Genomic DNA, 113,304 nt, shown 5'->3' with positions numbered 1-113,304 from the left:
ATAAAAGTTTTCCGACGTTTTCAATGTGTACATTTGCTTTATTAATAATTTGTTCGCGAAATGCATCAGGCGGAAAATAAGAAGTTCGTAACCAAAACATTGATTCTTCACTTTCACCAAATCGTTTTGCATACCCTTTTAATAATTTAAAAAGCAATTCTTCAGTGGACGAATTGGAAAAGCTTTCGATATCGCCTGTGAAGCTCTGCAAATCTTTTTGAAGAGCAGATTCTAAGCATATGAAATATAGCTCTTCTTTTCCTTTAAAGTGTGCGTAAATCGATGGTTTTTTAATCCCAACTTCTTGAGCAATATTTGCCAATGAAGTTCCTTCATAGCCGTAGCGTGCGAAATGAGAAAGTGCTACAGCTTTAATGCGGTTTGCTGTCATTTTCATCCCCTACCTACCGTTCGTTAGGTTCATTATATGAGATGGGAAATATAAAGTCAATAGGTGAAGAGCTGAGAAAGAGCGTTATAAGTAACGCTCTTTTTAGACAGTCTCTCGCTCAATTAAATGGAATGAAAGTTCTTTTGCACTGCCGACAATTTGCTCGCTTTGGATCTGCTTATGGAATAAAGAAAAAGCATGTGAGCCCATTGCGAGACCGGGATGTTCAATTGTGGAAATTTCTAATGCCTTTGAAATTTCATGATTATCAAATCCAAGGATAGCAAGGTCTTCAGGTACTCGAATACCATGTTTTCGAGCCTCTGTTAATAAACCAGCTGCAACTTGATCGTTCGCTGTGAAAATAGCAGTTGGACGATTTTTCATATTTAAAATACGATGGAGTATTTGTGCTCCGTCCTGCATTGTATAGCATTGGTGGAAAATCCATTCAGGATGCAACGTTTTCCCTTCGTTACGAAGTGTATCGGCGAACGCTTTTTCGCGCTCCATGGAATTTACACTTGTTTTTCTTGCTAAACAAATTCCGATTTTTTCATGGCCTCTACTTAGTAAATAGGCAGTACCAAGACGGAAACCTTCATAATGATCTACGTAGATGGATGAAATGAGGGGATGCTTCATTTTTTCACATGAAATAATAGGGGCAAATTTTGCAAAAGGTTCGATTTGTTCCCAAGAGCTCGTTCGGGAGCAAATAATCATCCCATCGAATTGTTTCATTTTCATCATTTCAAGAACACGAATTTCTTCAATGCTATCGTAATTCGTTTGACATAAATTAATATGATACCCAGCTAATAACGCTTCGTTTCCGATTCCTTCAATAATCGTACTGAAGTAGGGGAGGTTAATGAAAGGAAGCATAACGCCAATTGTATATGTTTTCCCTCTTATTAAATGGACAGCATTTATATTTTTTGCGTAGTTTAATTCTTCAACAGCATCTAGAACACGCTTACGCTTTTCTTCTTTTACGTAAGGGTGATTATTCAGGACACGAGAAACAGTTGATATCGATACACCAGCAGTTTTAGCAATTTGTTTTATATTGGCCATATGTATCACCTCTTTCCCTTATTATAAAGGGAAAATAATAAGAAAGAAAAAATCTTGACCTGAAAAGCTTTTCACAAACTATGGTATTAATAAGACTTCTTTTTATTCGCGTAACCTTTTCACTTGGGCGTAAGAATGATAGGGGTCTTTTTTGTTTGCAAAAAGTGTTGTCAAAATGTGTGAGAATAACGTGGAAAGTTTTCAAAGGTGGAGTTTGGTGACAAAGCGAATATGAAGAGAATATCAACGCTTCGTTCGTTAAGAGAGCGATATGAAAGGGCGGAAACAAATTGAAAAAAAGAATCATTTGTTTCGTGTTTTCTAGTTTCGTGCTTAGTTCGTGTTCGTTTCAGCAAACGATGCAAGAAGAAAAACACTTTGTGGGAACAACGGGAGGAGCTATGGATCGTGTTACGGATCCTATTCCGCTAAAGGAACTTCCAAAATATTTTCCGGTGAAGTTTAAAGTTCCAACGTTTTTACCGTACGATATTACAAGTGATGTGAAGGGGGAAGTAAGAACGCTTGGGAAAAAGAACACTGTCTTAACGATTAAATATAAACAGAAAGAACCAGGTAGAAATGAGTATATTGAGTTAAATGTCGCGAACTTTCCTTATAGTTTTCCGGATCTTGTGGAAGAGAAGCGATTTCAAGAACAAATGAAACTGAATAATGGAACGTCTGCTTATTTTAAAAATAAAGATGATTATGAACGTGGTGACGAATTTGCTACGCTTATATGGAAAGAGAAAGGAATTGAATATCAACTGCTGTATCGGAATGTAGAAGAGAACGATGAAAAGGTAATCAAGCAGAATTTATTATACATTGCGAATAAGATGAAATGAAAAAACTAGCTGATTTATTCAGCTAGTTTTTTGTATGTTATTATTTCTTTTTAATTTTGCCTGTCCAAGATTTAAATCCGCCTTGTAATTGGTAGAAATCTTTGTAGCCTTGTTTTTTTAAGTATTGCGCTGCACGACCTGTACGGAATCCGCTTTGGCAATATAAGTAAACAGGTTGATCTTGACGAAGTTCTTTATGGCGAAGGCGAATTTGTGATAACGGAATGTTACGTGCACCTAAAATATGCCCTGCGTTATATTCGTCTGCTTCACGAATATCGATAAGCTGTGCTTTACGGTAGCCAGCGCGAAATTCTTCTTCTGTAAGAGTTTTAATTAATTTTTTCTGATAGAAGTACATCCATACAGTGTAGCCGATAAATGCTACGATTACGGCTAATAAAATAATCCAAGTTGTTGACACGATTCTATCGCTCCCTTTTTTCTTATCCTACTTTCAATATTATAATGCCCTTATGTATTTATGCAACAGATTCATTTGCATATAAGAAGAAATTTCGTATTCTTTCACAAATTTTGTCGAATTTGGTAGACTAGAGAATGTGAAAAATAATTGGTTATATGAGGTGCAGGATGGGAAAAGAAAAATGGTGTTATATTAACTCTGGTCAATGTTCACCGGCATTTAATATGGCGTTAGATGAATGTTTATTAAATTGGCAAAGTGAAAAGAAAATGCCACCAACAATTCGTTTTTATGAATGGGAGGTACCAACATTAACAGTTGGGTATTTTCAACGTGTTGAAAAAGATATTAATATGGATGTAGTTAACGAAAAGAAATATGGATTCGTTCGTCGTCAAACAGGCGGCAGGGGTGTACTACATGACAAAGAGTTAACGTATAGTGTTATTGTGTCTGAAGATCATCCGAATATGCCGAAAACAGTTACAGAAGCGTATCGTGTTATTTCGCAAGGTTTATTAGATGGTTTTAAGGCATTAGGGTTAGAAGCATATTATGCAGTTCCAAAAACAGAAGCAGATCGTGAAAATTTAAAAAATCCACGTTCCGGCGTATGTTTTGATGCACCATCTTGGTATGAAATTGTAGTGGAAGGACGAAAAATTGCTGGTAGTGCTCAAACACGTCAAAAAGGTGTTATTTTACAGCATGGATCGATTCCATTAGAAATTGATTTAGATGAACTATATGATCTATTTTTATTCCCAAATGAACGTGTGAAGGAACGTATGAAGAGTATGTTCTCTTCTAAAGCAGTAGCAATTAATGAATTAACAGACCGTACATTTACGATAGAACAGTTAATTAAAGCGTTTGAAGTTGGCTTTGAAAAAGGATTGGATGTAGAACTTGTTCCATATGAATTAACAGAAGAACAGTTACATGAAGTTCAAACGTTAGCGAAAGAAAAGTATGAAAGTAATGAGTGGAATTATAAAAAATAAGAGATGGCAATTGCCACCTCTTATTTTTTTATAGTAAATTAAGTACTTTTTCTACTTTGATTCCTTTATCTTGTAAAGAACGAAGGCGATTTACAACGTCCATAATTTCTTTGTCAAATGTAACGCTAATACCTTGGCTTTGTAGTTCTTCTTTTAAGCTTTCAATAGAATCATCTATGTCGATGCCAAGCTCGTAATCTTGACAAACTTCAATTGTCTTTTTCACGAGTTTAACATAATTTTCTTGTAGTTTTGAATTTGTTTCAGTCAAAGCAGGTTGCTTCGGTTTTGCAGGAGCAACCGGTGCTGTCTCTTGCTTTGTAACTGGAGTAGGGACCGCTTTTTTCACAGGCGCTGGAGTAACTAGTTCTACAGCTGCTTCTACGCTTACTGGCTTCGGTGTCGGTACCGGAGTAGGCTTAGGTGCCATAGCAGGTGTTTCCACACGCGTAACAGGCTTAGGAGCAGGCGTAATTGCTTTTGGAGCTTCTACAACTACTTCCTTTTTCGGTGCTGCTTCTACCTGTGTTTCTTCTTGCTCGGCAGCTTCTTTATTTTCTTTACTCCACATAACGCGTTCAATTTCTAGAGAAACATTGTTTTTGTTCATCGCTGTTAATGTAACTTTACCAACTTCAGCGTTTCCAGTGAAATCAACAATTTTATAAATAACACTCTTGTTCCAATCCACGTTTCCGCTCAAAAATAATTCTTCGTTACATTTCGGCGTTAAGCCCTCGATTTTAATTTCTGCGTTTACACCGTTTTCACTATATACCATAATTAGCGAAGCATTTACATCTTCGTCTGCTAACATTAGTTCACGTACCATTTTGCCGGTGCGTACTTGCGTTTTCTTCTTAACTGACATCTAATTTCTCCTCTCAAAAATTCAGTAATAATAAAAAAATCGTATAACGAAAAATAATTGCTCACGAAGATTTATGATACCGATAATAAAAGCATCACGTCAACAATTAACTTTAATTATTTTGCATTTTTCTTATTTTCTTTATGAAATTTTTCAATTTGTAAAATTAGACAGAAGAAAAAACAGCCTTTTGAAGGGCTGTTAAAAATTTGATTTTTTATATAGTAATTTATATAAAATAAAAAATAAGATAGCAATTAAAGCATTTTGCCAAAAGTTTAGATGATAAATGAGATAAGGTTGCTTTTGGAAATAAATATTTAAGAATACAGCGGAACAAAATGGAGTAGCAAATGCGAATCCAAATAGAATTCTTCTTTTCCAATTTATTTTCTGATTAAAGGAGTAACGCTTTAATAAATATAAAATAAATAGTATACCTAGTATAATTATTGAAACAGACAAAGTAGTTCCAAGGATGCTAAAAGGCGGACTTGATAATGTATTGTTTTTTTCAAAGAAAAACATAAAAAATGAAATAATTGCATTTATGCCAAACTGTATAGCAAGAAGTAAGCTAATAGAAAATCCAATTAAAGAGGCTTTTTCTAACTTTGTTTGAGTTGGTAAAGCTGATATAAGTTCATCGCAATAAGATTGTAAATTATCTCCAAAGATGTCATAAGCGTTTTTATTTTCTGCTTGTGCTTCGATGAGGTGATCTAATATTTCTAGTAACAGTTCTTCCATTTGTTGCTCTGGCACGTTAGATAAACGAAGATAAACTAACATATCGCTATAAGCAACTTCATTTTCAGGTGTTAGAAGCTCACGTTTTTTATTATTCAATTCAATCATGTCTTGTGCATTCATCCCTATCACTCCCCCTGTAATAAGTTATTTACCGTAGTTGAAACCATTCCCCAGCTTTGTTTAAATTCTTCAAGCTGCTCTAATCCTTTATCGGTTACGTGATAATATTTTCGTTTTGGACCGAGTGAGGAGGCTTTTAATGTTCCTTCAATCAATTTTTCTTTTTGCATACGTAACAATAACGGATATATGCTTCCTTCGCTTACGAATGTAAATCCGTGTTTATTTAATTTTGTGCTCAGTTCATATCCGTACACTTCTTCTTGTGAAATGATGTATAGGATGCAACCTTCTAGTACACCTTTTAACATTTGGCTGTGCATGATTTCACCACCTTTTACTCAGGTAACTTGCGTTGCAAGGTAGCTGTTATCCAAATTATAACATTCGGTAACTTGCAACGCAAGTTACTGAAGTGGAAAACTTTAATGCGTGTTAATTTTTCAACGTTTCCCATACTAACGAGAGGGAGGGAAGCACATGAAACCATTTATGCCAAAACTCGTTTACTTTGAACCAAAGGCACTTGAATATCCGCTTGGAAAAGAGCTTTATGAGAAGTTTACGAAGATGGGATTAGAAATTCGTGAAACGACATCACATAATCAAATTAGAAATTTGCCAGGAGAAAATGATTTGCAAAAGTATCGTAATGCAAAGGCTACACTTGTCGTTGGAGTAAGGAAGACGCTAAAGTTTGATACGTCAAAACCGTCAGCTGAATATGCAATTCCGCTCGCAACAGGGTGTATGGGACATTGTCATTATTGCTATTTGCAAACAACACTTGGGAGTAAGCCTTACGTTCGTGTGTATGTCAATCTTGATGAAATATTTGAGAAGGCAAAGCAATATATGGATGAAAGGGCACCTGAAATAACAAGATTTGAAGCAGCGTGTACATCAGACATTGTTGGGATTGATCATTTAACACATGCATTAAAGCGGGCGATTGAATTCATTGGAGAAAGTGAATATGGGCGCTTACGTTTCGTCACGAAATATTCGCACGTTGATCATTTATTAGATGCAAAGCATAATGGGAAAACTCGTTTCAGGTTTAGTATAAATTCACGATATGTAATTAAAAATTTTGAACCAGGGACATCGCCATTTGAGGAGCGAATTGAGGCGGCACGTAAAGTAGCAGGTGCAGGTTATCCACTTGGTTTTATAGTCGCGCCACTTTATATGCATGAAGGATGGGAAGAAGGATATCGTGAACTATTTGAGCGACTGTACAATGCGCTGAAAGATGTGACGATACCAAATTTAACGTTTGAATTAATTCAGCATCGTTTTACGAAACCAGCGAAAAAGGTTATTCAAGAGCGTTATCCAAATACGAAGCTTGAAATGGATGAAGAGAAGCGGAAGTATAAATGGGGACGATATGGCATCGGAAAATATGTATATAAAAAGGATGATGCAGCAGTATTGGAAGAAACGATAAGAGGTTATATAAATGAATTTTTTCCTAATGCAGAAATACAATATTTTACTTAAGGGGGGTCTGTATGCAAATACAGATTCTTTTTTGTTTTATATATTTAGGCTCGTTTTCAACTTGTCACGTTATTCTTTCTGGTGTATCATTTTATTGATTGCTTCGTACGGAATAAGCAAAATGAACTTGGATGGAGGAAACCGATGCCTACCCCTAGTATGGAAGATTATATTGAACAAATTTATTTGTTGATTGATGAAAAGGGTTACGCCCGCGTATCTGATATTGCTGAAGCGCTTAGTGTACATCCATCCTCTGTAACAAAAATGGTGCAAAAATTAGACAAAGATGAATATCTAATTTATGAAAAATATAGAGGGCTTGTATTAACAACAAAAGGTAAAAAAATCGGAGAACGTCTCGTATATCGTCATGACTTGCTAGAGCAATTTATGCGTATTATCGGTGTGGATGAAAGTAAAATTTACAATGATGTAGAAGGAATTGAACATCATTTAAGTTGGGAAGCGATTGATCGCATTGGTGATTTAGTGCAATACTTTGAACAAGATACAGTCCGAGTGGAAACACTTCGCGGTGTTCAAAGAGCAAATGAAGAGAAAAGTAATTAAGGGGAACGTATGGCGTTTCCTTTTTTATTTCAATTCGAAAAGGATGGGAGAATTATGAAAGCAATTATTTTTGATTTTGATGGATTAATTGTGGATACAGAAACGATATGGTTTCACTCTTTCAGAGATGCTGTTCGTGAATACGGCGGGGAACTACCTTTAGAGGAATTTGCGAAATGCATTGGAACAACAGATGAGGTACTTTATACATATTTAAATGATCAATTAAAAGAGAAGTTTAACAAAAGTGTATTAAAAGAAAAAGTGGCAACTTTACATAAAGAGAAAATGAGAATACCAGAAGCTCGTGACGGGGTAAAAGAATATTTAGAAGAAGCGAAAGAAATGGGATTAAAAATTGCACTAGCTTCTAGTTCTTCTAGAGAATGGGTTATTCATTTTTTAGAAGAGCTACAAATTCGAGAATATTTTGAAGTAATTAAAACGAGAGAAGATGTTGAGAAGGTAAAACCAGATCCAGCTCTTTATCGAGTTGCAATAGAAGAATTAGGAATTAAGCCATCTGAAGCTGTTGTATTTGAAGACTCATTAAATGGATTGAGAGCAGCAGTTGCAGCGGGATTAACGTGCGTTGTGGTACCTAATGATGTGACACGGAATTTACCGTTTGAAAATCATCATCTTCGAATTGAAAGTATGAGAGAGAAAAGTTTAAAAGAAGTGCTTCAAAGTATAAAAAAAGACCGTATTTCCTAAAAGGAAGCACGGTCTTTCTTTTTGCTTTTTTTGCCTTCAATGACAGTTAAATGAGACTGTTTTCTTTTTCGTTTCAAAGTGGAAGAATTCCCTTTTTTACTTTTGTCATTAGAAGTATTTGACTTAAAGAAAGAATTGCCTAGGGGTGCTACATTTTGTTTCCCATGTTTGCGGTTCGATTGTTTTGCCGCACGCTTATATGAGCTTTGCGAATTTGCGGAACCACTGGAATTTGTAAACATCTTGTATAGCAAGTAAAAGATACCGACAACAAGTAACATGTACCCGATATTTCTTAATACACCCATGGGATTTGTAATAACAGATGAAACAAGGCCGAATATTGCCAATCCGATAATAAGCACAAATATAGCGAAAGTAAACGAACGACCGTTCATAAGGGACACCTCCTAAAAACATATATTGAAATTAGTATATTAACGATGAGGAAAGGAGTTGAACACCATTTTTAAATAATTATTGTTTGTTCTCTAAACGTAATAATTCTTCAAACGATGCAATTGCTACTTCCACTTGATCATCTGTTGGTTCTTTCGTTGTTAATAGTTGTAGCCATAATCCAGGATATCCAAGTACGCGTAATACGGGAATGTCTCGTAATCGATTTGTAAATTGCAATACTTCAAAAGAAATACCAAGTACAACTGGAATTAATAAAATTCTGTTTATAACTCGTGCCCAAAGAGGATCTGTAGGGACTAGGAAATAAACGAACATTCCAATAATGACTGTAAATATAATAAAGCTACTGCCGCATCTATAATGGAGACGAGTTTGCTTTTGAACGTTTTCTACAGTCAGAGGAAGGTTATTCTCGTAAGCATTGATTACCTTATGCTCTGCACCGTGATACTGAAATACCCGCTTAATAAGTGGGGTTAAAGAAATAAAGTATATATAGCTCAATAATAGCATGAGCTTAATGACACTTTCGACAATGATTTGCCCAGTATGAGATGGGAAAATCGGTCTCGTTAATTCAGCTAATAGTGCAGGAACTGCTGTGAAAATGACTTTACCGAATATAAAAGATAAAACGCCAACAGCTGCAACTCCTAATACCATCGTTAATTTTGATTGTTCTTCTTTTTTATTTGCAATTTGTTCATCATCTTCTGGGTGGACGTCAAATCGTTCTGAAGCGAAGTTTAAATGCTTTGCTCCATTCGCACTTGCATCCACAATAGCGGCAATCCCTCGTAAAAATGGAATTTTTTTTAGGGTAGATAGTACTTTATTACGAACGCGTGGTAATCGATAAAATTCAATCGATTTATCTTTACGACGAACCGCTGTAACAGTATATTCTCTACCGCCAAACATAACTCCTTCTATGACCGCTTGCCCGCCATATATTTGTTTTGACTCTTCTGCCATGTTAACACCAACCTGTATTTGTTTCTCTCTTATGTAGAAAAAGAGGCAATTGTCATACTGGGTTCTGTCGTTTTGAAATAAGACAATCACCGAGTTTCCTTTATTTTATCGGCAAATACAAGTAGATGACAAGGGAAAATGTTATGAGAGTCGGACATTTCTTATTCTTTTTATAGACAAATTTCGCAGGATTTAAACATGCTTCAAAATAGTTTCGGGCATACTATTGAGCGGAGGTGTCGATGTGAGTCAAGAACAATTAGGAACAAGGAATTTTGTGCAGATTGGTTTGTTTGGTGGAATCTTTTGGGGCGGGATCTGGTATTTCCTTCATATATTTTCATTCACGGAGGCGGGACCGAATTATTTCCTTTTACCATTTGCGTTTGGAAGTTGGAAAGAGGGGGTATGGGGCAATGTGTTCGGAATAGTGTGTATGGGACTTCTTTCAATTTTGATTGCCTTTTTGTATAAAGCATTTTTTGCGAAGTTTGAAGGGATTATAGCGGGAATTATTTATGGGCTATTTTGGTGGGCACTACTGTTTTTGGGGATGGGTTTAATGGCTCCTGTTATTAAAAGTGCGCTCCATTTACCAAAAGAGACAATTGTGACGACAATATGTATTTTTATATTGTATGGTGTGTTTATAGCATATTCTGTTTCTTACGCAGTGAATAGCAATAAAGCAGAACAAGAAGGGCAAGAGAAGACGAACTATTCAAATAAGTAACTCCTATGTTAAAATATTGTATAGATATTTAATATTAAGGAGTTTTAAGAATATGAAAAAGTTACTCCTCGTAAACGGTCCTAACCTAAATCGCCTCGGTGTTCGTGAGGTAAATGTATATGGAAAGGGCACGCTAGCGACACTTGAAGCAGATATGAAGCAAGAAGCAGAAACAATGGGAGTGGAGTTAGAATGTTTCCAATCGAATCATGAAGGTGCCATTATCGACATTATTCATGAAGCGGAAGATATATATGAAGGGATCATTTTAAATCCGGGAGCATTTACGCATTATAGCTATGCGATTCGTGATGCCATTGCGAGCATTTCGATTCCTGTTATTGAAGTACATATTTCTAACATTCATCAGCGTGAATCGTTCCGTCATGAATCTGTGACGGCAGCTGTTTGTGCAGGTCAAATTGTAGGATTTGGTTTTTATGGCTATAAGTTAGCGTTATTTGCATTAATGGAGAAATTGAGGGAGGCATAAAGTAATGGAGAAAATTGAAAGATTACGAAGTGCATTTGATGAGGCTGGCATTGACGGTATTTTGTTAACAAATGAACATAGTCGTAGATATATGGCTAACTTCACAGGAACAGCAGGCGTTGTTCTTATTTCAAAAGATCGTGCTCAATTTATTACAGATTTCCGTTACGTCGAGCAGGCAAGTAAACAAGCGGTTGGATATGAGGTTGTACAGCACGCAGGATTGATCATTGATGAAGTGGCAAAGCAAGTGAAAGAGCTTGGAATTCAAAAACTTGGTTTTGAGCAAGATACTCTTACATATAGTTCTTATTCAGTGCATAAGGAAGCGATTGATGCTGAATTTATCCCGACTTCTGGACTTGTAGAAAAGTTACGCTTGATAAAGACTGATTCAGAGATTAAGATATTAAAGGAAGCTGCACAGATTGCAGATGCTGCCTTTGAGCATATTCTATCATTCATTCGCCCGGGAGTATCTGAAATTGAAGTGTCAAATGAACTTGAATTTTTCATGAGAAAACAAGGAGCAACATCTTCTTCGTTTGATATTATCGTTGCTTCAGGTCTTCGTTCGGCATTACCGCACGGCGTGGCATCTGAAAAAGTGATAGAAACAGGAGATTTCGTTACATTAGACTTCGGCGCTTATTACAAAGGATATTGTTCTGATATTACTCGTACGATTGCAGTCGGTGAACCATCTGATAAATTAAAAGAAATTTATAATATCGTTTTAGAAGCACAACTACGTGGTGTGAACGGTATTAAAGCTGGTTTAACAGGTCGCGAGGCTGATGCGCTAACGCGTGACTACATAACGGAAAAAGGATATGGTGAATACTTTGGACACTCTACTGGTCATGGAATAGGTCTTGAAATCCATGAAGCACCAGGTTTAGCGTTCCGTTCTGATACAGTACTTGAACCAGGTATGGCTGTAACAGTAGAGCCAGGTATTTATATTCCAGGTATTGGCGGCGTACGTATTGAAGATGATATCATTGTGACAAGTGAAGGTAATGAAGTAATTACGAAATCACCAAAAGAACTTATTATTTTGTAATACACAGGAGGATTTTTTTACATGATTTCAGTAAACGATTTTCGTACAGGTTTAACAATTTCAGTGGACAATGCCCTTTGGCAAGTACTTGATTTCCAACACGTAAAGCCAGGTAAAGGTGCTGCATTCGTTCGTTCTAAACTACGTAATCTTCGCACAGGTTCTGTTCAAGAGAAAACATTCCGTGCAGGTGAGAAAGTAGAAAAAGCACACATCGAAAACCGTCGTATGCAATACTTATACGCAAGCGGTGAGGCTCACGTATTTATGGATAACGGAACTTATGAGCAAATCGAACTTGGTGAAAAACAAATCGAGCGCGAGCTTAAATTCCTAAAAGAAAACATGGAAGTAGCAATTATGACTTACCAAGGCGAAGTACTTGGTGTTGAACTTCCAAACACAGTTGAATTACAAGTTACAGAAACAGAGCCTGGTATTAAAGGTGATACTGCTTCTAACGTAACAAAACCAGCTACATTAGAAACTGGTCTTGTTGTACAAGTACCAATCTTCATTAACGAAGGCGAAATGCTTATCATCAACACTGGTGAAGGTAAATACGTTTCTCGTGCATAGTAAAAAAACACTCGTGATAATTCACGAGTGTTTTTTTTATAGGAAATAGGGTAGATAGTAAATAGCTGTTACTATAAAACTGACTAAAACAAGTGAAAGAGTACCCATAATAGATGGAGTCAAAACAATTTGAAATGGTTTTATTTCGCCAGTCTCAACGCCAGTTAATGTTTTGCTTATTGCGTGATCTGTAATGTTATTTCTATGGTTACTCATAATAATTAACCACATAATTGCAAATATTGCTAAACTACCAAGGAAAAAGGTCTCTATAAATGACCAACCGACTAATAATGAAAAAAGATAAATAAGAGCTAATTCTACTACAACGGTTAAACTAATTTTCAATGCCTTCATATTTTTCCTCCTCATTCTGTAATTTCAACCAGTTTAAAAAATTTTCACGTGACACGACATGCAGAGAGCAAGGTGACCTTACTTCTTTCTCTAGTGCAGCGTGTTCGTCTGGGAACTTGTTTTCCACATGCAATGAAATATAGGGTAGTTTTTCTTGTGCTTTTAGTGAGCGGATATTATTCGTTTTAGCACCAGCAAATACGTAGGAAAGTTGTAAGTCTAAAAAGGCGATTTTAAAGATTTCTTTTTTAGTAGCCTCGTTATAGCCTTTTCCCCAGTATGGATAGCCAATCCAACTACCAATGTGAGATTGCTTTTTTTCATTATTAATATGTTTAAGTGTGGTGAGGCCAATTATTTCATTTTCTTCATTCACAATCATTCTCGATAAGGATTTCTTTTGACGCTCTTCTTCTATTGCGAAAAGAAGAAATGTTTTCGTGTCTTCGATGTTTTCTACCGTTATCCCCAATGCATTTTTTATATGTGGATCACTTGATAGCTCGAAAATCACATTTGTATAGCATAAATCTAGTGGTAATAAAGTGATGTGCTGCATGGTTTAAACCCCTTTCAAACTAAATATACCATAATATACCATAAAATAATATGAATATTCAGATTCTAATTCAGACTTTAGAGAAAAATTATGTTTTTACTTCTGAAATAGACAACCTCTGCATATGGTTGTACAAATATATTCTTTTTTAGAATACGAAGTTAGTAACTGTTACGGGAGAAGGTGGAAGAATGAAACAGTGGCTAGCGGCAATGGAAACATCCGTGCTTGTTATGGGGGCACTTCGATTATTTTCAGGTAGTGCGGAGATATTTGCTGCTTTGCTTATGCTTTATGTGAATGATGCGAAGAAAGCGTTGTTTATAAATGGTATGTTGGCGTTTGTTGGACCTACCGTATTAATTTTAACAATGACAATTGGGATAGCGAGTGTAGCAAGTGAAATTTCTTTCTTGAAGCTCTTTTTTCTAGCGCTTGGAATTTGCTGTATTTTTATCGCATTACTGAAATAGTAAGTCGAGTATAGTGGGGAGAAGCCGATGAAAGAGGTATTAGAAGTTTTACCAAAAACGATGAAGTACTTAATTGAAGAATGTAAGCAATACGATGCTTTAGAGGAAATTCGTGTTCGAATTGGAAGGCCGCTAGAGTGTATTGCACACGGAAAGGTGTTTTTTTATGACTATATCACTACTGCAGAGGATGCTATTTACTTATTGAATAAATTAAGTCAATTCTCAATTTATACGATGGAAGAGGAATTAAAACGTGGGTATGTGACGCTTCGCGGGGGGCATAGAATCGGGTTAGCAGGAAAAGTCATTACAGAAAAAAGCGCAGTGAAAATGATTCGTGATGTCTCTTCCTTTAATATTCGTATTGCTCGTCAAAAAATAGGGATTGCTGAACCGCTTTTGCCATATTTGTATGAAAAAAGGTGGTTAAACACGATGGTAATTGGCCCTCCCCAAACGGGAAAAACGACACTTTTAAGAGATGTAGCACGTTGCATGAGTCAAGGGGTAAGTGCTTCGGAAATTCCTTCCTGTAAAGTGGGGATCGTTGATGAACGTTCAGAAATTGCTGGCTGTGTGAAAGGAATCCCGCAATATGATTTTGGTACCCGAGTCGATGTGTTAGACGCATGTCCAAAGGCAGAAGGAATGATGATGATGATTCGTTCTATGAGTCCTGATATTTTGATCGTAGATGAAATTGGCCGTAAAGAAGATAGTGAAGCAATTATGGAGGCAGTGCATGCAGGTGTTCAGCTTTTTATAAGCGCACACGGATTTTCCTATGAGGATGTTGTGAGACGTCCATCGCTCAAGGCAGTGCTAGAGCTTGGTATATTTGATAGGTTTGTGGAGTTGTCAAAAGCGAGGGGTCCAGGAACGGTTATGCAGGTGAAAGATAAATATGGAAAACCAGTGTTATCAAATAGAAAGGCTGAGGGCGTATGGTGAAAATATTTGGTGCAGTGTTAATCGTTGCGGTCAGCACCTTTTTCGGGTTTTCGTACGCTAAAAGATACAGTGAGAGGCCGAGGCAACTTAGGTTATTAAAATCAGCACTTCAATCATTAGAGGCAGAAATTATGTATGGACACACACCTTTATCTGAGGCTGCCGAGCGATTAGTTAAACAAATGCCAAAGCCATTAAATTGGATATTTCAAAGTTTCGCTAAAAAACTAGAAAGTGGAGAACAAACGGTAAGGGAAGCTTGGATAGATAGTTTGAAAGAGAATTGGAAGTTGACGGCTTTTCAACAAACCGAGTATGAAATACTGCAGCAATTTGGTGAAACGCTCGGGCAACATGATCGTGAATCACAACAAAAACATATTCGCTTATGTATTACACATTTGGAGAGAGAAGAAGAGGAAGCGAAAGCTTTACAACTGCAATACGAAAAAATGATTAAGAGCTTAGGGGTACTAGCAGGGCTACTAATTGTAATTTTACTGCTATAGGGGGGAGAAAGGCGATGTCCATTGATGTTGGATTAATATTTCAAATCGCCGGAATCGGCATTGTTTTAGCTTTCATTCATACTGTACTAAAAGAATTGAAGCGTGAGGATATTGCAAATTGGGTTATCCTTGTCGGTTTTGTCGTCATTTTATTTCATGTTGCATTTTTAATTAATACGCTATTCGACAAGATTAAAAGTGTCTTTCTCTTCCAGTAAAGGAGGCGGTTCGAATCGAAATTATACAAATTGTCGGATTAGGCCTCGTTGCTACGTTTTTAGCTGCTGTTTTGAACCAGCATAAATCTAGTATTACATCTTTATTTATTGTGTTCGTAGGTAGCGTGATGTTTCTAATTTTAATCGATCAAATTCATTCTATTTTACAAATGATTGAGAGAGTAGCGAGTGAAGCGAAAGTTAGTAACGTCTACGTGGAAACGTTACTAAAGATTATTGGAATTGCTTATATTGCCGAGTTTGGAGCTCAAATTACAAAAGATGCTGGTCAAGGTGCCATCGCTTCGAAAATTGAACTTGCTGGGAAAATCTTAATTCTCGTTATGGCAATTCCTATTTTGACGGTTGTAATTGAAACTATTCTCGGATTTTTACCGACGGGATAAGGGGGAGTGAATGTTGAGGAGGTTTGGAGCTAAGCTGCTATTTGCTTGCTTCCTTTTCTTTTCTTTACCGGTTGTTGTACAAGCTTCTCCTGTAGAAACAAACGTCGTTGATCAACAATTGGATAAGCTCGGAATTGAAGATGTGAAGCAATTTTGGGACGGGCTTGTTACAAAATATGGAGGCTATTTGCCAGAGAGTCAAAAAGGGAGTTTTATGGAGTTTGTAAAGGGAGAAAAAGAATTCTCTCTAAAAGAGTGGATGATAGGGTTATTAAAATATTTATTTCATGAGCTTGCAGCTAATGGAAAACTGCTTGGCACACTCATTATGCTCACAATCTTTAGTGCATTGTTGCAATCACTGCAATCCGCTTTTTCAAAAAGTAGTGTAAGTAAAATTGCTGATGCTGTTGTATATATGGTACTTATTATTTTTGCTTTAAATAGTTTTTATGTCGTTATGACATATGCAAGAGAAACGATACAAACAATGGTAGATTTCATATTAGCGCTATTGCCAATTTTATTGGCGCTTATAGCGACTGGTGGCGGGGTTGTATCTGTATCTTTCTTTCATCCGATTATCATTTTCTTAATGAATACAAGCGGGCTTCTTATGAATTATATCGTTCTACCGCTTTTATTACTGGCAACGATATTAAGTATTGTAAGTACAATGAGTGATCAATATAAAGTGACGAAATTGTCCAAGCTTCTGCAAAACGTTAGCGTTGGGATTATCGGTATTTTCTTAACGATTTTTTTAGGAGTATTATCTGTACAAGGAACAGCAACAGCCGTTGCTGATGGAATAGCTGTGAAAACTGCTAAATTTGTAACAGGGAACTTCATTCCAGTAGTCGGAAGGATGTTTACAGAAGCGGCAGATACTGTTATTAGCGCATCAGGATTATTGAAAAACACAGTCGGAATTATTGGGCTCGTCATTTTATGTTTAATTGTTGCTTTTCCAGCGATTCAAATTTTCTGTATCGCATTTATTTATAAATTCGCAGCAGCAGTATTGCAACCGGTTGGCGGCGGAGCAATTATTCAATGCTTAGACATTATTGGACGAAGCATCATTTACGTATTTGCTTGCTTAGCTATCGTATCATTTATGTTCTTTTTAAGTATTACAATTATTATTGCTGCGGGGAATATTACACTTATGATGCGGTAGGAGGTGAAGAGTATGCAATTTGTTACAGAGTGGATCAGAAATATTATCGTTTTTTTGCTCTTAGCGACAATGCTTCATCTTATTCTTCCAAATTCGAATTTGCAAAAATACGTTAAATTCGTTGTAAGTCTTTTGTTAGTCGTATTAATTTTAACACCCCTTTTTAAACTATTGCAGACAGATGTAAATGAAGTAATTGCAAATTTTAATGAAGAAAAGTACGTAGCAGAAGGATCTGTAAAAAATTCAATAGATTCGAAGAAAAAAGAAATACAAGCTCTAACACGTGCATATAGTTTAGAAGAGATGGCTACCAAAATGAAAAAAGAAGTAGGAAAAGAGTTTGAGAAACAGTATGGTATGTCAGTCTCTGAAATACAAATAGTCGCAGCGGAAAGCACAGCGGAAGTAAAGTCAGCGAAAGATATTCAATCTGTTGTTGTGACGTTAAAAGAAAAAGAACGTAGTAAAAATGATGCAATCGAAACAGTAAAACCAGTTGAAATTAACACGAAAGAACCACCGAAAAAAGTAGAGGAAACGAATGTAGAAATGAAAGACTTCTTTTCAAGCAGGTGGCAACTAGAGAATAAACAAATCCAAGTTCAAATGGAAGGGAGGACAGGTAGAGTAAATGGACAATAAAGATAAAAATTCGAAGTTCTCATTTTTTCGAAACTTATTGAATGGAGATGAAAAAGAAAGTAATGAGAAGGGAAGAAAGGTAACACCTAAGTTCTTACTTGTCCTACTCATACTTGGAATTTTGCTTATGTTTTCTAGTAGTTTTTTTTCAAGTAAAAAAGAAGAAGTACCTGTATTTAAAGAACAAAAAACTCAAAACCAGGAAAAAGATGTACCAACTTTTGGACAAAAAAATAATGATAATATGTCAAATGTAGAAAAATATGAAAAAGCGTATGAACAAGAATTAAAAACTGCTTTAGAAGAAATAGCAGGAGTAAAAGACGTAACGATTAAAGTGAATTTAGATTCATCTGAAGAAAAAATTTTAGAAAAAAATACAGTGAAACGCTCACAAACAACAGGTGAAACAGATAAAACAGGCGGTAAGAGAGAAGTAGAGGACGAGTCTCTTGATGAAAAGACTGTCATTATACGTGAAGGGGATAAAGAAACTCCTGTTGTTTTACGAACAGAGAAGCCGAAAGTACGTGGTGTTCTTGTCGTAGCAAAGGGAGTGGATAATATACAAGTTAAAGCAATGGTAAAAGAAGCTGTGATAAGGCTGCTAGATGTACCGGCCCATCGCGTTTCAGTTTCACCGAAAAATTGATAGGGAGGAAATAAAGTGTTAAAAAAACAAACAGTTTGGTTATTAACGATGTTAAGTTTAGTTGTTGTACTATCTGTGTATTACGTGACAACTCCTGACAAAATGAATACAGCATCGCCGGCAACAGGTGAAAAGATTGGACAAGAAAAACAAGGTACTGATAAAGCAGTAACAAACGAAGCGCCTAAAGAAACTCCGAAAAAAGAAAATACAAGCAAGGAAACAACAAATAAAGAAACAGACAAAAAAGAAAATGCAAAAAAAGAAACAAGTAAAAAAGAGGGCAATGTATCAGTTCAATCAAGTGATGAGAATTTCACAGCTTTACGTATGCAAATGGAAGATCAGCGTAGTGAACAAAAAGCAAAATTACAAGAAGTGATGAGTTCAACAAAAGCTTCAGCAACAGAAAAGAATAAAGCGAAAGAAAATTTTGATGCCATTACGACAATGGAAACGAAGCAAGAATTACTTGAGACAGTAATTAAATCTCAAGGAGGATATCCAGATGCTCTTGTAAGAGCTGATGGCACTGATATTAGAGTAACGGTTAAAGCGGCAAAACATTCACAGAAAGAAGCAAATAAAATTATTCAACTTGTAAGAAGTGAAGGCGGATCAAAAGATGTAGGTGTGAAATTTGATCCACCAGCGAAATAAGTGAAACTTTAATCCGTAGGGATTTCCCTGCGGATTATTATCTTTTACTAAGCAAAGGGTATGCAAATAGTAAAATAGAGTATGCAAGCAAGTAAATGTGTGAATAGAAAAAAGCTATCATTTTCGATAGCTTTTTTCTATGTCGTCTTTGTAATTATTTTTACTATGTTCAACTCGGAATGGAGAAACACGTTGTGAGTAAAAGATTAATGGTTCATGGTACTGATGATTACTTTTTCCGGATTTGACGTGGATGAAAAGAACGCATGCCCAAACGATTACGGCAGGTAAAAAGAGAATGAGCCATATCATATTTCCACACCTCAACACAATATATTTTCTACACTTTGAACATACTATTCTTATATGAAGGAATGATGAACGGCGTGTAAACAAAAAAATAATATTTGGTAAAAATATGTTATTGACTATAGTTGTGGTGAAGAGTGAGGAGGGAATGGCATGTTTGCTTTGTAACATTTTGCAAAAGTAGTGAATGTTTTTTAAGAAGTGGTCTTGCCAATTTCATGTGAAACTTGGTATTATTACTAGGTATTAAATTTTTATTGGAATAATATTTTTACAGGAATTTCGATTTATTATAAAGAAATATAAATTGGAATGTTTAAAAAATTTATCGTAAGATGGAAATAGTAAATATTTCTATTAGTTAATGAAATATATTTTCTAATAGAGTACATCGTATTTTTACAGTCAATCTAGTTTTCGTGACGAGAATCTGTAAAAACGGGACAAACAAGAGTATGGGAGTGGATTTTACATGTTTAAAATTCAAGAAGTTCGTGAATTAATTAAATTAATTGATAGCTCTAATATTGATGAATTTGAATACAAAAAAGACGGTACAACAATCAAAATGAAAAAGCGTGGTAATGAAGTTGTTGCTGTGCAAGCACCTGCAGCAAAACAAGCTATGCAACCAGTAGCGCCTGTTGAAGTTGAAACGACAGTAGCAGCAGCGCAAGCAGAAGTGCCAAAACAAGAAGAGAAGAAGGTTGTTCAAAATGAAAACCTACATAAAATCACATCACCGATGGTAGGTACATTCTATTCTTCTTCTTCGCCTGATACACCTCCATATGTAAGTGTTGGGGATAGAGTATCGAAAGATTCTATCGTATGTATTGTCGAGGCTATGAAGTTATTTAACGAAATTGATGCTGATGTAGAGGGCGAAATTGTTGAAATTCTTGTTAATAACGGACAGCTTGTTGAATATGGACAACCGCTATTTCTTGTAAAAGCGTAATAAGGGAGTCTTTGTGATGATAAAAAAAGTATTAATAGCCAATCGTGGGGAAATTGCTGTACGAATTATTCGTGCTTGTAAAGAAATGGATATTGAAACAGTTGCAATTTATTCAGAAGCAGATAAAGAGTCACTTCACGTACAGATTGCAGACGAGGCGTATTGTGTAGGACCAACGATTTCGAAAGAAAGCTATTTAAATTTGACAAACATTATTAGCGTTGCGAAGTTAACAGGCTGCGATGCTATTCATCCGGGATACGGATTTTTAGCAGAGAATGCAGATTTCGCAGAGTTATGCCGTGAATGTAACTTGATTTTTATCGGTCCAAGTCCAGAAGCTATTTCAAAGATGGGCACAAAAGACGTTGCTCGTGATACAATGAAAGAAGCAGGGGTTCCGATTGTACCAGGTTCACAAGGGATTATTAAAAATACCGAAGAAGCGATTGAGCTTGCTAATCAAATTGGATATCCAGTTATTATTAAAGCGACTGCAGGTGGCGGTGGAAAAGGTATTCGTGTTGCACGCCATGAAGAAGAGCTTATAAAAGGAATTCAAATTACACAGCAAGAAGCTAGTACCGCTTTTGGGAACCCTGGTGTATACTTAGAAAAGTACGTTGAAGATTTCCGCCATGTTGAGATTCAAATAATGGCAGATACACACGGAAATGCCATTCATTTAGGAGAGCGTGATTGTACAATTCAGCGCCGTTTGCAAAAACTATTAGAAGAAAGTCCATCACCTGCACTTGATGAAGAGATTCGCAAGCAGATGGGTGAAGCGGCAGTTAAAGCGGCGGTAGCGGTTGATTATACAGGTGCTGGTACGGTTGAGTTTATTTATGAATATAAAACGAAAACCTTTTACTTCATGGAGATGAATACGAGAATTCAGGTTGAGCATCCGGTTACTGAAATGGTAACAGGAATGGACTTAATTAAAGAACAAATTCTTGTTGCTTCAGGAGAAAAGTTATCGTTACAGCAAGAAGAAGTACAATTTAATGGTTGGGCAATTGAATGTCGAATTAATGCGGAAAACCCTGCCAAAAAATTTATGCCATCTCCAGGTAAAGTAGAAATGTACTTACCACCAGGAGGATTTGGTATTCGCGTCGATTCAGCTGTATATCCGGGATATTCAATCCCACCTTTCTATGATTCGATGGTTGCTAAATTAATTGTTCACGGAAAAACACGTGAAGAGGCAATTGCAAAAATGAAGCGCGCACTTAGTGAATTTGTCATTGAAGGCGTACATACAACAATCCCGTTCCATTTGCAATTGCTAGATCATCCTGATTTTGTAAAAGGTGAGTTTAATACGAAATTTTTGGAAGAGCATGAACTTGTGACGCAGTGATACATTAAAGGAGGTTTTTTTCATGGCTGAACATATGTTAGATATGGGTCAAGATACAACTCTTGGTAAAGTAGAAATTGCACCAGAAGTAATTGAAGTAATTGCAGGTATTGCAGCTGCTGAAGTAGAAGGTGTAGCGGCAATGCGCGGTAATTTTGCTACAGATGTTGTTGAGAAGTTAGGTAAGAAAAATCATGGTAAAGGTGTAAAGGTTGAATTAGCAAACGAAGATATTATCGTTGACCTTTATGTTGTAATGTATTTTGGTGTAGCAATTCCAGTTGTTGCACAAAAGATTCAAGACAATATTCGCCAAGCACTCTTTACAATGACAGGACTTGAGCCAAAAGAAGTGAATGTTCACATCGTTGGCGTAACATTCGAAACACAAAAAACAGAAATCGAACCAGTGTAAGAATGAAAAGGTGCCTAGTAACATAGGCATCTTTTTTATCGTTTCATTTCTTCACAAATTACAACCCTCTAATTATTATACTATTTCAAAAAATAAGAAATAAACAAGAAAATGTGTCGTTTTTCCAAAAAACGTACATTGTGATAAGATATGGAACTTGAAGTTAATCTTTTTATTATTTTTCAGCCTTGTAACCCGTGTGTGAAACGATAAATTGTGTTATTATCATTGTATTATAAGGTTGGAAAATCAATGAAAACTGTAAGAGTAAGTGAATTGACGGCTTATAAATTATAATAATATAACAAAGTATAAGGAAAGACTTGAAGCATAAAGGAGAGTTACAATGAAACGTAGGACGGCTAGAGAAAGAGCAATGCAAGCATTATACCAAATGGATATTACAGGTGAATTAGAACCGAAAGTAGCAGTGGAAAACACGCTAGATGAAGGCGAAGAAACAAATGAGTTTCTAGAGTCACTTGTAGTAGGTTTTGTAGAAAATAAAGAAGCAATCGATGAAGCGATTCGTCAAAATTTAAAAAAGTGGAAGCTTGAGCGTATTAGTATTGTTGATCGCAGTATTTTACGTGTAGCTGTGTATGAAATGAAATACATGGAAGAAATTCCACACAACGTAACAATTAACGAAGCAATTGAAATTGCTAAAACATTTGGGGATGAGGAATCTCGTCGTTTTATTAACGGCGTTTTATCTAATATAAAAGATACACTGTAAATTCTTTAAGGGGGAATCTTAAAATGGTAGCAGTAATCATCAAAGGAAATGAAGTTGCGGAGAAAAAACGAGCACAATTAACAGAAGAAGTTGTGAAGTTGAAAGAGCAAGGTATTGTACCAGGATTAGCAGTTATTTTAGTTGGAGAAGATCCAGCATCTCGTTCTTATGTGAAAGGAAAAGAAAAAGGCTGTGAACAAGTAGGGATTTACTCAGAGCTAATTGAACTTCCTGAAACAATTACTGAGGAACGTTTGCTTGCTGAAATCGATCGCTTAAATGGCGATGACCGTATTAATGGCATATTAGTGCAATTACCTTTACCAAAACATATTGAAGAAAAAGCTATCATTGAAAGAATTTCACCAGAAAAGGATGTAGACGGATTTCACCCAATCAGCGTGGGACGTATGATGACGGGACAAGATACATTCCTTCCATGTACACCGCATGGTATTGTAGAATTAGTAAAAGAAACAAATCTTGATATTTCTGGAAAACATGTAGTAGTAATTGGAAGAAGTAATATTGTCGGTAAACCAGTGGGGCAATTGTTTTTAAATGAAAATGCCACTGTCACATATTGTCATTCTAAGACGCAAAATATGAAAGAGTTATCGAAGTTAGCTGATATTTTAATCGTAGCTGTTGGACGACCTAAAATGATAACAGCGGATTATATTAAAGAAGGGGCGGTTGTAATTGACGTTGGTGTTAACCGTTTAGAAACAGGAAAACTTTGTGGTGATGTTGACTTTGACAACGTGTTAGATGTTGCGGGTTACATTACACCTGTGCCAAAGGGTGTTGGTCCAATGACAATCACAATGCTTCTTCATAATACTGTTGAATCTGCCAAACGTGCAGGTGTCGTTTGTAAATAATTTGAGTCGGCTATGAGGAGAGAGAAATGGAGAAGCAATATTTAACCGTTACAGCGTTAACACGCTATATAAAAACAAAAATAGAATATGATCCGCATTTGCAGTCTGTTTGGTTAAAAGGTGAAATTTCCAACTTTAAAAATCATAGCCGTGGCCACATGTATTTTACATTGAAAGATGAAAATGCAAGAATCGCAGCGGTTATGTTTGCGGGCCATAATCGTAATATTAAATTCAAACCTGAAAATGGGATGAAGGTACTCGTGAAAGGAAAAATCTCTGTTTACGAGGCGAGTGGTTCTTATCAAATTTATATTCAAGACATGCAGCCTGACGGAGTCGGAAATTTACATTTAGCGTACGAACAGTTAAAAGTTCGTTTAGAAGAGGAAGGACTTTTTTCTCAAGTTTATAAAAAAGCGATTCCTCCTTACGCTAAAACAATAGGTGTGATTACGTCGCCAACAGGAGCAGCGATTCGTGATATTATAACAACGATTAAACGTCGTTATCCAATTGGGAATGTTATTGTATTTCCGGTACTTGTACAAGGGGAGTCAGCGGCTCCCTCGATTGTACAAGCGATTCGTACAGCGAATGAAATGGGAGAGATAGATGTACTAATCGTTGGTCGTGGTGGAGGTTCTATTGAGGAATTATGGGCTTTCAATGAGGAAATGGTTGCAAGAGCAATCTTTAAGAGTGAAATTCCTATTATTTCGGCAGTAGGCCATGAAACAGATTTTACAATTGCAGATTTTGTTGCAGATTTACGCGCGCCAACACCGACCGCAGCAGCTGAGTTGGCAGCACCTAACATTATAGAGTTACAAGAAAAGGTATTACAAAGAACTCTGAGATTGCAAAGAGCAATGAGAGAGTTAGTACATAAAAAAGAAGAAAAACTACAAGTGTTGCAAAAATCGTATGCGTTCCGTTATCCAAGACAAGTATATGAGCAAAAGGAAGAGCAATTAGATAGAGCGCTAGAACAGCTTGTTTTAGCGAAAGAGCGCTATATTGATAAAAAGGTGAATCAGTTAAAGCAACTTTCATTTTATTTAGAGAAGCACCACCCATCTCAAAAAATTATACAAACGAAGGTAGCTGTGGAAACGTTGCAAAAGCAATTACAACGTGAAATGCAAACGTTACTTCAAACGAAAGAATTTGCCTTTGTAAGAGCTGCTCAAAAACTTGAAGCGTTAAGTCCGCTTAAAGTAATGATGAGAGGGTACGGGCTTGTATATGATGAAGAGAAGCAAGTGTTAAAAAGTGTGAAAGATGTAAGCCTTGGAGATGCTGTTTCAGTTCAATTACAAGATGGAATACTAGATTGTAGCGTATCAGGCATAGAGGAGCGTGAATTGAATAATGGAAAATAAATTAAGCTTTGAAGAGGCAATTTCGCAACTTGAGCATCTTGTTTCTAAGCTAGAACAAGGTGACGTACCTTTAGAAGAAGCGATTTCTTATTTTAAAGAAGGTATGGAATTATCTAAGCTTTGTGATGAGAAGTTGAAGAATGTACAAGAACAAATGGCAGTTATTCTTGGGGAAGATGGAGAGCTTGAACCGTTTACTGCTTTAGGAGATGAAGCATAGTGACGATTGCTTTTGATACTTTTTTGAAAGAAAGTAAAACTTTCGTAGAAGAAAAACTTGTAAGCTATGCAAATGGATTACAATGTCCAAATGTACTTCGTGAAGCGATGGCATATTCTTTGGAAGCGGGTGGAAAACGTCTCCGCCCGTTACTTTTGTTTGCAACATTACAAGCGTTTGGGAAAGAAAGAAATCTTGGAGTAGGTGCAGCTTGTGCTCTTGAAATGATTCATACATATTCGTTAGTTCATGATGATTTACCTTGTATGGATGATGATGATTTAAGAAGAGGAAAGCCCACAAATCACAAAGTATTTGGTGAAGCGATGGCAGTTTTAGCAGGAGATGGCTTATTGACATACGCTTTTCAAGTTATTATGGCATATGAGCAAAAAGAAATTTCTGCTGAAAAAAAAGTAAGACTTGTACTTGAACTCGCAAAAGCAGCAGGACCAGAAGGAATGGTTGGCGGACAAGTGGCAGATATGGAAGCGGAAGGGAAACGCCTTACGATTGATGAATTGGAGTACATCCATAAACATAAGACCGGAAAACTACTTGAATTTGCTGTACTTGCGGGTGCGATACTTTCTGATGCGACAGAAGAGCAAGAAGAAAAGTTGCTTACGTTTGCCAAATATATCGGTCTAGCTTTCCAAATTCGAGATGATATTTTAGATGTCGAAGGAACTGAAGAAGAGATTGGAAAACCGATTGGTAGTGATCTTTCTAATGAAAAGAGCACATATACGACGTTGTTTACTGTAGATAGAGCAAAGGATATTTTAGAAGAAACAATTGCAGAAGCAAAAGGTGCGATTAGCTCCTTGCAATTACAAGATGAATATTTACTATCTATTTGCGATTTGATTGCAAAACGTAATAACTAATATAACAGCGTTTTCATTTGTTGAGTCATTCATCATTTTATGATATAAATGTAGGAAAAGGTTTTTCTTTTCTTGTTATTGGCAAAAATATATGTAGATTACATTGCCGTTATCACTTCGTGTTAGCGGCTATTTTTTTCATCGCCTAAAGAAATATGGTTTATAATAGGATTAAGGCGCAATAGACTGGTTAATAGCGGGACAAGACGAAAAATAGAAAAGAGAATTTCTTGTTTTGTGTAAATGTTTTTTATAATATTTGACATGTTGACAGATTATGAAATGAAAGTGAGTGATCCATGTGGATCTAACGCAAATTCAAAACCCTAGTTTTTTGAAAGATATGTCTATCAGTGAACTAGAGGGATTGAGTGAGGATATTCGTAAGTTTTTAATTGAAGAGCTCTCTCAAACAGGTGGACATATTGCACCTAATTTAGGTGTAGTAGAACTCACAATTGCTCTGCACAAATTATTTGATAGCCCGCAAGATAAATTTTTATGGGATGTAGGACATCAATCCTATGTACATAAAATTTTAACTGGACGCGCGAAAGAGTTTGGCACATTAAGGCAATATCAAGGTCTATGTGGTTTCCCGAAACGTTGTGAGAGTGAGCACGATGTATGGGAAACTGGTCATAGCTCGACTTCGTTATCGGCTGCAATGGGAATGGCTCTGGCACGTGATTTAAAGAAAACGAAAGAATATGTTATACCAATTATTGGAGATGGTGCTTTAACAGGCGGAATGGCTTTGGAGGCATTGAACCATATTGGACATGAAAAAACAGACATGATTGTTATTTTGAATGATAATGAAATGTCAATTGCACCAAACGTTGGTGCGCTTCATAATGTGCTCGGTCGTTTACGTACCGCAGGAAAATATCACTGGGTAAAAGATGAATTAGAGTATATATTAAAGAAAATTCCAGCAGTTGGCGGGAAAGTGGCTGCGACAGCAGAGAAAATAAAAGATAGTCTTAAATATTTACTAGTATCTGGTGTCTTTTTCGAAGAGTTAGGCTTTACATATTTAGGTCCAGTCGATGGGCATGATTATGAAAAGTTATTCGAAACGTTGCAATATGCAAAGAAAACAAAAGGCCCAGTACTTGTTCACGTTATTACGAAAAAAGGAAAAGGTTATAAACCGGCTGAGAGTGACGTTATTGGAACTTGGCATGGAACAGGACCTTATAAAATTGAATCAGGTGACTTCGTTAAGCCGAAAGAAGTTGCACCAGCATGGAGTGCTGTCGTTAGTGAAACAGTACTTAAGCTAGCGAGAGCAGATGAGCGTATCGTAGCAATTACACCTGCAATGCCTGTTGGATCAAAACTTGAGAAATTCCAAAAAGAATTCCCAGATCGTATGATTGATGTAGGTATTGCAGAACAGCATGCTACAACAATGGCAGCAGGTATGGCAACGCAAGGAATGAAGCCATTCTTAGCGATTTATTCAACATTTTTACAAAGAGCATATGACCAAGTTGTTCATGATATATGCCGCCAAAATTTAAATGTTTTCATCGGAATAGATCGTTCGGGATTAGTAGGAGCAGATGGTGAAACGCATCAAGGCGTATTTGATATCTCATTCTTACGTCACTTGCCGAATATGGTGCTTATGATGCCGAAAGATGAAAATGAAGGTCAACATTTAGTTTATACGGCGATGCAATATGAAGATGGACCAATCGCATTGCGTTATGCGCGCGGTAATGGACTTGGTGTTCATATGGATGAAGAATTAAAGGCGATTCCAATCGGTACGTGGGAGACGTTAAAAGAGGGTACACAAGCAGCTATTTTAACGTTTGGTACGACAATACCAATGGCAATGGAAGCAGCTGAGCGTCTTGAAAAAGCTGGGGTTTCAGTGAAAGTAGTGAATGCTCGCTTTATTAAACCAATGGATGAAGCATATTTACATGATCTTCTAGGAAAGAATATACCGATTTTAACGATTGAAGAAGCTTGTTTAATCGGTGGTTTTGGAACAGGAGTAGTTGAATTTGCATCTGAAAATGGTTACCATAGTGCATTGGTTGAACGAATGGGTATTCCAGACCGCTTCATAGAGCACGGAAGTGTAACGAAATTATTAGAAGAAATTGGTTTAACGACAGATGCTGTTGTAGACCGTATTCATACAATGATTCCATCAAAACAAAAAAGGGCGTAACAAATGAGCGTAAAAAAAGAAAGAGTAGATGTACTATTAGTAGAGCGAGGACTTATAGAAACGCGTGAGAAAGCAAAGCGCGCCATTATGGCCGGACTCGTATATGCGAATGAGATGAGACTTGATAAGCCAGGAGAGAAAATCTCGCAAGATACTGAGATTACGGTGAAGGGACAAGTTATGCCGTATGTAAGTCGTGGTGGTTATAAACTTGAAAAGGCATTAGAGACATTTCATCTTGATTTACAAGATAAAGTTATGATAGATATTGGTTCATCAACTGGTGGCTTTACAGATTGCGCGCTTCAAAATGGAGCGAAATTATCTTATGCATTAGATGTAGGATACAATCAACTAGCGTGGAAATTACGTCAAGATGAGCGTGTTGTTGTAATGGAACGAACAAACTTCCGTTACGTGACACCAGCAGACTTAGAACGTGGTTTACCTCAATTTGCAAGTATTGATGTTTCATTTATATCATTAAAGCTTATACTGCCAGTTTTAAAAACAATGCTTATGCCTAACGGAGATGTAGCAGCGTTAATTAAACCGCAGTTTGAAGCTGGAAGAGAGCAAGTTGGGAAAAAAGGTATCGTTCGTGATAGAAAAGTACATGAAGCTGTTGTAGAAATGATTGTCGAGTTTGCTTTAAAAGAAGGCTATGATGTGGAAGGTTTAACATTCTCACCAATTACGGGTGGGGATGGTAATATTGAATTTTTAATTCATCTGAAATGGCATGGTGAACGTGAGAATGGCGAAAATCATTCTCCGATTTCTATAGAGCAAGTTGTTACAGAAGCGCATGAAGTTCTAAAACAAAAAGGGAAAGGGGAATAACATATGTTGTTCCTCTTTTTGCTGTAATTGTATAATGATTGTAAAAACAATTGTGTACAAGAAACGAATTATAAGTTAACATAAATAAGTGAAGTATACCAATGTTTAAACTATGGTAAGAGATAGTGTGAGGTGCAAATGTATGAATAAAGGTCAGCGCCATATTAAAATCAGGGAAATTATTGCAAACAAAGAAATTGAAACACAAGATGAATTAGTTGATATTTTACGTAATGAGGGATTTAATGTAACGCAAGCAACAGTATCGCGCGATATTAAAGAACTGCACTTAGTGAAGGTGCCATTACATGATGGGCGCTATAAATATAGCTTGCCAGCAGATCAACGATTTAACCCGTTACAAAAATTAAAACGAAATCTAGTGGATTCATTTGTAAAATTAGACACGGCAGGACATATGCTTGTGCTAAAAACATTGCCTGGTAACGCTCATTCACTTGGAGCACTTATTGATCATTTAGAGTGGGATGAGATCATCGGAACCATCTGTGGTGATGATACTTGCTTAATTATTTGCCGTACACCTGACGATACAGGTGTTGTCTCTGATCGTTTCTTAAATATGTTGTAACAAAAAATCTTGTTTGCTTTCCATCGTAAAGTGGAAAGTGAACAAGATATTTTTATTGGTTAAAAATATGAATTTTCAATTGTAATATAATATTTTGTTTGCATAAAGTTAGAAAATAGATGGATTGACCCGTAAAACAAATGTTTGGTACAATGAAGCGGGTTAGAAGAGTATATACATACAAATATATAGCATGATTATTTGAATGAAGAACTGAGAAAATCCTTTAGTAAGGGATTATTTTATAACGAGGTGAATGGGGCATTGTTATCGGAATTATCGATTAGAAACTTTGCTATTATTGAAGCATTAAATATTTCTTTTCAAAAAGGTTTAACGGTTTTAAGCGGTGAAACAGGGGCCGGAAAATCGATTATTATTGATGCAATTAGTTTACTTGTAGGTGGCCGTGGGTCAGCAGAATTTGTTCGATATGGAACAGAGAAGGCTGAGATTGAAGGGCTATTTTATGTTGAAGATGAGAAGCATCCATGTATTGAAAAGGCAGAAGAGTTAGATATAGAAATAGAAGATGGCATGATTATTTTAAAGCGTGATATTGCTGCGAACGGGAAGAGTGTATGTCGTGTAAATGGGAAGCTTGTTACACTTAGCATATTAAAAGAAATTGGGAAAACACTTGTTGATATTCATGGACAGCACGAAACGCAAGATTTAATGAATGAAGAACGACATCTGTTTATGCTTGATCACTTTGATGGGGATCGAATCGTTAAACAATTAGACATATATCAAAACGTATACGCTGACTATGAAAAATTAAAAAAACAATTGAAATCGTTAAGTGAAAATGAGCAACAAATGGCACATCGCTTAGATTTAATTCAATTTCAGCATGAAGAAATTCGCAAGGCGGATTTAAAGATGGATGAAGAAAATGAATTAACTGAGGAACGATTGCAAATTTCTAATTTTGAAAAGATTTATAAAGCGTTAGGTGATGCATATCGTTCGTTAAGTGCCGACGGACAAGGGTTAGATAATGTAAGAAGTGCAATGGGGCAAATGGAAAGTATTACACATTTAGATGAAGTGTATCAGGAGAATCATGATTCAATTGCAAATAGCTATTACTTATTAGAAGAGGTTGCCTATCAACTGAGAGAAAAGCTCGATATGATGGAATATGATCCAAATCGTTTAGATGAAATCGAAACACGTTTGAATGAAATTCGTATGCTAAAGAGAAAATATGGAAATACTGTAGAAGAGATTTTAGCGTATGCTGATAAAATTGAACAGGAAATTTTTACGATTGAAAATAAAGACGTTCATATTGAAACGACGAAGAAACAGTTGAAGGAATTAGAAAGTGTTATTCTGAAAGAAGCAACGTTGTTAAGTAATATGCGTCATGAGCTTGCAGAACACCTTACAAATGCAATTCATCAGGAATTAAAAGAATTATATATGGAAAAAACGAAATTTGAAGTGAGAATTATGAAGAGAGAAGGAAATGTAGAAGAGCCCCTTGTGGAAGGTGCGCCGGTAAGACTTACGGCGGATGGTTACGATCATGTGGAATTTTATATTTCAACGAACCCAGGAGAGCCGCTAAAACCACTTTCAAAGGTTGCATCTGGCGGAGAGTTATCTCGTATCATTTTAGCTTTAAAAAGCATTTTTTCTAAGCATCAAGGGGTTGCATCTGTTATTTTTGATGAAGTGGATACGGGTGTAAGTGGCCGGGTCGCACAGGCTATTGCGGAAAAAATTTATCGAGTATCAGTAAACTCGCAAGTACTTTGTATTACGCACTTACCTCAAGTAGCTTCAATGGCAGATTCACATTTATTTATTCGAAAACAAGTAGCGAATGATCGGACAATTACATCGGTTACTGTTTTAACTATGGAGGATAAAGTAACAGAAATAGCTCGAATGATTTCTGGTGTGGAAATCACAGATTTAACGACAGAGCATGCGAAAGAATTACTTACGCAAGCGCATCATTTTAAACAGACAGCAGAGGCTATCCAGTAATGGATAGCTTTTTTTCTCAAATGACGATTTCTTAATTCTTCCGGTTATAAATAAAGCACTGCAAGGAGAGATTAAAAAGTGAAGCCAAGAGGCTGAATGTGGGGTAGGAGCGAGGAGAGTGAACAAGTTGAAATTAGAAAAATTTCGAAAAATAATAGGTCTTTGTCTCCTTGTTTCTTTAGTTTTTATTGGATGTTTTAAACCGCTTCGAACGTTTATTTCATCACCGAAACAACTTGTTGTTTTTGAAGGACAACAATCAGAAATATCATCATTACCAGTTTTCAAAGCTTCATCCACAAATCGTCATGTATTTACAGTGAGTTCGAATGAACAAAAACAAGGACTTATGGTAAATTCTCATCAAAATGGTGAAGCTGATATGGTATTTCAGCTTGCTGGTTTTCCAGTAAAAAAAGTAAATGTGAAGGTGTTAAAAGATTTTAAAGTGATTCCAGGTGGACAATCAATTGGTGTGAAATTAAATACAAAAGGTGTACTTGTTGTAGGCCATCATTTAATTCAAACTGAAAAAGGTAAAATATCTCCTGGTGAAACAGCAGGTGTACAAATTGGAGATATGATTACTGAAATTAATGGTAAAACAATTGAAAGAATGAGTGATGTAGCACCGTTTATTCATAATAGTGGAGAAACAGGTGAACCGCTTAATCTTGTATTGTTAAGAGATGGAAAATATATTCGTACGAAGCTAACTCCACAAAAAGACAACGGTGAATCGTCTTATCGAATTGGCTTGTATATCCGTGATTCGGCAGCTGGAATTGGAACGATGACATTTGTTCATCCAGATTCTATGAAATATGGGGCACTTGGTCATGTTATTTCTGATAATGATACGAAAAAGCCGATTCAAGTCGAAGATGGACAAATTATGCGCTCGACAGTTACATCAATTGAAAGAGGTAGTCATGGGAATCCAGGGGAGAAATTAGCAAGATTCTCACCAGACCGTGAAGTGATTGGCAATATTACAATTAATAGTCCATATGGTATTTTTGGAAAATTAAATACGAATATGAAAAACGGTATAATGGATAAAGCAATGCCTATCGCATTATCTCATCAAGTAAAAGAAGGACCGGCAAAAATATTAACAGTTATTGATCAAGATAAAGTAGAAGCGTTTGATATTGAAGTCGTTAGTACAGTGCAGCAAAAATTCCCAGCCACAAAGGGTATGGTAATAAAAGTAACAGATAAACGTCTATTAGCGAAAACGGGCGGTATCGTACAAGGAATGAGCGGAAGTCCAATTGTACAAAATGGAAAAGTAATTGGTGCTGTTACACATGTATTTGTAAATGATCCAACATCAGGATATGGTGTTCATATTGAATGGATGTTACATCAAGCTGGAATTAATATTTATGATCAAGAGAAAAAAGCGAGCTAATATATATTATTAGCTCGCTTTTTCTGTTGAAAAATTCGTTGAAATTTTGTAAAAGCTCCGCAAGAGGTGTTTTTTGTTGTAAAATAAAAGGAAAGGGTTGAACGTTTCGTTGTATTTCTATGATGGAATGTGTTGCGAAAGGGAATAAATGAACGATAAACATATTTTTTTGTGATTTTATCGGAAAGTAAGAAACTTTAAAAGGGAATTTTCACACAATTGTCGAACAATTCATGTAGCCTAGAAGGATACACATGTCGGAGAATCGATTCGGTAAGGGAGGAAAAGCTGTGGAGAAAATTAAAGTATGTCTTGTGGATGATAATAAAGAACTAGTATCAATGTTAGAGAGCTATGTAGCCGCTCAAGATGATATGGAAGTAATCGGTACTGCTTATAATGGTCAAGAGTGTTTAAACTTATTAACAGATAAGCAACCTGATGTACTCGTTTTAGACATTATTATGCCACACTTAGATGGTTTAGCTGTATTGGAGAAAATGCGACATATTGAAAGGTTAAAACAGCCTAGCGTAATTATGTTGACAGCATTTGGCCAAGAAGATGTGACGAAAAAAGCAGTTGACTTAGGTGCCTCATATTTCATATTAAAACCATTTGATATGGAGAATTTAACGAGTCATATTCGTCAAGTGAGTGGTAAAGCAAACGCTATGATTAAACGTCCACTACCATCATTCCGATCAGCAACAACAGTAGATGGAAAACCGAAAAACTTAGATGCGAGTATTACGAGTATCATTCATGAAATTGGTGTACCCGCTCATATTAAAGGATATATGTATTTACGAGAAGCAATCTCCATGGTATACAACGATATCGAATTATTAGGATCGATTACGAAAGTATTGTATCCAGATATCGCAAAGAAATATAATACAACAGCAAGCCGTGTGGAGCGCGCAATTCGTCACGCGATTGAAGTAGCTTGGAGCCGTGGGAATATTGATTCTATTTCGTCCTTATTCGGTTATACAGTATCCATGTCAAAAGCAAAACCTACGAACTCTGAGTTTATCGCAATGGTTGCGGATAAGCTGAGACTTGAACATAAAGCTAGCTGAGAGTAGAAGTAGCAATGGGTTTTCGTTTTAGTAAAACCGATGTATGCTGGAACGCTATGCTCGATGGTAATTTTAAAGCCAATAAACTTTTTAATGAAAGACCAATGAATGTTATAATTCGTTGGTCTTTTTATTTTGTTGAGAAAAAGAGATTATTTGATAGTGTGGAAAATAAAACCTATTTTCAGTAATATTACATGTAAGTGAGTTTTTTATAAGGCAATAAAATAGATATAGATAGGGAGAAGGGGAATGGAAAATAAAATTTCAACTTGGCTAGGAATAGTAGCAGCTATGGGAGTTCTTGCTATTGCAGTTACATTTGGAATGTTAGAACTTGCAGATAATCCAGTAGATAAAGAAGTGAGCGCTCAAATAGATAAAAAAGAAGACCAAACAATAGTAGGTAGAGAGGTGGATGGGGTCTTTGTTGATGTGTATGTTACTGAAAATTCTACTGAAAGCGAAGTCATTACAGCGATGCATCGCATGACTCATCAAAAAGTGGTGGCAGAACGAAAATGGGGCTCTATCCCAATGATTCAAAGTAATGCTAAAAAATTAAAAGAAATTATAAATAAGAGTAGCTTTACGAAGAAAAATGAACTTTTAGCAATTGCTGATAGATGGGCGAAAAAAGATTTTAGTAAAATTGTAGAAGATCACAATTATTTCTCGGATGCTCAAGAAGATAGCGTTTGTAAAGTAACTAGAGCAATGGATGCGCTAGAAGAGCAACATTATATTTTAACTACATTCGGGGAGGAAAAAGCGAAAGAACTATACGAATCAGGGGATGCTCCGCACGTTCAATAAAAAATAATATAAAGGACTTCTCTAGTTTTTTTATTATCGTGTTTTAAGGACGTAATGGGACTTATAAATAAATGGTCTGCTTTCTTTATGACGTGTAACAAAAAAAGAAAAGATGTGATTCATTATTAAATGATGAAGGAACGGCTAAATCACATCGTAGTACATCTGTTAAAGGATTTTAGTAGGAAAGGCATCCGTGATATAATAGAAAATAATAAAAAGTCCTGCAAAACAGGACTGTATTATTCTTCGTCTTTATTTTGTTTTTCTAATTCAACTAGCTTTTGAATTAAAATGTGCTGCGGCATATGCATGAGTTGTTCAAGTGGAACACCTAGTGCTTTTGATAAGCGGACTGCAGTATCTGGAGAGATTTGTAATGGTCTCATAGAAGTACCTCCTTTTTCGTATAGTATAGCATAAGATTGGGGGAGTGAGGATGACTCTTATATTTGCACATCGTGGTGCGGCTGGAACGTACCCAGAAAATACAATGATTTCATTTGAAGCGGCTGAGTCTTTTAGAGCGGATGGAATTGAACTTGATGTTCAATTAACGAAAGACGGAAAAGTTGTCGTCATTCATGATGAAACGGTGGACCGGACAACAAATGGAAAAGGTGCGGTTCGGAATTATGTATATGAGGACTTATGCAAGTTAGATGCAAGTTATAAATTTGGTGATAAAGTAGGTTTTTGTAAAATACCACTTTTAGAAGAGGTATTAGAATGGCTTGCACAAACGAGTTTGCTACTTAATATTGAACTTAAAAATAATAAAATTCCATACAGAGGTTTAGAGGAAGAAGTTATAACGCTTGTACGGAAATTTAGTCTAGAGGATCGTGTTATATTTTCTTCGTTTAATCACTACAGTATGAAACGGTGCCATATGATGGCTCCTGATATTCAAACAGCAATTTTATATCGCGAAGGTTTGCATAGTCCGTGGGCATACGCGAAAAAAATGGGCGCTACAGCAGTACATCCGAATTATCGTTACCTTCAAGATGCTATTGCCGAACTAACGATGGAAAGTGGTGTAGAGGTTCGCCCTTATACAATTAATGAAGAAACGCTTATGCGTAAATATTTTGATATGAATATATCGGCGATTATTACTGATTACCCTGAAACGGCCAGAACGTTAATGCCAATAAAAAAATGAGACCGCGTGTAACGGTCTCATTTTTTTATTTATAAATAGTGGGGCATTCCTATCTTCTAAAGCGAGCTTGTACTTTATTTCGTTTACGGTCTCGGTGCAAGACGAAGCCACCGAAGATATAAAACCCGAGCCCGAAGCAGAGAGCGCCGATTAAAAATTGTAACCACAGTATAGAGATTGGTGGAAATAGAATCCCAAATACAGTATCTCTCATTAACTTTATACCAAACACAGCTAATGAAATAGGGATGAGTGCTAATAGTAGAGCAACGTAACGCTGCATACATAACGCTCCCTTTCAGATTATTTCGTATATTTTAATGATGTTATAAGGAAAGGGGGTTTGTCAAGAGGGTGCTGAACGAGTAAGATAAAGGTGTGAAAAAATTTGCAGAGTTACTTCGAGAGGAAGTGGGATATATGAAACAAAAAGTATTAATTGTTGGTGCAGGTGAAGGCGGGAGCGCACTGCTGAATCTGTTACAAAGTTCGAATATATTTCAAATTATAGGGATTATTGATATAAATCCGTTGGCAAAAGGACTACAAATTGCTAAGGAATACGGGATTGCAATTGGAGAAAGTGTAACTCCATTTCTTTCTATGCATATCGATGTAATATTTGATATGACAGGTGAAGATGATGTGCATAAGGTTTTATTGGAAAAAAAGAAAAAAGACACTCTTCTTATACCAGGTGATATCGCAAAAATTGTTACAGGATTAGCGCATGAGAAGGAAGGGCTGATTGGGCGATTAGAGGAACAAACGCAACAAGGAGAATTAATTTTAAATTCTACACATGACGGCATGATCGTAATTGATCGAGAGGGACAAGTTCGTCTTTTTAATAAAAGTGCAGAGCGTATTATCGGATATAAAAAAGAAGAGGCGATAGGAAAATATATTTTAGAAGTCATTCCAACTAGTAAATTACTTCGCATTATACGTACGAAACAAATAGAAGTAAATTATGAACTAACATTAGAGAATGGAAAGAAAATTATTACAACGCGTATACCGATATTAAAAGAGGGCGGAGAGGTACAAGGGGCATTTGCAATTTTTAAAGATATAACAGAAGTTGTAGATTTAGCGGAAGAAGTTACAGATTTAAAGGAGATTCAAACACTATTAGAGGCAATTATTAACTCATCTGAAGAAGCAATTTCGGTTGTGGATGAAAAAGGAAGAGGATTAGTCATTAACCCGGCATATACGAAATTAACGGGTTTAACAGAAGAAGATATTATTGGGAAGCCTGCTACAACTGATATTGTAGAAGGCGAAAGTATGCATATGAAAGTACTTCGAACGCGTCGTGCGGTGCGCGGAATACATATGAAGATTGGGCAAAAAAAGCGCGATGTAATTGTAAACGTGGCACCAGTCATTGTGGATGGAATATTGAAAGGAAGCGTCGGCGTTATCCGTGACGTGTCGGAAATTCAAAAGTTAACAAATGAATTGAATAGAGCAAGGCAAATTATTCGCACATTAGAAGCGAAATATTCATTTGATGATATTGTCGGGAATTCAGATGAAACAACGGCAGCTATCGAACAGGCGAAGCTAGGAGCAAATACACCAGCAACAGTACTGTTACGCGGTGAATCTGGGACTGGTAAAGAATTGTTTGCACATGCAATCCATAATGGAAGTAATCGAAAATACAATAAGTTTGTCCGTGTAAACTGTGCGGCCATTTCGGAGACGTTGTTAGAAAGTGAATTATTTGGTTATGAGGAAGGGGCGTTTTCTGGAGCGAAAAGAGGCGGGAAACGTGGGTTCTTTGAGGAAGCAAATAACGGTAGTATTTTTTTAGATGAAATAGGGGAGTTATCTGCAAATACACAAGCGAAACTCCTTCGTGTACTGCAGGAAAAAGAAATTGTAAAAGTTGGTGGAACGAAAGCGATACCTATTAATGTTCGAGTAATTGCAGCGACGCATGTGAATTTAGAAAAGGCTATTCTAGAAGGGAAGTTTAGGGAGGATTTATATTATCGATTAAATAAAATCCCAATTCAAATTCCATCTCTTCGTCAACGTAAAGGAGATATACCGACAATTGCGGACAGATTGATTCAAAAAATTAATCAAGATTACGGTCGTAATGTAGAAGGGCTCACTGATTCAGCCATTTTATATTTACAATCATACGAATGGCCAGGGAATGTGAGGGAACTTGAAAATATTCTGGGAAGAGCTATTATCTTTATGAATTATAACGAGACCTATATTGATGTACACCATTTACCGCCATTACATAACGAAGAGCAGGTGGAGTCAAAGCAATCTCATTTATTACCTGAATTAGAAGAAAAGCCACTTGAACATTTAGTGACAGAGTTTGAAGGGAATATTATTCATGAATATTTGGAGAGATTTGATGGGAATAAAACGCAAACTGCAAAAGCGTTAGGAATTTCCGTTCGAAATTTATATTACAAGCTAGAAAAGTATGACCATGCAAAAAATAGCGTGCAATAAATTGCGTACCGTGCAATTTATTGCATGGTATACAAAAAGTGACAAAATAAGACAGAATCTTTTGTTATTTTCCAAAGTATTGATTTTACTGCATTTTGAATGCGTTTTCATTATTGGTAAGACCACTTTTAAAAGTTGGCACGGTATTTGCTTTATAAATAGACGAGGGACGACGGAAAGGGTTGATTACAAAATATGAAGTTAGAATACTTAATTGATCAAGCAGCAGGGCAGCCTAAAAAAACTGTAGCTGTAGCAGTAGCTGAAGATCATGAAGTAATTGAAGCTGTAGCGAAAGCAATTAAATTACAGTTAGCTCAATTTCGTCTATATGGAAATCAAGAAAAAATAATGGGGATGCTACAAGAACATGGTTTACAAACTTCAGAACATGTTGAAGTGATTGCAGCAATGTCTAGTGCAGAGGCTGCAGAACTTTCTGTTAAAGCTGTGAGAAATGGTGAAGCAGACGTGCTTATGAAGGGGAACATCCCAACAGCGAATATTTTGAAGGCTGTGTTAAACAAAGAGTGGGGCCTACGTAAAGGTAGCGTACTTTCACATGTAGCAGCATTTGAAGTTCCAAATTACGATCGTCTTATTTTCGTTACAGATGCAGCGATGAACATCGCACCTGATGTAACACAAAAAGCTGCTATTATACAAAATACTGTAGAAGTTGCCCGGGCAATAGGAATCGACTTGCCAAAAGTGGCACCAATTGCAGCAGTAGAAGTTGTGAATCCAGCGATGCAGGCGACAATTGATGCAGCGATGTTAACACAAATGAATCGCCGCGGACAAATTAAAGATTGTATCGTTGATGGACCACTTGCTTTAGATAATGCAGTATCACAAATTGCAGCAGAGCATAAAGGCATAGTAAGTGATGTAGCAGGTAAGGCAGATATTTTACTCGTCCCAACGATTGAAGCTGGAAATGTGCTATATAAATCACTCGTATACTTTGCGGATGCAAAAGTAGGAGCAATGATTGCGGGCGCAAAAGCACCGATTGTTTTAACATCTCGTGCTGATTCAGCAGAAACAAAAGTATATTCATTAGCATTGGCAGTTGCGACTGCTTCAAAATAAACCAAAAAGGGTAAAACATTAGGGGGAAACGACAATGACATTAGAAATCTTCGAATACTTAGAAAAATATGATTATGAGCAAGTAGTATTTTGTCAAGATAAAGAATCTGGTTTAAAAGCAATTATTGCAATTCATGATACAACACTTGGACCGGCTCTTGGTGGAACAAGAATGTGGACATATGATTCTGAAGAAGCGGCGATTGAAGATGCATTGCGTCTTGCAAAAGGGATGACATACAAAAACGCAGCAGCTGGTTTAAACTTAGGTGGTGCGAAAACAGTAATTATCGGTGATCCTCGTAAAGATAAGAGCGAAGCAATGTTCCGTGCACTAGGACGTTATATCCAAGGACTAAACGGACGTTACATTACAGCTGAAGATGTTGGTACAACAGTAGATGATATGGATATTATCCATGAAGAAACTGACTTTGTAACAGGTATCTCACCATCATTCGGTTCTTCTGGTAACCCATCTCCGGTAACTGCATACGGTGTTTACCGTGGTATGAAAGCAGCTGCAAAAGAAGCTTTCGGTACTGACAATTTAGAAGGAAAAGTAATTGCTGTTCAAGGCGTTGGTAACGTAGCATATCACCTATGCAAACATTTACACGCTGAAGGAGCAAAATTAATCGTTACAGATATTAATAAAGAAGCTGTACAACGTGCTGTAGAAGAATTCGGTGCATCAGCAGTTGAACCAAATGAAATTTACGGTGTTGAATGCGATATTTACGCACCATGTGCACTAGGCGCAACAGTTAATGATGAAACTATTCCACAACTTAAAGCAAAAGTAATCGCAGGTTCTGCAAATAACCAATTAAAAGAAGATCGTCATGGTGACATCATTCATGAAATGGGTATTGTATACGCACCAGATTATGTAATTAATGCAGGTGGCGTAATTAACGTAGCAGACGAATTATATGGATACAATAGAGAACGTGCACTAAAACGTGTTGAGTCTATTTATGACACGATTGCAAAAGTAATCGAAATTTCAAAACGCGATGGCATAGCAACTTATGTAGCGGCAGATCGTCTAGCTGAAGAGCGCATTGCAAGCTTGAAGAATTCTCGTAGCACTTACTTACGCAACGGTCACGATATTATTAGCCGTCGCTAATCATTCATATATAACTTTTACAAAAGGTGTGGTTACCTCTTATGAGGTTTCCACTTCCTTTTGAATTTATTAGTGGAGGTAGCAACATTGTCTGTAAATCGAATTCTTGTTATTAACCCAGGTAGTACATCCACAAAAATTGGTGTTTTTGATAATGAAAGACCCGTTCTAGAAGAAACGATTCGTCATGACGTAGAACAGATTGGAAAATATAAGAGAATTATCGACCAATATGAGTTTCGAAAAGAAACGATTTTAGAAGTTCTACATTCTCATGGTATTAACATTTCAAAATTAAACGCTGTTTGTGGGCGTGGTGGATTACTTCGTCCAATCGAAGGCGGTACGTATACAGTAAACGATGCGATGTTAGAAGATTTGAAAAATGGCTTTAGCGGTCATCACGCTTCAAACCTTGGAGGCATTTTAGCATATGAAATTGCTTCTGGATTAAACATTCCTGCATTCATTGTAGATCCTGTCGTTGTAGATGAGATGGAGCCGGTTGCTCGTATAAGTGGCATTGCTGGTATGGAACGCAAAAGTATCTTCCATGCATTAAATCAAAAAGCAGTTGCTCGTAAAGTAGCTGAACAGTTAAATCACAAATACGAGGATTTAAATTTATTAGTTACACATATGGGTGGCGGTATTACAGTTGGTGCTCATAAAAAAGGAAGAGTAATCGATGTGAATAACGGTTTAAACGGAGAAGGACCATTTAGTCCAGAGCGCGCTGGTACAGTACCAGTAGGGCAACTAGTAGAAATGTGTTTCTCTGGTGAGTATTACCGTGATGAAATGATTAAAAAACTTGTCGGACAAGGTGGACTTGTAAGTTTAATCGGTACAAATGATGCGATTAAAGTAGAGCAAATGGTTGAAAAAGGTGATCCTGAAGCAACTCTTATTTATAAAGCAATGGCATATCAAGTTGCAAAAGAGATTGGCGGAGCTAGCGCTGTACTTCACGGGAAAATCGATGCAATCGTATTAACTGGTGGACTGGCATACAGTAAAATTCTTGTCGATGAAATAAAAGAGCGAGTGGACTGGATTGCAGATGTTATCGTACATCCAGGCGAAGATGAGTTAGAAGCGTTAGCAGAAGGAGCACTTCGTGTATTACGTGAAGAAGAAGCTCCAAAAGAATACGTTGTACGTGAAAAAGAAACGGTAGCTAGGGGTTGAGATAATGGCAAAAGAATATGATTTAGTCATCGTTGGCGGCGGTACTGGTGGATATGTTGCTGCAATTCGTGCATCACAACTAGGGTTAAAAACTGCACTAGTCGAAAAAGAAAATCTTGGTGGTACTTGTTTACACAAAGGATGTATTCCTAGTAAAGCTCTTTTACGTAGTGCGGAAGTATATGCAACTGCTAAAAAAAGCGAAGAGTTCGGAGTTATTGCAAGCAATGTAGAACTAAACTTTGCGAAAGTACAAGAGCGTAAAGAGAAGATAGTAACGCAGCTTCATAAAGGCGTTCAACATTTAATGAAACAAGGTAAAATTGATGTGTTTGAAGGTATTGGCCGTATTCTTGGCCCATCTATTTTCTCTCCGATGCCAGGGACAATTTCAGTTGAACTTGCAAGTGGAGAAGAGAATGAAATGTTAATTCCAAAAAATGTACTTATTGCAACAGGTTCTCGTCCAAATTCATTACCAGGTTTAGAATTAGACGGAGAGTACGTAATGTCTTCAGATCATGCTCTAAAAATGGAAACGCTTCCTAGTTCGATTATTATCGTTGGTGGCGGTGTAATCGGTATTGAGTGGGCATCTATGCTTGCTGACTTCGGTGTAGAAGTTACAGTATTAGAGTATGCGAAAACGATATTACCACTAGAAGATCAAGACGTTTCAAAAGAAATGCAACGTCTATTCAAGAAAAAAGGTATTAAAGTGGTAACTGGTGCAAAAGTATTACCAGAAACATTGGTAAAAGATAATGGAGTAACAATCCAAGCTGAACACAACGGTGAAAATAAAGAATTTAAAGCAGAAAAAATGCTTGTATCTGTAGGAAGACAAGCGAATACGCAAAATATTGGCTTAGAGAATACAGATATCGTTGTGGAAAAAGGATACATTCAAACAAATGAGTTTTATCAAACGAAAGAATCGCATATTTACGCAATTGGAGATGTAATCGGTGGCCTGCAACTCGCTCACGTTGCTTCTCACGAAGGAATTGCTGCAGTAGAACATATTGCAGGGAAAGAAGTTACACCAATCGATTACTCTATGGTATCAAAATGCGTATATAGCAGTCCGGAAGTTGCTTCTGTCGGTTTAACAGAACAAGAAGCGAAAGAAAAAGGCTATAAGTTAAAAGTAGGTAAGTTCTCATTCCGCGCAATCGGAAAAGCACTTGTATACGGAGAATCAGATGGTTTCGTAAAACTTGTAGTTGATGAAGAGACAAATGACATTCTTGGTGTTCATATGATTGGACCGCATGTAACAGATATGATTTCTGAAGCGGGTCTTGCAAGAGTACTTGATGCAACACCTTGGGAAGTAGCACATACAATTCATCCGCATCCATCATTATCTGAGGCGATTGGTGAAGCAGCACTTGCTGTAGATGGAAGAGCGTTACACGCATAAAAATGTGGATTTAGGAGGTTATGAAAAATGGCAGAAGTAAAAGAAAAGCGCCATGAAGAGCTTGGCTTAAGTGATGAGCAAGTATTAGAAATGTTCCGTACGATGTTACTTGCACGTAAAATCGACGAACGTATGTGGTTATTAAACCGTGCTGGTAAAATTCCATTCGTAATTTCTTGTCAAGGACAAGAGGCTGCACAAGTTGGAGCGGCGTTCGCTCTTGATAGAGAGAAAGATTATGCATTACCATACTACCGTGATATGGGTGTTGTACTAGCATTTGGTATGACAGCTAAAGAGCTTATGTTGTCTGCTTTCGCGAAAGCTGGAGATCCAAACTCTGGTGGTCGTCAAATGCCTGGTCACTTCGGTCAAAAGAAAAATCGTATTGTTACAGGTTCATCTCCAGTAACAACGCAAGTACCACATGCAGTTGGTATTGCATTAGCTGGAAAAATGGAGAAGAAAGATTTAGTAACGTTCGTTACATTTGGAGAAGGTTCTTCAAACCAAGGTGACTTCCATGAAGGGGCAAACTTTGCTGGTGTACACAAACTACCTGTTATTTTTATGTGTGAAAATAACAAATATGCAATCTCTATTCCAGTTGAAAAACAATTAGCATGTAAAAACGTATCAGATCGTGCGATTGGTTACGGTATGCCTGGATATACAATAGACGGAAACGATCCGCTTGCAGTATATAAAGCTGTAAAAGAAGCAGCAGATCGCGGTCGTCGTGGTGAAGGCCCAACTTTAATTGAAACAGTATCATATCGTTTAACAGCACATTCTAGTGACGATGATGATCGTGTTTATCGTGATAAAGAAGAAGTAGAAGAAGCAAAGAAAAAAGATTCAATTATAACATTCGCGGCTTATTTAAAAGAAGCTGGTGTATTAACTGAGGAATCGGAAAAACAAATGTTAGACGAAATTATGCATATCGTAAATGAAGCAACAGAATATGCAGAAAATGCTCCGTATGCAGCACCTGAAGATGCATTGAAGCACGTATACGCAGAATAGGGGGGAACGTTTCATGGCTGTAATGTCTTATATTGATGCTATTACATTAGCAATGCGCGAAGAAATGGAACGCGATGAGAAAGTATTCGTTTTAGGAGAAGATGTTGGTAAAAAAGGTGGCGTGTTTAAAGCGACACACGGTTTGTATGATCAATTTGGTGAAGATCGTGCGCTTGATGCACCGCTTGCAGAATCTGCAATTGCTGGGGTAGCAATTGGTGCGGCAATGTATGGTATGCGTCCAATCGCTGAAATGCAGTTTGCTGATTTCATCATGCCAGCAGTAAACCAAATTGTTTCTGAGGCAGCAAAAATTCGTTATCGTTCTAATAATGATTGGACTTGTCCAGTTACAATTCGTGCACCATTTGGCGGGGGTGTTCACGGTGCATTGTATCATTCACAATCTGTAGAAGCGATGTTTGCAAACCAACCAGGTTTAAAAATCGTTATCCCTTCTACACCATATGATGCAAAAGGCTTATTAAAAGCAGCCATTCGTGATGAAGATCCAGTATTATTCTTCGAACATAAACGTGCATATCGTTTAATTAAAGGTGAAGTGCCGGAGGATGACTACGTATTACCAATCGGAAAAGCAGATGTAAAACGTGAAGGTGATGATATTACAGTTATCACGTACGGATTATGTGTTCATTTTGCTCTTCAAGCGGCTGAAAAGTTAGCACAAGATGGCATCTCTGCACACATTCTTGATTTACGTACTGTATATCCATTAGATAAAGAAGCAATCATTGAAGCAGCTTCTAAAACAGGTAAAGTTCTTCTTGTAACAGAAGACAATAAAGAAGGAAGCATTATGAGTGAAGTGGCAGCAATTATTGCTGAAAACTGTCTATTTGATTTAGATGCGCCAATCGCACGTCTTGCAGGTCCAGACGTTCCAGCAATGCCATATGCACCAACAATGGAAAAATTCTTTATGGTAAATCCAGATAAAGTTGAAAAAGCAATGCGTGAACTTGCGGAATTTTAATCGGGGGGACTATACATGGCTGTAGAAAATATTACAATGCCTCAGCTCGGGGAGAGCGTTACAGAGGGCACAATTAGTAAATGGCTCGTTAATGTTGGCGATCACGTAAACAAGTATGATCCGCTTGCAGAAGTAATGACTGATAAAGTAAATGCTGAAGTACCATCTTCTTTCACGGGGATTGTAAAAGAGTTAATCGCTGGTGAAGGTGATACGTTAGCTGTAGGTGAAGTAGTTTGTGTGATTCAAGTAGAAGGCGCAGATGAAGTAGCAGCAACAGCTGTTGAAGAAAAAACGAAAGAAGAACCAAAGGCAGAAGTAGCTACGTCTGAAAAAGCACCGAAAGTAAAACAACCAACTGATGGAAAACCACGTTTTTCACCAGCTGTGTTAAAACTTGCGGGTGAGCATAACGTTGATTTAGATCTAGTAGAAGGTACGGGAGCAAACGGCCGTATCACTCGTAAAGATATTTTAAAGCTAGTGGAATCTGGAAATATTCCGCAAGCAGGTGCAGCGAAGAAAGAGGAAGCTGTAGCGGCAGTAGTAGAAGCTCGCCCAGAAGCACCAAAAGCAGCACCAGTAGCGCAAAAAGTAGAAGCTGCGAAACCAGTTTCTGTACCTACAATGCCTGGAGATATCGAAATTCCAGTAACAGGTGTGCGTAAAGCAATCGCAGCAAACATGTTACGTAGTAAACATGAAGCACCACATGCTTGGATGATGATTGAAGTAGATGTGACAAACCTTGTGTCATACCGTAACTCAATTAAAGGTGACTTTAAGAAGCGTGAAGGCTTTAACTTAACGTTCTTTGCTTTCTTCGTAAAAGCAGTAGCACAAGCGTTAAAAGAGTATCCTCAAATTAATTCAATGTGGGCTGGCGATAAAATTGTTCAGAAGAAAGATATTAACCTTTCTATCGCTGTTGCAACAGAGGAAGAACTATTTGTACCAGTAATTAAGCAAGCGGACGAGAAAACAATTAAAGGTATCGCTCGTGAAATTACAGAACTTGCAGGAAAAGTACGTACGAAATCGTTAAAAGCAGACGAAATGCAAGGTGGAACATTTACAATTAATAACACAGGATCATTCGGTTCTGTTCAATCTATGGGTATTATTAATTACCCACAAGCGGCTATTTTACAAGTTGAATCAATTGTAAAGCGCCCAGTAATTATGGATAATGGTATGTTCGGTGCTCGTGACATGGTTAACTTATGTTTATCACTTGATCACCGAGTACTTGATGGTTTAATTTGTGGTAAGTTCTTAGGCCGTGTTAAAGAAATTTTAGAAAACATGTCAGAAAATAATACATCTGTATATTAATAAAAAGCTCGCTTATGCGAGCTTTTTATTATCTTATTTCTTCATCTACATCCTACTATTATGTATAAATATCTTTCCCAGTAATCTTACAATAAACGATTATGTATTAGGAATTTACGAAAATACATTGCTGATATATGGTATATGGATATAAAATAAGAAAAGAATAATTTTTTTGGCAAATCTTACTGATGAAACTGTAGTATAATATATTGTATTGTATGAAAAAGAGAGTTATTCTATATAAGTGTTTTATAGATAATGTGTAATCAGTCGTCAAAACATGAAGAATGTTGACTCCTGGTTTTTTATTTTTGCCGTAACAATGTTTCAGGAGGATGTCATGAAAAGAAGTACCGAGTTTCTAAAAAGTTTAGATGTAAAATTAATTTTAATTTTGTGTGCACTATGTGTGACGAGTATAGCTGCTATATATAGCAGTCAGCAAACGGGACAGTATGGAGCTGCAAACTTTGCTATGAAACAAGGTGTTAACTACATAATTGGGGTTGTATTGTTACTTCTTGTTGCAAGCATTGATTTAGATCAGTTACAAAAATTATCTTGGCCGCTTTATATTGCTGGGTTTGCTTCACTTATTCTTTTGAAAGTATTACCACCATCAGGTTTTACACCTGAAAAATTAGGTGCAAAAAGATGGTTTGTTTTCCCAGTATTTGGACAAATTCAGCCGTCTGAGTTTTTCAAAATTGCATTGCTACTTGTAGTAGCGAGTATAGCAGTAAAACATAATGCACAGTATATGGCAAGGACATTCCAAACAGATTTAAAGCTAGTAGGTAAAATTATGCTAGTGTCACTTCCACCTATGGCGGTTGTATATAGTCAACCTGATACAGGTATGGTGTTCTTATATGCTGCTGCTATTGCATGTATTTTATTTATGTCAGGTATTCAAAAGAAATTGATAGCATTATGTACAGTTATTCCGTTGACCATATTATCTGCTTTAATATTTATTTTCTTTAAGTATCAAGATTTTTTCTATAATAATTTAGTTACTTTACTAAAACCTCACCAACAGTCGCGTATTGTAGGTTGGTTAAATCCATTTGAAAATGCAGATCAAGGTTATCAAACGCAACAATCGATTTTAGCTGTAGGTAGTGGAGGAATGGAAGGTAAAGGGTTTGGGGGAGGAAGCGTCTATATCCCAGAGAAGCATACTGACTTTATTTTCGCTACAATTGCCGAAGAAGGTGGATTTATCGTAGCAGCCTTAGTTGTCTTCTTGTTCCTATTACTACTATATCGAACAATTATTATTGGTTATTCCGCTGATAATTTATTTGGTACATTATTATGCGCTGGATCGATCGGTATATTAACAGTTCAAATATTCCAAAACATCGGTATGATCGTTGGATTAATGCCTGTAAAAGGTATTGCATTACCTTTCTTATCGTATGGGGGAAGTTCCTTATTCTCGAATATGATTATGATGGGGCTCATACTATCGGTACGGAAAACGTATAAAAAATATATGTTTTCAGTTAAGTAAAAAAAGCTGGTTCGTTTTTAAACGAACCAGCTTTTTTACATATATGCTCATAAACGTTGCAAACTAAAACAGGTTAGCAGTTTGAGACGGGTAAGGAGTGCAAAGTGATGCATATGCATATTTTTGAAGGAGCACGGCATCTTTCTAGTAGTGAATGGGTTATTCGGGCTATTATAGCATACATATTTTTAATATTAGTTGCGAAAGCGATGGGACAAAGGTCTATCGCACAACTTCGTTTTTTAGATGTTGTATTAGTGTTATTGCTTGGTGGGAATATTTCTAACGCATTGTCTGATGAAAAAGTAGGGTTACTGGGCTCGATGATTACAACGTTCATACTCGTTGTACTTCATATTATAAGCTCAGTTTTAATGCTGAAATGGGATAGATGGAGACGTTTTTTAGAGCCAGCACCTATCATTCTTATACATAATGGTTCCATTGATTTTAGCAATTTGAAAAAGGCGAGAATTACCGTGGAATATTTGTTTTCGGAACTTCGTATGCGAAATGTGAGCGATATTCAAACGATTAAATTAGCATTATGGGAAGCAAACGGTGTCGTTTCTATATTTCGGTATCCAGAATATGAAGCAGTTTCGCGGCTTGATCTTAAAGTGGCGGGAAAAAAATCTCCAGTTTCTTTTGTATTAGTAAAGGATGGGAGGATACAGAAAGATGTTCTTGCATTATTAGGAAAAACAGAAGCTTGGGCGAGAGAATTTCTAGAGGAGAGTACAGAAGTGGAATCTATTATGTTAGCTACAGTAGATGAATCACATAAAATAAATATTTTGTTAAAAAAATGAAAAATATACGCATTTTGTCGTTTCGAACATATGATACAATAGTGTGGACAACGAAAAAGGAGGCGATACGGTGGGATATGTAGAAGAATTACGAAAAATAGTTGGTCATCGCCCTTTAATTTTAGTTGGTGCTGTTGTACTCATTATAAATGAAAATGGATATGTTTTATTGCAGCAGCGGACAGAGCCGTACGGAAAATGGGGGCTACCTGGCGGGCTAATGGAGCTTAGTGAATCACCAGAAGAAACAGCTTATCGTGAAGTATATGAAGAGACAGGAATAAAAGTGAAGAACTTGCGACTAATCAATGTATTTTCTGGAGCGAACTACTTTACAAAATTAGCAAACGGTGATGAATTTCAATCTGTAACAACCGCCTATTATACAGATGAATACGAAGGGGATTTTGTTATGAATAAAGAAGAAGCAGTTCAGCTTAAATTCTTTTCAGTAACAGAACTACCTGACTATATTGTAGGATCGCATAAAAAAATGATTGCTGAATATATGAAGATTATGGAAAAAAAGATATAATCATAGTGAAAGAAATACAAAAACACAGTTCTGGTTGGTAGTCCAGACGCATGATTTCATGTCAGTAACCTTCCCCTCCGGGATGTCCTGTATTTCTAATCTTTTAAAGGAGGGGCTGTCAATGGATTTGACAGTATATCACGATGGCCAATTTTTTGTTGGAATCATTACATGTAAAGAACAAGGGAAATTGTATGGGGCGAGGTATATTTTTGGGGCGGAACCGTCAGATGAAGAAGTGCTTATGTTTGTGAATGGTTCACTTTTAGAGCATTTTCAGCACTTTGCAAAATGTGGTGTAGAAGTTAAAGAAAAACAGCGTCCTAAAAACATAAAGCGTATCATACGACAAGCAGCAAAAGAAATAAATATTAAACGTTTTACTAAGGCGCAAGAGGCGATTAGTTTATCTTATGAATTGCATAAACAAGAAAAGAAAGTGCAGTCTAAAGAGAAGCGAGAAGCTGAAAAAGAAAGAAGACGTTTAATGAAAGTACAAAAAACAAAGCAAAAACATCGTGGTCATTAAAGAAAAGGTGTTAGAGCAAGAGCTCTAACACCTTTTCTATACTTAAATACAAGTAAACTTACTTGTATTTCATAAACATTAACTGGTAAGATACAAATAGGTAGTTTTAGAGGAGGGAAAAGAGTGATTAATTTTAACTTTTTTATGAATGATGTTGTCCGCCAAGCGCGTGAAGAGATTGTCTCTGCTGGATATACAGAATTGACGACGCCAGAAGCGGTAGAAGAAGCGTTTAAAAGAAATGGAACAACACTTGTAATGGTAAACTCTGTATGTGGTTGTGCAGGTGGTATTGCTCGTCCTGCTGCTGCGCATTCCGTACATTATGATAAACGTCCTAACCACCTTGTAACGGTGTTTGCAGGTCAAGATAAAGAAGCGACAGCAAGAGCGCGTGAATATTTCGAAGGGTACCCACCTTCTTCTCCATCATTTGCTTTATTAAAAGATGGAAAAATTGTAACGATGGTAGAGCGTCATGAAATTGAAGGTCATGAACCGATGCAAGTTATTGCGAAACTACAATCATATTTTGAAGAGAATTGTGAAGAACTATAAAAAATAAGAGAAAAGGCGGCACGTCCACAATCAAGTGGATGTGCCGCCTTTTTTATTTATTATTAAAATTTATGGAATATGCATAGTTGTGTTATTTTATGCATCGTTTTATACATAAAAAATAGCATTTATATTGTTTTGTTATTTATTTTTATTTTATATATTGCATAAAAATAAAAGTGCTGATACAATACAAACATCGAATAAATATTCTATTAAACTTTTAAATATACATCATTAGGGGGAAGAAAGATGAAGAAGTTAGTATCAATATCGTTTGCACTTATTTTAATTGTAAGTATATTCAGCGCTTGTAGTAATGGGGAATCGAAAGAAACAAAAGGAAATAAAAAAGTACTCGTAATGGGAACTTCAGCAGATTATAAACCTTATGAATATGTAGATGCGTCAAAGAGCGATGAAATTATCGGCTTTGATGTTGATGTTGCTAAATATATCGGAAAAGAACTTGGGTATGAAGTGAAAGTGAAAGATATGGATTTTGGTGGTTTATTAGCATCTCTTAGTTCAGGAAAAGTTGATTTCGTAATGGCAGGCATGACGCCAACTGCAGAGCGTAAAAATAATGTTGATTTTACAGATATTTATTTTGTTGCGAAAAATATGATCGTTTCTAAAAAGGATTCTAACATTAAATCTGTAGAGGATTTAAAAGGGAAAAAAGTAGGAGTACAAACAGGGTCTATTCAAGAAGAGAAAGCAGCAGAATTTAAAAAACAAGTAGATTTCCAGGTTGAGGGACGTGACCGTATACCAGAAATCGTACAAGAAATTAAAGCTGGTCGTTTTGACGCTGCAATTATAGAAGACACAGTTGCTAAAAATTATTTAGAGAAAATGAAAGATTTACAAGGAGTTGAAATTAAAGAAGCGCCAGAAGAAGTTGGAGCAGCAATTGCCCTTCCGAAAAACAGTGATAAAACAGCTGAATTTAATAAAGTAATTAAAAAAATGCAAGAAAATGGAGAAATGGATAAATTAGTGAAGAAATGGTTTGGCAGCGGAAAATAAGCTGCCTTTCACTTTTCTGTGAGGGGAATGAAAAGAATGAACTTAGATTTTTCGGCGATTACGCCTTCGATACCATATATACTAAAAGGTTTAGAAGTTACTTTGAAAATTGTAGCAGTATCAGCTTTAGCAGGATTTATTTTAGGAACGCTATTAGCACTTTGTAAAATTGCTAGAATACGAGCATTAAATATAGCAGCAGATTTTTATACATCAATTTTTCGTGGTACACCCCTTGTATTGCAATTAATGATTATTTATTTCGGTGTCCCGCAAATAATTGGTTATGAAATACCAGCATTCTTAGCTGCTGTACTTGCATTTAGCTTGAATTCAGGTGCATACATGTCAGAAGTAATTCGTGCTGGTATTCAAGCGGTGGATAAAGGACAAACAGAAGCAGCAATGGCTTTAGGGGTACCATACGGAAAAATGATGAGAAATATTATTTTCCCTCAAGCATTAAAAAATATATTACCAGCGCTTGTGAACGAATTTGCGACACTTACGAAAGAATCGGCTGTAGTAACAGTAATAGGCGCGACTGATTTAATGCGTCGTGCTTACATCGTAGGCGGTGAGACATTTAAATATCTTGAACCATTACTTTTTGTTGGACTGATTTATTATATGTTAGTCATTATTCTTACATTAGTCGGGAAGGCAATTGAAGGGAGAATGAAGAAAAGTGATTAAAATTGAAAACCTTCATAAATCATTTGGTAAAAACGAAGTATTAAAAGGAATTACAACAACGATTGAAAAAGGGGAAGTAGTTGCAATTATAGGACCTTCTGGATCAGGAAAATCAACATTTTTACGTTGTATGAATATGTTAGAAGCACCAACGGATGGTCACATTTGGATTGGAACGGAAGAAGTAACGAATCCGAAAACGAATGTTATGCATGTTCGTGAAAATGTCGGTATGGTATTTCAACATTTTCACTTATTTCCTCATATGACTGTATTAGAAAATATTACGTATGCTCCTACCAATGTAAAAGGGGTAACGAAGCAAGAAGCTGAAAAGAAAGCTGAGAAACTTTTAGAAAAGGTTGGACTAGTAGATAAAAAAGATACGTATCCAAATCGTCTTTCGGGAGGACAAAAGCAACGTGTAGCAATTGCAAGAGCGTTAGCAATGGAACCCGAAGTTATGTTATTTGATGAACCGACATCGGCGCTAGATCCAGAGATGGTGAAAGAAGTGTTAGAAGTTATGAAATCGTTAGTTACGACAGGAATGACGATGGCTATCGTTACACATGAAATGGGCTTTGCAAAAGAAGTGGCAGATCGTGTTCTTTTCTTAGACGGAGGAAAGCTTGTAGAAGATAGTGCGCCAGCAGAATTTTTTGCAGCACCGAAAAGTGAACGTGCGCAACAATTTTTACAAAAAATATTGTAATATGAAAAGGTTATGTGAATAATAAGTAGAAAAGGATGACATTGTGTCATCCTTTTTTTATACTAGCTGTAAATACGTTTATACATATAGGAGTAATGATATGTTTAAAATTGGATACCGTACAGTAAAAACAGCAATAGGGACAGGCGCGGCAGTTTTTATTGCTCAGTTATTAGGGTTGGAATTTTATAGTTCAGCAGGTATTTTAGTTATTTTATGTGTACAAAATACGAAGCGCAAATCGCTTCAAGTGTCGTTACATCGTTTTCTAGCTTGTGTATTATCAATGGTATTCGCGTTTTGTATTTTTGAAACGATCGGCTATACACCACTTGCAATTAGCATATTGTTACTTACATTTATTCCGACTGCAGTAATGCTTAAAATTCAAGAAGGCATTGTCACGAGTTCAGTTATTGTTATGCATCTATATTCATTGAAGCAAATTACATGGCTTATAGTTGGAAATGAAATTGCTATATTAACGATAGGGATTAGCGTGGCGTTATTAGTAAATATGTATATGCCGAGTAGTGAAAATAAGCTAAAAGAGTATCAGGATAAAATAGAGAGCAATTTTAAAACGATTTTGTTTGAAATGGTTGTGTATTTACGAAATCGAGAAAGTAGTTGGAGTGGGGCAGAACTCATTGAAACCGAGAATATGTTAAATGAAGCAAGAGATTTATCGTTTAAAAAACTTGAGAATGCATTTATGCGAGAAGATGATTATTACTATCGTTATTTTAATATGCGTATGCAACAATTCGAAATTTTAGAGCGAATGATACCACTAGCAGCTTCTTTATCATGGACATATGAACAAGCTGATATGATTGCAGATGTTGTTGAAAACATTGGTAATGCTATTAGCCCTGAGAGTACTGGCGTTATTTCCTTAAGGCAGCTTCAAGAAATGAGGGGATTATTTAGAGACATGCCATTACCAGCTACACGCGAAGAATTTGAGATACGTGCGAAACTTGTTCAACTTGTGTATGAAATGGAACAATATTTACTCATTAAAAGTCGCTTTAAGGGAAAGGATAATATAAAAGAACTTATATAGAAGGTAGGAATTATCTATGCCGTATCTTCTCTCTATCATATTATGTCTTTCTTTATCGCCGATTTGGCCTCTTGGGGATAATCCACGTGCCGGAGATCCTTTTATTATTGTAAATAAAGCAACGAATAAATTAGCTTACATTGACGATGGAAAGATTCAAAAGGTTTTTCCAGTAGCGACAGGGAAAACGAATGAATTAACTCCAGAAGGAACTTTTGATGTTGTAATGAAAGCGAAGGATCCGTATTATATTGCGAAGGATATTCCAGGTGGGTCGCCAAAAAATCCACTTGGGTCAAGGTGGATTGGATTTAATGCAAGAGGAACTGATGGAAGTAAATATGGAATACATGGAACAAACCAACCGAGTTCAATTGGAAAGTATATTTCACAAGGTTGTATAAGAATGAAGAAAAACGATGTGGAATATTTGTTTGATCGCATTCCAATTGGAACGAAAGTATGGATTGTGAAATCGAAAAAATCATTTCAGCAATTGGCAAAAGAAAAAGGAGCCGTTGCATATGAAAAAGCCAACGAAAAGGTTGGCTTTTTCTATTATAATAAGTTGTCTTGACATGTGTACATAACCGTGCGTTAATGAGAATATAGAAAGATAAAATTAGATAAAGGGGTTGCTCATATGTACTTGAATCCAAAACTTTCGTATATGCAGTTTTTTATGGGATTTCTATTTGTTATTACATTCATATTGGCAACTTTTAATATATGTTCTTATCTTGTAGCGATTGTATGTATGGCATTACTTAATCTAACTTTTGTTATTGGAGCATTTCAGCAGAAACAATATACAAGTTTTGTAATAGCACTTGTAATGTCATTTTCCTTTAGTATTGTAGCGATTGTGTTTTATATAAAATAAACCATCTCGATGTCGAGATGGTTTATTTTGTCATGTGTAAAAAGTAAAAAAAGGACGAACACATCGCCCTTTTTACCAAAACATACTCGCGCCAGCAAGTAATGTTGTTACAAGCATAGAAATCAGCATCACATAAACCATAACTTTTTGAGCTTTTTTATGCATCGTTATACCTCCTTGCAAATCAGTACAATTTCATTGTAACGAGAAATGAAATTATGGACAAGGGGAGAGTGAGGACAAAATTCGGGAGGGGATTGCAAAATATAACAGGAAATTTGAGTGTGTATAGAGAATATAGTAAAAGGGTATATTGTTAATTTTTAGTTGGGCAAGCTGAAGAATGGAGATACGATGATGAAAATATACGAAACAGATCGTTTATACTTAAGGGAAATTGATGAGTCGTATGCTGAAACAGTTCTTCAATATTACGACAGAAATCGTGAATTTTTAAAAGCTTGGGAAGAGTATAGACCGGATGATTTTTTTACGCTAGATTATCAAAAGAAAAAGTTGCAAAAGGATAGAAAAGAGTTCGAAGAAGGGAAAATCATCAGACTATGGATTTTTAAAAAGGGTGATGATACGAAAATAATTGGGTGTATTTCATTTAATTTAATCGTTCGTGGCATTTATCAATCTTGTGTACTCAGTTATAAATTAGATAAAGCAGAGTTAAACAAAGGGTATACGACAGAAGCGCTTAGAAAAGCAATTCAAGTTGCTTTTGGGGAATTTCAGTTACATCGTATAGAAGCTCCGATTATGCCTCGTAATTTAGCATCTATACAAGTAGTAACGAAGATAGGTTTTCAATATGAAGGCGTGTCTAGGAAGATGTTAATGGTAAATGGCGTGTGGGAAGATCATATGCGCTGGGTATTGTTAAATGAGTAATAGAAAGCAGATGGTTATCTAGACATGTAAACCATCTGTTTTTTGTCTTGTATTTCGAAACTTTTGCGAAATTCTGTTATAATTAATAGTGTTACATACATAATGGTAGTGCAGGAGGCGCAGTCTTATGATTAATCAAGAACGTTTAGTAAATGAATTTATGGAATTAGTACAAGTAGATTCTGAAACGAAATTTGAAGCAGAAATCTGCAAAGTATTAACGAAGAAATTTACAGATTTAGGTGTAGAAGTATTTGAAGATGACACAATGGCTGTAACTGGTCATGGTGCAGGTAACTTAATTTGTACTTTACCAGCAACAAAAGATGGTGTTGATACAATTTACTTTACTTCTCATATGGATACAGTAGTTCCTGGTAATGGAATTAAGCCTTCTATTAAAGATGGATATATCGTATCAGATGGTACAACAATTTTAGGTGCGGATGATAAAGCTGGATTAGCATCAATGTTCGAAGCAATCCGTGTTTTAAAAGAGAAAAATATCCCTCATGGTAAAATAGAATTTATTATTACAGTCGGAGAAGAATCAGGTCTTGTTGGTGCAAAAGCATTAGACCGTGAGCGTATTACAGCGAAATATGGCTACGCATTAGATAGCGATGGAAAAGTTGGTGAAATCGTTGTTGCAGCTCCAACACAAGCGAAAGTGAACGCAATTATTCGCGGGAAAACAGCTCACGCTGGTGTAGCGCCGGAGAAAGGTGTATCTGCAATTACTATCGCAGCGAAAGCAATTGCGAAGATGCCACTTGGTCGCATTGACTCTGAAACGACTGCAAATATTGGACGTTTTGAAGGTGGTACACAAACGAATATCGTTTGCGATCATGTACAAATCTTTGCAGAAGCTCGTTCTTTAATTAATGAGAAAATGGAAGCACAAGTTGCGAAAATGAAAGAAGCATTTGAAACAACTGCAAAAGAAATGGGCGGTCATGCAGACGTTGAAGTAAACGTTATGTACCCAGGATTTAAATTTGCTGATGGCGATCACGTTGTAGAAGTTGCAAAACGTGCAGCTGAAAAAATTGGTCGTACACCTTCTCTTCATCAAAGTGGTGGCGGAAGTGATGCAAACGTAATTGCAGGACATGGTATCCCAACAGTTAACTTAGCGGTTGGTTATGAAGAAATTCATACAACAAACGAGAAGATTCCTGTTGAAGAATTAGCAAAAACAGCAGAATTAGTTGTTGCAATTATTGAAGAAGTAGCGAAGTAATGGAATAGAAAAAGCGTGTAAATCAATTATGATTTACACGCTTTTTATTTTGATTCGATTGCTTTGACAAGACGTATAAGCGAATATAAGAAAAACTATGGAAGTATATACGTTGTTGCTACATGTACTAGACGAGGGAATAACCTTAACGTATTCATATTGAAAATCGGAAGTAGTAAATAATTAATTGCAATGATTAATATAACTACAAGGAATGTATAGTTGAGTTTATCCCGCTATTTGTCGGACAGTAAGACCCCTACCTCAAAATTCAGCGAAAGTAAAGAAGTTAGGTGGGGGCCCTGCTGCCCGTAAAAGTCCGATTAGTGAGAGTTGATTAAAGTTTCGATTTATATCGATTATAAAAAAGAACAAGTAATTATTATAACTATTGTGCAAAATTTGATATAATAAAAGAACGAACGTTCTGATTAGGGAGTGAGTACTATGCGAGAAATGTATCCGAAAAATGGTCGTGTTATTTTACATGTAGATATGAATTGCTTTTTCGCATCTGTTGAAATTGCTCATGATCCATCATTACAAGGAAAGCCATTAGCGGTTGCTGGAAATGAAAAAGAGAGAAAAGGAATTATTATAACATGTAGTTATGAGGCGAGAGAATACGGAATACGTACGACGATGCCCCTTTGGGAAGCGAAAAGGTTATGCCCGCAATTAGTTGTAAGGCGTCCTAATTTCACATTATATCGCGAAGCTTCATTTCAAATGTTTCAAGTCCTTTCTCGTTTTACAGAAAAGATACAACCAGTCTCAATAGATGAAGGATATTTAGATATTACAGATTGCTACGCACTTGGTTCGCCTCTTGAAATAGCAAAGATGATTCAACAAGCACTATTAACAGAGTTGCAGCTTCCGTGTAGTATCGGAATCGCTCCAAATCTTTTCCTAGCAAAAACAGCTTCTGATATGAAAAAACCTCTCGGTATTACCGTACTTCGAAAACGTGATATTCCAGAAATGATTTGGCCACTTTCAGTTGAAGCAATGCATGGGATTGGAGAAAAAACAGCTGAAAAATTAAATGAAATTCATATACATACAATTGAACAGTTAGCGAAGGGAGACGAGCATATCATTCGCGCTAAAATTGGCAAGCACGGTATTGATTTACAAAAGCGTGCAAAAGGTACGGATGATAGGGAAGTGGATCCGAGTCAAATGGGCCAACATAAAAGTGTCGGTAACTCGATGACTTTTTCAAAGGATATGGATGAAGAGAAAGAATTACTTGATATGTTAGAACGGTTATCAAAATCAGTGAGTAAAAGATTACAAAAGCGAACCCTTGTCAGCTATAATATTCAAATTATGATTAAATACCATGATAGGCGAACAGTAACACGGAGTAAGCAATTGAAAAATGCAATTTGGGAAGAACGCGATATTTTTCAAGCAGCATCCCGTTTATGGAAGCAACATTGGGATGGTGATTCCGTTCGTTTACTAGGTGTTACAGCTACTGAAATAGAGTGGAAGACAGAATCGGTGAAACAATTAGATTTATTTTCATTTGAAGAGGATGCGAAAAAAGAACCACTACTTGCTGTCATTGATCAAATTAACGATAAGTATGGAACACCGATTTTACAACGAGGTAGTCAACTACTACGTAAGCAAGAGAAGTCGTTTCAACAAAAGTTAGAAAATAAGTTTATGTAGAAGGTGTCATGAAGTAGTAAAATCATGACACCTTTCCTAGTTAACTCGCTTCTAAATTTAAAGAAGTCTTCCATCCAGCTCCAGTAACGCCAGATTCTAATAGCATTCTACTTACTATTTTTTCAATTAAGATAGCCGCATTTGTCTTGCAATGTAATGTAGCCTGTATACACACCTTTTGATTAGAATCTACGTCTTCACTATACAACTCTTTTAAACCGATTCCTTCTGTACTTACCATATGCATAAGTAAAAAACGAATATGTGCTTCATTTTCTTCTGAACAAGTAAGGAAAGTAAGTAGTTCGTTTGTTCTGGTGATTCTTCTTTTGATTTTTTATTCATAAAAAGAGCAATTGGGCGAAGAAGTATATTTGCTAGTAACACGCCGGCTGCACCTAATATAGCTGCAACGAGGAAACCGGCGCCTGTAAGAGTACCGACAGCAGCTGCACACCATAAAGTAGCTGCTGTATTTAGCCCTCTAATACTAAAACCATCGCGGATAATAACGCCACCCCCTAAAAATCCAATACCACTAACGACTTGAGCAGCAATGCGGGATGGGCTAGCATCATGATCAAGCATGACGGATAATAAAACAAATATACAGGCACCAAGTGATACGAGAGCATTTGTCCGTAACCCAGCCATTCGGTGTCTCCATTGTCTTTCCATTCCAATGCAAGCTCCTACAATAATTGCTATAACTAACCTGAATACAATGTCGTACCATACCATCATGGTCACCTCCATATATAATATGTGTTATGTTTTTTAGAATGAGCGGGGGATACCCACTCATTCTTATTTTTACAACCAGCTATGAAACTTTTTAATATAAAGCTTTTTCAGGAATTGTGTTAAAAAAGCGTAGCCTAATAGTATTCCTACTAACCAAGGGAAATAGTTAAGTGGCAATGCTTGTAAACCAACGGCTGCACCAAGTGGTGAGAATGGAATATAAATCCCGATTGCCATAATAAGAGCGGTTAATAAAACGACTGGTGTTGATGCAGTACTTTGAATAAATGGAATCTTTTGTGTTCTTATCATGTGAACAATTAAAGTTTGTGTTAACAACCCAACGACAAACCAACCGGACTGGAATAATGATTGCTCGCTCGGTGTATTTGCACCAAATACATTCCACATGACTACGTATGTGATAATATCAAATATAGAACTAATTGGGCCGATACAAATAATGAAGTTTCGTAAGTTTGCAGTATCCCATTTTCGTGGTTTTTCTAGAAACTCTTTATCCATTTTGTCCCATGGAATAGAAAGTTGTGAAATATCATAAAGTAAGTTTTGAATTAAAAGATGAATGGCAAGCATCGGTAAAAAAGGAATGAAAGCACTTGCTACTAACACGCTAAACACATTACCGAAGTTAGAGCTAGCTGTCATCTTAATATATTTTAAAATATTTCCGAATGTAGTACGTCCTTCTAAAATCCCTGCTTCTAATATAGTTAAACTTTTTTCGAGTAGAATAATATCGGAAGCTTCTTTCGCAATATCAGTAGCAGTATCAACAGATATTCCGACATCAGCTTCACGTAATGCTACAGCATCGTTAATGCCGTCTCCCATGTAACCTACAGTGTGTCCATTTCCTTGTAATGCGTGTATAATACGAGATTTTTGCATGGGATTAAGCTTCGCAAATACAGTCGTTTCTTCGGCAAGTCTTGCTAATGCTTTATCTGGTAAAGAATCAATCTCGTAACCGAGGATTGGTTCGCAGATATCTAATCCAACTTCTTTACAAACCTTTCTTGTAACAATTTCGTTATCGCCAGTTAAAATTTTCACTTGTACACCATGTTTCTGTAATGCTTGAATTGCAGCTGCTGCAGATGGTTTCGGTGGATCTAAAAAGCCGATATATCCAGCGAGAATCATATCAGTTTCGTCTTTTACTGTGTACTCTGTATCATTTATTCTTCTATCTTTTTTATAAGCCACAGCAATAACCCGCATACCTTCACTATTTAGTGTCTCACTTATTTTTTTGACATTTGAACGTATTTCCTCGGTGAGTGGAACGATTTTTTCATCCACTTCAGTGTAGTTACAAATTGATAAAATTTCTTCTACGGCACCTTTACAAACCATTGTATGTTCACCTGAAATATCCTTTACGATGACTGACATACGCCGGCGGGCGAAATCGAATGGAATTTCATCTAGCTTTTGAAAAGCTGATGGATTAAATGTATTGTTTTCCTCTGTATGCTTAATAACAGCTTTATCTATTAAATTTTTCAATCCAGTTTGATAGAAACTATTTAAATAGGCAAATTGCAAGACGCGATTGCATTCATTTCCCTTGGGATCTAAGTGACGAACAAGGACAACGTTATCTTCTGTTAAAGTTCCGGTTTTATCTGTACAAAGAATGTTCATAGCACCTAAGTTTTGAATAGAATTTAGCTGTTTTACAATTACTTTTTGTTTAGACATTTTAACGGCACCTTTAGCTAAATTAGCAGTTACAATCATTGGTAACATTTCAGGTGTAAGGCCAACAGCGACGGCAATAGCGAAGAAGAAAGCTTCTTGCCAATCACCTTTTGTGAATCCATTAATGAGAAGAACAATAGGTGCCATAATAAGCATGAATGTAATTAAGAGCCAGCTTACTTTGTTTACACCTTTATCAAAGTTTGTTTCTACACGCTTTCCAATTACCTTATTGGCTAAAGAGCCGAAATACGTATCGGTACTTGTTGAGATGACAACAGCTTTTGCGCTACCACTTACAATATTTGTTCCCATGAAACAAAGGTTTTCCATATCGAGTGGATTGTAATTTTTTTTCATGTTTGTCGGTAAGATATGCTTATTTTCTGTATGGTAGCAGTGTTCGTATTTTTCTACAGGAAGTGCTTCCCCTGTTAAAGAAGATTGATTAACAAATAAATCTTTAGCGGATACAATACGCACATCAGCTGGAATGATATCACCGGCTGAAAGGGAAATGATATCGCCAGGTACAAGTTCCTCAATTGGAATTTCTGTTGTGTAATTTCGATTTAAATTCGTTACATTTTTTGTTTCATGTACAAATCCATTTATTCTAAATACGCTTGCAGTTGTTCGAACCATAGCTTTTAAATTATCGGCAGCTTTTTGAGAACGAAATTCTTGGGAAAACCGAATTGTTGCACTAAGTAGTACCATTGCAGATACGACAATTGTTCCTTGCATATCATCCGTGAAAAAGGAGAGTGCTCCAAGAGCTAATAAAACGAAAATAAATGGATTTTTAAATGCCGACAGAAATTGAATGTACCACGGTGCCATTTTATTATGAGCTATTTCGTTCGGACCATATAAAGAAAGTCTACGAGACGCTTCTTGTTTAGATAATCCATCTTGTGTTGTTTCTAAAAGTTTTAACGCAGAGCTTACATCTTGTGTTGCAACCTCCACTAATAATTCGTTATTTGTTTTCATGCTATCTTGCTCATAAGCATGCTTTGTTTCTTGTCTTTGTAAATTAAACATCGGTAGTTCCTCCTCTGTCATGAAGGAGGAAACAATCTGTTACCTAACTATTTGAAATGGTGAGGAACAGTTTCTTTCCTACCTACATGATGAAATATGAATGTAAAACGTATGGGTATCTGGGCCGAATCATCAATTGCCAACTGTTCCTCACCTCCGTACAATTTAGTAGTTTCTGAATATGCTATGTTTGTTTCATAGTAAGGTGCATATAGACGTAAAAAGACCTTTACTCAAAACGAGTAAAGGTCTGAATTCGCAGTTAAAAGAGTCCACAACAAAGACTGTTAGTAGACATAAATAAAAACAGTTTTTGTGTATGACAAAATACATGCACCTCTCCCTCGTTGAGTTTTAGCACTGTATAGCATAGGTACTGAAACCAGCTACATTAAAAAAGGCCTTCATTCCGACCTTTCCTGTTGACCCATTGGCGTCTCTCGACATTTTTGGGCAGCAGCGTTTCTCTATACAGGAGCCTCACCTAACAGAGACCATATTCAATTACATGTTGAATGTTAGCACTGTAAAATTGTAGTGTCAATATCTTTTTTATCTGTGTTTTTAAAATATTAAACGGATTTATAATAGATATGTGGGATGAAATGTATGATATTGATTATAAATAATATGAAAAATAAATATTTTTATAAAAGGGGAATTTGTAATGGGACCACAAAATTTTATTATAAATATTGAGAATCAAAAATAGAAAACAAATTGTTTCTTTTGCACTACAAGCAAAAGAATTATTCAATAAATCAAGTGAAAAGATAATTTTAAATGAGTTTGAGCGAAGTATGTATACCGACTTTTGGATGGAATATGATCATTTGTTAAATAATTATAAATAAAAAGCACTGTAACCAGTGCTTTTTTATTATAGATTACGAGATTGTAGGGTTTTCAAAAATAACAATCTCTGAACTGTTTGTAGTTGAAACGCGTTGGGCGTAATATGTTAAAGCTGAAGAAATATATGCTGGTAACGTATCATTTGTATGTGATGTTGTATATTCATGGATTAATTCCTTTAAAGTTGTCCATTCTAATTGTGCTGGGTGATCAGACACGAAAGAACTTACCCAGCGATCAAATGAAGATGAAAAATCAGTTTGTAAACGAAATACTTCTTTCATAATAAAACGCTCCCTTAAAATGTAGTATAATTATTTTAACACAAAACACGAACGATAGCTAAATTTTTTGAGTATAACGTTCGTGTTATATAGTTGTCTAGATGTTTGGTTATGTAAATTCAATTTGCCATTTGAAATAACATTCCGTAAGATGAGAGATAGAGTATATTTAGAGCTGGAGGAAAGAAAGTGGAATTTGTATTTTTAGGAACTGGTGCAGGTGTTCCTTCAAAAGGAAGGAACGTTTCAGCAATTGCTTTACAATTGTTAGAAGAACGAGGACAAACTTGGTTATTTGATTGTGGCGAGGCCACGCAACATCAAATATTACATACATCTGTACGTCCGCGCCGCATTGAAAAAATATTTATTACGCATTTACATGGCGATCATATTTTTGGATTGCCTGGTTTATTAGGTAGCCGTTCATTTCAAGGAGGAACTACGCCTTTAACGGTGTATGGACCGAAAGGAATTAAACAATTTATTGAAGTGGCATTATCGGTAAGTACGACACATGTGAAATATCCACTTGAAGTTGTGGAGATAACAGAAGAAGGTACCGTATTTGAAGATAATGAATTTTATGTAGAAACGAAAAGATTGTCACACGGTATAGAATGCTTTGGATATCGTATTGTAGAGAAAGATATACAAGGTGCTCTTTTAGTTGATAAGTTGCTTGAGATGGGTGTGAAACCAGGTCCAATCTTTAAACGTTTAAAAGATGGTGAAGTAGTTGAATTAGAGGATGGCACGATATTAAATGGAAATGAGTTTATCGGCCCACCTCAAAAAGGAAGAATTATTACTATCTTAGGTGATACGCGATATTGCGAAGCGAGTAGGGAGCTTGCGCAAGATGCAGATGTACTTGTCCATGAAGCGACTTTCGCAGCAGAAGATGAGCAACAAGCGTATGATTATTTTCATTCTACATCTAAGCAAGCTGCGAGCATTGCACTTCAGGCAAATGCGAAGCGACTAATATTAACTCACATTAGTTCTCGCTATCAAGGAGATACATATAAGGAATTATTGAAAGAGGCTAGAGAGTTGTTTTCTAATACAGAAATAGCGACAGATTTGAAATCATTCCCAGTAGAAAAATAATAATTTTGTAAAAAATGGTAACGGTAGGTTACCATTTTTTTATGTCTAAAAAAATTTAAAAATAAAACTGTTATTATTTTATACTTATACTTGGATGATACAGAAAAATAGGATGCTTTGAATATATAGGATAAAAATACGAAATAATGATTATTTAGAAAAACTGTTATATAAGTCAGATGACATACAAGTGATACAAATAGCAGAAATGGAATTTTATTCAGAACTTTTAAAATTCAACAAAAGTAAGCGTTTTATAAAAAACAAGCTATAATGAGGGCAGATTATAATTTATGATAAGTCGCATGTATTTTAGTCATTATCGTAACAAGTGAAGTTGACTAAATCATGAGAGAGTAACACGAGAATTATAATAGGAAAGATATTACTATTATTTGTCATAAGTCTTTTTCACTTTTTAGCTAAACGATATGATTAGCAAGTGTAGCTATTGCGAGTTCCTTAGTAGAAGCTTTTTATTAATAAGGTGGTGGAGATTTAATTGGTACACCACTCTTTAAAAGAGTTCAGAACATCAGCAGGTAGTCTAGGCGGAATAGCGGGTGCAAATTTAGTTGCATTAGCAATGGTTATATCACTTGTTTATGCTATGCTTGCAATGGCTTCTGTGTTAAACTTTGGATTGCTACCAGACTTTATTCTGGATTATCTTGTATCATTTTTAAATGAAAATAATGCTAAGATTCTTATGTATTATGATAACTGGTATTATTTCAGGTTATATTGGATTACTTTTATTCAAAAACTATCCAATTCGTACAGCAGAACAAATTCGTGGTACAACTGGAAAAGCGACAGATGTAGCAGCTTAATAGAATAGTAGAATAAATTTTTTCATAGAGGTTTAGGGGGAGTTATGATGAAGTATCGCTCAGTATTTGATATTATCGGTCCAGTTATGATTGGACCATCAAGTTCACATACAGCAGGCGCAGCAAGAATGGGGCAAGTTGCTCGCCAGCTGTTTCGTCATGAACCAGAAAGAGTAAGCATTTCGTTATATGGATCATTTGCAAAGACGTATCGAGGGCATGGTACGGATGTAGCACTAATCGGTGGAATATTAGGATTTGAAACAGATGACTTACGTATTCCAGAGGCGCTAGAAATAGCAAAAGAGCGCGAAATTGAAGTGGAATTCATTGAAGAAGATGCCAATGCACCTCACCCAAATACAGCGAGAATTCGTTTGTATAAAGGTGAAGATGAAATTGAAGTTGTTGCTTGCTCAATTGGTGGCGGTAAAATTGAAGTTGTAGAATTAAACGGATTCGATCTTCAATTATCAGGCACGAGCCCAGCACTACTTATTGTAAATAACGATCGCTTCGGTGCTATTGCAGCGGTAGCTTCAATCCTTGCGAAACATGAGATTAACATTAGTACAATGAGTGTTTCTCGTAAAGAAAAAGGAAGAAGAGCGCTTATGGTCATTGAAACAGATGAATTATTAGCAGATGAAGTGATTGAAGAAATAAAAGCGCAACAAAATATTTGTCAAGTAACTATTATGGAATAATTGCAGGGGGGACACACCATGTTTCGGAACGCAGCGGAACTAGTGGCGCAAGCTAAAGAACAAAATGTAAAAATCGCAGAAATTATGATTCAATGTGAAATGGAAACAAGAAGTATTTCACGTGAAGAAGTAATTGCTGGTATGGAAAAGAACTTAGTCGTGATGGAGCAAGCAGTAGAACGTGGTATTCGCGGCGTGAAATCACCAACTGGTTTAACTGGTGGAGATGCTGTAAAAGTTCAAGCGTATATGAAGAGTGGAAAAGGCTTATCAGGAGATACGATTTTGGACGCAGTAAGCAAAGCTGTTGCAACAAATGAAGTAAACGCGGCGATGGGAATTATTTGTGCAACACCAACAGCAGGGTCTGCTGGAACAGTGCCAGGTGTACTATTTGCACTAAGAGAAAAATTGCAGCCTACACGTGAAGAAATGATTGAATTCTTATTTACAGCAGGAGCTTTCGGTATGGTTGTTGCGAATAACGCTTGTATTTCTGGTGCAGCGGGAGGATGCCAAGCTGAAGTTGGTTCAGCAAGTGGAATGGCGGCTGCAGCCGCAGTTGAGATGGCTGGTGGAACACAAGATCAAGCAGCTACAGCGATGGCAATTTCATTAAAGAACATGCTTGGTTTAGTGTGTGATCCTGTTGCAGGACTTGTAGAAGTACCTTGTGTAAAACGTAATGCAGCAGGAGCTGCGAATGCGATGATTTCAGCAGATTTAGCATTAGCTGGTGTAACGAGTACAATTCCATGTGATGAAGTAATTGAGGCAATGTTTAGAATCGGACAAACGATGCCAGTAGCACTTCGTGAAACAGCAGAAGGTGGACTTGCAGCAACGCCGACTGGTCGTCGCCTGCAAGAAGAGATTTTTGGGAAGAACAATAACTAAGTGTAATTATAGAAAAAGGAGCTCAAATAAACTTGAGCTCCTTTTTCTATTTTTCTTTTGTTAGTTGTTCTAATGTTTTTCCAAGATTATGTGATCGTTTCGTTGCCTGTGTAATACAAGAAATAAGTGCTTGTTGAAATTTATGTTCTTGTAATACTTCAATACCTGCTTCGGTAGTTCCACCAGGAGAAGTAATTTCCTTTCTCAAAATAGAAGGGTGTTTGTCACTTGCTTTTAGCATTTCAGCAGCACCAATCATCGTTTGAAGAATAAGTGATTTTGCAACATCTTCTTTTAAACCAATTTTTTTTGCAGCTTCTTCCATAGCTTCCACTACGTAATAAATATAAGCAGGTCCACTTCCGGATAATGCAGTGACAGCATGCATATCTTCTTCCTCTACAACAGAGACGAGACCAATTGTTTCAAATAAAGATGTTGCAGTGCGAATATGCTCCGCTGTTGCATGTTTTGAAGGGGAGATAGCGGTAGCAGATTTTAAAATGGCTGCGGATGTATTTGGCATTGCACGAATAATTGGAACGTCTTTTTGAAGTAGTTTTCTAATTGAGTCAGTAGAAACACCTGCTAGTAATGAAATAATAAGCACGTTATTATTTATGTATTCTTTAAAAGGGGTAAGCGCCTCTGCAACATCCTTTGGTTTCATTGCTAGAAAAAGAATATTTGCATCAGTAAGTAATTCTTTTTTATTATGAGTACCTTTGACACCGTATTTTTTATGTAGCTCTTGTAATCTTGTCTCGTTAGAACGATTACTTACAGTAATTTGTTCACCTTTAACGACATTTGCATGTAACAAGCCACCAATAATAGCTTCGGCAATAGAGCCTGCACCGAGAAAGGAAATGTTTTGAATAGACATGATGTTCCTCCTTTAATTTTGGTTAGAAATTCTTATAAATGTACATACATTCGTTTTTTTATAGGAAACACCTCTTTTTATCTGAAAATAATGACAAATATATATAGAAGTTGTAAACTGAAGAAGTATTCATTTTTGAACCGGAAAGAGACAGGGGGGCTAAGCATGACGGCGATTCACCGAATGGAGATTCCTGTACCATTTGCAGTGGAAACTGTGAATGTGTTTTTAGTTGAGGGGGAGACATTAACATTAATTGATACAGGGACGAATACAGAAGAGGCAAGGAATGCGTTAGAAAGTCAATTAGGTGCATTAGGACATACGATAGAAGATATTGAAACAGTAGTCATTACGCATCATCATGCAGATCATTGTGGACTTTTAAATATATTTTCTGAGAAGACGAATATTATTGGACATCCTTGGAATGAGCCTTGGATTACACAAAATCCAGAATTTTTAAAGCGGTATCATGAATTTTTTAGAGAGACGGCCTTACAGTTTGGTGTGCCAGCAGCATTTTTGAAAGACGAGTCGTTATTGACGACGAGGACACTTAAATATTCTTGTAATAGATCGTTAACGCATACTGTGAGAGAAGGAGATCGTATTGATTCTTTGCCTGGATTTACAGTACTTGAAACACCAGGTCATGCTTCTACTCATATTTCTTTATATAGAGAATCTGATGGAATATTAATTGGTGGAGATGCTCTCATTAGTCATATTTCTTCGAATCCAATACTAGAACCGCCATATGAAGGGCAAACAGAGCGGGCACGCCCATTACTACAATATAATCAAACATTACAGCGTTTAAGCGAAATGAATATTTCACGCATTTTATCAGGGCATGGGGAAGATGTTCTAAATGTGAAACAACTTATTGAAACGAGATTACAAAAGCAAGAAACACGTGCTTTTAAAGTGCTTGAATTATTAAAGGAAAAACCAATGACAGCATTTGAAGTATGTGTAAAACTATTTCCGGTATTATATAAAGAACAATTACCACTTACTATTTCAGAAACGGTTGGACAATTGGACTATTTAGCATATAATCAACAAGTGATGATTGATGAGTCATCGCAACAATTGATTTATTATGCAAAGTAGGTGACAGCAATGACAGGACGTTTACAAAATAAAGTAATCGTCATTACAGGTGCTTCTAGTGGGATTGGTGAGCAAGTTGCAATGCAAGTTGCAGCACAGGGAGCGACGCCAGTATTAATGGCTCGAACAGAAGAGAAACTACAAGTGTTAGTAGACAAAATTAAAGAAACTTATAATACGCCTTGCTATTATTATGTATTAGATGTAAGTGAAGAGATGGAAGTACAGTCTGTTTTTTCAAAGGTATTACAAGAAGTGGGACGTATTGATATATTAGTAAACAATGCGGGATTTGGTATTTTTAAAACGTTTGAAGATGCGTCAATGGGTGAAGTAAAAGATATGTTCCAAGTAAATGTATTTGGATTAGTAGCATGTACGAAAGCGGTACTACCTTATATGGTAAACAAGAACGAAGGACATATTATTAATATTGCTTCACTTGCCGGAAAAATTGCAACTCCGAAATCAAGTGCGTATGCAGCAACGAAACATGCTGTATTAGGATTTACGAATAGTTTACGCATGGAATTAGCGAATACAGATATTTATGTTACAGCAATTAATCCAGGTCCGATAGATACAAACTTTTTTGAAATAGCGGATCAATCTGGTACATATGTAAAGAATATGGGACGTTACATGTTAAAACCAACATACGTAGCAGAACAAATCGTAAAGTCGATGCACACGAAAAAACGTGAAGTAAACTTACCGAAGTGGATGGGAATTGGTCCAAAACTTTATGCTTTATTCCCAGGTTTATTTGAACGTGTAGCAGGTAAATCATTAAGTAAAAAATAGGAGATTTCCACATGGAAATCTCCTATTTTTTATTGTTTTCCAGTCACATAATCATAAACAATATCCTCAATCTCCTCGTATAAATCAATTTCAATATTTGAATGAGTCACCGTTTGAATATGTTTCACTAGCATTTCCTGATCTTCTTTTGATATTGGACTGCATTGATATTGCTGAAAACTTTTTATAATCATTTTCTCAATTAATTTTTCGTTCATATTTTTTCCCGCCTGTATGTACGTATGTATTGTTTTATTGTACTTGAAGTGAAATAAAAAAACTACTATGCACTATTTTTGTATAAAAATTCGGTTGAGTATATTGTTTTTCTAATAAAATTAAGTTTTTTTTAGATTTAAAAATTCATAAATATTTAATTGACTCTATAAATATACAATATTATAATCATACTTAATTTAAAGAATCGATTTGAGGAGGAACTTATGAAAGTCGCAATTATTGGAGCCACTGGATATGGGGGCATTGAATTAATTCGTTTATTAGAACAACATCCATATTTTTCGATAGCATCTCTTCATTCTTTTTCGCAAGTTGGTGAGTGTATAACAAATGTATATCCGCATCTTCGAAATGTTCTCATTCATACGTTACAAGAAATTGATGTGAAGACAATAGGGAAAGAAGCAGAAATCGTATTTCTAGCAACACCAGCAGGAGTATCGGCGGAGTTAACTCCCAAGTTATTAGCAGAAGGTTTAAAAGTAATTGACCTATCTGGAGACTTTCGTATGATAGATCCTTCGTCATATGAACTGTGGTATAAAAGGCCAGCAGCGAAAGAAGAAATTCTTAGAAAAGCAGTGTATGGGTTAAGTGAATGGAAAAGGACTGGGATTCAAAAGGCAAATTTAATTGCAAACCCAGGATGTTTTGCTACAGCCACATTGCTAGCGATAGCGCCGTTAGTACGTAGCGGCATGATTGAAGAAGATTCGATTATTATTGATGCGAAATCAGGGGTATCAGGAGCAGGTAAAACACCAACAACAATGACTCACTTTCCTGAGCTATATGATAACTTGCACATTTATAAAGTGAATGAGCATCAGCACGTTCCAGAGATTGAGCAAATGCTTACAGAATGGAATAATGGATCACAGCCAATTACATTTAGCACACATTTAATACCGATATCACGAGGAATTATGATTACACTTTATGCAAAAGTAAAACAAAAGATGGAAATAAAGCAACTTCAAAAATTGTATGAAGAAACGTATGAACAATCGCCTTTCATCCGAATTTGTACGCAAGGGAAATTTCCAAGTCCAAAAGAAGTGAGAGGCTCAAATTATTGTGATATTGGCATAGCTTACGATGAAAGAACTGAAAGAGTTACGGTCGTTTCTGTTATAGACAATATGATGAAAGGCGCGGCTGGGCAAGCGATTCAAAATGCAAACATAATAGCGGGACTAGAAGAGACAACAGGTTTACAACATATGCCGCTTTATCTATAAGGGGGACATGATGATTAAAGTAGCGTCTATTACAAAATTAGAAAATGGTTCAATTGTAACGCCGAAAGGCTTTTCGGCAATTGGTACTGTAAATGGTCTGAAAAAGGAGAAAAAGGATTTAGGGGCAATCGTTTGTGACGTACCAGCATCATGTGCCGCTGTGTATACAACGAATCAAATACAAGCAGCCCCTTTGCAAGTAACGAAGGATAGTATAACGGCAGAAGGGAAGTTACAAGCAATTATCGTTAATAGTGGAAATGCAAATGCTTGTACTGGAATGCAAGGATTAGAAGACGCATACGAGATGCGCGCGTTAGGGGCGGAACATTTTGGAGTGAAAGAAAATTACGTTGCAGTAGCTTCAACAGGTGTAATTGGTGTTCCACTGCCGATGGATATAATCCGAAAGGGGATTGCAACTCTTATACCGACGAAGGAAGAAAGTGGAGCGTATTCTTTTTCTGAAGCAATTTTAACGACGGATCTTATCACGAAAGAAACTTGCTATGAAATGATTATTGATGGGAAGAAAGTGGCGATTGCGGGTGTTGCAAAGGGTTCAGGGATGATTCATCCGAATATGGCAACGATGCTTAGTTTTATTACGACAGATGCTCATATAGAGCATGACGTATTGCAAACAGCATTATCCCAAATTACGAATCATACATTTAATCAAATTACGGTAGATGGAGATACTTCTACGAATGATATGGTCATCGTTATGGCAAGTGGATTATCAGAAACAAGCCCGATAAATATGGAACATACAGATTGGGAAACTTTCGTATGTACTTTACAGAAGGTATGTGAAGATTTAGCAAAAAAAATTGCGCAAGATGGTGAAGGCGCTACGAAGTTAATAGAAGTAAATGTGCTAGGAGCTCAAACGAATAAAGAGGCAAAAAAAATTGCAAAGCAAATAGTCGGTTCGAGTCTTGTGAAAACAGCAATACATGGTGAAGACCCAAACTGGGGGCGAATTATTAGCAGTATTGGACAAAGTGAAGTAGTTATTAATCCGAACACAATTGACATTACTCTTCAATCTATATCGGTATTAAAAAATAGTGAGCCTCAAATATTTTCTGAAGAAGAAATGAAAGAGAGATTACAAGAAGATGAAATAGTGATTAATGTGTACTTACACTTAGGTGAAGAGACAGGATCAGCTTGGGGCTGTGACTTAAGCTATGAATATGTGAAAATAAATGCTTGTTATCGTACATAAGGAGAGAGAAGATGAGCGATTATATGGTAGTGAAATGCGGCGGTAGTATGTTGAATCAATTAAATGATGTGTTTTTTGAATGTATAAAGAAATTGCAACAGAAGTATAAAGTAGTGATTGTTCATGGTGGTGGGCCAGAAATTGATGCCAAATTAAAAGATTGTAACATCAACGTAGAAAAAAGAGATGGATTACGCGTAACACCAAAAGAAGTTATGGATGTTGTTCAAATGGTGCTATGCGGAAGTACGAATAAAAAACTCGTAATGAATTTACAAAAGCATAATTTACTTGCTGTAGGTTGTTCAGGGTGTGACGGTAATTTACTTCAAGTTCAACCTGTCAGCGAGGAGATAGGATATGTGGGAGAAGTAAATTATGTAGAAACAGCCTTATTAAAAGGATTAATAAATATGGGGTATATTCCTGTTATTGCTCCAATCGGGGTAAATGGTAATGAAATTTATAACATAAATGCGGACAATGCTGCAGCTGGGATTGCGGCCGCGTTAGGGGCAAAAGAGCTGATTTTTATTACGGATGTAGATGGAATATTACATGAAGGGAATTTGGTAAAGGAAACGGATGAATCTGAAATTGCAACTTTTATAGAAACAGGTGTTATTACAGGTGGGATGATTCCGAAAGTACAGGCGGCACTAGCATCATTAAAAATGGGAGTGCAAAAGATAAGTATTGTGAATGGTACAAAAGATTTTACTGAGGTTACGGGAGAGTGTATTGGAACGACGGTAACGAAAGGCGTGAGTATTGCATGACGAGTCATCTTTTTCAAACGTATGGCAGAAGAACTATTGAGTTTGTAAAGGGAACTGGAACGAAAGTTATTGATAATAACGGTAAGGAATATTTAGATTTCACATCAGGAATTGGCGTATGTAATTTAGGACATTGTCACCCTACTGTTCTCAAAGGTGTACAAGAGCAACTTGATGATATATGGCATATATCTAACCTGTTTACAAACAGCTTACAAGAAGAAGTTGCGTCATTATTAACAGAAAATAGAGCATTAGATTATGTGTTTTTCTGTAATAGTGGGGCAGAGGCAAATGAAGCGGCTTTAAAGTTAGCACGTAAGCATACTGGAAAATCTCTCGTCGTAACATGCCAGCAGTCTTTTCACGGTAGAACATTTGGAACGATGAGTGCAACAGGCCAAGATAAGGTAAAAGAAGGATTTGGTCCATTACTTCCATCTTTTTTACATATCCCTTTTAACGATATTAAAGCATTAGAGGAAGTAATGAATGAAGAAGTTGCGGCGGTAATGGTAGAAGTAGTTCAAGGAGAGGGAGGAGTAATACCTGCTGATCTATCTTTTTTGAAAGAGATTGAAACATTATGTAATAAGTTCGGTTCCTTATTTATTATAGACGAAGTACAAACGGGGATAGGAAGAACTGGAACACTATTCGCTTATGAACAAGTGGGAATAGAGCCTGATATCGTTACCGTTGCAAAGGCACTTGGGAATGGGATTCCTGTCGGAGCGATGATTGGCGGGAAAGAGCTCGGAACGTCGTTTACTGCAGGATCACACGGTTCAACTTTTGGCGGGAATTACATCGCGATGGCTGCAGCGAAAGAAGTATTGCAAGTGAGTAAAAAACCATCGTTTTTAAAAGAAGTACAAGAAAAAGGCGAGTACGTATTAGAGAAGTTGCAAGAGGAATTACAGCATGTCGAATGTATTCAAAATATACGTGGTAAAGGGCTTATGATTGGGATTGAGTGTAAGCATGAAGTTGCAAGTTTTATAGAACAACTAGAAAACGAAGGACTTCTCGTATTACAAGCAGGCCCTAATGTTATAAGACTATTACCGCCACTCATTGTCACGAATGAAGAGTTAGAACAGGCAGTATATATAATAAAAAAAGTAGTTTGTACAAAAAACGTATCAATCATATAAGGGGGAAGTTTCATGTCAACTGTACAAGTACCGAAATTAAATACGAAAGATCTTTTAACACTAGAAGAATTAACGAAAGAAGAAATTATTTCTTTAATTGAGTTCGCTATATATTTAAAAAAGAATAAGCAAGAGCCTTTATTACAAGGCAAAATATTAGGGCTTATTTTTGATAAGCATTCAACTCGTACTCGTGTATCTTTTGAAGCGGGAATGGTACAACTCGGGGGACATGGTATGTTTTTAAGTGGAAAAGAGATGCAAATGGGAAGAGGAGAAACTGTTTCAGATACTGCGAAAGTATTATCGCAGTATATTGACGGGATTATGATACGTACATTCTCGCACGCGGATGTAGAAGAGCTTGCAAAAGAATCGAGCATTCCTGTTATTAACGGTTTAACGGATGATCATCATCCTTGTCAAGCATTGGCAGACCTCATGACAATATATGAAGAAACAAATACATTTAAAGGAATAAAATTGGCTTACGTAGGTGACGGAAATAATGTATGTCATTCATTGTTGCTAGCGAGTGCAAAAGTCGGAATGCATATGACTGTTGCAACGCCTGTAGGATATGAACCGAATGAAGAGATTGTAAAAAAAGCGTTAGCGATTGCCAAGGAAACAGGAGCTGAGATTGAAGTTTTACATAATCCTGAATTAGCGGTGAATGAAGCAGATTTCATTTATACTGACGTTTGGATGAGCATGGGGCAAGAGGGCGAAGAAGAGAAATATTCTTTATTTCAACCTTACCAAATCAATAACGAACTTGTTAAGCATGCGAAGCAAACATATCGTTTCTTACACTGTTTACCTGCCCATCGTGAAGAAGAAGTAACAGGAAAAATTATAGATGGACCGCAGTCTATCGTCTTTGAGCAAGCTGGTAATCGATTGCATGCTCAAAAAGCGTTATTAGTGAGTTTATTTAAAAATGTAGAAGAGCCTTCCTAAAAGGGAGGTTTTTTTATATTAAAATGTCATATGTATATTTAGTTAACCATTTCGATATCATTTATAATAAAAGAGAAAACTAAATTTGTTTTTCAGAGTGTGTAAGGACATACTACATATAAAAATATAGTTAAAGAGATGATGAGGGTGAAAACAACTAAGAAAACATATTCGTTTTTTCAGCGGATGTGGAGAATATTAAAGTTTCAATATTATAAGTTGCTTCGATCGCCAGAAGGCGCAAAGAAAGTATCGTTAGGGTTTGCTATAGGATTCGGCTTAGAAATGTTAGTCATTTATACGGCATCGCTCGTATATGTAATATTTTATCCAATCGTCAGGTTAGCAAAGGGATCTTTTCCTGCGGCAGTTATTGGCAATATTATTGGGAAAATATCGTTTCTCCCAGTATTTTTATTTCCGCTTGCGTATGCGCTAGGAAAAATGATTTATCCATTTCATGTACAGAAAATTCATCATGAACCATTTACGATATCGGACTTGTTTTCAAGTCACATTTTTACGATATTAAAGAGCTTATTACAAAGTGAAGTGTATGTATTAATTGGAATGACGATTTTAGGAGTTGTGTTTGGTCTCATTTCGTATTTCGTTGTGCATTATTTATACGAAAAGAACCGTAAGTTACGCTTGAAGAAAAGGAAGAAACGAGTGAGAGAACCACTTGTACAATTATAAACAATGTCACATCCATTTTCTCCTTTGAATATGTTTAAGAAAAAGGAGGAGAGGATAATGTATTATTATTACGTACCTCAAGTATATCCATATGTAAATTATTATCCGGTTTATGATACGAGTAGACAATACGAATTATATCGGCAACAACAATTACAGCAATTATCACAAATACCACAATTACCACAACAACAGCCTACACAGGAAAAAAAACCATATTTAACAACATGGCCATATTCCAATGTGTACTATGGTAACTATTACGAATCATAAAGCTGCTTCTATTTAGAAGCAGCTTTATACGTTTGTTTTCAAAATTAAATTTTGAATGGTTTGAAGAGAATGAATGAGCTTTTCGCGCTCTTCCTCAGATAATGTTTGGAAATTTTCTTTTAGTTTGTCTAAAATGAATTGCTGATACTGATTTACTAATAATTTCCCTTCAGCTGTTAGGGAAATTAAAATGACCCGTCGATCTTTTTCGCTATAATGACGCTCTATTAGTTCTTCTTGAATAAGTTTGTTTAATAGAGGTGTCATGTTAGGCCGTGAAATCGCTAGCCGCTTGCCGATTTCGGAAACTGCTAATGTGCCGTTTTCATGCAAAAGCAGTAATACTTGTGTATGTGATGGCGGCATATGTCTTTGAGAAGAAAATTCTCCAGGAAGCATAAATTTGCGATAAAAAAGAGGCACTAGCGAAAGAAGATGATCAACAATACGTTCCCACTCGCGTGATTCCATATAAAGGCCCCCTTCCACTATCATTGTAACAAAAAAGACATGTTATAAAAATAGAATTGTTTCATGGGAATTTTAATATTTGTAGGCCAATACTTTTTTTGTAAATGAATCGGCAATAATCGTATAGCCTTTATCATTTGGGTGTACTTGGTCAAAGAGCAATTCTTTTTTATCATTCGATATTAATTTACGAATTGGCAAAACGATAGATGGTTGATTCACTTTTGCAATGGAATAAACGGATTCATTCCAGCCGTCTAAAAACATATCTGCATAACTTGCGATGGAGTCATCGAGTTGTAACGGGTTATAGAGTTCAGAAAGAATGAGTAAAGCATCCGGATTTTGATCTCGGACTGTCTTTACAATATTTTTTACATCCGCTTCAAAATGAGCTTTTTCTTTATTTAACATTTTAATACCGTCTATAACACCGACATCACGATTTAAGCGAAATAAATTATTTCCCCCAATATTAATTGTAATGATATTTGCTGCTCTAATTTTTTGCTTTACATCTTCTGATTGAACTTTTTTAGCGAGACGATCTGTTGTAAGACCGTTTATCCCAAGGTTTTCTACAGTAATTGGTTTATGAATTTGTGCTTCTATTTGTTTAGAGGCTAATTCAGCAAATCCACCTTGTGTTGATCCATATCCTTTGGCGAGCGAATCACCTAGTACGAGATGATAAAAGGAATCGTTTGTTTGCTTATCAATCCAACTTGGAGTAGATGTTTTTTCTGTTTTTTCTTCGGGTTCATTTTGTTTTGTCTCGTCGTTCTTTTCAAAATAAGAATAAGAAATGATCAGAAGGAGGAGACAAACAATTGTTAAGATGACTTTTTTCATAAATTCATCCTCCTTGTAATTGGTAATTGTATCATATTCAGCAGTATTAGCAATGTAAGGGCATATTATATGTTTATGAAAAGTTTATAATAACTTTACAGAAAATTTGTTGAAGTTTGTCAAAAAATATTGACGATAGGAAAGAACTTTATATATGATAATGTCAGATAAGGTGAAATTTTAATTAGTGGGAGCTTTATTTCCTATTAATTGTTAGTCTTCATCAATCGGGCGTTTAAGGGGACTACTCGTTAGCGCAGGGTGAAATGAAAATTGTGTCTCTAATAGAAGAAAAAAGGTATGTGGTTAGAGACAGATAGGGATTCATTTCATTATTTCTGGTAATTGTATAAGGGGGATTTTTTGTGAAAAAGTCAAAAAAAATGCTAGCTGGAGCAACTCTTGCGATTGGTGTTATAGCACCGCAAGTAATGCCAACAACAGCTCATGCAGATGAGAACGCTGGGGAGAGTACAGTTAACTTACGAATTCTAGAAACATCAGATATTCACGTTAACTTAATGAATTACGATTATTATCAAACGAAAACAGATAATAAAGTAGGTCTCGTACAAACGGCAACACTCGTTAATAAAGCACGTGAAGAAGCGAAAAACTCTGTCCTATTTGATGATGGAGATGCATTACAAGGGACACCGCTTGGAGATTATGTAGCAAATAAAATAAAAGATCCGAAGAATCCTGTGGATCCTAGTTATACACATCCATTATATCGTGTAATGAATTTAATGAAGTATGACGTCATCTCTCTTGGGAATCATGAATTTAACTACGGTTTAGACTATTTAAACAAAGTGATTGAAAAAACGGATTTCCCGGTTATTAACTCCAATGTATATAAAGATGACCATGATGATAAGGAAGAGAACGATGAAAATTATTTTAAACCATATCATATTTTAAAGAAAGAAGTAGTGGATGAAGCAGGCCAAAAACAAATAGTGAAAATTGGTGTAATGGGATTTGTTCCACCACAAATCATGAACTGGGATAAAGCGAATTTAGAAGGAAAAGTAAAAGCGAAAGACATCGTCGCAACAGCAAAAATAATGGTGAAAAAAATGCAAGATGAGGGTGCAGATATTATCGTTGCATTGGCTCATTCAGGCGTCGATAAGAGCGAATATAAAGAAGCGAATAAAATGGAAAATGCATCATATCATTTAGCAACACAAGTTCCTGGCGTAGATGCAGTATTAATGGGACATTCACATACTGAAGTGCAGGATGTATTTAATGGTGTTCCAGTTGTAATGCCGGGTGTTTTTGGTAGTAACTTAGGTATTATTGATATGCAATTGAAAAAGGTAAACGGAAAATGGGAAGTGCAAAAAGATCAATCTAAGCCACAACTTCGCCCGATTGCTAATAGTAAAGGTACCCCATTAGTAGAATCTGATCAAAAATTAGTTAATGAAATTAAAGATGAACATGAAAAGACAATCGAATATGTAAATACACATGTAGGTGAAACGAAAGCACCAATTAATAGTTATTTTTCATTAGTACAAGATGATCCTTCCGTACAAATTGTGACCAATGCGCAAAAATGGTATGTAGAACAAGAACTTAAAAAACCAGAGTACGAAAAGATTAAAGATATTCCGGTTTTATCTGCAGGCGCACCATTTAAAGCAGGTGGCCGAAACGGTGCTACATATTATACGGATATTCCAGCTGGAACGTTAGCGATTAAAAACGTTGCAGATTTATATGTATATCCAAATACGTTATATGCTGTAAAAGTAAATGGGGCACAAGTGAAAGAATGGCTTGAAATGTCTGCAGGTCAGTTTAATCAAATTGATCCAAAGAAAACAGAAGAACAGCCGTTAGTAAATATAGGGTATCCTACATATAACTTTGATATTTTAGATGGCTTAAAATACGAAATTGATGTAACACAACCGGCGAAATACGATAAAGATGGAAAAGTTGTAAATGCAAATACGAATCGTATTGTAAATATGACATATGAAGGTAAGCCAGTAGCTGACAAGCAAGAGTTCATCGTCGCTACAAATAACTATCGTGGAAGTAGCCAAACGTTCCCAGGTGTAAGTAAAGGGGAAGTTGTATACCAATCACAAGATGAAACACGTCAAATCATTGTGAAGTATATGCAAAAAATAAAAGATATTGATCCAGCAGCTGATCAAAATTGGACATTTAAACCGATTGTTGCAGATAAATTAAATACAACATTTGATTCTTCACCAAATGCACAAAAGTATATAAAGAAAGATGGAAAGATTTCATATGTTGGACCATCTGAAAATGAATTTGCGAAATATGCAATTGATATAACGAAGAAAAATGATGATAAAGAAACTGGTGAAGGAAACCCAACAACACCGCCAACAGGTGGTGGAGAAAATCCGACGACACCACCAAAAGGTGATGGAGAAAACCCAACAACACCGCCAACAGAAGAAGGTAATAATGGTAATGAACCAAAGCAAGATGGAAACAATACTGGATCTGGACAAACTACAACAGATGATCAAAATACAAAAGAAACAACAACTGTAAGTGAAAATAAAGAAGCTGAAAAAGATGAACGTGATTTACCGAAAACAGGTGCAAGTATTGCTTCTACAATTGGAGCTGGTCTTGCGTTTGTTGGAGCGGGATTACTTCTGTTATTTAGAAGAAAGAAAGCGAATAGATAGTCAAGAAATATAAAAAGGATTACCGATTTGGTAATCCTTTTTGTTATATTATGAAACTGGTACTGCTTTTTCTTTTTTCCATGAAAGACCGAATCCAGTAAAGCCGACAATAATGGTTACGACTGGACATGCTAAACAGAAGATTGCGTATGGCAGGTAATCGAATGTTGGAACGCTAAGAACGTTTGTTAAGAATACGCCACTTACACCCCATGGTACGAGTGGATTAATTACTGTACCAGCATCTTCTAATACTCGTGATAAATTACGACGTTCTAAACCGACTTCATCGTATTTATTAGCAAATGCTTGTCCTGTTAAAACGATGGATAAGTACTGCTCACCAAGTAAGAAGTTTACACCAATTGCAGTTGAAGCAGTAGAAATAATTAAGCGTGTACTAGTTTTTACGAAGCTAGAGATAATATTCATCAGCTGCGCTATAATACCCATTCCTTGTAATAATCCTCCCATACAAAGAGCTAGGAAAATAAGAGCAATTGAAATCATCATACTTTGCAGGCCACCGCGAGATAATAAGCTGTCAATGTCTTTGATACCAGTTTTAGAAACGTAACCGTCTTGCATAATTTTTATTAAATCAGCTAAAGAAGTGCTAGGTTTAAAAATAAAGAGAATAATAATCCCTACCACAATTCCTGCAAGTAATGTTGGAACTGCGGGTACCTTTTTAAATGCGAATAGGAACAGTAATAAAATAGGAATCAGTGTAACGATAGAAATCGTTGCATTTTTTTCTAGTGTGTTAATAAATGCTGAGAAATCAACGTTTCCACCAGATCCGCTTCCTAAAATGAAAAATGCGATAAAAGCAATAATGAAAGCTGGCACTGTTGTCCAAAGCATGTTACGAATATGTTCAAATAAATCTACACCTGTTACAGCAGGCGCTAAGTTTGTTGTATCAGATAAAGGAGACATTTTATCTCCGAAGAATGCACCAGAAATAATTGCACCAGCAATAAGAGCTGGATCGTATCCAAGGGCAGTACCCATTCCCATAAAGGCAAGTCCTACAGTTGCAGCAGTTGTAAAAGCACTACCGATACTCGTTCCAACAATTGCACAAACAACAAAAACAGTTGGAACGAAAATTTTTGGAGATACAAGTTGGAAGCCGTATACCATTAAAGTGGGAATAGTTCCAGCTGCAATCCAAACGCTAATTAATACGCCTACAAGTAAGAAAATAAATATAGATGGAATACCAGCTGAAATACTACTAATCATCCCTTTCTCCATAGTAGACCAAGAGATTCTCTTCAGGAATCCAAATGCTAATAAAAGAACGATACCAAATAAAATTGGAATGTGTGGTGAAACTTCTAATTGAATAACACTAAAACCAATACAGAAAAAGATAAAAATTGTTAAAAGAACAGACTCAATTTTTGAAACCATTGTTTTCCCCTCCTAAGTAATGTGAAATAGCTCTTTTTTATATAAAATTCGCCAATATTGTATATTTCCTTCTAAAATTTAGAATTTTGTGACAAATTACCGGTAATTGTTAGTCCTTCTATATGATACGGAAATGATTGGATAAAAAAACGTCCCTGCATATAATTATGCAGGGACGAAGAAATCGCGGTACCACCCTAGCTTGTGAAATGAATGCGTCACAAAATAAAGGGTCATATGATATGCGCTTATAAAATAAAAAACGCCCCTGCAATATATGCAGGGACGAAAAATTCGCGGTACCACCCTAAATTGTGAAACAGTGTCGTTTCACCACTCTTTAGACATAACGGTCTATAACCGTCTTTCACTACTCCTCACGTTTCGTAAAAGAAGCTCCAGGGGGTAATTCATAATTCGCTCTGTACTGGTTCGCACCGACCACCAGCTCTCTGAAATCAGAAATCGAAATACTACTAAATCCTATCAACGCCGATTCATATGATGTTAGTTAAATTTTTATCATATATTCATCATACATGTCAATAAAAATATGTGATATTTTTTTAGGGAAATAAAGGAGATAGGTTTTAACACTAAAAAATGTGCGTTATAATGAATTTGAAAGGGGAGGAAAGAGTGAAGAAAAAAATAATTCTTTTTACCACCTTACTAGTCATTGGCGGAAGTGCTGGCATTTACACAGCTTTTGCAGCTGAATCAGAGCAAGCGAAGCAAAAGCAAGTACAGCAGTCAGAAGTGAAGAAAGCGAAAGAAGCGGAAGAGAAGAAGTCGATGGAGAAAGCAGCTACGAAACTAGGGGTTTCTAGTGATGGAAAAACAAAAGAAGAAATTACGAAAGAAGTAAATAAGGCTAGATTTGAGAAGCGTCATGATTTATTAATTGAGCACGCTAAGCAACTTGAAATTGATACAGAGGGGAAAAAAGATGAAGAAATTATTTTAGAAATTGGAAAGATACAGCATGGAAAGTAGAACAACTTATCGTAGGATAAGTTGTTCTTTTTTAAGAACTATTTGATTTTAAAATAATTGACAGTCATTCGGATTTAATGTTAACTATATTTATAAACAAGTTAACATTAGGGGTGACAATTGTGACAATAAATAGTAGAACGATTGAAAAATCATCTTATACATATGAAGAATTAGCAGAGAAAAATAAAGCTTACGTATGGCACCCATTTACACAAATGAAAGATTATTTAGAAGAAGATCCTGTCATTATTGAACGTGGAGAGGGAAGAAAACTATACGATGTAAATGGTAATGAATATTGGGATGGTGTTTCATCTATATGGTTAAATGTTCACGGACATCAAGTACCGGAATTAGATGAAGCAATTCGTGAGCAATTAAATAAAATTGCTCATTCTACTATGTTAGGACTTGCTAACGTTCCATCTATTTTATTAGCAGAAAAAATTATTGAGGTTGTACCAGATGGATTGAAGAAGGTATTCTATTCTGATTCAGGTTCTACCGCTGTTGAAATTGCAATTAAGATGGCTTTCCAATATTGGCAGCATAAAGGGAAACCAAAGAAACAAAGATTCGTTACATTAAAAGAAGCATATCATGGTGATACAATTGGAGCTGTTTCAGTAGGAGCAATAGACTTGTTTCACCAAGTGTATAGTTCGCTCTTATTTGATGCGATTAAAATGCCGTATCCATATACATATCGTTCTCCTTACGGAAATAATAAGGAGGAAATTGTAAAAATCCATTTAGAAGAAATGGAAGAATTGTTGAAAGAAAAGCATGAAGAAGTAGCTGCCATCATTGTAGAGCCATTAATGCAAGGTGCTGGCGGAATGATTACAATGCCAAAAGGATATTTAAAAGGACTGCGCGATTTATGTACAAAGTACAATGTATTATTTATTACAGATGAGGTAGCGACTGGATTTGGGCGTACAGGGAAAATGTTTGCGTGTGAACATGAAAATGTGACGCCAGACATTTTAACTGCTGGGAAAGGTTTAACAGGTGGATATTTACCAATTGCAGTTACGGTAACGACAGATGAAATATATAATGCCTTCTTAGGAGAATATGAAGAACAAAAAACATTTTTCCATGGACATAGCTACACAGGTAATCCGTTAGGGTGTGCCGTAGCAATCGCGAATCTAGAACTATATGAAAAAACAAATTTAATAGAAGAAGTGGCACGTAAAACGGATTATGTGACAGCGCAATTAGAAAAGCTCTTTGCGTATAAACATGTAGGTGATATTCGTCAGTGCGGATTAATGGTTGGTATTGAGCTTGTGAAGAATAAGAAAACGAAAGAAGCGTTTGACTGGACAGAAAGAGTCGGTGTTCAAGTATGTAAACGCTCAAGAGAGCTGGGTATGATTTTACGACCGCTAGGTAACACGATTGTATTTATGCCACCACTTGCTTCTACTTTTGAAGAAATTGATGATATGTTACGCATTTTATATAAGGCAATCTCGGATGTTACGGAGGGAGAATAATGAGTGGTTTTTTTATAACAGCAACAGATACTGAAGTGGGGAAAACTGTCGTTGCCGGTGCATTAGCCGGTGTATTTAGAGAATTGGGATATAACATCGGAGTATATAAACCGTTGCAAAGTGGGCATGTTGCATCAAACCCTGAGGGAGATGCGGCAAGGTTAAAAGCATTATCAGGTGTACCGACACCAGAAAATGAAATTTGCCCTTATTCTATTGAAGAACCACTTGCTCCGAGACTTGCCATGAAAAGAGCTGGAAGAGTAGTAAAGTTAAAAGAAATTACTGATTACTATAATGAACTATTAAAAGAGTTTAATAGCTTATTTGTAGAAGGGGCAGGTGGGCTTGCTGTCCCATATACAGAAGATGCTTTAGTAATTGATTTTGCAAAAGAATTACAGTTGCCTCTTATTGTAGTAGCTCGTCCTACATTAGGAACAGTAAATCATACAGTGTTAACGATTGCTTACGCAAAGGCGCATGGTTTAACCGTAGTGGGTGTCATTTTATCAGGTTGCAAAGAATGTGAAATGGAAAGAGTGCAAGAAAATAAAGAGATGATTGAAGAGCTGAGCGGGGTACCAGTTTTAGGATTATTGCCATTCTTTGCAGGTGAGTTTACGAAAGAAGAAGTATTAGAATCTGCAAAAGAACATATTATGATTTCAAAATTAGAGGAGTTTATCCAAAATGAATCAAACGTGGCGGGCGCACCTTCAATCTAAATTACAACAATTACATGAGCAAGGGCAGTATCGTGATTTATATGTAACAGAGAAGGCAGAAGAGACTTGGCTTATTCGAGATAAAAAAAGGATGTTAAATTTAGCGTCAAATAATTATTTAGGGTTAGCTGGAGATGAAAGGTTAAAAGAAGTTGCTATTGCCTGTACAAAAAGATATGGAACTGGAGCGACTGCCTCTCGTCTCGTTGTAGGAAATCATCCATTATATGAAGAGGTTGAGAGAAGCATATGTGACTGGAAAGGTACTGAAAGAGCTTTAATTGTAAATAGTGGATATACGGCAAATATAGGTGCCATATCTTCTTTAGCCTCTCGGCACGATATTGTTTTTAGTGATAAGTTAAATCACGCAAGTATTGTTGATGGAATCATATTAAGCGGGGCAGAGCATAAAAGGTATCGTCATAATGATTTGGATCATTTAGAGAAGTTGTTGAAAATGGCTTCGCCTGAAAAAAGGAAATTAATCGTAACAGATACCGTTTTTAGTATGGATGGTGATACTGCGTATTTGAGAGATTTAGTACAGCTGAAAGAGAAATACGGGGCAATCATTATAGTCGATGAAGCACATGCGAGTGGAATATATGGAATCGGCGGAGCTGGGTTATCTCATATAGAAAAAAATCTTGCTCAAAAAATTGATATACATATGGGGACGTTTAGCAAGGCTTTAGGGTGTTATGGTGCGTATTTGACAGGTGATGAAATTTATATAGAGTATTTACAAAATATGATGAGAAGCTTTATTTTTACTACAGCTTTACCACCAAGTACGTTAGGAGCGGTGCAAAAAGCAATTGAAATTGTAAAAGAAGATAACGAAAGAAGAGAGAACCTTATAGCAAACGGAGAATACTTCAGAACTAAATTAAGGGATGCTGGTTTTGATATTGGGAATAGTTCAACTCATATTGTACCGATTGTAGTCGGTTCAAATGAACATGCTTTACGGTTTAGTAAAAGGTTGCAAGAGGCAGGGATTGCGGCTATTGCAATTCGTCCGCCAACTGTGCCGGTTCATAGTTCTCGAATTCGCTTTGCAGTTACATCGCAACATACAATAGCTGATTTAAAATGGGCTATTGACCGAATTATCCACATTGCGAAAGAAGAGGAGCTTTTCGTATGAATGAGCTAAAGATTATTTTTATCCCCGGATGGGGAATGGAAGAGAATATTTGGGATTTAGTACTTCCGTATTTTAAAGGATATTCTGTTCAATGCATAGATTGGCGTAATGTGAAAGAACGAAGTGAATTTGCGGACCGAATTATAGATGTAGCGCATAATGACAACGTAATATTGGTTGGATGGTCACTAGGAGCGTTAGCAGCAGTTGAAGCTTATAAAAAGATTCAGGCAAAAGGCATCGTATTAATTGGTGGTACTGCTAAATTTACAAATACGAGCGATTACAGTAACGGATGGAATGCTTTGCATGTAGAACGGCTGAAAAGGAATTTGGCGAGAAGGAAAGAAGATACGCTCAAGCGGTTTTATGAAAATATGTTTACGAAAGATGAGCTAAAAGAGAATAAAAACTTTGAAGACATTGTAGACCGTTTTAAAGGTGATTCTATTCAGTCTTTACAACTAGGTTTGGATTATTTAATAGAAACAGATATGAGAGAAGAACTAAAAGAAATTAAAGTACCTATACTACTTATTCACGGAGAACAGGATGTAATATGCTCATTGTCTGCGGCACGTAGTATGACGGAAAATAGCAGCAGCGAGCTGAAAGTAGTAAGTGAAGCAGGGCATGCATTATGTGTGACAAATTTTGAATATTGCGCAAATGAGATAATTCAATTTGTAGAGGGGATACGACATGATCAACAAAACGTTACTACAAAAACGGTTTAATGGGGCAGCCGTATCTTACGATCGATATGCAAATGTACAAAAAAAGATGGCACATTCATTACTTTCAATCTTAAAGGAACGATATAGTGAAACGGCATCAATACGTATTTTAGAACTGGGATGCGGGACGGGGTATGTAACAGAGCAATTATCAAAGTTATTTCCGAAAGCACATATTACAGCAGTTGATTTTGCTGAAAGTATGATTGCGATTGCGCAAACTAGACAAAATGTAAAAAATGTAACGTTTCACTGTGAAGATATTGAGCGATTACGATTAGAAGAATCATATGATGTCATTATTTCAAATGCTACATTTCAATGGTTAAATAATTTACAACAAGTGTTAAGAAATTTATTTCAACATTTGTCTATAGATGGGATATTACTCTTTTCAACGTTTGGACATGAAACGTTTCAAGAATTGCATGCTTCGTTCCAACGTGCGAAAGAAGAAAGAAATATAAAAAATGAAACATCGATTGGTCAACGTTTTTATTCAAAAGATCAGTTGCTTCATATATGTAAGATAGAAACAGGGGATGTGCATGTTTCTGAAACATGTTACATAGAGAGTTTTACAGAAGTTAAGGAGTTTCTGCATTCTATTCGAAAAGTAGGAGCAACTAATAGCAATGAAGGATCATATTGTCAAAGTCCCTCACTCTTTCGTGCGATGCTACGCATATACGAAAGAGACTTCACGGGAAATGAAGGGATAATGGCAACGTATCATGCTTTATTTATACATATAACAAAAGAGGGGAAGAGATGAAATGAAACAAGTACAAACAAAAAGGGATTGGAAAAAACTTGCATACGACGTAGTGGAAGAGAAGATGATTACGAAAGAAGATGCAATAGCGATATTAGAAGCTGATGATACCGAAGTTTTAGAAATTATGAATGCGGCTTACATTATTCGCCATCATCACTTTGGTAAGAAAGTAAAATTGAATATGATTATTAATACGAAATCTGGATTATGTCCTGAAGATTGTGGATATTGCTCACAGTCTATTATTTCAGAAGCACCGATTGATAAATATGCATGGTTAACGCAGGAGAAGATTGTAGAAGGGGCACATGAAGCAATACGCCGTAAAGCAGGTACATATTGTATTGTAGCGTCTGGTCGTCGTCCGACGGATAAAGAGGTAAATCACGTAATTGGAGCAGTTAAGGAAATTCGTGAAACGACAGACTTGAAGATTTGTTGTTGTTTAGGTTTCTTAAATGAAGATCAAGCAGGACGTTTAGCGGAAGCAGGCGTGCATCGTTATAACCACAACTTAAATACACATGCAAATAATTACGATAGTATTTGTTCAACTCATACGTATGATGATCGTGTTGATACAGTTCAAAAAGCAAAACAAGCGGGCATTTCCCCATGCTCGGGAGCGATTTTTGGCATGGGAGAAACAATTGAAGAGCGTGCTGAAATTGCATTTGAATTACAACGTATAGATGCAGATTCTATCCCTTGTAATTTCCTTGTTGCTGTAAAGGGGACACCTCTTGAAGGACAAAAAGAGTTAACTCCAGTAGAATGTTTAAAAGTACTGGCAATGATGCGTTTTGTAAACCCAAAAAAAGAAATTCGTATTTCAGGAGGACGTGAAATCAATTTACGTTCTGTACAGCCAATCGGTTTATTTGCAGCAAACTCTATTTTTGTCGGGGACTACTTAACGACAGCTGGACAAGAGCCGACTGCGGACTGGGGTATGATTGCAGATTTAGGATTTGAGATTGAAGAATGTGCATTATAAGATAGATGAAAAAGCAAACTTGTAAAAGGGTTTGCTTTTTTTGTAAATAAAATGTAATAAATAGTTGTAAACGCTTGATATTATTGGTTTTTAAGCGAAAAAAAGAATTTTTGTGGACGAATTTTCCAAGCCCTAGTTGTACATAGTAAATATGTAATTTATATTGGGTTGGAGGATTTTACATGTACAAATACATATTAGCGATTATGACTTGTTTAATTTTAATAAAAGCAATAAGTTCTGATCCAGTTAAGGCTGCTGAAAATCCTGAACAAAAAGAAATGCAACAAAGAATCGAACAACACTTTCGAACGAAAGCTGAACATTTTGGATTGAAAACGGAAGGAAAAGATTTAAAGGAAGTTAGAAAAGAAATTACTATTATAGAAGAAGCGAAAAAAAGAGAGAATGTATGGAGAACGGCACAAGCTCTTCATATAAAAACAGAAGGAAAAACGATGAATGAATTAATAAAAGATGTACAAAAAAAGGTGAAAAAATAAAAAGAGGCCGCAGCCTCTTTTTTTATGCCCATTGTTTTGATAAGTGAGCCATTTCAATTGCAGCAACAGCTGATTCATATCCTTTATTACCAGCTTTCGTACCTGCGCGTTCAATCGCTTGTTCAATTGTTTCTGTCGTTAATACGCCGAAAATAACTGGGATGTCCATTTGTAGTGATAAAGACGCAACACCTTTTGCTACTTCATTACAAACGTAATCGTAGTGAGTTGTAGCACCTCGGATTACAGTACCTAATGTAATAACAGCATCATACTTTCCGCTACTAGCCATCTTTTTAGCGATTAAAGGAATTTCAAATGCACCAGGAACCCAAGCAACATCAATATCATTTTCTTCTACACCGTGACGCTTTAACCCGTCTAAAGCGCCGCCAAGTAACTTACTTGTAATAAATTCGTTAAAACGTCCAACAACAACTCCAACTTTTAATCCTGTACCAACTAAATGACCTTCGAATACCATAATAAATCTCTCCTTTAATTATAAGTTTAGTAAGTGTCCTAATTTGTTTACTTTCGTTTGTAAATACGATTTATTCTCTTCTTTTGCTGGCATTTGCAACGGTACACGCTCGACTACTTCTAAATCGTAACCTTGTAAGCCAGCAATTTTTCTTGGGTTATTCGTTAATAATCGTAAACTCTGTAAACCTAAATCTTTTAATATTTGAGCACCGATACCGTAATCACGAAGATCAGCAGGGAAGCCGAGTTTTTCATTTGCTTCTACAGTATCAAATCCTTCTTCTTGTAATTTATAAGCACGAAGCTTATTAAGAAGCCCAATGCCTCTTCCTTCTTGCCTCATATAAAGAAGAACACCTTTTCCTTCACGCTCAATTTGAGCAAGTGCTGCATGGAGTTGTGGTCCGCAATCGCAGCGATGTGAACCGAATACATCTCCTGTTAAGCATTCAGAATGAACACGTACAAGTACCGGTTCACCTGTTGAAATATCACCTTTTACAAGTGCGATATGTTCTTTCGTATCTAATGAGTTAGAATAGCCAATTGCGTGGAAAGTACCGAAATCTGTAGGTAATGTAATTTCCACTTCTCTCGTCACAAGTGTTTCATGATGGCGGCGGTAAGCAATTAAATCTTCTATTGTAATCATTTTTATATCAAATTGTTTTGCGCATTCTATTAAATCAGGTACACGTGCCATCGTGCCGTCCTCATTTATAATCTCGCAAATAACTCCAGCTGGTTCGGCACCGCATAGCTTTGCTAAATCAACAGCAGCTTCTGTATGACCTGCACGACGCAGGACACCGCCTTCTTTCGCAATTAATGGAAAGATATGTCCAGGTCGATTGAAATCAGCACCTTTTGATGCGGGGTTTAACAATTCTTGTATCGTAGTTGCACGTTCGTGAGCGCTAATCCCTGTTGTTGTAGAGACATGGTCAATGCTCACTGTAAACGCAGTATGATGTGAATCTGTATTATGAGATACCATTGGTTCTAATTGTAGACGTTCTGCGTACCCTTCCGTAATCGGTACACAAACGAGACCACGGCCATGTGTAATCATAAAATTAATTGTTTCTGGTGTAATGTACTCTGCTAAAGCAATAAAATCGCCTTCATTTTCTCGGTTTTCATCATCACATACGATAACGACTTTACCTTTTTTTAAATCTTCTAGAGCTTCTTCAATACGATGAAACATTGTGCTTCCCCCTTATAGAAATCCGTTTTCTTGTAAAAAGCTTTCGGTCATTGAACCTACTCGTTTTGTAGGTTTAGTAATAAAGCGTTCAATATATTTACCAATCATGTCACACTCAATGTTTACGATATCTCCGGCATTTTTTGCTCCAATGACAGATTCGCTTACTGTGTGCGGGATGAGTGAAATCGTTATGGAAGATTCGTCTATATCAAATATCGTTAAACTCGTTCCATCAACAGCAATGGACCCTTTCTGCAAACAATAGCGCAGTAGTTCATCAGAAATTGCTATTTTGTAATAGACGGCATTGTAATGTTGTTTTTTATTTAAAATCGTTCCGATTCCATCAATATGTCCTGAAACGAAATGTCCACCGAATCGTCCGTTTGCAGCCATTGCGCGCTCTAAATTTACTTTAGAGTGCGGTTTAAGCATGCGAAGTGATGTCGACTGCATCGTTTCAGGCATTGCATCAACTGTAAATGAAGTAGTTGTAAAGCTTGTTACAGTTAAGCAAATACCGTTAACCGCGATACTATCACCTAAGTGAACATCTGATAAAATTTTTTTTGCATGAATCGTTAATTTCATCGCTTCTCCGCTTTGTTGCATGTTTGCTATCGTTCCTAATTCTTCTACAATTCCTGTAAACATTTCGTCACCTCGTTTCGGGCATTCGCAACGATTTTTATATCATCACCAATTTGTTTCATCTCTTGAATTTTCAAGGAAAGCGCATTTTGTAATTTTGAAAAACCATTTCCTCCAAATAAAGTAGGAGCATCTTTCCCACCAATTAATTTCGGACTTATATAGGTTACAATTTCATTAAAATTGTTTGTTTTTAAGAAACTTGCATGAATCGATTGGCCACCTTCAACGAATAGAGAAAGAATTTGTTTCTCTCCAAGAAAGGAAAGAAGGTCCTCGATTTCTATATGTTTCGTTTCCATTTGGAATATAGCTATATTTTTAGATTCATAAGAAGATATCTTCTCTTCCTTTACATCCTTACCGACAATAATCCATGTCGGTGCTAAACCATCTGTTATAACATGAGAAGATGGTGGCGTTCGTAAATGGGTATCTAAAACAACGCGAATAGGATGTTTCCCACCATTTGGAATTCTTGTTGTTAAATGAGGATTATCAGCTATAACTGTATTCACTCCAACAAGAATTGCATCATGTGTATGGCGATATTGGTGAACATCAGCACGTGCTTCTTCACCTGTAATCCACTTACTTTCACCAGTTACAGTTGCTGTTTTTCCATCTAAGCTCATCGCTGTTTTGATTGTTACAAAAGGGCGCTTCGTTTTCATGTAGTGAAAAAAGTAGCGATTTAATAAAACTGCTTCTGCTTCAAGAACACCGGTCGTTACTTCAATTCTAGCTTCCTCTAATCTTCTTTTTCCGTTACCAGAAACGAGCGGATTACAATCGAGAGTAGCAATTACAACACGCTTAACTCCTTTTTCGATGAGCAATTCACAACAAGGTGGTGTTTTTCCAAAGTGGCTACACGGTTCCAGTGTTACATAAACGGTAGCGTCTTTGGCGTTCTGACCAGCCATTTGAAGGGCATGAACTTCTGCGTGTTCTTCACCAGCTCGTAAATGAGCCCCCATACCAACGATGTTTCCATCTTTTACAACAACAGCACCAACCATAGGATTTGGACTTGTTTGTCCTGATGTCCCTTCTGCTAACTGCAGGGCAATCCTCATATATTCTTGATCTGTCATTTTCTTCACCTCTCCTAAAAAAATCAAAAAACCCCAAGGATTTAATATCCTTGGGGTTTGGGAGACGTGATTTCTAGAAATATAGTTTGAATACGAAAGCATAGGAAAGAAACCTAACGATAATTGATATTTCTGCATAAGGAAAAAACCTAGCAAAATATCAAATTTTTAAACGCTAGTTGTCTCTTTTTATTTCAGCATAAAAAATAAGTATAGAAAATTAAACATATATAAAGAATCAAAATGAATCTTTAAAAATATGCATACTGAAATAAAAGTGTATTCACTATATAAAAAACTAGAAACATATCCTTCTCCCATCCAGACTATACTGTCGGCCCTAGAGTTTCACTAGATCCACCGTTTTCGAGTTGAAAACGGGTCACGGACTTAGAAGTTTTCACTTCATCACCGCCGGTTGGGAATTTCACCCGACCCCGAAGGATGCTGTTTGCTCAAATTATAGCACAAAAAAAATAAAAGGCTAGTAAAAAATATTCGAATGTGAAGAATTGTGTGAAAATATATGCAGGCTGGAATGGAAATAAAAGTATTAGAAATGTTGTAAGGAGAAGGGATATAACGGAGTTGCTAAAAAGAAAAAACATGCACAAAAAAATGTGCATGTCACATGTAAAATTATTCTGCCTCTGGTGCTCTAACAACAGATTCGAATTTACCTTTATGCGAAGCGTCGCAATAAGGCATATTTTTTGATAAACCACAACGGCATAAAGAAAATGCCGGTTTTGCTGGGAATACATTCCCTTGTGAGTCGACTAATTCCACGTCCCCTGTAACGCGAAAAGAGCCATTATCATTTACTTTAATTTGTACTTTTGCCAACGTTATCCCTCCTTCCCAAACGCTTAATTTCATCATATAATCAAGGGAAGTGCTTGACAATATAAAAAGAGCACTTTGTTTGAGAAAGAAGAGAGTGTTATAATAGTTTTCATAACTGACTAGAGTAAGGTGACGAGAGATGGATAAACAATTACATACATTACGAAACATTGCAAATGAGCGCACGTGGGCATCATTTTTGAATGATAATCATCCATATAGTTTGTTACATTGGTCCATTGCAGGTGTAGGGCAAGAGGCAAAGGATGTTTGGTTACTTCAAGATGAAGTAACATTTCAAACGACAGAATTCCCAACGTTAGATGATGCAATGCAATGGATTTCTGAAAATATGGAACAAGTTACAGACGTTTTAGCGCAATAAAAAACAGGCTTATGCAAGCCTGTTTTTTGTTTCTTTCACATATGTGTTTAAAAATTGATCGACGGCTGCTTCGTACTCTTCTTTATTTTCGTTATAAGAGCAAGCGTGTGCACCGTGTTCTGCAATATAAAGCTGCTTATTATTTTCTTTCGCTTCATATAACGCTTTTGTCATATCAGCTAAAATATAGTCGTCATCTTTACTATGAATAAAGAGAACGGGATTGTTAATGTTTTTTATACAGTCGATTGGTGAAACTTCACGAATTGTATAACCGTCACGAACTTTCAAAAATGCGTTTGCTAAAGGTAATAAAGGCCATTTTGGTAAATGGAATTCAACCTTTAAACGGTGCTGTAATTGTCCGTGAAAATCAGAGAAAGGACAATCTGCAATATAGAAATCAGCACCATCTTCTACAAGTCCTGCGTATTGAAGAAGTGTTGCAGCTCCCATAGATTCACCATGAATACCAAGTGTAATATTGGTGCCAAAACGGTTTTTTAGCCAGTCAACTACGGATTTTAAATCATGTTTTTCATAGTATCCATAGCTTGTTGTTTTTCCGCCAGTTTTACCATGACGACGATGATCGTAAATGAGGACGTTATATCCCCTTTTTAAGAATAAGTTTGCATATTTTACAGAGTTTATTTTATTTACAGTTACACCGTGGCAAAAAACCATAAACTTATTGGTGGAATGACCAGCAGGAATGTAATATCCGTGAAGGTCGTATCCGAATTGTGAAGGGATATGAATTTCTTCTTTATGAAGAGCATCAAAATCCTCTATACGAAAATGTTTTTTCGTTTCTCTTTCGAGTACTTCTTCCTCTGTTTTTTTCTTTAAGTACATCACTTTATTTGTAAAGAAAATCCCAAGGGCAGTTATTGCACCTAGTATAGTAAACAATGCTGCAAAAAAACGTTTCATACTTTACCTCATCCTCCAAATACCGTTACATGTGATACACTTATATTGTATCACAATGATATAAAAGGGGAGAAATAGGAAATGCTGCATATACAAAAAATTACGCCAGCGATGAAAGAAACAATCCGAATGTTCATGTGTGAGAACTGGGGAAGTTCATTGATGGTTTCACGTGGTAAGGGACATCAGTTAGAAGAGTTGCCAGGATTTGTTGCGCTCTCAGATGACAGAATAATCGGAATTATAACGTATGAAGTGACCGGAAATATATGCGAAATTGTATCGCTAGATAGCTTTGAAGAAAGAAAAGGAATAGGGACGAAACTTGTGGATTGTGTATTACAAGTTGCAGAAGAAGAACGGTGCAGACAGGTTTGGCTTATTACAACAAATGATAATATGAATGCGTTACGATTTTACCAAAAACGTAATTTTGTAATGACTAATTTATATGTGAATGCGGTAGAGGAGGCACGAAAAATAAAGAAAGAAATTCCACGTATGGGATATGATAATATCCCAATTTTACATGAAATTCAGTTGGAGTATCGTTTAGTGAAATGATGTAACAATTTTCAGAAATGTGAGTTATTAATCTTGACGGATAGTGTAATTTAGGTTACCGTAAAATTGTAATCTATTACCATATTAAGGGGTGACGATGTGGCAACTATACGTGATGTTGCAAAATTGGCAGGTGTTTCAGTCGCAACCGTTTCACGAGTTATTAATGAAAAAGGATACGTTCATGAGGACACAGTAAAACAAGTAAAGGAAGCAATTGAAGAATTACGTTATAGGCCAAACAGTGCAGCGAAGCCACTATTTAAAGAGAGTTCAACGATAATTGCATTACTTGTAGATAATTTATGTAACCAATCAAACATCACTTTGCTACATTGTATTGAGGAAATAGCATATAAAGAAGGCTATCAAATCATTATTTGTAATATAGAGAATAAAGATAGATACATACATATGCTGAAGCAAAATAACATTGCAGGTGTTATTTTGACGAGAGCAGTTTTTAAAAGTGTAGGAGAAATTCCATTTCCATTTGTTGTGATCGATGAGCAACAATCACATGGAAATTATTATGAAAGTGGACAGAGAGCTGTTTCTTTATTAAAAGAGAAAGGGTGTCACTTTCTTGCATATTTCGGTGAGGGAGAAGAAAGTGAAGAAATGGAAGATCATATAGCAGGGTTTTTAGACGCTGTTTGGGATGAAGGAATCTCTTATCGAGAAGAATGTGTACAAGGGTATACAAATAAACAATTTATTACATTATTGCAAAACAATCCGTATATAGATGGAATTGTAGCCTCAAGTGATCAGATTGCTATTGAGTTAATTCGGTCAGCGAGATTTCTAAATATACATATACCAGATAAATTAAAAATTGTTGGACCGAATGGGAGTATAGAGTGTGAATGGATAGGTTCATCACTACCGACAATTGAAAGCTATGTCAAAGATAACGGAAAAGTAGCTTTTCAACAATTAAAAGGAAAAATAAAAAAGTAAAAGGTGCGTTTTATACGCACCTTTTTATAATGTAATTGCGGCAATAAAGCCAAATATAAGTAACGGTATATTGTAATGTAGAAAAGTGGGTACACATGTATCCCATATATGATGGTGCTGACCATCAGCATTTAAACCGGATGTTGGTCCAAGGGTACTATCCGATGCTGGAGATCCTGCGTCACCTAGTGCTCCGGCTGTACCGATAATTGCAATTGTGGCCATTGGACTAAATCCAAGCTGAATGCAAAGAGGTACAAAAATGGTTGTTAAGATAGGGATGGTTGAAAAGGATGAACCAATTCCCATCGTAACGAGAAGTCCAATAACGAGCATAAGAAATGCAGCGAGTGGTTTGTTATTTCCGATTATATGTGCACTCGTTTGCACTAGAGATTCAACATGTCCTGTTTTTCGAAGAACAGCGCCGAATCCAGCGGCAGCAATCATAACAAAGCCAATAAAGGACATCATACGCATTCCGCTTGTTAATATCGCATCTGCTTCTTTAAGTGGTAGACTGCCACTAACTGATAAGACGATAATACCTGCTAAAGCACCGAAAATCATTGATTCTGTTGTTAATTGAACAGTTAATGTAGCAATGATAGATAATAACCCGAAAGTAATGCTACGTTTTGTATAGGGAACGATTTCATTTTCGGTAGTATGAATTTGTTCTGTTTCATACGTACGAGGTTTTCGGTACGTAATGAATACCGCTACACATAATCCAATAATCATACCGATTGCTGGAATAGTCATTGCTTTTGGAATAAGTGTGACATCAAATGTAAGGCCGCTTTGCGCAGCGTTGGTTTGCAATACGTCATGATAAATTTTTCCGAACCCTGCAGGGATCCACATATAAGGAGTAATCAATCCAAATGTAATAATACATGTGACAAGTCTGCGATCCACTCTCAGCTCATTTAATACTTTTAAAAGTGCTGGAATTAAGATGGGGATGAAAGCAATGTGAACAGGAATCACATTTTGTGAGAAACAAGCCATCGTTAAAATAATGAATAAAATAAGTATTTTAGAATAAACTTGTTTTTTCGTGTCTTGTTGATTGCCAATCCATTTTAATGCAGTTTGAATCATAGCATCTGGAAGTCCTGTTTTGGAAAGGGAAATAGCGAAACCACCAAGCATTGCATAACTTAAAGCGATTGGAGCACTGTTTCCAAGACCAGTTGTAAAAGTGTTAATCGTTTCTGAAATACCGAGTCCGCCGATAAGTCCGCCTGTTAAAGCTCCAACAATGATGGCGACAATGACCTGGACACGTAACAAACTAAGCAATAGCATAATTGCTACTGCGACGAGTACAGCGTTCATAATAAATGTAATCTCCCTAAATTTTTATTCTGTTAAGACAAGTAAATATGAAACATTTTGCTATGTTTATACATACTTGCGACATATTATTATAAAATGTTTTCTATGAAATGTAAAAGAGCCTTTTGTTACTAATGCTGAAAAGCTAGCTCTTGTTTAATTGATTGTAAAGAATTAGCGAATAATTCTGGTTCTTCTAAATCAGGAGAATGTGCTGAATTTGGGAACCAAATCATCTTTTTTATAGGCGCTTCAATAATATCGCAATATTCCTGAACGAGTGCATAAGGAGTTTGATAATCATAGCGACCAGAACAAAAATAAACTGGAATAGATAAACTTGAGATAGAAGAAAAGAAATCGATTGTCAGCATTTCTTCCCATAAAATTCCAGATTTTAAATTTCCTGCGAGAAACTTGAACCAATCTAATAGCGTATATTCGGGAGAAAAGAAACCTTTTCGTATGAAAGAAAAGGAAGATCCGTTTTGGATTGCGCCTCCAAATGTGCCAAGCCACTTTCTTTGAATAATGAGACGTCTCGTATCTAAAAATGGTGGTTTGCCTAATTTTAAAAGGGAAGCTAATGCTTTTTTATGATCATGTTTTTTTGCAGAATGAATTAAATGTTGATATAGCAATTCTTCATTTTGTTTCATATGTACAATTTGCCCAATACCGATGTAAGCCTCGATATACTTTGGATATTGATGTGCTATGTTAAGCCCAATAATACTTCCCCAAGAATGACCAGCGAGAAATAGTTTTTGTTTGTTGAACTTTTTAAGTACATATTGAATCACTTCTTTTGCATCGGAAACGAATTGTTCGATTGTGAAATTTGCTCCGAAATCTTTCATTGAAAAGGATTTACCAGCTCCGCGCTGATCCCAATTAATAACAATAAATTGCTTCTCTAATTCTTTTTGAAAATGGCGAATAAATCCGATTTGTGCCATCCCAGGTCCGCCGTGACAGCATAATAAAATAGGTTGCTCTACGTTTTGTCCACGCATAAGGAGAGTTTGTTTTCGATTATTAATCATAACGCTTTCTATCGTAGCGATACTATTAGGAATGAGTTGTTTGTTTTCGTTATAGAACTGAGGGGTGTAGCTACGAAAAAGCATATTGAAAACCTCCTTTTGTGAAATCGTATGAATCGCACAGGCTATTCATTTTGCATATACTGTTAGAAAATCATTGTAACATACCATACTAGTGTCATTTCAACACGGGAGGAGGGAAATTGTGACGATTGGAGAAATTATAGATGGTTTAAATAGACGTGAATCCATCGCTATTATAGCAAAACGTCTTGAAATAAGCCCGTATACATTATCGAAGAAATTAAGATTGATTGGATACGAATATGATGGAGAGCAGAAGAAACGTATTTTTGTAGGAGATGGAGAAGAACCACGTCACTTACAACTCCAAGAAGCGACCGCCCTTCAATATGAGAAAACAGATTATCAATTATTAATTTATGAGCAATTACAAAGCATTTATGAGTTATTAAGAAAAAGAGAAGAAGTAATTGCACCAATTGTGAGTAAAAGTACAGAGAAAAAGAGACGAACCTTTTCTATTAATACAGAAATATTAGCAAGATTGGACCTTATATCAGAATCGAAAGGAATTCAAAAATCTAAACTTGTAGAAGAGGCGTTGCAACAATTTTTACAGCAATATGAAGTTGACAAAACATCACATTTTGATAACTAAAGAAAAGGATACTATGTTCATTAGAAGAACGAGTATCCTTTTTATGATGTATATTACGTATAAAATAGAGAATCAGTACAAATCCTTTATACGTGAAAAATGAAATTTATTATTAGAGAAACACTTAATTTACTTTTTGAATTCTTCCATCAATAACTGGCTGAATTGGTTCTTTTAATTGTTTTACGTAATTGACTAACGCTTCAAAGTCGTTTGGCCCAGTTTCTGCATTTTTACCATTTTTAAATGATACGAATCCATCACCGCCAGAAGCTAAGAAGGCATTTGCAACTACGCTATACGTTGTAGATGGAGATAATTCTTCTCCGTTTGTTAAACGTATATTTGTAACTTTTTCACCGTTTGGTTTATTTGCATCCCACGTATATTGAATACCTGAAATTTGAAGCATTCTTGTTGTTCCTTTTTGCCATTGCTGATTTAAAATATCGCGAATGTCTTGACCTGTTAAATCTACTTTAATCAATTGATTTCCAAAAGGTTGAATGCCGTATAACTCACCCCACGTAATATCACCAGCATCTAAGTCATTACGAATGCCACCAGGATTCATGAGGGAGATTTGAGTTTGCATCGTTTGACGCTGAGCATCGGCAACTAAATTTCCAAGAGTGGACTCACCAGCATCATTTTGTTTACGGTCGATAGGTGCTGTAGATTTTCCGACCACTTCATTTACAAGTGGTGCGATTTTTTCTTTATATTGATCTAGTTTTTTCTTTACTTGTTTATCAGGTTCTACACCTTCATGATACGTTGTAACAACTTCAGCTTTTTTCTTTACAATATCCTTTGTTTTACGATCAATTGTTACATCGACGTCTGAGAAAGCCATTCCGTATGAATTTGCTTGGACAATTAGTTTATTGTTTACTGTACCATTTACATACGTATGACTATGTCCACCGAAAATAACATCAACTTCTGGGTCTGTTTCATTTGCAATTCGAGTAAGATCGCCATTTGTTACCCCAGACTCATCGGTTGTTCCACCGACATGAGCAAGAACGACGATAGATTTAACGCCGAGGCGTTTTAATTGTTGTGTTGATTTATTAATTGCTTCTACTTCATCAGTAATTTGTACATTGTTAAGCATCGTAGGCATAACGACATTTGGTGTATCAGTTGTAACAACCCCAATGAATCCTACAGGAACACCATCTACCATTTTTACAGTAAATGGTGGTAAAAATAAGCGGCCAGTTGATTTGTTATAGAAATTAGCAGCTACATAGGGGAAGTTAGCCCCTTTGAAATTTCCTGTTTTTTCATGATATCCACCGTAAATGAGGCGTTTCATTTCATCAATGCCTTCATCAAATTCATGGTTCCCGATTGTACCGACATCAAATTTTAAGTCATTTAAAAATTCAATCGTCGGTTCATCTTGTAATAATGCTGAAACTGGTGGACTAGCTCCGACGATATCACCAGCATGTACGAGAAGTGTATTAGGGTTTTGTTTTTTATGTTCTTTTAAATAAGTAGCTAAGTAATCAGCGCCACCAGCTTCTTTATTATTGATTTTTTTAACAGTATCTAGTTGTCCATGGAGATCATTAATACCAAGCATTTGTACGTCTATGTAGCGGTTTTGTTCAGCTGGATTCTGAGATGGGGGAGCGGCAAATACGCTTGAAAAAGTAATGGTGCTTAAAACAGCAACGGCAGGAATAATTTTTTTCCACATAATATAATTCTCCTTTTTTATAATCTGACATCATACGACATAATTTTAATAGATTCATAGGATTATAGCTACATAAAAATTTAGTCTTTTCGAAAAATTAACATATTTACAAAAAGTGAATAATAGAGTAAAGACCCTTTTTTATTGTCGATTTCATTGTGTATCTACTATAATGGAGAAAAAAGTAAAAGGTGAGTAGCATGAAGAAAAAGAAACAAAGACAAATGCAAAGACAATCACAAGTGAATCAACCAAAGAAAGAAACACTTACATTAGGCGATCAATTAAATGATTCACTCATGCAACAATTAAAGAGTAAGAAGAAAGAGTTGCAAGTGAGGGAAGAGGAAAAAGAGGCAGCTGAACTGGAAAGAAAGCGCCAAGAACAAAAAGAACGTGAAAAGAATAAATCATTTGAAGAACTGCTAAGTGAAAGTAACCTTACTTGGAAAGACTTTAAATAATAAAAAAATGATCAGTGAAATACCACTGATCATTTTTTGACGAGCTTGTAAGAAAAGGGGAGTTAGAATGAGAAAAATTGTCGTTGTTCCACATGAAAACCATTGGAGTGAAAAATTTCAAATGGAGGCTAAAAGATTAAAATCAGCGATGCCAGAAACGGTAAAAATTTATCATATTGGAAGTACGTCAGTTCCCGGACTGGCAGCTAAACCTATTATTGATATGATCATGGAAGTAGAAAATATCGAAAGAGTAGATGGGTGGAATGAACGGTTTATAGAGCTTGGTTACATCGTAAAAGGGGAAAATGGTATTTCAAGACGCCGATATTTTATTCATGGAACTGAAGAAAAACGCTCGTATCATTTACACGTGTTTGAAAAAGGAAATCCAGAGATAGTAAGGCATTTAGCATTTCGTGATTATATGATGGCTCATTGTGAAGAAGCAGAGGCATATGCAACCTTAAAGAAAGAATTAGCCGAAAAGTATACATATGATGGCGAGTTATATACGGAAGGAAAAAATGAGTTTGTGCGCAATGTGGATGAAAAAGCGAAAGAATGGAGAAAAAATAACGTGAATGAATGAGTTCACGCTATTTTTTAGCTATATAAAAGTGTTATGTAAACTGTACGTATGTTTTGACTTTTGGGATGAATCTTGTTGAAATAAAATTGTGGCTTATAAAAAATGTAACAATGAAAGGGAGACGACTGTGCATATTCCAACAACTACACTTCATAATGGCGTGAAAATGCCGATGATTGGTCTAGGCGTATATAAAGCGAAAGAAGGAGACGAAGTAAAGCAAGCAGTAAAAACAGCGTTAGAAGTTGGATACCGTTCGATTGATACAGCAACTGTATATGAAAATGAAAGCGGTGTCGGAGAGGCGATACGTGAATCAGGAATTCCAAGAGAAGATATATTTATTACAACAAAAGTATGGAACGACGATCAAGGATATGAGGAGACACTCGAGGCGTTTGAAAAGAGTTTGAAAAAATTACAAATGGACTATGTAGATTTATATTTAATACATTGGCCGGTAAGAGGGAAGTATGTTGATACGTACCGAGCTTTAGAGAAATTGTATGAAGAAGGTAAAGTGCGTGCGATTGGTGTTTCTAATTTTCATAAACATCATTTAGAACTATTATTACCAAATTGCAAAGTGAAGCCGATGGTAAACCAAGTGGAACTTCATCCGATGTTGACGCAATTTGAGTTGCGAAATTATTGTCAAGATGAGCAAATTCAAATGGAAGCATGGAGTCCGTTAATGAGGGGCGGAGAAGTATTCCAGCATCCAATCATTCAGGCTATTGCTAACAAATATGAAAAAACACCTGCACAAGTTATATTAAGGTGGGATATTCAAAGCGGGATTGTTACAATTCCTAAATCTGTTACACCATCTCGTATTAAAGAAAACTTTACTATTTCTGATTTTGCACTAACTGAAGAAGAGATACGTCAAATTAACACGTTGAATCGTGATTTACATGTAGGAACGAATCCTGATAAATATGATACGTTATAAAAAAGACTGTCTCCTAATACTGGAGACAGTCTTCTGTTTTATCGGTAATTCGATATTTTTAACGATGCAAAGCATATGTGTCATATTTAACAATCTTTTGAAGTTGTATATATTCTTCTTTCGTTAAAGGTAACTGTTGACTAGCTCGTATATTTTCCTGTAATTGTTGAAGAGAGCTTGCACCAGGTATAACAGCTGCAACAGTCTTATTATGTAAGCAATATTGAATAGCTGTTCCTGTTAAAGAGCGTTCTCCAATCATTTCTTTTACACTTGCTAGAGTTGCATGTAATTCATCGTAAGAATAAGAGAGATAATCCTTTTCCTTTACTCTTTCTATCTTTCTTGCATTATTGTCAGTTAAAATTCCTTTTGCAAGTGGCCCGCGGGCAATGACGCTAATTTGGTGTTCATTTAGAAGGGGGAACCATTCTTCTGGACGACGATTTAAAAGGTTATATTCCATTAGTACACTAACGATGTTTGAGCGTTTTGCATATTCACGAACGACATTTGGGCGTATAGAAGAAATACCGTAATGGCGAATAATACCTTCCTTTTTCAATTCTTCAAAAGCTTCAATTGTTTCATCTATTGGATCTTCAATTGTTCCGCCATGAAGTTGGTAAAGGTCAATATAATCAGTTTGAAGTCTACGTAAACTTTCCTTTACTTCAGTCTTTATGTAAGCTTTAGAAGGATCCCAAGACCAGCCATTTTTTTCTTCTGTCCAACGATTTCCAACCTTCGTTGTAAGTACAATTTGGTCTCTTCTTCCCTTCAAGGCTTTTCCAACAAATTCTTCATTTAATCCGTAATCATATAAATCTGCTGTATCAAAAAAATTAATTCCTAAATCGATCGCTTCATCGATAATATGCATAGCTTCTGTTTCAGATGTACCGAGAGACATACAGCCAAGGCCCATTTCTGTAACAAACAAATCTGAGTTTCCTAATTGACGTTTTTTCATAGGGCAACCTCCTTACCTTTATTGTACGAGAGGGAAAAGAGGTTGACAAACGTTTACTTTTCGCTTCGCATTAACTGCCCGTAAAAGCATGATTAATGTTTCACTTTATTTGCTGTAATCCACTCTTGTACAGTTGTATACTCTTTGCTATATTGCTTTAGCTTATGGCGAATTTGCCATGCTTTTCCGACTAAAGTGACGCGATTTGGTAAAATATAAACTTTCATTTCTATCACGCTCCTTTCAATGTGGTAAAATGTATGAGGAAAGAATAGGAAATAGAACAGGGAGATGAAGTAGTATGAGTAATCTTGCAGAGAGAACAGTAAAAACTGAGCCAATTTTTGATGGTAGAGTTATAAAAGTTCGTGTTGATGATGTAGTATTACCAAATGGAGCAATGAGTAAACGTGAAATTGTAAATCACCCTGGTGCAGTTGCTATTATTGCTATTACTGATGAGGGGAAAATTGTGCTTGTTGAGCAGTATCGTAAAGCACTTGAAAAGGCGATTATAGAAATTCCGGCTGGCAAGTTAGAACCTGGTGAAAAACCTGAGGTAACAGCAGTTCGTGAATTAGAAGAGGAAACAGGATATGTATGTGAAAATATGGAGCTCATTACTTCTTTCTATACATCTCCAGGATTCGCAGATGAAATTTTATATGTATATAAAGCGACAGGTTTGACAAGAAAAGAAAATAAAGCTGAGTTAGATGAAGATGAGTTTGTGGAATTAATGGAAGTATCGTTAGAAGAAGCGATTACTCTTATGAAAGATCTTCGTATTCATGATGCGAAGACGATGTTTGCAGTACAATATTTACAACTACAAAAATAAACACTCGCCAAAGGCGAGTGTTTTTTAATTGATTTTTGCATATACACGTGCATCACGTAAGCTACCATCTGGTGCTAGGAAGTCATTTTCCATTGTCCCTTCTAGAATGAATTCTAGACGTTCTGCTAAGCTACATGCATTTATATTTGTTGCATCAGTACGAATTTCAATTCTTCTAGCGCCTAGTTTATCAAAGGCGAACTGAATTGCACCTTTAACAGCTTCGGTCATATAGCCTTGTTTTGTATAGGCACTATGTAGCCAGAAGTGAAGTGAAAACTTTGGAATATCCCAGTTTTCAGGCTTTAGTGTAATTGCTCCGATGAATGTACCAGATACTTTATCGTATAAGTGAAAATCAAGTGTTTCACGAAGTAAAAACTGTCCGTGAGCTTCGCGAACAATTTCTTCAGCACTCTCTTCTGTTTCAGCGTTAATTGGTATCCACGGTACTAAGTCTTCTAGAGAAGCTTGGATTGCTTCATATACTTCTGCACCATCACCTGGAAATGGTTTACGAACTTGCAAGCGTTCAGTTTGAAATAATGTTGGAAAATCTAATAATAATGGTTTCAAGAGAAATCCCTCCTATTCTCTACTTTTTAGTTTAGCAAAGTAGAGCGGAATTTCAATGTTAATTCGTCATACTTTTTTCTTTCTTTCATACATTTTTAATAAGAGTGTGAACGGAGGGAAGAAAAATGTGGCGAAAAAATTGGCAAGACCGTGTAATGTCTCACATACAGGAAAACTCTTCATTATATATATTTAACGCTGTTTTATTATTGATGGGAGTAATATTCGGAGCCATTCTCGTGAATAGTTTACAAATCAATCAAAAACAAGATTTATCATTTTATTTACAACGTTTTTTTGGACAAGTCTCTAAAGGAGAATTTGCCATTGCGGGCGAAATGTTTCGAGAAAGTTACTTTTCGCAATTAAAATACATCGGATTTATTTGGATTTTAGGAATTTCAATTATTGGATTACCACTTATTTTTATTTTATTATTTGTAAAAGGAGTTGTCGTTGGATTTACAGTTGGTTTTTTAGTAAGTCAGCATGGATGGAATGGACTATTATTAGCATTTGTATCTGTTTTGCCACAAAATTTAATTATCATTCCAGTCTTTCTCGTTATGACAACCATTGCTGCAAGTTTTTCTTTACGGATGATTAGGCATCAATTTATTAGAAAAATAACCGAGCCACTATTACCATTATTAATCCGTTATACATGCTTCTTTCTCGTAATTGGAGTGGTGTTAGCACTTGCTTCTAGTGTGGAGGCTTACGCATCACCAGTTTTAATGAAAGAAGTCGTTGAGGCTATTAATAAAAAATAAATACTTTTTGAGAATAATTATCAATTTGTTTTTATTGTTTTTTCTTTTGACAGAAGCCCTTCTTCTGATATAATGGTGTAAGAGTGGCGAGGAGGGAGTAGTACCGAATGGAAGAAAGAATTGAACGAATTAAGAAGCAATTACATGCAGCGAGCTACAAATTAACACCGCAACGTGAAGCAACAGTTCGTGTGCTGCTAGAAAATGAAGAAGATCATTTAAGCGCAGAAGATGTTTACCTCCTTGTAAAAGAAAAGTCGCCAGAGATCGGATTAGCAACCGTCTATCGAACTTTAGAACTATTATCTGAGTTAAAAGTTGTCGATAAGATTAACTTCGGAGACGGTGTTTCACGCTATGACTTACGCCAAGAAGGTGCGCAGCGTTTCCACCATCATTTGATTTGTACACAATGTGGTGCTGTACAAGAAATACAAGAAGATTTACTTGGTGAAGTGGAAAGGAAAGTAGAACGAGACTGGAGCTTTAAGGTGAAAGATCATCGTTTAACATTCCATGGGATTTGTAAAAATTGTCAAGAAAATGAAACGGATGAAAAATAACCTTTTCCTATTTATCTAGGAAGAGGTTTTTTATTTGAATAAGGTATAAATTGGTGAAAGCTTGGCATATGTTGTAATAACTTATATTTTGGAGGAATTTACAATGCGCCGAGCTTTAAAATTAACTTTTGATGGAATAAAAGTATTTTTATTATTTACAAGTTGTACGATTTTGTTTTATTTCGCTATACTATGGATAAATGAAGAATATGAAAGCTATCATCGTTATGAAAAACCTAAAGAAGAGACTGTAGAAAAAGTATCAGGGAATGAAGAACCGGCAAAGGATGCTTTCGTAAATAGAATGATGTTTTTCTATGAAAATGGGGAGTAGTGTAGAGTGGAAGATCAATTAAAAGATTTTATTCATTATATGGTTGTCGAAAAAGGATTAGCAAAGAATACAGTAGTATCTTATGAACGGGATTTAAAAAGCTACGTAAAGTATTTGCAAAATGTGGAACAGACGAAAACTTTTCATGAAGTGACCCGTTTACACATTGTTAACTTTTTGCAGTATTTAAAAGAGAACGGAAAATCTTCGAAAACATTGGCGCGTCATATCGCATCAATTCGTTCGTTCCACCAATTTTTACTTCGTGAACGAGCGGTAGAACACGATCCATCCGTACATATTGAAACGCCACAAGGGGAACGGAAATTACCAAAGGTATTATCAGTTGATGAAGTAGAGGCGTTACTTCAAACACCAAAAATGACAAGTGCTTTTGGTATTCGTGATAAGGCGATGCTAGAGTTACTGTATGCGACAGGACTTCGTGTTTCAGAATTGATTGCACTCAATTTAGAAGATGTACATTTAACGATGGGATTTGTTCGTTGCATAGGGAAAGGGAATAAAGAAAGAATTATTCCACTAGGAAGTTTAGCAACGGAAGCGATTCAAAAGTATATTGAAAAAGGAAGAAGAGAATTAATGGGGAAAAAAGTAGTAGATGCACTCTTTTTAAACCATCATGGTAATCGATTATCAAGACAAGGATTTTGGAAAATATTAAAACGATTAGCGAAAGAGGCAAATATTGAAAAAGAACTTACACCTCATACGTTGCGTCACTCGTTTGCTACGCACTTATTAGAAAATGGAGCAGATTTACGTGCTGTACAAGAAATGCTTGGACATGCAGATATTTCAACTACGCAAATCTATACGCACGTTTCAAAAACTAGATTAAAAGATGTATATAAACAGTTTCATCCGAGAGCATAGTTACTATGCTCTTTTTTTCATAGATTAAGAGGGGAAGACCGTTTCACAGAAACTTCACAAACATTTCGTATATTGTTTTCAGCAGAAGACTAGAATATTACAATGTATTTCCTCTATACTAAATAAAGTATAAAGGAGGAAATGATGATGAAAAAACTGATTATAACTTTATTTATCGCGATGCTAGCGTTGGCTGGCTGTAATACAAACAAAGAAGAACCGAAAAAAGAACAGAAACTTGAAGCTGTAAAAGTAGCAGTCCAAACAAATCCGAAAGAAATTAAACCAGGTGAAAAAACAGAAGTACAAGCACTTGTTACACAAGGGAAAGAAAAAGTAACGGATGCCGATGATGTAAAGTTTGAAATTTGGAAAGATGGCGACGAAAAGCACGAGATGTTAGATGGTAAGCATAAAGGAAAAGGTGTTTATGCAGTAGAGAAAACATTCGAAACGGATGGAGTATACCATATTATTGCTCACACAAATGCACGTGAAATGCACGTTATGCCAGAAGTGAAAGTTGCTGTAGGAAATGCGAAAGTAGAAGATGCGAAAAAAGAAAATAGTGATCACAGTGCAGGACATGGAGATCATAAAAGTGACACAATGATCCATCTTATGGCTGGAGACATAAAGGCAAATGCTGAATCTACAATGAAAGTTCATTTAAAGCAAAAAGAAGAAGCATTAACTGGTGCTGAAGTACAACTAGAGATTTGGAAAGATGGTGTTGAAAAACACGAATTTATTCCAGCGAAAGAAGGGAATAAAGGAGAGTATGAAACGAAACATACTTTCAAAGAGAACGGTGCTTACAAAGTGAAAGTACATGTAAGAAAAGGCGAATTGCATGAACATAAAGAAGAAACAATAGAAGTAAAATAAAAAGTAGCTCTTTAGAGCTACTTTTTATTTTTAATATGAAGAAATAAATCATAAAAAAATTAGCACTTCGTTGCAGAATGGATTACAATAGAAGTGTGAAGAAAATGAGAAATTCTACGAAAATGTATTAAAAAGAAAGCGTAAACATGTTATGATATCAGTATCAGATGTCTGACATCTGACTTAGAAAAAACTAGAAATGTTTTTGAATCGTTTCAAGTAAACGAAATAGGTTAGAAAATGATTTAAAGAAGTACTGTTTGACAATGAGAATTCTTTTGGATAACAGTTTCACTTTATAGCGTTTTGAACATACTACAAGAAGTAGAACTGAACTTATAGGAGGTCGCAGTTATGAATAAATATAAACGTATATTCCTAGTCGTAATGGACTCTGTGGGAATCGGTGAAGCACCAGATGCTGAGCAATTTGGTGATCTAGGATCTGACACAATTGGTCACATTGCTGAACATATGAATGGGTTACAAATGCCTAACATGGTGAAATTAGGTCTTGGTAACATTCGAGAAATGAAAGGTATCTCTAAAGTAGAGAAACCACTTGGATATTACACAAAAATGCAAGAGAAATCTACTGGTAAAGATACAATGACAGGTCACTGGGAAATCATGGGCCTTTACATTGATACACCATTCCAAGTGTTCCCAGAAGGATTCCCAAAAGAATTACTTGATGAATTAGAAGAAAAAACAGGCCGTAAAATTATCGGTAATAAGCCAGCTTCTGGAACTGAGATTCTTGATGAACTTGGTCAAGAGCAAATGGAAACAGGCTCTTTAATCGTTTATACTTCTGCTGATAGCGTATTGCAAATTGCAGCACACGAAGAAGTAGTGCCACTTGATGAGTTATATAAAATCTGTAAAATTGCACGTGAATTAACATTAGATGAGAAATACATGGTAGGTCGTGTTATTGCTCGTCCATTCGTTGGTGAACCTGGAAACTTTACACGTACACCAAATCGTCATGACTATGCATTAAAACCATTCGGCCGTACAGTAATGAACGAATTAAAAGATAGTGACTACGATGTAATTGCTATTGGTAAAATCTCTGATATTTATGATGGTGAAGGGGTAACTGAATCACTTCGTACGAAGTCTAACATGGATGGAATGGATAAGCTTGTAGATACATTAAATATGGACTTTACAGGTCTTAGCTTCTTAAACTTAGTTGACTTTGATGCATTATTCGGCCACCGCCGTGATCCACAAGGATACGGAGAAGCTCTGCAAGAATATGATGCACGTCTTCCAGAAGTATTCGCAAAACTAAAAGAAGATGATCTATTATTAATTACAGCAGACCACGGTAATGATCCAATTCACCCTGGTACTGACCATACACGTGAATATGTACCATTATTAGCATATAGCCCAAGCATGAAAGAAGGCGGACAAGAGTTACCACTTCGTCAAACATTTGCTGATATTGGTGCAACAGTAGCAGAAAACTTCGGTGTGAAAATGCCAGAATACGGAACAAGCTTCTTAAACGAGCTAAAGAAATAGGGGGATAAACAAATGAATCGTGAACTTATTACAAAATCAGCTTCATACTTAAAAGAGAAATTTCAAGAGACACCACAAGTAGGACTAATCCTTGGATCAGGACTAGGTGTATTAGCAGACGAAATTGAGAATGCAGTAACAGTACCTTACAGTGAGATCCCTGAATTCCCAGTATCAACTGTAGAAGGCCATGCAGGTCAACTAGTATTTGGTACACTTCAAGGTGTAACAGTAGTAGCAATGCAAGGACGTTTCCACTTCTATGAAGGATACGACATGCAAAAAGTAACATTCCCAGTTCGTGTTATGAAAGAACTAGGTGTAGAAACAGTAGTTGTAACAAACGCAGCTGGTGGTGTAAATACATCATTTGAGCCAGGCGATCTTATGTTAATTTCAGACCACATTAACTTCATGGGTACGAATCCATTAATCGGACCGAATGATTCTGAAATGGGCGTACGTTTCCCTGATATGTCTACATCATATACAGTAGAACTTCGCGAAATGGCGAAACAAGTTGCAGCAGACTTAAATATTAAAGTACAAGAAGGTGTATACGTAGGAATGACAGGTCCTGTATATGAAACACCTGCTGAAATTCGTATGCTTCGTACACTTGGCGGAGATGCAGTTGGTATGTCAACAGTACCTGAAGTAATTGTAGCGCGTCACGCTGGTATGAAAGTATTAGGTATTTCTTGTATTTCCAATATGGCAGCTGGTATTTTAGATCAACCACTTCACCACGATGAAGTAATTGAAACGACAGAACGTGTTAAAGCTAACTTCTTAGCATTAGTAAAAGCAATCGTAAAACAAATGAAGGGGTGACTTCACAATGAGAATGGTGGACCTAATTGCAAAAAAACGTGACGGACATGCATTAACGACAGAAGAAATTAACTTTATTGTTGAAGGATATACGAATGGTGATATTCCTGATTATCAAGTAAGTTCACTTGCAATGGCAATTTTCTTCCAAGATATGAACGATCAAGAGCGTGCTGATTTAACGATGGCAATGGTAAATAGCGGTGATACAATCGACTTATCGGCTATTGAAGGTGTAAAAGTAGATAAGCATTCAACAGGTGGTGTTGGTGATACAACGACACTTGTATTAGGTCCATTAGTAGCTGCTTTAGATGTACCAGTAGCGAAAATGTCTGGACGCGGTTTAGGACATACTGGTGGTACAATTGATAAATTAGAAGCAGTTCCAGGATTCCATGTGGAAATTGAAAACGATGAATTCATGCGTCTTGTAAATGAAAACAAAATCGCTGTTATCGGCCAAAGTGGTAACTTAACACCTGCTGATAAAAAGCTATATGCACTTCGTGATGTAACAGCAACAGTAAACTCAATTCCGCTTATTGCAAGTTCGATTATGAGTAAAAAAATTGCTGCTGGTGCAGATGCAATTGTTCTTGATGTAAAAACTGGAGCAGGTGCATTTATGAAAACGGATGAAGATGCAAAACGTTTAGCAGAAGCAATGGTACGTATCGGTAATAACGTTGGTCGTAATACGATGGCAGTTATTTCTGATATGAGTCAACCACTCGGTGAAGCTATCGGTAACGCATTAGAAGTTCAAGAAGCAATTGATACATTACAAGGTAAAGGGCCGAAAGATTTAGAAGAGCTATGTTTAACACTTGGAAGTCAAATGGTGTACCTTGCTGGACAAGCTTCATCTTTAGAAGATGCACGTGAAAAGCTAATTGAAGTAATGAACAACGGAAAAGCGCTAGAATCATTTAAAACGTTCTTATCAGCGCAAGGCGGTGACGCATCTGTTGTTGATGACCCTTCTAAATTGCCACAAGCACAATTTAAAATTGAAGTGGAAGCGAAAGAAGACGGATATGTATCAGAAATCGTTGCAGACGAAATCGGAACAGCAGCAATGCTTTTAGGAGCAGGACGTGCAACGAAAGAGTCTGAAATTGATTTAGCAGTTGGTCTAATGCTGCGCAAAAAAGTAGGCGATAGCGTGAAGCAAGGTGAATCTCTCGTTACAATTTACGCAAACCGCGAAAATGTTGAAGATGTAAAAGCGAAAATTTATGAGAACATGAAGATCTCTAAAGAACACGTAGATGCACCAACTTTAGTACACGGTATCGTAACGAAGTAATAAAAAAAGCTGAGGAGATTTTGAAGTGACCCCTAAAA

126 protein-coding genes, 2 pseudogenes, 2 riboswitches and 1 other annotated feature (1 of these 131 only partly in view) are annotated in these 113,304 nt (G+C 36.2%); of the genes and pseudogenes, 94 read left to right on the top strand and 34 right to left on the bottom strand.

The annotated features are described in order from the left end of the window. Positions 1–397 carry the 5' portion of a TetR/AcrR family transcriptional regulator gene (locus DN401_RS09635; protein ID WP_002204711.1) on the bottom strand. The gene continues 185 nt to the left of window position 1, outside the view, so only the first 397 of its 582 coding nucleotides appear in the window; its start codon is at positions 395–397; its stop codon lies off the left edge, out of view. 96 nt (positions 398–493) lie between these two features. Beyond that, positions 494–1,471 carry a LacI family DNA-binding transcriptional regulator gene (locus DN401_RS09630; RefSeq protein WP_001273985.1) on the bottom strand — a complete coding sequence of 326 codons (978 nt, stop codon included), beginning with the start codon at positions 1,469–1,471 and terminating at the stop codon, positions 494–496. Positions 1,472–1,785: 314 nt separating this feature from the next. Between DN401_RS09630 and DN401_RS09625 the strand changes: the two genes are divergently transcribed. Then, positions 1,786–2,322, top strand: coding sequence for a hypothetical protein (locus DN401_RS09625; protein WP_033666640.1), 537 nt, complete (start codon positions 1,786–1,788; stop codon positions 2,320–2,322). A 40-nt stretch (positions 2,323–2,362) separates the two neighbouring features. Here DN401_RS09625 and DN401_RS09620 read toward each other — a convergent pair whose 3' ends face one another. Next, positions 2,363–2,746, bottom strand: a complete 384-nt coding sequence (locus DN401_RS09620; protein ID WP_000108653.1) for a rhodanese-like domain-containing protein — start codon at positions 2,744–2,746, stop codon at positions 2,363–2,365. Between the two features lie 170 nt (positions 2,747–2,916). Here DN401_RS09620 and DN401_RS09615 point away from each other — a divergent pair, with 170 nt between their 5' ends. Then, complete coding sequence (locus DN401_RS09615; protein ID WP_000514081.1) at positions 2,917–3,753, top strand: lipoate--protein ligase family protein; 837 nt, start codon at positions 2,917–2,919, stop codon at positions 3,751–3,753. Between the two features lie 28 nt (positions 3,754–3,781). Here DN401_RS09615 and DN401_RS09610 read toward each other — a convergent pair whose 3' ends face one another. From DN401_RS09610 to DN401_RS09600, 3 genes are all read right to left on the bottom strand, one after another. After that, positions 3,782–4,624, bottom strand: coding sequence for a hypothetical protein (locus DN401_RS09610; protein ID WP_000111898.1), 843 nt, complete (start codon positions 4,622–4,624; stop codon positions 3,782–3,784). Between the two features lie 201 nt (positions 4,625–4,825). Beyond that, positions 4,826–5,497, bottom strand: a complete 672-nt coding sequence (locus tag DN401_RS09605) for a DUF1129 family protein (protein ID WP_000993580.1) — start codon at positions 5,495–5,497, stop codon at positions 4,826–4,828. Between the two features lie 5 nt (positions 5,498–5,502). Next, complete coding sequence (locus DN401_RS09600; protein WP_000556083.1) at positions 5,503–5,820, bottom strand: PadR family transcriptional regulator; 318 nt, start codon at positions 5,818–5,820, stop codon at positions 5,503–5,505. A gap of 157 nt (positions 5,821–5,977) precedes the next feature. Here DN401_RS09600 and splB point away from each other — a divergent pair, with 157 nt between their 5' ends. The 3 genes from splB to DN401_RS09585 all read left to right on the top strand — a co-directional run bounded on the left by splB (position 5,978) and on the right by DN401_RS09585 (position 8,293). After that, positions 5,978–7,003: a spore photoproduct lyase gene (gene splB, locus DN401_RS09595; RefSeq protein ID WP_000802110.1), complete on the top strand. Its 1,026-nt coding sequence runs from the start codon at positions 5,978–5,980 to the stop codon at positions 7,001–7,003. 144 nt (positions 7,004–7,147) lie between these two features. Further along, on the top strand, positions 7,148–7,576 hold the full coding sequence (gene mntR / locus DN401_RS09590; RefSeq protein WP_001143085.1) for a transcriptional regulator MntR: 429 nt from the start codon (positions 7,148–7,150) through the stop codon (positions 7,574–7,576). A gap of 54 nt (positions 7,577–7,630) precedes the next feature. Further along, positions 7,631–8,293, top strand: coding sequence for an HAD family hydrolase (locus tag DN401_RS09585; protein WP_025687934.1), 663 nt, complete (start codon positions 7,631–7,633; stop codon positions 8,291–8,293). Here DN401_RS09585 and DN401_RS09580 read toward each other — a convergent pair. Both DN401_RS09580 and DN401_RS09575 read right to left on the bottom strand, forming a co-directional pair. Continuing rightward, positions 8,290–8,691 (bottom strand): SA1362 family protein, encoded by a 402-nt coding sequence (locus DN401_RS09580; RefSeq protein WP_001014463.1) that lies wholly within the window; start codon positions 8,689–8,691, stop codon positions 8,290–8,292. The two genes, DN401_RS09585 and DN401_RS09580, sit on opposite strands and share 4 nt — an antisense overlap. A gap of 79 nt (positions 8,692–8,770) precedes the next feature. Further along, entirely contained in the window at positions 8,771–9,691 is a 921-nt protein-coding gene (locus DN401_RS09575; protein ID WP_000807121.1) for a DUF1385 domain-containing protein, read from the bottom strand. A 244-nt stretch (positions 9,692–9,935) separates the two neighbouring features. Here DN401_RS09575 and DN401_RS09570 point away from each other — a divergent pair, with 244 nt between their 5' ends. The 4 genes from DN401_RS09570 to efp are packed head-to-tail and all read left to right on the top strand — an operon-like array spanning position 9,936 to position 12,562. Beyond that, positions 9,936–10,424 (top strand): YqhR family membrane protein, encoded by a 489-nt coding sequence (locus DN401_RS09570; protein ID WP_000076881.1) that lies wholly within the window; start codon positions 9,936–9,938, stop codon positions 10,422–10,424. A 52-nt stretch (positions 10,425–10,476) separates the two neighbouring features. Further along, complete coding sequence (gene aroQ, locus DN401_RS09565) at positions 10,477–10,917, top strand: type II 3-dehydroquinate dehydratase (protein WP_000735140.1); 441 nt, start codon at positions 10,477–10,479, stop codon at positions 10,915–10,917. A 4-nt stretch (positions 10,918–10,921) separates the two neighbouring features. After that, positions 10,922–11,983: a Xaa-Pro dipeptidase gene (pepQ, locus tag DN401_RS09560; RefSeq protein WP_000411040.1), complete on the top strand. Its 1,062-nt coding sequence runs from the start codon at positions 10,922–10,924 to the stop codon at positions 11,981–11,983. A gap of 21 nt (positions 11,984–12,004) precedes the next feature. After that, positions 12,005–12,562 carry an elongation factor P gene (efp, locus tag DN401_RS09555; RefSeq protein WP_000626516.1) on the top strand — a complete coding sequence of 186 codons (558 nt, stop codon included), beginning with the start codon at positions 12,005–12,007 and terminating at the stop codon, positions 12,560–12,562. 36 nt (positions 12,563–12,598) lie between these two features. Here the strand turns inward: efp and DN401_RS09550 are convergent, their stop codons facing one another. Together DN401_RS09550 and DN401_RS09545 are read right to left on the bottom strand one after the other, a co-directional pair. Beyond that, a complete protein-coding gene (locus DN401_RS09550) occupies positions 12,599–12,919 on the bottom strand; it encodes a hypothetical protein (protein WP_000645572.1) in 321 nt (106 codons plus the stop codon). Further along, on the bottom strand, positions 12,900–13,478 hold the full coding sequence (locus tag DN401_RS09545) for a GNAT family N-acetyltransferase (RefSeq protein WP_001163838.1): 579 nt from the start codon (positions 13,476–13,478) through the stop codon (positions 12,900–12,902). Before DN401_RS09545 ends, DN401_RS09550 begins: the two co-directional genes overlap by 20 nt. A 191-nt stretch (positions 13,479–13,669) precedes the next feature. On the opposite strand from DN401_RS09545, the gene DN401_RS09540 reads away from it, so the two are divergent. The 9 genes from DN401_RS09540 to DN401_RS09500 are packed head-to-tail and all read left to right on the top strand — an operon-like array spanning position 13,670 to position 19,179. Continuing rightward, a complete protein-coding gene (locus DN401_RS09540; RefSeq protein ID WP_000816050.1) occupies positions 13,670–13,951 on the top strand; it encodes a YqhV family protein in 282 nt (93 codons plus the stop codon). Positions 13,952–13,978: 27 nt separating this feature from the next. Continuing rightward, positions 13,979–14,905 carry a stage III sporulation protein AA gene (gene spoIIIAA / locus DN401_RS09535; RefSeq protein ID WP_000665905.1) on the top strand — a complete coding sequence of 309 codons (927 nt, stop codon included), beginning with the start codon at positions 13,979–13,981 and terminating at the stop codon, positions 14,903–14,905. Next, a complete protein-coding gene (gene spoIIIAB, locus DN401_RS09530; RefSeq protein WP_000238702.1) occupies positions 14,899–15,414 on the top strand; it encodes a stage III sporulation protein SpoIIIAB in 516 nt (171 codons plus the stop codon). The genes spoIIIAA and spoIIIAB overlap by 7 nt, the downstream gene beginning before the upstream one ends. Before the next feature lie 14 nt (positions 15,415–15,428). Further along, positions 15,429–15,632 carry a stage III sporulation protein AC gene (gene spoIIIAC / locus DN401_RS09525; RefSeq protein WP_000020914.1) on the top strand — a complete coding sequence of 68 codons (204 nt, stop codon included), beginning with the start codon at positions 15,429–15,431 and terminating at the stop codon, positions 15,630–15,632. A 23-nt stretch (positions 15,633–15,655) separates the two neighbouring features. Continuing rightward, entirely contained in the window at positions 15,656–16,039 is a 384-nt protein-coding gene (gene spoIIIAD, locus DN401_RS09520; RefSeq protein ID WP_077393170.1) for a stage III sporulation protein AD, read from the top strand. A gap of 10 nt (positions 16,040–16,049) precedes the next feature. Further along, positions 16,050–17,222: a stage III sporulation protein AE gene (gene spoIIIAE, locus DN401_RS09515; RefSeq protein ID WP_000946110.1), complete on the top strand. Its 1,173-nt coding sequence runs from the start codon at positions 16,050–16,052 to the stop codon at positions 17,220–17,222. Positions 17,223–17,234: 12 nt separating this feature from the next. Further along, a complete protein-coding gene (gene spoIIIAF, locus DN401_RS09510) occupies positions 17,235–17,867 on the top strand; it encodes a stage III sporulation protein AF (RefSeq protein ID WP_001161052.1) in 633 nt (210 codons plus the stop codon). Then, on the top strand, positions 17,857–18,519 hold the full coding sequence (gene spoIIIAG / locus DN401_RS09505) for a stage III sporulation protein AG (protein WP_000368880.1): 663 nt from the start codon (positions 17,857–17,859) through the stop codon (positions 18,517–18,519). Before spoIIIAF ends, spoIIIAG begins: the two co-directional genes overlap by 11 nt. 15 nt (positions 18,520–18,534) lie before the next feature. After that, entirely contained in the window at positions 18,535–19,179 is a 645-nt protein-coding gene (locus tag DN401_RS09500; RefSeq protein WP_000914710.1) for a SpoIIIAH-like family protein, read from the top strand. Between the two features lie 117 nt (positions 19,180–19,296). Here the strand turns inward: DN401_RS09500 and DN401_RS09495 are convergent, their stop codons facing one another. Next, positions 19,297–19,491, bottom strand: coding sequence for a hypothetical protein (locus tag DN401_RS09495; protein ID WP_002179810.1), 195 nt, complete (start codon positions 19,489–19,491; stop codon positions 19,297–19,299). A gap of 469 nt (positions 19,492–19,960) precedes the next feature. Here DN401_RS09495 and accB point away from each other — a divergent pair, with 469 nt between their 5' ends. From accB to DN401_RS09415, 15 genes are all read left to right on the top strand, one after another. Then, positions 19,961–20,449 (top strand): acetyl-CoA carboxylase biotin carboxyl carrier protein, encoded by a 489-nt coding sequence (accB, locus tag DN401_RS09490; RefSeq protein WP_000472866.1) that lies wholly within the window; start codon positions 19,961–19,963, stop codon positions 20,447–20,449. Between the two features lie 16 nt (positions 20,450–20,465). After that, complete coding sequence (gene accC, locus DN401_RS09485) at positions 20,466–21,818, top strand: acetyl-CoA carboxylase biotin carboxylase subunit (RefSeq protein ID WP_000592871.1); 1,353 nt, start codon at positions 20,466–20,468, stop codon at positions 21,816–21,818. Positions 21,819–21,840: 22 nt separating this feature from the next. Next, positions 21,841–22,233 (top strand): Asp23/Gls24 family envelope stress response protein, encoded by a 393-nt coding sequence (locus DN401_RS09480; protein WP_000807630.1) that lies wholly within the window; start codon positions 21,841–21,843, stop codon positions 22,231–22,233. 346 nt (positions 22,234–22,579) lie between these two features. Next, complete coding sequence (gene nusB / locus DN401_RS09475) at positions 22,580–22,972, top strand: N utilization substance protein NusB (protein ID WP_000830247.1); 393 nt, start codon at positions 22,580–22,582, stop codon at positions 22,970–22,972. Positions 22,973–22,995: 23 nt separating this feature from the next. Continuing rightward, a complete protein-coding gene (gene folD, locus DN401_RS09470; RefSeq protein WP_000226732.1) occupies positions 22,996–23,856 on the top strand; it encodes a bifunctional methylenetetrahydrofolate dehydrogenase/methenyltetrahydrofolate cyclohydrolase FolD in 861 nt (286 codons plus the stop codon). A gap of 26 nt (positions 23,857–23,882) precedes the next feature. Continuing rightward, positions 23,883–25,241: an exodeoxyribonuclease VII large subunit gene (gene xseA, locus DN401_RS09465; RefSeq protein ID WP_000415247.1), complete on the top strand. Its 1,359-nt coding sequence runs from the start codon at positions 23,883–23,885 to the stop codon at positions 25,239–25,241. Beyond that, positions 25,231–25,461 (top strand): exodeoxyribonuclease VII small subunit, encoded by a 231-nt coding sequence (gene xseB, locus DN401_RS09460; protein WP_000428423.1) that lies wholly within the window; start codon positions 25,231–25,233, stop codon positions 25,459–25,461. Before xseA ends, xseB begins: the two co-directional genes overlap by 11 nt. After that, the gene (gene ispA, locus DN401_RS09455; RefSeq protein ID WP_000150380.1) at positions 25,461–26,351 is read left to right on the top strand and encodes a (2E,6E)-farnesyl diphosphate synthase; all 891 of its coding nucleotides are present in this window, start codon (positions 25,461–25,463) and stop codon (positions 26,349–26,351) included. Before xseB ends, ispA begins: the two co-directional genes overlap by 1 nt. Positions 26,352–26,652: 301 nt before the next feature. Then, the gene (gene dxs, locus DN401_RS09450; protein WP_000366452.1) at positions 26,653–28,545 is read left to right on the top strand and encodes a 1-deoxy-D-xylulose-5-phosphate synthase; all 1,893 of its coding nucleotides are present in this window, start codon (positions 26,653–26,655) and stop codon (positions 28,543–28,545) included. A gap of 3 nt (positions 28,546–28,548) precedes the next feature. Further along, positions 28,549–29,388, top strand: coding sequence for a TlyA family rRNA (cytidine-2'-O)-methyltransferase (locus DN401_RS09445; RefSeq protein ID WP_000111875.1), 840 nt, complete (start codon positions 28,549–28,551; stop codon positions 29,386–29,388). A 142-nt stretch (positions 29,389–29,530) separates the two neighbouring features. Then, positions 29,531–29,980 carry an arginine repressor ArgR gene (argR, locus tag DN401_RS09440; protein ID WP_001032580.1) on the top strand — a complete coding sequence of 150 codons (450 nt, stop codon included), beginning with the start codon at positions 29,531–29,533 and terminating at the stop codon, positions 29,978–29,980. A gap of 264 nt (positions 29,981–30,244) precedes the next feature. Beyond that, positions 30,245–31,984, top strand: a complete 1,740-nt coding sequence (gene recN, locus DN401_RS09435) for a DNA repair protein RecN (protein ID WP_000947768.1) — start codon at positions 30,245–30,247, stop codon at positions 31,982–31,984. A gap of 118 nt (positions 31,985–32,102) precedes the next feature. Continuing rightward, a complete protein-coding gene (gene spoIVB, locus DN401_RS09430; protein WP_002000940.1) occupies positions 32,103–33,401 on the top strand; it encodes a SpoIVB peptidase in 1,299 nt (432 codons plus the stop codon). Positions 33,402–33,691: 290 nt separating this feature from the next. Next, on the top strand, positions 33,692–34,486 hold the full coding sequence (gene spo0A, locus DN401_RS09420; RefSeq protein ID WP_011110369.1) for a sporulation transcription factor Spo0A: 795 nt from the start codon (positions 33,692–33,694) through the stop codon (positions 34,484–34,486). 252 nt (positions 34,487–34,738) lie between these two features. Beyond that, positions 34,739–35,302, top strand: coding sequence for a PRK06770 family protein (locus DN401_RS09415; protein ID WP_000428235.1), 564 nt, complete (start codon positions 34,739–34,741; stop codon positions 35,300–35,302). A gap of 242 nt (positions 35,303–35,544) precedes the next feature. Here DN401_RS09415 and DN401_RS09410 read toward each other — a convergent pair whose 3' ends face one another. Next, positions 35,545–35,691 (bottom strand): YycC family protein, encoded by a 147-nt coding sequence (locus DN401_RS09410; protein ID WP_001247671.1) that lies wholly within the window; start codon positions 35,689–35,691, stop codon positions 35,545–35,547. 50 nt (positions 35,692–35,741) lie between these two features. On the opposite strand from DN401_RS09410, the gene DN401_RS09405 reads away from it, so the two are divergent. Further along, positions 35,742–36,470, top strand: coding sequence for a glycerophosphodiester phosphodiesterase (locus tag DN401_RS09405; RefSeq protein ID WP_000172575.1), 729 nt, complete (start codon positions 35,742–35,744; stop codon positions 36,468–36,470). 49 nt (positions 36,471–36,519) lie between these two features. Here DN401_RS09405 and DN401_RS09400 read toward each other — a convergent pair whose 3' ends face one another. Next, positions 36,520–36,753, bottom strand: coding sequence for a DUF2627 domain-containing protein (locus tag DN401_RS09400; RefSeq protein WP_001190211.1), 234 nt, complete (start codon positions 36,751–36,753; stop codon positions 36,520–36,522). Between the two features lie 137 nt (positions 36,754–36,890). Between DN401_RS09400 and DN401_RS09395 the strand changes: the two genes are divergently transcribed. The 19 genes from DN401_RS09395 to DN401_RS09300 all read left to right on the top strand — a co-directional run bounded on the left by DN401_RS09395 (position 36,891) and on the right by DN401_RS09300 (position 55,522). Next, complete coding sequence (locus DN401_RS09395) at positions 36,891–38,963, top strand: sigma-54 interaction domain-containing protein (RefSeq protein WP_033689240.1); 2,073 nt, start codon at positions 36,891–36,893, stop codon at positions 38,961–38,963. A gap of 195 nt (positions 38,964–39,158) precedes the next feature. Next, positions 39,159–40,058, top strand: a complete 900-nt coding sequence (yqiS, locus tag DN401_RS09385) for a phosphate butyryltransferase (RefSeq protein ID WP_000764677.1) — start codon at positions 39,159–39,161, stop codon at positions 40,056–40,058. Positions 40,059–40,092: 34 nt separating this feature from the next. Further along, positions 40,093–41,193, top strand: coding sequence for a leucine dehydrogenase (locus DN401_RS09380; RefSeq protein WP_000171355.1), 1,101 nt, complete (start codon positions 40,093–40,095; stop codon positions 41,191–41,193). A gap of 87 nt (positions 41,194–41,280) precedes the next feature. Then, a complete protein-coding gene (gene buk, locus DN401_RS09375) occupies positions 41,281–42,384 on the top strand; it encodes a butyrate kinase (protein WP_000115781.1) in 1,104 nt (367 codons plus the stop codon). A gap of 4 nt (positions 42,385–42,388) precedes the next feature. Then, positions 42,389–43,810 (top strand): dihydrolipoyl dehydrogenase, encoded by a 1,422-nt coding sequence (gene lpdA, locus DN401_RS09370; RefSeq protein ID WP_001051289.1) that lies wholly within the window; start codon positions 42,389–42,391, stop codon positions 43,808–43,810. Positions 43,811–43,837: 27 nt separating this feature from the next. Further along, entirely contained in the window at positions 43,838–44,839 is a 1,002-nt protein-coding gene (gene bfmBAA / locus DN401_RS09365; protein WP_000852551.1) for a 3-methyl-2-oxobutanoate dehydrogenase subunit alpha, read from the top strand. Between the two features lie 13 nt (positions 44,840–44,852). Further along, the gene (bfmBAB, locus tag DN401_RS09360; RefSeq protein ID WP_000290071.1) at positions 44,853–45,836 is read left to right on the top strand and encodes a 3-methyl-2-oxobutanoate dehydrogenase subunit beta; all 984 of its coding nucleotides are present in this window, start codon (positions 44,853–44,855) and stop codon (positions 45,834–45,836) included. A gap of 15 nt (positions 45,837–45,851) precedes the next feature. Next, positions 45,852–47,171: a dihydrolipoamide acetyltransferase family protein gene (locus DN401_RS09355; RefSeq protein ID WP_000257660.1), complete on the top strand. Its 1,320-nt coding sequence runs from the start codon at positions 45,852–45,854 to the stop codon at positions 47,169–47,171. Between the two features lie 343 nt (positions 47,172–47,514). Further along, positions 47,515–48,693, top strand: coding sequence for an FtsW/RodA/SpoVE family cell cycle protein (locus DN401_RS09350; RefSeq protein ID WP_000831181.1), 1,179 nt, complete (start codon positions 47,515–47,517; stop codon positions 48,691–48,693). A 107-nt stretch (positions 48,694–48,800) separates the two neighbouring features. Further along, the gene (locus tag DN401_RS09345; RefSeq protein ID WP_000550974.1) at positions 48,801–49,505 is read left to right on the top strand and encodes a DUF421 domain-containing protein; all 705 of its coding nucleotides are present in this window, start codon (positions 48,801–48,803) and stop codon (positions 49,503–49,505) included. A gap of 70 nt (positions 49,506–49,575) precedes the next feature. After that, positions 49,576–50,040, top strand: a complete 465-nt coding sequence (locus DN401_RS09340) for an NUDIX hydrolase (RefSeq protein ID WP_000542536.1) — start codon at positions 49,576–49,578, stop codon at positions 50,038–50,040. 121 nt (positions 50,041–50,161) lie between these two features. Continuing rightward, entirely contained in the window at positions 50,162–50,569 is a 408-nt protein-coding gene (locus tag DN401_RS09335; RefSeq protein WP_000366601.1) for a YjdF family protein, read from the top strand. A 144-nt stretch (positions 50,570–50,713) separates the two neighbouring features. After that, positions 50,714–51,127 (top strand): BrxA/BrxB family bacilliredoxin, encoded by a 414-nt coding sequence (locus DN401_RS09330; protein WP_001979317.1) that lies wholly within the window; start codon positions 50,714–50,716, stop codon positions 51,125–51,127. A 252-nt stretch (positions 51,128–51,379) separates the two neighbouring features. Next, positions 51,380–52,159, top strand: coding sequence for a transporter substrate-binding domain-containing protein (locus DN401_RS09325; protein WP_000737672.1), 780 nt, complete (start codon positions 51,380–51,382; stop codon positions 52,157–52,159). Between the two features lie 36 nt (positions 52,160–52,195). Continuing rightward, on the top strand, positions 52,196–52,855 hold the full coding sequence (locus DN401_RS09320) for an amino acid ABC transporter permease (protein ID WP_001046916.1): 660 nt from the start codon (positions 52,196–52,198) through the stop codon (positions 52,853–52,855). Then, positions 52,848–53,570 (top strand): amino acid ABC transporter ATP-binding protein, encoded by a 723-nt coding sequence (locus tag DN401_RS09315; RefSeq protein ID WP_000590205.1) that lies wholly within the window; start codon positions 52,848–52,850, stop codon positions 53,568–53,570. Before DN401_RS09320 ends, DN401_RS09315 begins: the two co-directional genes overlap by 8 nt. Before the next feature lie 100 nt (positions 53,571–53,670). Next, entirely contained in the window at positions 53,671–54,639 is a 969-nt protein-coding gene (locus DN401_RS09310) for an aromatic acid exporter family protein (protein WP_000472673.1), read from the top strand. A gap of 16 nt (positions 54,640–54,655) precedes the next feature. Then, positions 54,656–55,216 (top strand): L,D-transpeptidase, encoded by a 561-nt coding sequence (locus tag DN401_RS09305; protein WP_001146566.1) that lies wholly within the window; start codon positions 54,656–54,658, stop codon positions 55,214–55,216. A 66-nt stretch (positions 55,217–55,282) separates the two neighbouring features. Continuing rightward, on the top strand, positions 55,283–55,522 hold the full coding sequence (locus DN401_RS09300; RefSeq protein WP_000281167.1) for a DUF3894 domain-containing protein: 240 nt from the start codon (positions 55,283–55,285) through the stop codon (positions 55,520–55,522). Positions 55,523–55,594: 72 nt separating this feature from the next. On the opposite strand, the gene prli42 is transcribed toward DN401_RS09300, so the two are convergent. Next, positions 55,595–55,687 carry a stressosome-associated protein Prli42 gene (gene prli42 / locus DN401_RS09295; protein ID WP_000549040.1) on the bottom strand — a complete coding sequence of 31 codons (93 nt, stop codon included), beginning with the start codon at positions 55,685–55,687 and terminating at the stop codon, positions 55,595–55,597. Between the two features lie 189 nt (positions 55,688–55,876). Here prli42 and DN401_RS09290 point away from each other — a divergent pair, with 189 nt between their 5' ends. The 3 genes from DN401_RS09290 (at position 55,877) to DN401_RS09280 (ending at position 59,354) form a co-directional block, all read left to right on the top strand. Continuing rightward, positions 55,877–56,422 (top strand): GNAT family N-acetyltransferase, encoded by a 546-nt coding sequence (locus DN401_RS09290; protein ID WP_001987197.1) that lies wholly within the window; start codon positions 55,877–55,879, stop codon positions 56,420–56,422. Positions 56,423–56,549: 127 nt separating this feature from the next. Further along, positions 56,550–57,668, top strand: coding sequence for a tripeptidase T (locus tag DN401_RS09285; protein ID WP_000609803.1), 1,119 nt, complete (start codon positions 56,550–56,552; stop codon positions 57,666–57,668). 447 nt (positions 57,669–58,115) lie between these two features. Next, the gene (locus tag DN401_RS09280; protein WP_001208858.1) at positions 58,116–59,354 is read left to right on the top strand and encodes a DNA polymerase IV; all 1,239 of its coding nucleotides are present in this window, start codon (positions 58,116–58,118) and stop codon (positions 59,352–59,354) included. Positions 59,355–59,394: 40 nt separating this feature from the next. Here DN401_RS09280 and DN401_RS09275 read toward each other — a convergent pair. Continuing rightward, positions 59,395–60,095, bottom strand: a pseudogene (locus DN401_RS09275) (MgtC/SapB family protein). Between the two features lie 72 nt (positions 60,096–60,167). Next, positions 60,168–62,873, bottom strand: a complete 2,706-nt coding sequence (gene mgtA / locus DN401_RS09270) for a magnesium-translocating P-type ATPase (protein ID WP_000482696.1) — start codon at positions 62,871–62,873, stop codon at positions 60,168–60,170. 331 nt (positions 62,874–63,204) lie between these two features. Next, positions 63,205–63,372: riboswitch (M-box (ykoK) riboswitch) on the bottom strand. Between the two features lie 211 nt (positions 63,373–63,583). Between mgtA and DN401_RS09265 the strand changes: the two are divergent. Then, positions 63,584–63,727, top strand: a pseudogene (locus tag DN401_RS09265) (DNA polymerase IV); the annotation flags it as partial. Between the two features lie 33 nt (positions 63,728–63,760). On the opposite strand, the gene DN401_RS09260 reads toward DN401_RS09265, so the two are convergent. Beyond that, positions 63,761–64,012 (bottom strand): DUF3932 family protein, encoded by a 252-nt coding sequence (locus tag DN401_RS09260; RefSeq protein ID WP_000665709.1) that lies wholly within the window; start codon positions 64,010–64,012, stop codon positions 63,761–63,763. A gap of 189 nt (positions 64,013–64,201) precedes the next feature. Between DN401_RS09260 and rnz the strand changes: the two genes are divergently transcribed. From rnz to sdaAA, 3 genes are all read left to right on the top strand, one after another. Next, entirely contained in the window at positions 64,202–65,125 is a 924-nt protein-coding gene (rnz, locus tag DN401_RS09255) for a ribonuclease Z (protein ID WP_000397455.1), read from the top strand. An 880-nt stretch (positions 65,126–66,005) separates the two neighbouring features. Then, the gene (gene sdaAB / locus DN401_RS09245) at positions 66,006–66,665 is read left to right on the top strand and encodes an L-serine ammonia-lyase, iron-sulfur-dependent subunit beta (RefSeq protein ID WP_000877445.1); all 660 of its coding nucleotides are present in this window, start codon (positions 66,006–66,008) and stop codon (positions 66,663–66,665) included. A gap of 18 nt (positions 66,666–66,683) precedes the next feature. Beyond that, positions 66,684–67,562 (top strand): L-serine ammonia-lyase, iron-sulfur-dependent, subunit alpha, encoded by an 879-nt coding sequence (gene sdaAA, locus DN401_RS09240; RefSeq protein WP_000489461.1) that lies wholly within the window; start codon positions 66,684–66,686, stop codon positions 67,560–67,562. Positions 67,563–67,608: 46 nt separating this feature from the next. Here the strand turns inward: sdaAA and proI are convergent, their stop codons facing one another. Beyond that, positions 67,609–68,448, bottom strand: a complete 840-nt coding sequence (proI, locus tag DN401_RS09235; protein ID WP_000027249.1) for a pyrroline-5-carboxylate reductase ProI — start codon at positions 68,446–68,448, stop codon at positions 67,609–67,611. A gap of 165 nt (positions 68,449–68,613) precedes the next feature. Between proI and DN401_RS09230 the strand changes: the two genes are divergently transcribed. Then, a complete protein-coding gene (locus tag DN401_RS09230) occupies positions 68,614–69,567 on the top strand; it encodes an MBL fold metallo-hydrolase (RefSeq protein WP_000125119.1) in 954 nt (317 codons plus the stop codon). A gap of 9 nt (positions 69,568–69,576) precedes the next feature. Further along, entirely contained in the window at positions 69,577–70,371 is a 795-nt protein-coding gene (locus DN401_RS09225) for an SDR family NAD(P)-dependent oxidoreductase (RefSeq protein WP_000147797.1), read from the top strand. A gap of 29 nt (positions 70,372–70,400) precedes the next feature. On the opposite strand, the gene DN401_RS09220 is transcribed toward DN401_RS09225, so the two are convergent. Further along, positions 70,401–70,589: a YqzH family protein gene (locus DN401_RS09220; protein WP_001003222.1), complete on the bottom strand. Its 189-nt coding sequence runs from the start codon at positions 70,587–70,589 to the stop codon at positions 70,401–70,403. A gap of 225 nt (positions 70,590–70,814) precedes the next feature. Between DN401_RS09220 and argC the strand changes: the two genes are divergently transcribed. The 7 genes from argC (at position 70,815) to DN401_RS09185 (ending at position 76,957) form a co-directional block, all read left to right on the top strand. After that, a complete protein-coding gene (gene argC, locus DN401_RS09215; protein ID WP_149287665.1) occupies positions 70,815–71,852 on the top strand; it encodes an N-acetyl-gamma-glutamyl-phosphate reductase in 1,038 nt (345 codons plus the stop codon). A gap of 10 nt (positions 71,853–71,862) precedes the next feature. Next, the gene (gene argJ, locus DN401_RS09210; RefSeq protein ID WP_000598392.1) at positions 71,863–73,086 is read left to right on the top strand and encodes a bifunctional glutamate N-acetyltransferase/amino-acid acetyltransferase ArgJ; all 1,224 of its coding nucleotides are present in this window, start codon (positions 71,863–71,865) and stop codon (positions 73,084–73,086) included. A gap of 11 nt (positions 73,087–73,097) precedes the next feature. After that, a complete protein-coding gene (gene argB / locus DN401_RS09205) occupies positions 73,098–73,865 on the top strand; it encodes an acetylglutamate kinase (RefSeq protein ID WP_001286978.1) in 768 nt (255 codons plus the stop codon). Then, entirely contained in the window at positions 73,862–75,022 is a 1,161-nt protein-coding gene (locus DN401_RS09200) for an acetylornithine transaminase (protein WP_000200552.1), read from the top strand. The genes argB and DN401_RS09200 overlap by 4 nt, the downstream gene beginning before the upstream one ends. A 12-nt stretch (positions 75,023–75,034) precedes the next feature. After that, positions 75,035–75,985 (top strand): ornithine carbamoyltransferase, encoded by a 951-nt coding sequence (gene argF / locus DN401_RS09195; protein ID WP_000108865.1) that lies wholly within the window; start codon positions 75,035–75,037, stop codon positions 75,983–75,985. A gap of 138 nt (positions 75,986–76,123) precedes the next feature. Continuing rightward, complete coding sequence (locus DN401_RS09190; RefSeq protein ID WP_002005691.1) at positions 76,124–76,684, top strand: DUF2062 domain-containing protein; 561 nt, start codon at positions 76,124–76,126, stop codon at positions 76,682–76,684. A 57-nt stretch (positions 76,685–76,741) separates the two neighbouring features. Beyond that, positions 76,742–76,957: a hypothetical protein gene (locus DN401_RS09185; protein ID WP_000291956.1), complete on the top strand. Its 216-nt coding sequence runs from the start codon at positions 76,742–76,744 to the stop codon at positions 76,955–76,957. 24 nt (positions 76,958–76,981) lie between these two features. Here the strand turns inward: DN401_RS09185 and DN401_RS09180 are convergent, their stop codons facing one another. Together DN401_RS09180 and DN401_RS09175 are read right to left on the bottom strand one after the other, a co-directional pair. Beyond that, positions 76,982–77,428 carry a MarR family winged helix-turn-helix transcriptional regulator gene (locus DN401_RS09180; RefSeq protein ID WP_000445819.1) on the bottom strand — a complete coding sequence of 149 codons (447 nt, stop codon included), beginning with the start codon at positions 77,426–77,428 and terminating at the stop codon, positions 76,982–76,984. Between the two features lie 72 nt (positions 77,429–77,500). Then, positions 77,501–78,280, bottom strand: coding sequence for a GDSL-type esterase/lipase family protein (locus DN401_RS09175; protein ID WP_000755838.1), 780 nt, complete (start codon positions 78,278–78,280; stop codon positions 77,501–77,503). Between the two features lie 365 nt (positions 78,281–78,645). On the opposite strand from DN401_RS09175, the gene cpdB reads away from it, so the two are divergent. Beyond that, the gene (gene cpdB / locus DN401_RS09170; protein WP_000748652.1) at positions 78,646–80,973 is read left to right on the top strand and encodes a bifunctional 2',3'-cyclic-nucleotide 2'-phosphodiesterase/3'-nucleotidase; all 2,328 of its coding nucleotides are present in this window, start codon (positions 78,646–78,648) and stop codon (positions 80,971–80,973) included. A gap of 48 nt (positions 80,974–81,021) precedes the next feature. On the opposite strand, the gene nhaC is transcribed toward cpdB, so the two are convergent. Beyond that, positions 81,022–82,395, bottom strand: coding sequence for a Na+/H+ antiporter NhaC (gene nhaC / locus DN401_RS09165; protein WP_149287664.1), 1,374 nt, complete (start codon positions 82,393–82,395; stop codon positions 81,022–81,024). Positions 82,396–82,673: 278 nt separating this feature from the next. Then, positions 82,674–82,894: a binding site (T-box leader), on the bottom strand. A 140-nt stretch (positions 82,895–83,034) separates the two neighbouring features. Between nhaC and DN401_RS09160 the strand changes: the two genes are divergently transcribed. The 8 genes from DN401_RS09160 (at position 83,035) to DN401_RS09125 (ending at position 89,798) form a co-directional block, all read left to right on the top strand. Next, positions 83,035–83,391 (top strand): hypothetical protein, encoded by a 357-nt coding sequence (locus DN401_RS09160; protein ID WP_002204713.1) that lies wholly within the window; start codon positions 83,035–83,037, stop codon positions 83,389–83,391. Between the two features lie 77 nt (positions 83,392–83,468). Continuing rightward, positions 83,469–84,902 carry an adenosylmethionine--8-amino-7-oxononanoate transaminase gene (gene bioA, locus DN401_RS09155; RefSeq protein WP_002041775.1) on the top strand — a complete coding sequence of 478 codons (1,434 nt, stop codon included), beginning with the start codon at positions 83,469–83,471 and terminating at the stop codon, positions 84,900–84,902. Next, positions 84,902–85,630, top strand: a complete 729-nt coding sequence (bioD, locus tag DN401_RS09150) for a dethiobiotin synthase (protein ID WP_000012495.1) — start codon at positions 84,902–84,904, stop codon at positions 85,628–85,630. The genes bioA and bioD overlap by 1 nt, the downstream gene beginning before the upstream one ends. Next, complete coding sequence (gene bioF, locus DN401_RS09145) at positions 85,596–86,783, top strand: 8-amino-7-oxononanoate synthase (RefSeq protein WP_001077297.1); 1,188 nt, start codon at positions 85,596–85,598, stop codon at positions 86,781–86,783. The genes bioD and bioF overlap by 35 nt, the downstream gene beginning before the upstream one ends. Continuing rightward, a complete protein-coding gene (locus DN401_RS09140) occupies positions 86,780–87,520 on the top strand; it encodes an alpha/beta fold hydrolase (protein ID WP_001004167.1) in 741 nt (246 codons plus the stop codon). Before bioF ends, DN401_RS09140 begins: the two co-directional genes overlap by 4 nt. Beyond that, positions 87,486–88,295, top strand: coding sequence for a malonyl-ACP O-methyltransferase BioC (bioC, locus tag DN401_RS09135; protein WP_000608911.1), 810 nt, complete (start codon positions 87,486–87,488; stop codon positions 88,293–88,295). Before DN401_RS09140 ends, bioC begins: the two co-directional genes overlap by 35 nt. A 1-nt stretch (position 88,296) precedes the next feature. Further along, entirely contained in the window at positions 88,297–89,295 is a 999-nt protein-coding gene (bioB, locus tag DN401_RS09130; RefSeq protein ID WP_000815855.1) for a biotin synthase, read from the top strand. 182 nt (positions 89,296–89,477) lie between these two features. Next, positions 89,478–89,798: a hypothetical protein gene (locus tag DN401_RS09125; protein ID WP_000280032.1), complete on the top strand. Its 321-nt coding sequence runs from the start codon at positions 89,478–89,480 to the stop codon at positions 89,796–89,798. 22 nt (positions 89,799–89,820) lie between these two features. On the opposite strand, the gene ribH is transcribed toward DN401_RS09125, so the two are convergent. The 5 genes from ribH to DN401_RS09100 all read right to left on the bottom strand — a co-directional run bounded on the left by ribH (position 89,821) and on the right by DN401_RS09100 (position 94,091). Then, positions 89,821–90,282, bottom strand: a complete 462-nt coding sequence (gene ribH / locus DN401_RS09120; RefSeq protein WP_000230895.1) for a 6,7-dimethyl-8-ribityllumazine synthase — start codon at positions 90,280–90,282, stop codon at positions 89,821–89,823. Between the two features lie 18 nt (positions 90,283–90,300). Next, the gene (ribBA, locus tag DN401_RS09115; protein WP_000468976.1) at positions 90,301–91,494 is read right to left on the bottom strand and encodes a bifunctional 3,4-dihydroxy-2-butanone 4-phosphate synthase/GTP cyclohydrolase II; all 1,194 of its coding nucleotides are present in this window, start codon (positions 91,492–91,494) and stop codon (positions 90,301–90,303) included. A gap of 12 nt (positions 91,495–91,506) precedes the next feature. Then, positions 91,507–92,151: a riboflavin synthase subunit alpha gene (gene ribE / locus DN401_RS09110; RefSeq protein WP_000493908.1), complete on the bottom strand. Its 645-nt coding sequence runs from the start codon at positions 92,149–92,151 to the stop codon at positions 91,507–91,509. Then, positions 92,133–93,245, bottom strand: coding sequence for a bifunctional diaminohydroxyphosphoribosylaminopyrimidine deaminase/5-amino-6-(5-phosphoribosylamino)uracil reductase RibD (gene ribD, locus DN401_RS09105; RefSeq protein ID WP_000131986.1), 1,113 nt, complete (start codon positions 93,243–93,245; stop codon positions 92,133–92,135). Before ribD ends, ribE begins: the two co-directional genes overlap by 19 nt. Before the next feature lie 305 nt (positions 93,246–93,550). Beyond that, positions 93,551–93,694: riboswitch (FMN riboswitch) on the bottom strand. 190 nt (positions 93,695–93,884) lie between these two features. Further along, positions 93,885–94,091, bottom strand: a complete 207-nt coding sequence (locus DN401_RS09100) for a CDGSH iron-sulfur domain-containing protein (protein ID WP_001151582.1) — start codon at positions 94,089–94,091, stop codon at positions 93,885–93,887. Positions 94,092–94,230: 139 nt separating this feature from the next. On the opposite strand from DN401_RS09100, the gene DN401_RS09095 reads away from it, so the two are divergent. Beyond that, a complete protein-coding gene (locus tag DN401_RS09095) occupies positions 94,231–94,476 on the top strand; it encodes a DUF2552 family protein (protein WP_000360793.1) in 246 nt (81 codons plus the stop codon). 9 nt (positions 94,477–94,485) lie between these two features. Here DN401_RS09095 and DN401_RS09090 read toward each other — a convergent pair whose 3' ends face one another. After that, positions 94,486–95,412, bottom strand: a complete 927-nt coding sequence (locus tag DN401_RS09090) for an alpha/beta hydrolase (protein ID WP_000819234.1) — start codon at positions 95,410–95,412, stop codon at positions 94,486–94,488. Positions 95,413–95,493: 81 nt separating this feature from the next. Here DN401_RS09090 and DN401_RS09085 point away from each other — a divergent pair, with 81 nt between their 5' ends. After that, complete coding sequence (locus tag DN401_RS09085; RefSeq protein WP_000902435.1) at positions 95,494–95,976, top strand: GNAT family N-acetyltransferase; 483 nt, start codon at positions 95,494–95,496, stop codon at positions 95,974–95,976. A 99-nt stretch (positions 95,977–96,075) separates the two neighbouring features. Further along, complete coding sequence (locus DN401_RS09080) at positions 96,076–96,939, top strand: LacI family DNA-binding transcriptional regulator (RefSeq protein WP_000201363.1); 864 nt, start codon at positions 96,076–96,078, stop codon at positions 96,937–96,939. Between the two features lie 24 nt (positions 96,940–96,963). On the opposite strand, the gene DN401_RS09075 is transcribed toward DN401_RS09080, so the two are convergent. Both DN401_RS09075 and DN401_RS09070 read right to left on the bottom strand, forming a co-directional pair. Beyond that, entirely contained in the window at positions 96,964–98,283 is a 1,320-nt protein-coding gene (locus DN401_RS09075) for a Na+/H+ antiporter family protein (RefSeq protein ID WP_149287663.1), read from the bottom strand. A gap of 131 nt (positions 98,284–98,414) precedes the next feature. Beyond that, complete coding sequence (locus tag DN401_RS09070) at positions 98,415–99,413, bottom strand: alpha/beta fold hydrolase (RefSeq protein WP_000898969.1); 999 nt, start codon at positions 99,411–99,413, stop codon at positions 98,415–98,417. A gap of 121 nt (positions 99,414–99,534) precedes the next feature. Between DN401_RS09070 and DN401_RS09065 the strand changes: the two genes are divergently transcribed. Then, positions 99,535–100,011, top strand: coding sequence for a ribbon-helix-helix domain-containing protein (locus DN401_RS09065; protein ID WP_000151931.1), 477 nt, complete (start codon positions 99,535–99,537; stop codon positions 100,009–100,011). 124 nt (positions 100,012–100,135) lie between these two features. Here DN401_RS09065 and DN401_RS09060 read toward each other — a convergent pair whose 3' ends face one another. Then, a complete protein-coding gene (locus DN401_RS09060) occupies positions 100,136–101,725 on the bottom strand; it encodes a bifunctional metallophosphatase/5'-nucleotidase (protein ID WP_000265551.1) in 1,590 nt (529 codons plus the stop codon). 200 nt (positions 101,726–101,925) lie between these two features. Between DN401_RS09060 and DN401_RS09055 the strand changes: the two genes are divergently transcribed. From DN401_RS09055 to DN401_RS09045, 3 genes are all read left to right on the top strand, one after another. Beyond that, positions 101,926–102,189: a YqkE family protein gene (locus tag DN401_RS09055; protein ID WP_000727561.1), complete on the top strand. Its 264-nt coding sequence runs from the start codon at positions 101,926–101,928 to the stop codon at positions 102,187–102,189. Between the two features lie 67 nt (positions 102,190–102,256). Continuing rightward, on the top strand, positions 102,257–102,781 hold the full coding sequence (locus DN401_RS09050; RefSeq protein WP_001227191.1) for a GrpB family protein: 525 nt from the start codon (positions 102,257–102,259) through the stop codon (positions 102,779–102,781). A gap of 127 nt (positions 102,782–102,908) precedes the next feature. Beyond that, a complete protein-coding gene (locus DN401_RS09045; protein WP_000547993.1) occupies positions 102,909–103,736 on the top strand; it encodes an aldo/keto reductase in 828 nt (275 codons plus the stop codon). A gap of 58 nt (positions 103,737–103,794) precedes the next feature. Here DN401_RS09045 and DN401_RS09040 read toward each other — a convergent pair whose 3' ends face one another. Further along, positions 103,795–104,709, bottom strand: a complete 915-nt coding sequence (locus tag DN401_RS09040; protein ID WP_000747210.1) for an aldo/keto reductase — start codon at positions 104,707–104,709, stop codon at positions 103,795–103,797. 92 nt (positions 104,710–104,801) lie between these two features. Continuing rightward, positions 104,802–104,936, bottom strand: a complete 135-nt coding sequence (gene mciZ / locus DN401_RS09035; protein WP_000870302.1) for a Z-ring formation inhibitor MciZ — start codon at positions 104,934–104,936, stop codon at positions 104,802–104,804. 74 nt (positions 104,937–105,010) lie between these two features. On the opposite strand from mciZ, the gene DN401_RS09030 reads away from it, so the two are divergent. Beyond that, positions 105,011–105,550: an NUDIX hydrolase gene (locus DN401_RS09030; RefSeq protein WP_000067042.1), complete on the top strand. Its 540-nt coding sequence runs from the start codon at positions 105,011–105,013 to the stop codon at positions 105,548–105,550. 24 nt (positions 105,551–105,574) lie between these two features. Here DN401_RS09030 and DN401_RS09025 read toward each other — a convergent pair whose 3' ends face one another. After that, positions 105,575–106,126 carry a GNAT family N-acetyltransferase gene (locus DN401_RS09025; protein ID WP_000803479.1) on the bottom strand — a complete coding sequence of 184 codons (552 nt, stop codon included), beginning with the start codon at positions 106,124–106,126 and terminating at the stop codon, positions 105,575–105,577. A gap of 155 nt (positions 106,127–106,281) precedes the next feature. Here DN401_RS09025 and spoIIM point away from each other — a divergent pair, with 155 nt between their 5' ends. The 8 genes from spoIIM (at position 106,282) to DN401_RS08985 (ending at position 113,266) form a co-directional block, all read left to right on the top strand. After that, positions 106,282–106,899 carry a stage II sporulation protein M gene (gene spoIIM / locus DN401_RS09020; RefSeq protein WP_013142149.1) on the top strand — a complete coding sequence of 206 codons (618 nt, stop codon included), beginning with the start codon at positions 106,282–106,284 and terminating at the stop codon, positions 106,897–106,899. Between the two features lie 107 nt (positions 106,900–107,006). Next, complete coding sequence (gene fur, locus DN401_RS09015) at positions 107,007–107,462, top strand: ferric iron uptake transcriptional regulator (protein WP_000392657.1); 456 nt, start codon at positions 107,007–107,009, stop codon at positions 107,460–107,462. A gap of 103 nt (positions 107,463–107,565) precedes the next feature. Continuing rightward, positions 107,566–107,796, top strand: coding sequence for a YqzK family protein (locus DN401_RS09010; protein WP_001250432.1), 231 nt, complete (start codon positions 107,566–107,568; stop codon positions 107,794–107,796). 6 nt (positions 107,797–107,802) lie between these two features. Then, positions 107,803–108,693: a site-specific tyrosine recombinase XerD gene (gene xerD, locus DN401_RS09005; protein WP_000390088.1), complete on the top strand. Its 891-nt coding sequence runs from the start codon at positions 107,803–107,805 to the stop codon at positions 108,691–108,693. A 147-nt stretch (positions 108,694–108,840) separates the two neighbouring features. Further along, a complete protein-coding gene (locus DN401_RS09000; protein ID WP_000733456.1) occupies positions 108,841–109,581 on the top strand; it encodes a FixH family protein in 741 nt (246 codons plus the stop codon). A 354-nt stretch (positions 109,582–109,935) separates the two neighbouring features. Beyond that, positions 109,936–111,120: a phosphopentomutase gene (deoB, locus tag DN401_RS08995; protein ID WP_001046079.1), complete on the top strand. Its 1,185-nt coding sequence runs from the start codon at positions 109,936–109,938 to the stop codon at positions 111,118–111,120. A gap of 12 nt (positions 111,121–111,132) precedes the next feature. Then, complete coding sequence (locus DN401_RS08990) at positions 111,133–111,954, top strand: purine-nucleoside phosphorylase (RefSeq protein WP_001078446.1); 822 nt, start codon at positions 111,133–111,135, stop codon at positions 111,952–111,954. A gap of 7 nt (positions 111,955–111,961) precedes the next feature. Then, positions 111,962–113,266 (top strand): pyrimidine-nucleoside phosphorylase, encoded by a 1,305-nt coding sequence (locus tag DN401_RS08985; protein WP_001243069.1) that lies wholly within the window; start codon positions 111,962–111,964, stop codon positions 113,264–113,266. The last annotated feature ends 38 nt before the right edge of the window (positions 113,267–113,304 follow it).

The sequence above is a fragment of the Bacillus sp. BF2-3 genome, from assembly GCF_008368795.1.
GTDB lineage: Bacteria > Bacillota > Bacilli > Bacillales > Bacillaceae_G > Bacillus_A > Bacillus_A cereus.
This window is presented reverse-complemented; position numbering and strand designations above follow the sequence as displayed.

Excerpts from the sequence above, each read along its gene's own strand:
- DN401_RS09630 (WP_001273985.1), bottom strand. The coding sequence starts at position 1,471 with ATGGCCAATATAAAACAAATTGCTAAAACTGCTGGTGTATCGATATCA.
- DN401_RS09615 (WP_000514081.1), top strand. The coding sequence starts at position 2,917 with ATGGGAAAAGAAAAATGGTGTTATATTAACTCTGGTCAATGTTCACCG.
- DN401_RS09610 (WP_000111898.1), bottom strand. The coding sequence starts at position 4,624 with ATGTCAGTTAAGAAGAAAACGCAAGTACGCACCGGCAAAATGGTACGT.
- DN401_RS09605 (WP_000993580.1), bottom strand. The coding sequence starts at position 5,497 with ATGAATGCACAAGACATGATTGAATTGAATAATAAAAAACGTGAGCTT.
- DN401_RS09600 (WP_000556083.1), bottom strand. The coding sequence starts at position 5,820 with ATGCACAGCCAAATGTTAAAAGGTGTACTAGAAGGTTGCATCCTATAC.
- splB (WP_000802110.1), top strand. The coding sequence starts at position 5,978 with ATGAAACCATTTATGCCAAAACTCGTTTACTTTGAACCAAAGGCACTT.
- mntR (WP_001143085.1), top strand. The coding sequence starts at position 7,148 with ATGCCTACCCCTAGTATGGAAGATTATATTGAACAAATTTATTTGTTG.
- DN401_RS09585 (WP_025687934.1), top strand. The coding sequence starts at position 7,631 with ATGAAAGCAATTATTTTTGATTTTGATGGATTAATTGTGGATACAGAA.
- DN401_RS09580 (WP_001014463.1), bottom strand. The coding sequence starts at position 8,691 with ATGAACGGTCGTTCGTTTACTTTCGCTATATTTGTGCTTATTATCGGA.
- DN401_RS09575 (WP_000807121.1), bottom strand. The coding sequence starts at position 9,691 with ATGGCAGAAGAGTCAAAACAAATATATGGCGGGCAAGCGGTCATAGAA.
- aroQ (WP_000735140.1), top strand. The coding sequence starts at position 10,477 with ATGAAAAAGTTACTCCTCGTAAACGGTCCTAACCTAAATCGCCTCGGT.
- pepQ (WP_000411040.1), top strand. The coding sequence starts at position 10,922 with ATGGAGAAAATTGAAAGATTACGAAGTGCATTTGATGAGGCTGGCATT.
- efp (WP_000626516.1), top strand. The coding sequence starts at position 12,005 with ATGATTTCAGTAAACGATTTTCGTACAGGTTTAACAATTTCAGTGGAC.
- DN401_RS09550 (WP_000645572.1), bottom strand. The coding sequence starts at position 12,919 with ATGAAGGCATTGAAAATTAGTTTAACCGTTGTAGTAGAATTAGCTCTT.
- DN401_RS09545 (WP_001163838.1), bottom strand. The coding sequence starts at position 13,478 with ATGCAGCACATCACTTTATTACCACTAGATTTATGCTATACAAATGTG.
- DN401_RS09540 (WP_000816050.1), top strand. The coding sequence starts at position 13,670 with ATGAAACAGTGGCTAGCGGCAATGGAAACATCCGTGCTTGTTATGGGG.
- spoIIIAA (WP_000665905.1), top strand. The coding sequence starts at position 13,979 with ATGAAAGAGGTATTAGAAGTTTTACCAAAAACGATGAAGTACTTAATT.
- spoIIIAB (WP_000238702.1), top strand. The coding sequence starts at position 14,899 with ATGGTGAAAATATTTGGTGCAGTGTTAATCGTTGCGGTCAGCACCTTT.
- spoIIIAC (WP_000020914.1), top strand. The coding sequence starts at position 15,429 with ATGTCCATTGATGTTGGATTAATATTTCAAATCGCCGGAATCGGCATT.
- spoIIIAE (WP_000946110.1), top strand. The coding sequence starts at position 16,050 with ATGTTGAGGAGGTTTGGAGCTAAGCTGCTATTTGCTTGCTTCCTTTTC.
- spoIIIAF (WP_001161052.1), top strand. The coding sequence starts at position 17,235 with ATGCAATTTGTTACAGAGTGGATCAGAAATATTATCGTTTTTTTGCTC.
- spoIIIAG (WP_000368880.1), top strand. The coding sequence starts at position 17,857 with ATGGACAATAAAGATAAAAATTCGAAGTTCTCATTTTTTCGAAACTTA.
- DN401_RS09495 (WP_002179810.1), bottom strand. The coding sequence starts at position 19,491 with ATGATATGGCTCATTCTCTTTTTACCTGCCGTAATCGTTTGGGCATGC.
- accB (WP_000472866.1), top strand. The coding sequence starts at position 19,961 with ATGTTTAAAATTCAAGAAGTTCGTGAATTAATTAAATTAATTGATAGC.
- accC (WP_000592871.1), top strand. The coding sequence starts at position 20,466 with ATGATAAAAAAAGTATTAATAGCCAATCGTGGGGAAATTGCTGTACGA.
- DN401_RS09480 (WP_000807630.1), top strand. The coding sequence starts at position 21,841 with ATGGCTGAACATATGTTAGATATGGGTCAAGATACAACTCTTGGTAAA.
- nusB (WP_000830247.1), top strand. The coding sequence starts at position 22,580 with ATGAAACGTAGGACGGCTAGAGAAAGAGCAATGCAAGCATTATACCAA.
- folD (WP_000226732.1), top strand. The coding sequence starts at position 22,996 with ATGGTAGCAGTAATCATCAAAGGAAATGAAGTTGCGGAGAAAAAACGA.
- xseA (WP_000415247.1), top strand. The coding sequence starts at position 23,883 with ATGGAGAAGCAATATTTAACCGTTACAGCGTTAACACGCTATATAAAA.
- xseB (WP_000428423.1), top strand. The coding sequence starts at position 25,231 with ATGGAAAATAAATTAAGCTTTGAAGAGGCAATTTCGCAACTTGAGCAT.
- DN401_RS09445 (WP_000111875.1), top strand. The coding sequence starts at position 28,549 with ATGAGCGTAAAAAAAGAAAGAGTAGATGTACTATTAGTAGAGCGAGGA.
- argR (WP_001032580.1), top strand. The coding sequence starts at position 29,531 with ATGAATAAAGGTCAGCGCCATATTAAAATCAGGGAAATTATTGCAAAC.
- DN401_RS09415 (WP_000428235.1), top strand. The coding sequence starts at position 34,739 with ATGGAAAATAAAATTTCAACTTGGCTAGGAATAGTAGCAGCTATGGGA.
- DN401_RS09410 (WP_001247671.1), bottom strand. The coding sequence starts at position 35,691 with ATGAGACCATTACAAATCTCTCCAGATACTGCAGTCCGCTTATCAAAA.
- DN401_RS09405 (WP_000172575.1), top strand. The coding sequence starts at position 35,742 with ATGACTCTTATATTTGCACATCGTGGTGCGGCTGGAACGTACCCAGAA.
- DN401_RS09400 (WP_001190211.1), bottom strand. The coding sequence starts at position 36,753 with ATGCAGCGTTACGTTGCTCTACTATTAGCACTCATCCCTATTTCATTA.
- DN401_RS09395 (WP_033689240.1), top strand. The coding sequence starts at position 36,891 with ATGAAACAAAAAGTATTAATTGTTGGTGCAGGTGAAGGCGGGAGCGCA.
- yqiS (WP_000764677.1), top strand. The coding sequence starts at position 39,159 with ATGAAGTTAGAATACTTAATTGATCAAGCAGCAGGGCAGCCTAAAAAA.
- DN401_RS09380 (WP_000171355.1), top strand. The coding sequence starts at position 40,093 with ATGACATTAGAAATCTTCGAATACTTAGAAAAATATGATTATGAGCAA.
- lpdA (WP_001051289.1), top strand. The coding sequence starts at position 42,389 with ATGGCAAAAGAATATGATTTAGTCATCGTTGGCGGCGGTACTGGTGGA.
- bfmBAA (WP_000852551.1), top strand. The coding sequence starts at position 43,838 with ATGGCAGAAGTAAAAGAAAAGCGCCATGAAGAGCTTGGCTTAAGTGAT.
- bfmBAB (WP_000290071.1), top strand. The coding sequence starts at position 44,853 with ATGGCTGTAATGTCTTATATTGATGCTATTACATTAGCAATGCGCGAA.
- DN401_RS09355 (WP_000257660.1), top strand. The coding sequence starts at position 45,852 with ATGGCTGTAGAAAATATTACAATGCCTCAGCTCGGGGAGAGCGTTACA.
- DN401_RS09350 (WP_000831181.1), top strand. The coding sequence starts at position 47,515 with ATGAAAAGAAGTACCGAGTTTCTAAAAAGTTTAGATGTAAAATTAATT.
- DN401_RS09345 (WP_000550974.1), top strand. The coding sequence starts at position 48,801 with ATGCATATGCATATTTTTGAAGGAGCACGGCATCTTTCTAGTAGTGAA.
- DN401_RS09335 (WP_000366601.1), top strand. The coding sequence starts at position 50,162 with ATGGATTTGACAGTATATCACGATGGCCAATTTTTTGTTGGAATCATT.
- DN401_RS09330 (WP_001979317.1), top strand. The coding sequence starts at position 50,714 with ATGAATGATGTTGTCCGCCAAGCGCGTGAAGAGATTGTCTCTGCTGGA.
- DN401_RS09325 (WP_000737672.1), top strand. The coding sequence starts at position 51,380 with ATGAAGAAGTTAGTATCAATATCGTTTGCACTTATTTTAATTGTAAGT.
- DN401_RS09320 (WP_001046916.1), top strand. The coding sequence starts at position 52,196 with ATGAACTTAGATTTTTCGGCGATTACGCCTTCGATACCATATATACTA.
- DN401_RS09310 (WP_000472673.1), top strand. The coding sequence starts at position 53,671 with ATGTTTAAAATTGGATACCGTACAGTAAAAACAGCAATAGGGACAGGC.
- DN401_RS09305 (WP_001146566.1), top strand. The coding sequence starts at position 54,656 with ATGCCGTATCTTCTCTCTATCATATTATGTCTTTCTTTATCGCCGATT.
- DN401_RS09300 (WP_000281167.1), top strand. The coding sequence starts at position 55,283 with ATGTACTTGAATCCAAAACTTTCGTATATGCAGTTTTTTATGGGATTT.
- prli42 (WP_000549040.1), bottom strand. The coding sequence starts at position 55,687 with ATGCATAAAAAAGCTCAAAAAGTTATGGTTTATGTGATGCTGATTTCT.
- DN401_RS09290 (WP_001987197.1), top strand. The coding sequence starts at position 55,877 with ATGATGAAAATATACGAAACAGATCGTTTATACTTAAGGGAAATTGAT.
- DN401_RS09285 (WP_000609803.1), top strand. The coding sequence starts at position 56,550 with ATGATTAATCAAGAACGTTTAGTAAATGAATTTATGGAATTAGTACAA.
- DN401_RS09280 (WP_001208858.1), top strand. The coding sequence starts at position 58,116 with ATGCGAGAAATGTATCCGAAAAATGGTCGTGTTATTTTACATGTAGAT.
- mgtA (WP_000482696.1), bottom strand. The coding sequence starts at position 62,873 with ATGTTTAATTTACAAAGACAAGAAACAAAGCATGCTTATGAGCAAGAT.
- DN401_RS09260 (WP_000665709.1), bottom strand. The coding sequence starts at position 64,012 with ATGAAAGAAGTATTTCGTTTACAAACTGATTTTTCATCTTCATTTGAT.
- sdaAB (WP_000877445.1), top strand. The coding sequence starts at position 66,006 with ATGAAGTATCGCTCAGTATTTGATATTATCGGTCCAGTTATGATTGGA.
- sdaAA (WP_000489461.1), top strand. The coding sequence starts at position 66,684 with ATGTTTCGGAACGCAGCGGAACTAGTGGCGCAAGCTAAAGAACAAAAT.
- proI (WP_000027249.1), bottom strand. The coding sequence starts at position 68,448 with ATGTCTATTCAAAACATTTCCTTTCTCGGTGCAGGCTCTATTGCCGAA.
- DN401_RS09230 (WP_000125119.1), top strand. The coding sequence starts at position 68,614 with ATGACGGCGATTCACCGAATGGAGATTCCTGTACCATTTGCAGTGGAA.
- DN401_RS09225 (WP_000147797.1), top strand. The coding sequence starts at position 69,577 with ATGACAGGACGTTTACAAAATAAAGTAATCGTCATTACAGGTGCTTCT.
- DN401_RS09220 (WP_001003222.1), bottom strand. The coding sequence starts at position 70,589 with ATGAACGAAAAATTAATTGAGAAAATGATTATAAAAAGTTTTCAGCAA.
- argC (WP_149287665.1), top strand. The coding sequence starts at position 70,815 with ATGAAAGTCGCAATTATTGGAGCCACTGGATATGGGGGCATTGAATTA.
- argJ (WP_000598392.1), top strand. The coding sequence starts at position 71,863 with ATGATTAAAGTAGCGTCTATTACAAAATTAGAAAATGGTTCAATTGTA.
- argB (WP_001286978.1), top strand. The coding sequence starts at position 73,098 with ATGAGCGATTATATGGTAGTGAAATGCGGCGGTAGTATGTTGAATCAA.
- DN401_RS09200 (WP_000200552.1), top strand. The coding sequence starts at position 73,862 with ATGACGAGTCATCTTTTTCAAACGTATGGCAGAAGAACTATTGAGTTT.
- argF (WP_000108865.1), top strand. The coding sequence starts at position 75,035 with ATGTCAACTGTACAAGTACCGAAATTAAATACGAAAGATCTTTTAACA.
- DN401_RS09190 (WP_002005691.1), top strand. The coding sequence starts at position 76,124 with ATGATGAGGGTGAAAACAACTAAGAAAACATATTCGTTTTTTCAGCGG.
- DN401_RS09185 (WP_000291956.1), top strand. The coding sequence starts at position 76,742 with ATGTATTATTATTACGTACCTCAAGTATATCCATATGTAAATTATTAT.
- DN401_RS09180 (WP_000445819.1), bottom strand. The coding sequence starts at position 77,428 with ATGGAATCACGCGAGTGGGAACGTATTGTTGATCATCTTCTTTCGCTA.
- DN401_RS09175 (WP_000755838.1), bottom strand. The coding sequence starts at position 78,280 with ATGAAAAAAGTCATCTTAACAATTGTTTGTCTCCTCCTTCTGATCATT.
- nhaC (WP_149287664.1), bottom strand. The coding sequence starts at position 82,395 with ATGGTTTCAAAAATTGAGTCTGTTCTTTTAACAATTTTTATCTTTTTC.
- bioA (WP_002041775.1), top strand. The coding sequence starts at position 83,469 with ATGTTAACTATATTTATAAACAAGTTAACATTAGGGGTGACAATTGTG.
- bioD (WP_000012495.1), top strand. The coding sequence starts at position 84,902 with ATGAGTGGTTTTTTTATAACAGCAACAGATACTGAAGTGGGGAAAACT.
- bioF (WP_001077297.1), top strand. The coding sequence starts at position 85,596 with ATGAATCAAACGTGGCGGGCGCACCTTCAATCTAAATTACAACAATTA.
- DN401_RS09140 (WP_001004167.1), top strand. The coding sequence starts at position 86,780 with ATGAATGAGCTAAAGATTATTTTTATCCCCGGATGGGGAATGGAAGAG.
- bioC (WP_000608911.1), top strand. The coding sequence starts at position 87,486 with ATGATCAACAAAACGTTACTACAAAAACGGTTTAATGGGGCAGCCGTA.
- bioB (WP_000815855.1), top strand. The coding sequence starts at position 88,297 with ATGAAACAAGTACAAACAAAAAGGGATTGGAAAAAACTTGCATACGAC.
- DN401_RS09125 (WP_000280032.1), top strand. The coding sequence starts at position 89,478 with ATGTACAAATACATATTAGCGATTATGACTTGTTTAATTTTAATAAAA.
- ribH (WP_000230895.1), bottom strand. The coding sequence starts at position 90,282 with ATGGTATTCGAAGGTCATTTAGTTGGTACAGGATTAAAAGTTGGAGTT.
- ribBA (WP_000468976.1), bottom strand. The coding sequence starts at position 91,494 with ATGTTTCATCGTATTGAAGAAGCTCTAGAAGATTTAAAAAAAGGTAAA.
- ribE (WP_000493908.1), bottom strand. The coding sequence starts at position 92,151 with ATGTTTACAGGAATTGTAGAAGAATTAGGAACGATAGCAAACATGCAA.
- ribD (WP_000131986.1), bottom strand. The coding sequence starts at position 93,245 with ATGACAGATCAAGAATATATGAGGATTGCCCTGCAGTTAGCAGAAGGG.
- DN401_RS09095 (WP_000360793.1), top strand. The coding sequence starts at position 94,231 with ATGGATAAACAATTACATACATTACGAAACATTGCAAATGAGCGCACG.
- DN401_RS09090 (WP_000819234.1), bottom strand. The coding sequence starts at position 95,412 with ATGAAACGTTTTTTTGCAGCATTGTTTACTATACTAGGTGCAATAACT.
- DN401_RS09085 (WP_000902435.1), top strand. The coding sequence starts at position 95,494 with ATGCTGCATATACAAAAAATTACGCCAGCGATGAAAGAAACAATCCGA.
- DN401_RS09075 (WP_149287663.1), bottom strand. The coding sequence starts at position 98,283 with ATGAACGCTGTACTCGTCGCAGTAGCAATTATGCTATTGCTTAGTTTG.
- DN401_RS09070 (WP_000898969.1), bottom strand. The coding sequence starts at position 99,413 with ATGCTTTTTCGTAGCTACACCCCTCAGTTCTATAACGAAAACAAACAA.
- DN401_RS09060 (WP_000265551.1), bottom strand. The coding sequence starts at position 101,725 with ATGTGGAAAAAAATTATTCCTGCCGTTGCTGTTTTAAGCACCATTACT.
- DN401_RS09055 (WP_000727561.1), top strand. The coding sequence starts at position 101,926 with ATGAAGAAAAAGAAACAAAGACAAATGCAAAGACAATCACAAGTGAAT.
- DN401_RS09050 (WP_001227191.1), top strand. The coding sequence starts at position 102,257 with ATGAGAAAAATTGTCGTTGTTCCACATGAAAACCATTGGAGTGAAAAA.
- DN401_RS09040 (WP_000747210.1), bottom strand. The coding sequence starts at position 104,709 with ATGAAAAAACGTCAATTAGGAAACTCAGATTTGTTTGTTACAGAAATG.
- mciZ (WP_000870302.1), bottom strand. The coding sequence starts at position 104,936 with ATGAAAGTTTATATTTTACCAAATCGCGTCACTTTAGTCGGAAAAGCA.
- DN401_RS09030 (WP_000067042.1), top strand. The coding sequence starts at position 105,011 with ATGAGTAATCTTGCAGAGAGAACAGTAAAAACTGAGCCAATTTTTGAT.
- spoIIM (WP_013142149.1), top strand. The coding sequence starts at position 106,282 with ATGTCTCACATACAGGAAAACTCTTCATTATATATATTTAACGCTGTT.
- fur (WP_000392657.1), top strand. The coding sequence starts at position 107,007 with ATGGAAGAAAGAATTGAACGAATTAAGAAGCAATTACATGCAGCGAGC.
- DN401_RS09010 (WP_001250432.1), top strand. The coding sequence starts at position 107,566 with ATGCGCCGAGCTTTAAAATTAACTTTTGATGGAATAAAAGTATTTTTA.
- DN401_RS09000 (WP_000733456.1), top strand. The coding sequence starts at position 108,841 with ATGAAAAAACTGATTATAACTTTATTTATCGCGATGCTAGCGTTGGCT.
- deoB (WP_001046079.1), top strand. The coding sequence starts at position 109,936 with ATGAATAAATATAAACGTATATTCCTAGTCGTAATGGACTCTGTGGGA.
- DN401_RS08990 (WP_001078446.1), top strand. The coding sequence starts at position 111,133 with ATGAATCGTGAACTTATTACAAAATCAGCTTCATACTTAAAAGAGAAA.
- DN401_RS08985 (WP_001243069.1), top strand. The coding sequence starts at position 111,962 with ATGAGAATGGTGGACCTAATTGCAAAAAAACGTGACGGACATGCATTA.